Genomic DNA, 112,866 nt, shown 5'->3' on the forward strand with positions numbered 1-112,866 from the left:
CACCGACAGCGCCGCGCCCTACACCACCGACATCCTCAGCCTCGATGACGGCCAGGTCAGCCTGCAAAAGGCCGTCACCGTCACCGACGGAGGCGCCACCTGGGAGGGCGACACCGCCGCCGCCGCCGCCAGCGTCGATCTCGGCGGCAACTTCATCGTCGGCGATGACGGGCCGCTGATTCAGGCGACGACTGACTTGGTCTTCGCCAATTCCGACAAGAGCGGCACGGGTGTGTTCCAATACAATATCGGGGCCGACCAGTGGACGGCGCCCTATACCGCGATCCGATCGGACTTCCTGAGCGTTGCGCTCTCGGGAACCGTCGGTGCGGCCGCCATCAGCGATGTCTCGGTTCAGTGGTCCAGCGAAGACGCCACCAGCGCGGAGTTCGATTTCTCGTTCGACTATGTCTTCAACCCCACGACCGGCGACACGAACACGGCGACGGGAACGATCACCTTCGACAAGGCCGCGGGGACCTATACCGTCACGCTCAATGACACCCTCTCGGGGTATTCGATCGTGAATACCGCCGGCACGATCTCCAAGGACGAGTACAACCTCGAAGGATCGGCCGCGTCCCAGCCGGAGGTCATCGTGTCCAAGCTCTCGGAGGATTTCTGGATCCAGTTCCGTGGCGATCAGGAAACGAACTCTGTCGACATTACCGCGGGCGGGGACGCCACCTGGACGGCGGGCGAGCTCTTCAGTGCCTCGCAGACCTATGTCACAGCCAGCCAGACTCAGAACGGGGTGGCCGGGGACACGATCCAGAACGACGAGATTCTCGACCTGAACTTCTACCTCGACAACCCGGCCCTTTCGCGCCCGGGCTACCCGTTCCCTCCGGACAATCCCATCGACGACCCGAAGGCGGAATTCGGACCTGATGGGCGGGCCGACGGGATCTATGCCTATTTCGACGGTGTCGGTGACGAGGACTTCCTGTTCCTGCTCAAGCTGATCGATTCGGACGGCATCGTGATCAGCCGCGTTGTCGTGGTCGAGTCGACGGATATCGTGCGCAATACCAACCAGTTCGACGAGACCCTGTTGCCGACGAATCTCGGCCTGACAGGAATGCTCGACAACAACGATGGCGTGGTCGTGATAGAGAGCAACGACTACAATCTCGCGGGCGAAGACTATCAGATCTACGGCATGCAGATCCTGACCGCGGCAAACAGCTTCAGCGGGACGGGAATCGATCTGAACCCGGTCACGGGGGAGGAGGCGGGCGCCTCGACGGGGAGCCAGGCCTTCCCGTCGAGCACGTCGCCCGACAACGACGTCGCCAAGATCGTCGATATCGGCTTCGTCCTTCAGAACGATTTCCAGAACAATGCCGATCTCGCGCTGGCGGTCGCGTTGAACGATGCCGATCACGACGTCACCCCGACGCAAACGCTGAACATCGATGTCGTCAGCAACGGCGTGCTGGAAGGAGGAGCCAACGCCGACAGCATCAACGGGACGGATGGAGACGACACCCTGATCGGGAACGGCGGGGCCGACATCCTGACCGGCGAGTTGGGAGGCGATGAGTTCGTCTTCAACGACCCCGGCGAAGGCCCGGACGTCCTCCCCGATTTCGACGGAACCGAGGGCGACCAGCTGGTCCTTGCTCAGTCGGGCTTCTCGGCTTTGTCCGTAGGCACGCTCGCCGCCGACGCCTTTGTCAGCGGGGCGACCGTGGATGCAGACAGCGCGTCGGATGGCAACGACCACCTGCTCTACAACAGCTTGAGCGGGGACCTCTTCTACGACGCGGATGGATCGTCCGGAGGGGCCATTCTAATCGCCTCGCTCACGGATGGGATAACGGCGGCCACCCTGACAGCCGACGACATCCTGGTCATTGCCTGACCCTAGTGGCGCGCCCCAGCGGGGCGCGCCCAACCCCTTCGAGTGGTTCAAGACGGGCCCCGAGATCATTCGGGAGGTGGGTGAGGCTCACTGTCCGGCTTCCGCTCTGGCGCCGGCTTGTCGCGGGTCTGCTGCGCGCGCGGCGATGAGGTCCGCCATGAGCCTATGGCGCAGGCAGATCACCGGCGCGCGACCACAGGCCATGGTATCGCATCAAGGTGATAGACAATCTCCCAGAGGCTGGCTAAGCGCGTTGACGCGATGCCCATAATTGGGATATTTTCCAAATATGGAACAACCATCATCAACCGCGAACGCATCCCTTGCCGAACACATGCGCACGCTACGCGAAGCGCGCGGCCTCACCCTGGCCGCCGTTGCGGAGCGCAGCGGCATAAGCAGAGCCACGCTGTCCCGCATCGAAAACGGGGACACGAGCCCGACCGCAGAGACGCTTGGGCGCCTTGCGGCCGTCTACGCCTTGCCGATCTCGCGACTGCTCGCCCCGCTGGAGCAGGATTACCAGCCTGTCGTGAAACGGGATCAGCAGCTTGTGTGGCGGGATGAAGAGCACTCCTTCACCCGACGAAGCGTATCGCCATCGAACGGACAGCTCTCGCTGGAACTGATCGAATGCGAATTGGGTCAGAAGCAGACCATCCGATATGCGGCCCCAGCCGTGCCGGGCCAGGAACATCACCTCTACCTGCTGTCAGGTCGGCTTGAGGTGACGGTCGAGCGGCACTCCCATTCCCTCATGCCGGGCGATTGCCTGAGATACGTCCTTTTCGGGGAGACGGTGTTCAGGACTGCCGAGCACAGCTGCAAATACGTGATCGCGCTGCGATGAACACGGCGGCACTCGAAATCATCCGGATAGACCAAGACACGCTCGCGCGTCATCTGGACGATCTGTGTCGCGTCTCCATCGACACGGTCGCGGAGGGTGCCGCGATCGGCTTCATCGCGCCGCTGGACCCCGCGGAAGCCGAGCGTTTCTGGTCTAGAGACGTCAAGGCGGCGATTGGAAGCGGGGCGCGGCTCCTTTTCGGTGCGCTCATGGACGGCAAGATCGTCGGAACAGTGCAACTAGTGGTCGGCATGCCGCCGAACCAGTCTCATCGGGCCGAGATCTCCAAGATGATAGTGCATCCCGACTACCGTCAGCGCGGGATCGGAAAGCGACTGCTGCTGCGTGCGTTCGACGCCGCGCGACGCGCGGGCAAGACCCTCGTCACGCTTGATACGCGGACCGGGGATGTTTCCGAATGGCTGTATCAGGCGGTCGGGTTCGAGCGGGCCGGCATCATCCCCGACTTCGCCCTCGATCCGGACGGTCGGGCCTTGCACGCAACGACCTACATGTACAGGCGGTTGTAGGTCATGCAGGCAACGCTCTTCGTTTCGGCGGCACTGGCCGTTCTGGGCGGCATGCTCGTCGCGGCACAAGGTCCTATTTACGCCCGGTTTTCTCTCGGCCTCGGGCGGGATCATCTGCTTGCGGTCTTTCTGGCCTTCGCAACCGCGACCTTGGTAACCGGGCTGTTCGCGTTCGTTTCGGGCAGCCTTCGCGCGCTGACCGTGGTGACAGTCCTTTCGCTTCCTTGGTGGGTCTGGCTTGGAGGCCTTTTGGGGGTCGTTCACGTCGTGATCTCCATGCAGACGATCCCGATGCTCGGCGCCACACTGTTCCTCGTCCTCGTAATTACCGGCAGCCTCCTGGGCGGAGCGCTCTACGACCATTTCGGAGCAATAGGGCTGGCAGAAAGACCGTTCTCAACCACAAAGGCCTTTGGGCTCGCGATGGTCATCGTCGGTGTGAGCATCGTTGCCAGCGCATGACGCCGCATCGCGGCGTTGGACGTCGGCTTCTACATCCGGACTGCGCAACAGGCATACCAAGCCCACCCGCAAGCACCGAAAGGTAGGTTTTCGTGCAACCAACCGTTTCGCGCCCCATGCTGCTCTCGCTTCTTTGGGTGTTCGTCTCCCTCAACATCGTCTTCGCGGACGTGCTGTCGATCTATACGCCGGGGGTCTTGCCGCAGGTCATGGAAGGCGTCGTAGAGGGCGTTGCCCTGTCGGAGACGCTGATGCTCATCGCGGCCGTATTCATCCAGATCCCCTTGGCCATGATCGTGCTCACGCATCTCCTTCCGCCGCGTGGCCTGAAGCTCGTGACCACGGTCGCCGCACTTGTCACGGCGGCATTCGTGATTGGCGGCGGCTCCTTGAAACCCCATTATATTTTCTTCGCCTCCTGCGAGGTTCTGGCCCTGCTGACCATCCTACGGCAGACTTGGCGGCGCGATGCGTGACCCGTGCCAAGCCAGGGGGCGGCGTGGTCAGGACCTCGCGTCGAAAACCCTCCGACGCGATCCGCCAGCCCCGTGCCAACATCAGAACCGGAAACGCGAGGATCGGCCAAGGATACCGCCAAGGAACCGAAACTCCGGCGCAGGACCACGATGACGTGAAACGTGAAAGCCGCCATTAGGCCATCCTGGAGCAGGATCAGAATGCCAAGGTCGCTCATCTGGCGAGCTCCGCTTCCGGGGGTTGGCCCGCCAGTGTCGTGTCTTCGATCCAAACACCCGCGAAGAACGGTGGCAGGGCAACCGGATCCGTCGGCCTGACGGGGTGCGCGACATTGCAGAGCTGGCCCTGCCCGGCCCCGTCCGGGACCGCTTCCGGTGGAAGGGCGACCGGCTCAGGGCTGTAGGACACGATCACCAGCAGCCGGGTCTTTTCGTGCCGCCGCAGGTAGGCAAAGAGATGCGGATGCTCGGGCAAGAGCAGCTCTAAGCTTCCCTCCGTGATGAACGGCGTATTCTCTGCGCTCACGGCTGTTCCCCTTGTCCTGAGGGCGAGCGGGGTGGCGGTCGTTGCGGCGGTGGCCGCCCTCTTCGCAGTCTCCCAGTTCGTATCAGCAGCGAGGATTGCGACGCCCGTGCCGGTTGCAGACTCTGCCATGCGGGACGGAAGCCCCCATGCGTCCGCTCGGCGGATGATGCCGGCGCCGCTGTCGACCGCCTTGCCGTCCTTGCCGATATGGTCGGGGTCAAGCGCCCGATGGTGCTTGCCGGCCATTCCAATGGCGGGCTCGTCGCGCGCGTGTTCGCGCATCGATAGCCTGACCGGATCGCCGGTCTCGTGCTGGTGGATTCCGCGCGTGAGGAGATGGGGCAGCGTCTGCCGCCGCTTGGCGGGACAGCATATCGACCGGATTGGCACAGGCGATCGACAGTCTGGGAAACCTTCCCGTCACAAGGCTTGTAGCCGAGGATTATCCGGGAGACCTGGCGGAGCATTGGATCGCACTCCAACACGACCTCGCAGGGCTCTCGGGCGCGGGCCGTCGTAACCGGGGCGGATCATTTCGGGCTGGTCCCGCGGCCCGAATAGGCCGCCCGCGTGGCCCGCGAAATCCGTGACCTCTCACGCGCCACAGCGACGTGACCGCATGGGAGCATGCCGTAAGCTCCGACAGTAAACGCCAAATGGCGGGATAGCGCGCCGCCTTCATCTCGATCAGTGCAGCCGCGAGGGGCGCAGACCGCCTGCGCCCCTCGCGGCACCGCTCAGCATCCCCCTTGCGGCGGGAGGATAGTGCATCGCTCGGCCATGTCGTGGAGACATGTTCCTCTATGTCCCAGCGCCCGGGCCGCGACAGGGCCGGCGGCGACGGCCGGGACAACGAGGCACGGTGTCCTCACCCCGCTCAGGGACCGTCATAGGTCCAGCGATAGGCGGGCGGCGTCGGCCCCTTGTTGCGCCCGCCCTGCTCGGTCTGCTCCCAGGCATGCGCGAGAATCCCGACCGAGCGGGAGAGGCCGAAGAAGCCGCGGGCAAGTGGCGGCGGGCAACCGAGCTCGGCGTAGATGACCGCCGTGGCCCCATCGATATTCATCGGAACGGGCTTGCCGCGCTCCGCCGCGAGGCGCGCCTCGATGGCCCGGCCGATATCGGCATATCCCCCGGGGACCTCGCCCGCCGCGGCAGCCTCGTCCACGAGCGCCAGGAGACGCGGGGCGCGCGGATCGACGGGCTTGTGGAAGCGGTGGCCGAAGCCTGGCAGAAACCGCCCATGCTCCGCGCGCCAGAGGTCGAGGGTGTCCACCAGAGCCTGCGGCCCCGCAGCCTCGGCCCGGCGGTAGAGTTCCACCGCCTGCTCGCCCGCGCCGCCATGCACGTCACCCAACATGTTGAGACCCGTCGCCATGGCCGATTGCAGGCCGATGCCGCAGGTCGCGGCCATCCGCGCCGCCGCGATCGAGGGCGCCTGCGGCCCGTGATCGACGGCCGCCACGAGCGCGGCCTCGAAGATCCGGGCTCGATGCCCGGCGATCTCCTCGCCGGTCACCATCAGCCAGATCATCTCCGCGAAGCCCCGATTTCCGATCAGCTCTTGGACCGGGTGGCCCCGCAGCGCGATCCGGCCCGGCTCCATGTCGATGATCTTCGTGCGCCACCAGTCGGCGACATCGGTCCGCTCGCTCATACGACGTTCTCCCCACGCATCGCCTCGATCTCCGCCGCGCCGAAGCCGAGTTCGTCCAGGATCTCCCGGGTGTCGGCGCCCAGGGCCGGCGGCGGTGTGGACACCGCGGGGCGCGCACCGTCGAACATCGCGCCGATGCGGACCAGGTCGATGGGGCGCTCCAAGCCCGGCACGTCCTCGAACCGCGCGAAGAAATCGCGGCCCGTCACCTGCGGATGCACCAGCACCTCGGGCACGCTCAGCACCGCCCCCGCCGGGACGCCGCGCGCGTTAAGCTCTCGGGCCCAGTCCCGCGCCGGGCGCGTGGTGAGCACCGTCTCCAGCTCCGCCTTCAGCCGGAGGCGATTGCGTTTGCGGTCCTCGCGGGTGGCGTAATCCGGCCGCGTCAACAAGTCCGCACGGCCGAGATGGCGCGCCAGGATCTCCCACTGGTCGTCCTTGTTCGCCGCGATGTTCACCAGCCCGTCGGCGCATTGGAACGCGCCCGAGGGCGCCGAGGTCGGGTTCTCGTTGCCATTCGGCTGAGGCGCAACGCCGCCGATCAGGTAGTTGGACAGAACCCAGCCCATCGTCGCGAGCACCGAGTCGAGCATCGAGACATCGATGAACGCGCCGCGCTCCGGGGCATTGAGCGCGGCGCAGATGGCCATCGCCGCCGTCAGCCCGCCCACCGTATCCGCCAGCGGGTAGCCCACGCGAAGCGGCGCGCTCTCCGCGTCGCCGGTGATCGACATGACGCCGGAGGCCCCCTGCACGATCTGGTCATAGGCCGGGCGTCCAGCCCAGGGCCCGTCCTGGCCGAAGCCCGAGATCGCGCAATAGATGAGCTTCGGGTTCGCCTCCGAGAGCGCCGCATAGTCGAGACCGAGGCGCGCCATGACGCCGGGGCGGAAATTCTCCACCAGCACGTCGGCGCGCGCGGCAAGGCGCTTGAGCACCTCCTTGCCGCGGGCGTCCTTCAGGTTCAGCGTCAGCGACTTCTTCCCGGCGTTCTGCGCGAGAAAGCTGATGCCCATCCCCTTCGCCGACAGCTCCGGGTCGGCGCCGAGGTTCCGGGCGAGGTCGCCGCGGCCAACCGCCTCGACCTTGATCACCTCGGCGCCCAGATGCGCGAGCTGGTGGCAGGCGAACGGCCCCGCCAGCACGTTCGTCAGGTCCAGCACCCGGACGCCCTTGAGGGGCGCCCGGGCGTCGCGCTCCTCAGTCGCCATCGGCCACACCTTCGGCCCGTTTCCGCGCCCGCCGCGCGCGATAGGTCGGCAGCAGGACCAGGAGCACCGCCAGCACCAGGAGCGCCAGCGTCATCGGGCGTTCCCAGATGAAGTCGAGACCGCGATAAAGCTGCATCGACCGGGCGAAGTTGTTCTCGAGCATGGTGCCCAGGATGAACCCGATCAGCAGCGGCGCCAGCGGATAGTCGGCAAAGCGCAGGATCGTGGCCAGCACGCCGAGCCCCACGAGCAACAGCAGCTCGGTGGCATTGTTCTGCCCGATATAGGCGCCCATCAACGTGAAGAAGAGGATGAAGGGGATCAGGTAGTTCCGCGGGATCGCGAGGATCTTGGCGATGTAGGGGATCAGCGGAAGGTTCAGGATCAGCAGGACCAGATTGCCGATATACATCGAGATGATCACCGCCCAGAAGATATCCGGCTCATCGACCATCAGGCGCGGCCCCGGCGTCACGTTCAGCGCGATGAGCGCGCCCAACAGGATCGCCGTGGTGCCCGACCCCGGGATCCCGAGGGTGAGCAGCGGCACGAACGACCCGGTGCAGGCCGCGTTGTTCGCCGTCTCCGGCGCGGCGAGACCCTTGACCGAGCCCTTGCCGAACTCGGCCTGTTCCTTGCCTGACGCGATGTTGCGCTCGACCGCGTAGCCGAGGAAGGAGGCGATGGTGGCCCCTGCCCCGGGCAGCACCCCGATAAAGAAGCCCTGCACCGACTGCCGGCCGATCACCGGCAGGATGGCCCGGCCCTCTTCCCTGGAAAAGCGCAGCCCGGTGATCTTGCCCGAGCCGCCGCCCTCGGCGCCGCTGGCCGACCGGGCCGGGTTGAGCACAAGAAAGATCGCCTCGGGCAACGCGAACATCGCCATGGCGAGGGTGATGAAGCTGATCCCCGATTGCAGGTCCATCAGCCCCATGGTGAAGCGCGGCATGTTGAACAGCGCGCCCTCTCCGACGGTCGCCAGGATCAGCCCGAGGATCGTCATCATCAGCGCCTTGGCCACCTGACCGGTCCCGGCGAAGGCGGCGATCGCCGAGAGGCCGACGACCATCAGCGCGAAATATTCCGCCGAGTGGAAAAGCAGTGCCACCGTGGAAAGCGCCGGCGCGAAGATCGCCAGCAGGATCGCCCCGATGGTGCCGCCCGCGAAGGACGAGACCGCCGCGATGGTGAGCGCCTTGCCCGCCTGTCCCTTCCGGGCCATCGGGTAGCCGTCGAAACTGGTGGCCACCGTCCCCGCGACCCCCGGCGCGTTCAGCAGGATCGACGAGGTCGAGCCGCCGAAAATCGCGCCGTAATAGACCCCGGCGAGCAGGATCAGCGCGGCGGTGGGGTCGCCCAGCGTGATCGCGACAGGGATCATGATCGCGATGATCGACATCGGGCCGAGGCCCGGCAGCATGCCGATGAAGGTTCCGATGAGACAGCCGGCGACGACCATCAGAAGGTTCTGGACCGAGAACGCGGCCGAGAGGCCGATCATGATGCCTTCAAGCATGGCTCACCTCAGGAAGAAGGGCAGTGGCCGCAGGAAGATGCCAAGCACCTCCTGGACGAGATACCAGACCGCGCCGCTGGCGATCGCGGCGACGAGGAGCATGGTCAGCCAGCGCCGCTCTCCGAGGATCGCGCTGCCTCCGGCGAGAAAGACCATGGTCGCCAGCAGGAAGCCCGCCGGCCGCAGCGCCAGCGCATAGACGACCATGAGACCCAGCAGAGACAGCGCCTGGACCAGGTTGTATTCATGCAGCCGGCGGTAGTTGATGTCGGTCGCCGAAGGCTCGGACTGTTCTGCCGACTTCTCGAGCCCGAAGAGCACGATGAGACCGACGAGGATGCCGAGCACCGAAAGGACCTTGGGAAAGGTCGAGGGCCAGACCGGGTTGCGCTGCATGAAGGGCGGCAGCAACTGATCCATCGTGAAAAAAGCCGCGTAGCCGTAGATACAGCAGAACGCGATGAAGATGAGCGCGATCCAGCGATCGAGCGCCATGGCCTGGCCTCCCCCGTTGTCGTCTTGTGCTATGGGCGCGCCGGCCGCCTCTGGCCGACGGCTGCCTTCGGTCGTCGCGAAGGGCCGCGCCCCCGGGGGGCGCGGCTATCGGATCAGAGGAACCCGAGGACCCGCATCAGGTCGCCGATTTCCTGCTCCTGCTGCTCGAGGAACGCACGGAAATCCTCGCCCGGGTTGAAGATGTTCACCCAGCCGTTGCGCGCCCGGACCTCTTCCCAAGCGTCGGTCTCGTACATCGCGGCGAACATATCGACATAGGTCTGGCGCGTCGCCTCATCGAGGCCCGGCGGGCCGAAGAACCCGCGCCAGTTGATGAAGGTCGTCTCGATGCCCTGCTCCGTGAAGGTCGGGGCCTCGTCATAGGCCGGGACACGTTCGGGCGCGGTCACGCCGACGATCCGGACCTCGTCCTGCTCGGCCAGCGCGATCGCCTCGGAGAAACCGGTCGAGAGCGCGTCGATTTCGCCCGAGAGCAGCCCGGCCATCGCTTCGCCGCCGGCGTCGTAGGGGATGTAGTTGAGCGCCGTCGGCTCCTCGCCCGCGGCCTGCATCACCATCGCGGCCACGAGATGGTCCATCCCGCCCGGGACCGAGCCCCCGCCGACGGCGAAGTCCGGACCCTGCTCGGCATAGGCCGCGAGCAGATCCTCCATGTTCTCGATCGGGCTGTCCACCGGCACGACAAGCGCGGCGTAATCCCCGATGGTGCCCGCCACCAGCGTCAGGTCGCGGAAGCTCTGGGGAAAGACGCCGGTCAGCGAGCGGATCACGATCGGCGTGGAGTTCACCATCAGCGTGTTGTCGAGGCTGTCGGCGTTCTCGATCATGTAGGCGATCGCCACACCGCCACCGCCGCCGGACATGTTCTCATAGCTCGCATTTCCAACGAGGCCGCCATTGGTCAGCGCTTCGCCGGTGCCGCGCGCGGTGCCGTCCCAGCCGCCGCCCGCGCCGCCGGGCACGATGAAGTGCAGCTGTTCGACCATTTCCTCGGCTTGCACGGCGCCGCCGAGCACAAGCGTCGCGGTCGCCGCCGCGACAACCGAGCGACGGGCCCACCCAAAGGTGTTCATCTGGTTTCCTCCCATTTGACAGGCGATCCTCCACCGCCCATGCTCCGCCGCTAGCACTCGAAGCTGACAGAAGCCTGACACGCGGCGAGTGCACGGCCGGCGCGAAGGGAGGGGCGTGTGCGGTATCTTCTGGTCGAGGACAATCTCGAACTGGCCGAGGCCATCGCGAGCCGGCTGGCGATGGACGGGCATGCCGTCGACCATGCCGCGAGCTTGGCCGAAGCCGAGGATTGCCTCGCCACGGCGGATTACGACCTGATCCTGCTCGACGTGATGCTGCCGGATGGGGACGGCCGGGCCTTCCTCAAGCGCAGCCGCGACCGCCTGGAGGTGCCCGTGATCGTGCTGACCGCGCGCAGCCGCGTCTCCGACCGGGTCGACGCGCTCGACGAGGGCGCGGACGATTACCTGACCAAGCCCTTCGACTTCTCCGAGCTGGAGGCCCGCTGCCGCGCGGTGCTGCGCCGCCGGGGCGGATCGGCCCGGAACGAGATCGCCCTCGGCGCCGCGGTCTTCGACCCGATGGCGGGGACGCTGTGCTGCGGATCATCCACGGTCGAACTCCGCAACCGCGAGATCCGGCTCCTGGAGGTCTTTGCCCGCCACCCGGGGCAGATCCTCTCCAAGGGCCAGCTCATGGACCGGCTCTTTTCGCATGACGCCGAAGTGACCGAGAACGCGATCGAGGTCTATGTCGGCCGTCTCCGCCGCCGGATCGAAGGTAAGGGCGTCCGGATCGAGACGGTGCGCGGGCTCGGATACCGGATGGACACCACGGCGCCATGACCGGCACGGGCTCGATCGGGCGCCGGCTGACCTTTCTGCTCGCCGGGGTCGCGGCCCTGCTCTCGGTTCTCTCCTGGGGGATGGTCACGGGCCTTGCGCTCGAGGCGGCCGAGCGCACGCAGGACAATGTCCTCGCCGCCTCCGCCACGACCATCGCCGAGACGCTGCGGAGCGAGCAGGGCCAGGTCCAACTCGAACTGCCCTATTCCGCCTTCGCCATGCTGGGCGCGATCAGCGAGGACCGGGTCTTCTATCTGGTCACGGCGGGCGAGGAGATGCTGACAGGCTATCCCGATCTGCCGGTGCCGCAACTCGGCCCGCCCTCGCCCGGACGGGTGGTCTTCGATACCGGCAATTATCGCGGGGCCGAGATCCGGATGGCGATGCTGACGCGGCTGGTGCTCGCCGGGGCGCAACCGGTGCCGGTCACGGTGACCGTCGCGCAGACGCGCAACGGCGTGGACGCGATCACCGGCGAGCTGTCGCAACTCGCCGCGACCCTGGCGGTGGCCTTTTTCCTCGTGGCGGTGGCTTTGTCCTTCTTCGCCGCGCGCACATCGCTCCGGCCGCTCAACGAGATCGCCAGGGCGGTCTCGCGGCGCGGGCCGTCCGACCTGCGCCCGCTTCGCCGCGATGCACCGGCGGAGCTTGCCCCGCTTTTGGCCGCGCTGAACCGTCTGATGGCGCGGCTGGGACAGTCGATCCAGCGTTCGGAGGATTTCATCGCCGAGGCCGCGCACCGCGTCCGCACCCCGCTTGCCACCGTGCGGGTTCAGGCCGAGATCGCGCTGCGCTCGATCGAGGACGAGGCGCAGCGCCGGCGCCTGCGGCAGATGATCCGCGCCGTCGACGAAAGTTCGCGCTCCGCCGAGCAGATCCTCGACCATGCGACGGTGGCGTACCGCACGGACGATCTCGCCCGCGACCGGATCGACCTCGCCGAACTGGCACGCCAGACGGCCAAGGCGTTGGAGCCGACCGCAGCGATGAAGGATATCGAGCTCCGGCTTGAGACGGAGCCCGCCGAGGTGGCGGGAGACGCGGTCCTGCTCGACAGCGCGCTCAGGAACGTTCTCGACAACGCGATCAAATACTCGCCCGAGGACACCACCGTGCGCCTCACCGTCTCGACCGACGGCGGCGAGGCGCGGATGGCGGTGAGCGACCAGGGCCCAGGCCTCGGCGAGGGCCCGGCCGAGGCGTTGACCGAGCGCTTCCGGCGCGGGAGCAATACCGAGGGAATCGTCGGCTCCGGCCTCGGGCTCACCATCGTCGACGACGTGCTCCGGGCCCATGGCGGGCGGCTGGAGTTGGGCCGGGTAAAGAAAGGAGAGGGCGCATGCGTCACGCTCGTGCTGCCATTGGCCTGATCCTGACGGTCTGGCTCTGGGTCGGGTCCGCCGCCGGGCTCGAGATCGAGGACCGCCGGCACTATCCCGGAACCGGAGAGCGCGTCCTCCGGATCCTCTCCACCGCCGATCTGACGGTTTTCGACCCGTTCCTCGCGGCCTTCCACCGCGAGCGGCCGGACCTCGCACTGGACTATTCGGTCGTCTCCTCGGCCGAACTGCACCGCGCGATCCGCGAGGGCGCCGCCTTCGATCTCGCGATTTCCTCGGCGATGGATCTGCAATTTCAACTGGTCAATGACGGGTTCGCCCAGGACTACCGCTCGGCGGTCACCGAGACGCTCCCCGGCTGGGCGCGCTGGCGCGAGCAGATCTTCGCCTTCACCACCGAGCCCGCCGTCGTCGTGATCTCGACCGAGCGCTTCGCCGGCCTGCCCCCGCCGGAAACCCGGCAGGACCTGATCGACGTCCTGCGCGACCATCCGGAGCGGTTCCACGGCGCGGTCGGCACCTATGACGTCCGCGTCAGCGGTCTCGGTTATCTCTTCGCCACCCAGGAGGCGCGCTCGACCGATGCCTATTGGCGCCTCTCCGAGGTCATGGGACGGCTGGACCCGCAACTCTATTGCTGCTCGGGCCAGATGATCGACGATGTGGCGTCCGGGCGGCTGGCGCTCGCCTACAACGTGCTGGGCAGCTATGCCGCCGACCGGCTGGCGCAGGATTCAGGCGGCCGGGTGCGCATCCTGCGGATGCAGGACTTCTCCAACGTGATCCTGAGAACCGCCTTCATCCCGATGGCGGCCACGGAGCGGGAGGCTGCCGGCGCGCTCATCGACACGCTGCTCATCGCGGGCTTGCGCGAGTCACCGGGCGACTGGCCCCTGCCGCCCCTCGGGCGGGCATCCGAGGGCTCGGGCGCCGGGTTCGGCCCCATCCGTCTCGGCCCGGCCCTCATGGTCTATCTAGACCCGCTGAACCGCCGGGCCTTTCTCCGAGAGTGGGAAAACGCGATGGAGCAGCGGTAGGCCAAGGCCCGCCCCGGTCAGCGTTTCAGCGCCTCGCGCAGGGAGGCCGGGGGTTGGATGACGTTGCGCAGGTCCAGCGAGGCCACGAGATCCAGGAGATGGTTCTTCATCAATTCCTCCGCGGCGTCGCCGTCCTGCCGGGTAAAGGCATCGAGCAGCGCGTGATGGGCCTGCGTCTCGCAGAGCGCCGCGCGCCGCCGCCAATAGAGCGCGATGATGAGCGACGAGCGCGCGATGAGCTCGGAGATGAAATTCGCGATCGTCGCCTGGTTCGCGATGCGCGCGATCTCCAGGTGGAACTGACCGGAGAGAAGCAAGGCCCGGCCATTGTCCCCCCCATCCAGAGCGGCGTGTTCCTCCTCGATATTGGCCGTGAGCACGGCCAGATCCGCCTCGGTCATCCGCACCGCAGCGGAGCGGGCGGTGCGCGGCTCGAGCAAGGCGCGTGCCTCGAACACCTCCCGCGCCTCAAGCGCCGAGGGCTGGGCGACGAAGGCCCCGCGATTCCGCTTCAGTTCGACCAGATGGCGATGCGAAAGCGCCAGGAGCGCGGCGCGCACGAGGGTGCGGCTGATTCCATAGGCCTCCCCGAGTTCGTCCTCGCCCAGTTTGGTGCCCGGGGGCAACCGGTGCTCATGAATTGCGCGTTCGAGATCGGCGGCGACCGTGTCGCTGGTCCAAGCTCTGTTCTCGATCTTGTTCATCGCATCCGCATCGCATCCTGGGGCCCCATGGACCTTCGCCGATTTCGTTCTTGAGGAACAAGTGTGACGCGCCGGAGGGATGGCCTGGGACAGAATTGCATACAAATTTGTGTAATACATTGTGCGCGCCCGGGGCCCATCCGCCCAATATTGGGGCAAAGCAAGTATTCGGCCCGCCGCACCGCCGAAAACGCTGCCGCTACGCCCGCGAACGCCCTCAGATGGAGACGAGAAACGGCATGGGGGCACCGATGCGAACGGGATACGACCTGGAGTTGGTTCACCTGACCAAGCGGTATGGTGACACGGTCGCGGTGCGGGATCTGAACCACTTGTTCGTCAAGGGCAGCTATGTCTGCCTCCTTGGGCCGTCGGGCTGCGGCAAATCCTCGACCCTACGGATGATCGCCGGACATGAGGAGGTCAGCGAAGGGTCGATCGTGCTGGACGGCCAGGACGTATCGGACCTGCCCCCGGCGCGGCGCGGCACGGCGATGATGTTCCAGAACTACGCGCTGTTTCCGCATCTCTCGGTGCGCGACAACGTGGCCTTTTCCCTGCGCATGAAGGGCGTGGACAAGGCCGCGCGCCATGCCCGGGCCGATGAACTGCTCGCCCTCGTGGACATGACCCATCTGGCGGACCGACTGCCGGCGCAGCTTTCGGGCGGGCAGCAGCAGCGTGTCGCGCTGGCCCGCGCGCTGGTGACCGAGCCCAAGGTCCTGCTGCTGGACGAACCGCTATCGGCGCTCGACCCGTTCCTGCGCATCCGAATGCGCAGCGAGTTGAAAAAGCTGCAACGCGAGCTTGGGATCACGTTCATCCATGTCACCCATGGCCAGGACGAAGCCCTGGCCCTCGCCGACGAGATCGTGGTGATGAACAACGCGGTGATCGAACAGGCCGGCCCCGCGCGCGAGGTCTGGGCCACTCCGCGCACCGAATTCGTGGCGCGCTTCATCGGCGGCCATAACGTGATCGCGCTGCCCTCCGGCAAGGCGACGGTCCGCGCGGACGCGGTGAGGCTGGCCGAGGACGGCCTCCCGGCGACGATCACGGCGGTCGAGTATCAGGGCGCGTCCGTCGCGGTGACCTCGCGGACGGAGAGCGGCGACGAGGTTCTCGCGCTGCTGCCCGAAGAGCATTTCTTCCAATCCCCGAAATCCCCCGGCGAGGCGGTCAAGCTGAGCTGGGACGACAGCCGGTTGCACCGCCTCGAGGCCTGAGAGGCCACCCCGGCGAACCGGCCGCACCCCCCACCACAACAAAACCAGCAGGAGAGGATCACCAGCATGGCAATACTCGCGAAACCCAAGGTCGGCTATTCCCGCCGCTCATTGCTCAAGACCGGCGGCGCGGCGCTTGCCGCAACAGCCCTGCCCGCGCCCATGATCTGGGCCCAGGATACCAAGGACATCGTGCTGCGCCAGTTCGGCACGGGCGTGTCGAACCTCAACGACGTGGCCAACAAGGTGAAAGAGGATCTCGGCTTCACGTTGGAGATGACCGCGCTCGACAGTGACAGCGTGACCCAGCGCGCGGCGACCCAGCCCGACAGCTTCGACATCGCCGATATCGAATACTGGATCTGCAAGAAGGTCTGGCCGACCGGCAACCTCCAGGCCATGGATACGTCGAAGATCGCCAATTACGACAAGATCGTCGGCATCTTCCGCTCGGGCAAGCTGACCCCCGAGAGCGAGATCGCCCAGGGCACCGCGCCCCACACCGTGGGCTTCGTCGAGGGCCCCGGCGGCACCAGCTTCGCCAGCGAAGAGACCGGCTGGATGACGCTGATCCCGACGATCTACAACGCCGACACGCTGGGCATCCGCCCCGATCTGATCGGCCGTCCGATCGAGTCCTGGACCGAGCTGCTCAACCCCGAGTTCCGCGGCAAGGCCTCGATCCTCGACATCTCCTCGATCGGGATCATGGACATGGCCATGGTCTGCGAGGCGATGGGCGAAATCCAGTATGGCGACAAGGGCAACATGACCCGCGAAGAGATCGACAAGACCATGGCGATCTTCACCGAAGCCAAGCGCGCCGGCCAGTTCCGCGCCTTCTGGAAGACCTTCGACGAGAGCGTGAACCTGATGGCCTCGGGCGAGGTGGTGATCCAGTCGATGTGGTCGCCCGCCATCACCGCCGTCAAATCCCGCGGCATTCCCTGCGTCTACCAGCCCCTCAAGGAAGGCTACCGGTCCTGGGGCGGCGGCATCGGCCTGTCCTCCTCGCTCAGCGGCATGGAGCTCGATGCGGCCTACGAATACATCAACTGGTATCTGTCCGGCTGGGTCGGCGGCTATCTGATGCGCCAGGGCTACTATTCGGCGGTTCCGGAAACGTCGAAGAACTTCATGACCGAGAACGAGTGGGGCTACTGGTTCGAGGGCAAGGAAGCCACGGACGTCATCACATCGCCCACCGGCGACACGCTGGCCCAGGCCGGCGAGACGCGCGACGGCGGCTCCTTCTACGACCGCATGGGCGCCGTGGCCTGCTGGAACGCCGTCATGGACGAGAACCAGTACATGGTCCGCAAGTGGAACGAGTTCATCGCGGCCTGATGCGATCTCGCCGCGCTACGGCGCGGCCCGCGACCGCCTGGGGGGATGTCCGTCCCCCCAGGCTCCCTGAACGCTCCTGAGAGAGGCTGGGACATCCGATGGCGTCGAGACTGTTGAAAAACCGGCATGTCCTGGGCTGGCTCGAAGCCGCGCCCCTGACGTTGGTGCTGCTCGCCTTCCTGATCGCGCCCATCGTGATGATCGTGATCGTCAGCTTCTGGGGCGCGACGGAATTTTCGATCTATCCCGCCTTTCAATTCGACAATTACGAGTTCCTCTTCGGCTCGCCCGTCACCTACCGGGTGTTCTGGGCCACGCTGAAATACGCCTTCATCACCTGGGCGCTGACGCTCGCCATCGGCTTCACCGTCGCTTATTTCCTGGCCTTCCACGTCCGCAGCCTGACGATGCAGATCGCGCTGTTCCTGGTCTGCACGATCCCGTTCTGGACCTCGAACATCATCCGCATGATCTCGTGGATCCCGTTCCTCGGCCGAAACGGCATCGCCAATCAGACGCTGATCTCCTGGGGGGTGATCGACGAGCCGCTCGAATGGCTCCTCTATTCCGACTTCTCGGTGATCCTGGCCTTCGTGCATCTCTACACGCTCTTCATGGTGGTGCCGATCTTCAACACCATGATGCGCATCGACAAATCCCTGCTGGAGGCCGCCCGGGACAACGGCGCTTCGGGCTTCCAGACGCTGATCCACGTGATCCTGCCGCTGACCAAGCCGGGCATCATGATCGGGACGATTTTCGTGGTGACGCTGGTGATGGGCGACTTCATTACGGTGCGCTTCATGTCCGGCTCGCAGCGCGCCAATGTCGGACGGTTGATTTCGAACGATATCGGGCTGTTGCAATACCCGTCGGCCGCCGCAACCGCCGTGGTGCTGCTCGGCACCGTGCTGATCGTGATCGCGATCCTTCTGCGCTTCGTCAATATCCGCAAGGAGCTCTAGGATGGACCGCCGCCCCCGCTCGTTCTACGTGCTCGCCGCCTTTTTCGGGCTCTTCGTGCTGTTCCTCTACGGCCCGATCCTGACCATCGGCATTCTCTCCTTCCAGGGACCGCAGGGCGGGCTGACCTTCCCGATGAACGGGGTGTCGCTGCACTGGTTCCGGGATCTCTTCCAGGAGCAGGCCGTGGGCGACATCTGGGGCGCCTTCCGCCGCAGTTTCGCCTTGGGGCTGATGGTGATGGTCACGACGGTGATCGTCTCGGTCATGGCGGGGCTGGCCTTCCGCAAGCGTTTCGTCGGGTCGGGCCTGATCTTCTACGCGGCCATCACCTCGCTGGTGATTCCGTCGATCCTGATCTCGTTGGGCGTCGGGCTGATCTTCAACCAGCTCGGCCTGAAGGTGCATTGGGCGACCTCGGGCTTCGGCTCGCAGCTCACCTGGACCCTGCCCTTCGGCCTGCTGATCATGTTCGCCGTCTTCAACCGCTTCGACAAAAGCTACGAGGAGGCCGCGCGCGACCAGGGCGCGACGGCCTGGCAGACGATCCGCTTCGTGGTTCTGCCGATCATCGCGCCGTCGCTGATCGGCGTGGCGCTGTTCGGCTTCACGCTCAGCTATGACGAGTTCGCCCGGACCCTCCTGACCGCAGGAAGCTACAACACCCTGCCGCTGGAGATCTTCGGGATGACGACCAACGTCACCACGCCGGTGATTTATGCCCTGGGGACGCTGACCACCCTGTTCTCCTTCGGCATCATCGCGGCGTTCCTGCTGGGGGTCTGGATCATGGGCAAGCGCCGGGCCCGGCTGGGATCGGATGCGGGTAAAGGCGTATGAAGATCGCCTATATCAACCCCAACGCCACGGAGGCGATGACCGATGGCATCGTCGCGACCGCGCGGGCCGCGCTGCCCGAGGCCGAGATCGTCGGCCTGACCAATACGCGCGGACCCGCCGCGATCGAAGGCCCGGCCGATGGCGCAGCGGCGGTGCCCGGCCTGCTAGACTTGTTGCCGGTCGCCCGGCAGGCAGGCGCCGAAGCCATCGTCATCGCCTGCTTCGACGACACCGGCCTGGACGCGGCCCGCGAACAGGCGGGCTGCCCGGTCCTGGGCATCGGTCAGTCCAGCTATGTCATGGCCCAATTGCTGGGTCTGCGCTTCTCGGTGATCACGTCGCTTCCCGTGTCGATCCCGGTGATCGACGGGAACATCAAAGCGCATGGCTTTGGGGACCTCTGCGCCTCGGTCCGCGCCACCGGCTTGCCGGTCCTGACCATCGAGAAGGGAGCGCCGGAGACGATCGACCGGATCGCGGCGGAGATCGAGGCCGCGCGGCGCGAAGACGGCGCCGGCTGCGCGCTTCTGGGCTGTGCCGGGATGTCCCCGCTGATGAGTGTCCTCGCGGCGCGGACCAGCCTGCAACTGATCGACGGCGTGGCCGCCTCCGCGCATCTCGCGGAGGCGGTGGTGAAAGGCCAGTCCGTGGCCTTGACCTCGGCACCGTGATCCTCCGAGCCGTGGGCGCGCGCGGTGCCCGCGTCACCTGGAAGCACGCCTCTGCTCCAAGCCCCTGACCCCAGACCGGTCGGCGACCGGGCGCGAAAGGGCGCGAAAGGGCGCGAAAGGGCGTGCCGCCTCGTCAGAGCGCGCGGCGACTGCCAGCAGTTGATCTAGGTCATTCCTTCCAGTCGCGCTTGCGCGCCTACTCGGCAAGATCGCATCGGCCTTTCGGTCCGCGCGCCGGACGTTCCTGCCTTCCTGCCGATTGCGGATCATCGAAGCATCGCGAGACACCGCCATGAAGACAATCGCCGCAACTCTAGCCGTGACCTTCTGCCTGCCGCTCCCCGCCCTTTCCGATCCGGCGACCGAGTGCGGCGGACGCAGTCAGGTCGAGATCGGGGCCTGTGTGGCCGACACACTGCAAAGGGTCGATGCGAGCATCCAGATCTACCTGAATTTCGCGATGCGGTCCGCGGAAGAGCTCGACGCCGCGACGGGCCGCGAGGTGACCGTTCCGGCTCTCGAAGCATCGCAGGCGGCCTGGGCCGCCTATCGGGATGCCCATTGCGCCTATGTCGGCGCCACTTTCGGCGGTGGGTCGGGGACGGGCATCGGGATCAATGCCTGTCGGATCGAACTCGGACGGGAGCGAGCAGCCGACCTGATGCGTTACGCCCGGTAAGGCTTGCGCGGCTCGGGCGCAGGAGGCCACGGACCTGTCGGACGCCACCGGACCTGCGTCGCGCACGCAGCCCGCGACCGCTTCGGAGCCCGCATTCCCAGCTGGTCGATCCCGGAGACGGGGCAGCCGAGGCGGGCGCGGAGATTTAGATCGCCCCCGCGCGATTCCATGGATGGAACCCAATCGGATCGCCACGTGAGCACAAATTTTATGCCAATTGGAGAGATTTGCCCATTAAATGTGCGATTTCGACGCGAAGCCGGGGCCTATCTAGACCGGACCGCACACAAATCGCTTTGCGCAACGCGTTGAATCGGGTCCCTTTCGGAAGTTGGGGCGCTCCCGACGTTGGGGCAATCAAGAGAGGGGTCAGCGATGAAGCTAACGAACACCATTTTCTCCGGGGCGCTGTGCGCGGCGTTGCTGACCAGCGCAGCGAGCGCGGAGACTCTCCGCTGGGCCAATGTCGGCGACATCCTGACGCTCGACCCCTATGCCCATACCGAAAGCGGCACGTCCTCCTTCCTGCACCACATCTACGAGCCGCTCGTCCGCCGCGACGCCGAACTGAAGTTCGAGCCGGCGCTTGCCCTGACCTGGGAGGTGATCGAACCGACCCGAGTGCGCTTCACCCTGCGCGAAGGTGTGACGTTCCATGACGGAGCGCCCTTCACCTCGGCCGATGTGGTCGCCTCCGTCACCCGCCTGACGCATCCCGATGCGCGTGCGCGCGGCAACCTTGCCGGCGTCGCACGGGCCGAGGCCGTCGACGATTACACCGTGGATCTCGTGCTCAACGCGCCCGATCCCCTGCTTATCAACAAGCTGACCGGCGTCTTCATCATGGACGAGGAATGGCTGGTCGCGAATGACGCGACGCTGCCCGGCAACACCACGACCGGCGTCGTCACCTATGCCTCCGACCACGCCAACGGCACCGGCCCCTTCATGCTGGAAAGCCGCCAGCCCGATGCGCGCACGGTCCTGACCGCCAATCCCGACTGGTGGGATACGCCCATCCACAACCTGACGCGGATCGAGTTCCTGCCGATCAATTCCGACGCCACGCGCGTCTCGGCCCTGCTGTCTGGCGAGGTCGATGTGATCACCCCGTCGCCGCTCCAGGACACCGAGCGTCTGGAGGCGGCCGAAGGCGTGACCCCGCTTCAGAACCCGTCGCTGCGCACCATCATGTTCGGTCTGAACGTAGCCCGCGACGAGCTCCATGGTGGGCCGAACGGCGGCACCAACCCGCTGCGCGACGTCCGTGTGCGCGAGGCGCTCTGGCGTGCCATCGACATGGAAGCGATCAATTCCAGGGTCATGCGCGGCAAGGCCCGCATCGCGGGCTCGATAATCGCGCCGCCGGTCCCAGGCTATGAGGCGGAGACCGACGTCAAGCCGGACTACGACGTGGAGGCCGCCAAGGCGCTGCTGGCCGAGGCCGGGTATCCCGATGGCTTCGCCACCAATCTCGACTGCACCAACGACCGCTACATCAACGACGAGGAGATCTGCCTCGCGATCGCGTCGATGTGGGCCGGGATCGGGGTCGATGTCGAACTGACGGCCCAGACCCGGAGCAATCACTTCCCCAAGGTCGACCGCGGTGAGACGGATATCTACATGATCGGCTGGGCCACCTTGCCGGCGATGGACGGGTTCAGCCCGCTGTCGCAGATGCTGGCTACGCGGGAAGGCGATTACGGCGGCAACAACCCCAACGGTTATTCCAACCCGCGGGTCGACGAGATCACCGTCATGGCCGCCTCGGAGGTCGACAATGACAAGCGGATCGCGCTGATCGAGGAAGCTATCCAGATCGCGCGAGACGAGATCGCCTACATCCCGCTCCACCAGCAGCCCCTGAGCTGGGCCGCGCGGGACAATGTCGAGATCATCCAGTTCCCCGACAACTACTTCCGGGCTTGGCACTACCGCGTGAACTGATCGCACGTCAGTGCTTCCCTTCCTGATAAGACGCCTCGGGCAGGCCTTCCTCGTCGTTCTGACGGTGGGCCTGCTCAGCTTTCTGATGTTCCGCTTCGTCGGCGATCCGGTCGTGTCCATGAGCCGCGAGGACGCGACCGTGGCCGAGCGCGAGGCGCTACGCGAGTCGCTGGGGCTGAACGATCCCGTGCCCGTGCAGTTCGCGACCTTCATCGGACGCGCCGTTCAAGGCGATTTCGGCATCTCCTACCGTAACCAGCGCCCGGTCTCCGACCTGATCGCCGAGCGGTTGCCCGCCACGCTGGAGCTCGTCTTTGCCGCGACCGTGCTCGCGCTCGCCATCGGGATTCCGCTGGGCGTGGTGACCGCCCTTCGGCCCAGGGGTGCGCTCTCGAATATCGTGCAGGGCGTGTCCCTGGTCGGGGTCTCGACGCCCACATTCGTGACCGGGATCATGCTGATCCTGCTCTTCGCGGTGACCCTGCGATGGCTACCGTCCTTTGGGCGCGGCGAGACCGTCGATCTGGGATGGTGGTCCACCGGCTTTCTCTCGGCCAGCGGCTGGCGGGCAATCTTCCTGCCCGCGCTGACGCTCGCGCTCTTTCAGATGACACTGATCATGCGGCTCGTCCGGGCCGAGATGATCGAGATCCTCCAATCCGACTATATCCGCTTTGCTCGCGCGCGGGGCCTGCCGGATCGGTCGATCCATTACCGGCTCGCGCTCAAGAACGCACTGATGCCGGTGCTAACGATCACCGGCATGCAGATCGGCGGGCTGATCGCCTTCGCCATCGTCACCGAGAGCGTGTTTCAATGGCCCGGCATGGGCCTGCTCTTCATCCAGGCGGTGCAGTTCGTCGATGTGCCCGTCATGGCGGCCTATCTGATGTTTGTCGGGCTTGTCTTCGTCGCGCTCAACGCGGCGGTCGACGTCACCTATGCGCTGGTCGATCCGCGCTTGCGGGTACGGGGATGAGCGGCGTGGCCAGCCCGTCCGCGCCCGCCGGTTTGATGGGGCAGTTCCTCGCCTCGCCCAAGGCGATGATCTCGGCGGCCGTGGCCCTGCTGCTGATCCTGTCGGCGGGTTTCGCGCCGCTGATCGCGCCGCATGACCCGTTCGCGCTGGGCACCTTCAATCTGATGGATAGCGAGCTGCCGCCGGTCTGGGCCGAAGGGGGCGATCCGCGCTTCCTCCTGGGAACCGATACGCAGGGCCGCGACGTGCTGTCGGCGATCCTCTACGGGATGCGCGTGTCGCTGATCGTGGGCTTCGCGGCGGTCGCACTGTCCGCTGGGATCGGCACGCTTCTGGGGCTGCTCGCGGGCTTCCGGGGCGGCTGGCTCGACGCGGTGCTGATGCGCTTCGCCGACGTGATCCTGAGTTTCCCGACCATCCTGATCGCGCTCTTGGTCAGCGGCATCGCGCGCGGAGTCCTGCCCGACGCGCGGCAGGGCGACTATGCGATCTACGTGCTGATCCTGGCCATCGCGATCAACGAATGGACGCAATACGCCCGCACCGTCCGGGGGCAGACCATGGTCGAGGCCTCGCTCGATTATGTGAAGGCGGCCCGCATTTCGGGGCTGGCGAATGGGCGGATCCTGGGGCGGCACATCCTGCCCAACGTCCTGTCGCCGGTCATCGTGATCGCCACGATCAATCTCGGCCTCGCCGTGCTGGCGGAGGCCACGCTGTCTTTCCTCGGCGTCGGTATGCCGGTGACGCAGCCCTCGCTCGGCACGCTGATCCGCATCGGCAACGAGAACCTCTTTTCCGGCGTCTGGTGGGTGGTCGTTTTCCCGGCGGCGACGCTCGTGATGCTGGTGCTCTCGGTCAATCTCTTCGGCGACTGGCTGCGCGATGCGCTCAATCCCCGCCTTGGATAACCGTCTGCGCATCCGGGGGCTGGAAGTGCTCTATGGCGGCGCGGCCGCTGTCGACGGCATCGATATCGACGCCGTCCCCGGAGAGATCGTCGCCATCGTCGGCGAGAGCGGCGCAGGCAAGTCCTCCGTGGGGGCGGCGCTTCTGGATCTGGTGGATCCGCCGGGGGAGTGGCGCGCGTCGGAGATGACGCTGGATGGCGTCCCGATCGACTACAAGCGCACCCATGTCCGGGGCCGCGACATCAGCGTGATCTTTCAGGATCCACAAACGGCGCTCAATCCGCTCTTCACCGTCGAAAGCCAGCTGGTTCACATGGTGCGCCACCATCTCGGCCTGTCCCAGGCCGAGGCGAAGCGGCGCGCCGTCGAGATGCTGGATGAGGTGGGCATCGCCGACCCGGAGACGCGGGTGCGTGCCTATCCGCACCAGTTCTCGGGCGGGATGCGGCAGCGCGTGGTGATCGCCCTCGCCCTGGCCTGCCGCCCCCGCCTCGTGATCGCGGACGAGCCCACCTCCGCGCTCGACGTGTCGGTGCGCGCGCAGATCCTGGAGCTGATCCGCTCCATCTGCCGGGACCGGGGCATGGCCTGCCTGCTCATCACCCATGACATGGGGGCCGTGGCCGCGATCAGCGATCGCGCCGTTGTGATGCGCCACGGCAAGGCCGTGGAAACGGCCCCAACGGGACAACTGCTGGCCGCGCCGACCGCACCCTATAGCCGGACCCTGATCGCCGCCGTCCCGCCCGTCGACCGCAAGATCGATCGCTTCGCCCTGCCCGATACAGGCGCCGTCGTCAGCGACCCGAGCCTGGAGCGGTGGCTGCGCGCGAACGAGACGGATGCCGCGGCGGTCCCCCTGGCCGTGACCGGGCTGGGCAAGACCTTCGGCGCGCGCGGTTTCCTCAAGCGCGGCACGCCGGTCCACGCGCTCAAGGACGTCTCGTTCGAGATCGGACGCGGCGAGATCTTCGGCCTCGTTGGCGAGAGCGGGTCGGGCAAGTCCACGCTCGCGCAGATCGCCGCCGGGTTGCTCAAGCCGGATCAGGGGGAGGTCCGGCTTTTGGGCAAGCCGTTCTCCGCCGCAACGCCGGACCGCGCGCTGCGCCGTTATCGCGACGGCATGCAGATGGTGTTTCAGGACCCGTTCAGCTCGCTGAACCGGCGGATGTCCGTGCTCGATACGATCATGGAGCCGATGCATGGGGTGCCGCGGGCCGAGGCGCTGCGTCTGGTGCCCGCCCTGCTGGAGCGCGTGGGACTGCCACCGGATGTGATGACGCGCAAGCCGCATGCCTTCTCGGGCGGCCAGCGCCAACGCATCGCCATCGCGCGCGCCCTCGCCGGACGGCCCAGCCTGCTGATCTGCGATGAACCGACCTCGGCGCTCGACGTCTCGATTCAGGCGCAGATCCTGAACCTGCTGAAGGATCTGCGGGACGATCTGGGCTTGTCGATGCTGTTCATCACCCACGATCTGCCGGTCGTGCGCCAGATGTGCGACCGCGTCGGCGTGTTGCACCGGGGATCGCTGGTCGAACTCGGTGCGACCGAAGCGGTGTTCGAGTCGCCGCGCGCCGATTACACCCGCGCGTTGCTGTCATACCTCCCGCACCTGCCCGAACTCCAACCCGCGTCCTGATCCGACCGGACCCACCTCAACCTGATAGGACAACGCATGGCCGACATTCGCATCGACAACGCCACCGTGATCACGATGGACAAGGAGCGCCGTGTGATCGACCAGGGCTCGGTCGCGATCGAGAAGGACCGCATCGTCGCCGTGGGCCCGACCTCCGAGATCGCGCCCGCCCATCCCGCCGAGACCGTGATCGACGGCACACGCATGGCGGTGATGCCCGGCCTCATCGACGTGCATGCCCATGCCGGCCACGGGCTGATCAAGACGATGGGCGGCGGCAACGGTAAAGCGTGGTTCGAGACCTGCGGCGAGGTCTATACCACCGCCTCCGACACGCATTTCTGGCATTCCGAGGCGATGCTGGCCGGGCTGGAGCGGCTCAAGGCCGGGGTGACTTGCGGCGTCTCCCTGCTGGGCGGCGGCGACACCGTCATGCGGACCGATGAGCCGATCTATGGCGAGGCCCATCTCGACGCGATCCGGCAATTGGGCACGCGCGTGGTGATGGCCGTCGGATCCTGCCGGGCCACCTATCCCTGGACCTATGCCAACTGGGAAAGCGGCACACCGAAGGAGCTGACCGTAAGCTTTGAGGACCAGATGGCGACCTGCGAGACGCTCATCAAAGCCTATCACGGCACCGAGGGCGGGCGGCTCAATATCTGCATGATCACCCCCACCCTGCGCGGCGAGCACCTGGACCATGCCTCGAAGGACGAAGTGGCGGAGATGATCCGCCAGGCACAGGCCGGAAGCCGGATCGCGCGGGAGCATGGCCTCGTCTTCACGCAGGACGGGCACCAGACCGGAACGGTCAAGTTCGCCAAGGAGAACATGGACATCCTCGGCCCCGAGATGCTCCTGTCCCACGCCACCGACTTCACCGACGAAGAAATCGAGATCTGCGCCGAATACGACCTGAAGATCGCGCATAACACCTCGTCCAACGCCTCGGTCTTCGGCCGGTGCCGGGCGATCGAGCTGATGGATGCGGGCGTGACGGTCGGGATCGGCTCGGATGCGACGGCCCCGGACCGCTCCGGCGACATGCTCCGCCATGTGCAGCACTGCATGCACTACCACCGCCGCCACTTCCGCGACACGCATGTCTTGCCGCCGGGCAAGGCGCTGGAGATGGTCACGATCGACTCCGCGCGGGCGCTTGGAATGGAGGACGAGATCGGCTCGCTGGATGTCGGCAAGAAGGCCGACGTGATCGCCATCGACCTCGCCAAGCCGCATCTTTTCCCGCACAACATGATCCCCTTCCGCGTGGCCTATTTCGCCAACGGCGCCGATGTGGACACGGTCATCGTGAACGGGAAGGTTCTGATGCGCGGCCGGGAGGTCGCGACCGCCGATCAGGCCAAGGTGCTCGACGAGGCGCAGAAGGCGACCGACATCATGCTGGAGCGGACGGGCCGCCATGCGCTTCTCGACATCCCGGAGAATTTCTTCGGTGCGACACGATACTGACCGCGCCCGCGGGCAGGCCGGCAACGGATCCCCCGCCTCCGGCCCCGGATGGGTGCGCCGGATGAAGGCAGCCCATGGGCGGATGTGACAGGCGGGCCACGCCGTGACGCTCTTCCTTTCCATCGCGGGATGCGGCATGAGCCAGGCTCCCCAGCACACGGATTGAGCCTGTCTTGACACGAACCGAGACCCCCCGCGCAGATATCTCCGCCGGGCCGGGGCGATGGCTGGTCCTGGCCGGCGTCTGGCTGATCTATTTCTGCTTCGGCGTCACGGCCGCCTCCATGGCCCCTCTAGTCGAGCCGGTCGGCGACGATCTGGGGATCGGTAACGCACGGATGGGCCTGATCCTGGGCGCCTGGCCACTGGCCTATATCGCGGCGGCGATCCCCTGCGGCATCCTGCTCGACCGCTTCGGCGTCCGCCGGATGCTCTTCGTCGCGACGCTGGTCATGGCGGTCTCCGGCCTTGCGCGCAGCCTCGCGGACAGCCCGACACAGATGTTCCTCGCGGTGGCGCTGTTCGGCCTCGGGGGACCGCTGATCTCCATCGGAGCGCCAAAGGTCATCGCGCGCCTTTTCGAGGGCCCGGCGCGCGGAATGGCGATGGGGGTCTACGTCACCGGCCCCTATCTGGGCGGCATCCTCGCGCTCGCGCTCACCAACAGCGTTGCGATGCCCCTGGCGGGCTACGACTGGCGCGGCGTCATGCTGATCTATAGCGCGCTGGTCGCCGCGAGCGGCGGGATCTGGCTGGCCATCGCCTATGCCCCCGTGACCGCTTGGCCGACGCGCGACGACGACGGCGGCAAGAAGTTCAACCTGGGTGCCTTCGCCGAGCTTGTCCGCGTTCCCGAAGTGCGTCTCATCCTCGGGATGAGCGTCGGGATCTTCTACATCAATCACGCCCTGAACAACTGGCTGCCCGAAATCCTGAAGGGGCATGGCTTCTCGCCCGTCGAGGCCGGCAATTGGGCGGCGGTCCCCTCGGCGCTCGGCATCGTGGGTGCGCTGGTGGTCCCCCGGCTGGCCACTCCGGAGCGACGGCTCAAGATCATGGCGCTCCTTTTCGCGGCGTCCCTGGTGGCGAGCCTGTGCCTGCATTTCTCCAGCCTGGCGCTCATCCTGCCCGGCCTGATCGCGCAGGGCATCGCGCGCGGCTCGATGATGACGATCGCGATCCTCATCCTGATGGAGACACCGAGCGTCCCACCCGAACGGCTCGGACTTGCGGGCGGCCTGTTCTTCACGGCGGCCGAGATCGGCGGCGTTCTGGGGCCGGTCGCGTTCGGGGTGCTGTCGGCCCTGGGCGCAGGCTTCGCGCTGCCCTTGGTCTCGATGACGCTGGTCTGCCTGATCCTGTTCGTCATCGTCGCCCGGCTGCGCCGGGCCGCCGCATCGGCCTGAGCCTGGCGCTGAACAGGGCGTGGCGGCGGGCGGGCTTCGATTTTCCTCCGCCGGATCAACCCGCGCGTTTGCGGCCCGTCACGGTGACGAATTCGCCCGGGATCCGGTAGCTGCCGTCGGCCTGCCGGAAGCCCGCGACCGAGGCCAGGAATTCCTGCCGGACCTCCTCCCAGACCTCCGCGCCGAACCGCTTGACGGCCAGCGCCACGGGCCCGCCAAGCAGCACGGCATCGGTAACCTCGGCATCGGAGCCGAAGACCAGCACCTCGGCATGCCGGTGCTCGCGCAGACCGACGAGACCGGCGGCCTCGAAGAGCCGCGCTAAGCTGCCGGGACCGCCCGTGCCGAAGAAGAGCGGGCAGACATCGGAGGCGACGCGCGCATCGACGATCGGAAAGACTTCGGCCCAACCGCAGTTCCGCCGTTCGCCCCAGACCGTCGCCGCGACGGTGCCGCCCGGACGCACCACGCGGGCCATCTCGGCCACCGCTTGGCCGGGGTCGGGCGTGTACATGAGCCCGAGCGCACAGATCGCCATGTCGAAGGCGGCATCGGGGATATCGAGCGACTCCGCCGCCATCCGCGCGGTTTCGACATTGGCCATGCCGGTCCTTGCCAAACGCATCCGAAGATCGCGCACCATCTGTTCCGAGAGGTCGGTGGCGAGGACCTGCCCGTCCGGTCCCACCTGCGCGGCAAGACGCATCGTGACCAACCCGCTTCCACAGGCCGTCTCGACGATGCGCTGGCCCTGCCCTGCGCCCGCAAGATCGAGCAATCGATCATGCGCAGGCCGCAGCTGCGCCTCCCAACTCTCGTGATAATGCGGCGCGGCCGCATCCCAGCCGTAGCGCTGGACGCGCAATTGCAGTCGGGCGTCCATCACGCCACCTCTTGGGCGATCGACACATCCGTCGCGATGGACTGAGCATCTCGGAAGGCGAGATACCAGGGATCGTGCCGCATGGCTCGCTCGACCATCTCTCGTATTCTGGCCTCTTCCTCGGGGCTGACGATCTCGATCGAAATCCGGGTATCGCCAGGGGCGGAGCGTGCGCCGGGCATCGCCAGGACGCCCCGATTGTCGAACTCCTGCGCGATCTCGACCCGGACCCGCTCCAGACGCACCCCCTCCCGCGTGGCCGCCATCTTGATGCCGATCGCGAGACAGCCGCAGAGCGCCGCGCGCCCGAAATAGCCGGGCGACGGTCCCTGGTCGTCTCCGCCAATGGCGGCCGGCATGTCGATCGTCACCGAATGTCCGTCCTGGGCATAGGTGCAGGTCAGGCCCTCGCAAACCTCGGCCTGCCCGTGATGCGTCACGCGCGCCTGCTCGGGGCGCTTCTCGAAGACCGAGATCGCCCGGAGTTGCCCGTCTCTCGCATGGATGTCCCTCTGCATGTCGTCCTCCTCTGGGTTGGATCGAGGACAGCGTCGCATCCGGGCGGTCGAGGCAACCAGTTCAGCGACTGCAGCAACTCCACTACACTTTCTGAAGTGGAACGCGGCCTCGCTTGCTTCTAGCCTGTATCCGGGAGGCGCTCCAATGTCAGAGACCAACTACCCGAAGTTCTGCCCCGTCGCGATGGCCGCTAGCCTGCTCGAGCCGCGCTGGACGATGCTGATGCTCTGCGAGATGTGGTCCGGCTCGACCCGGTTCAGCGAGATCCAGCGCGGGGTTCCGGGCATGTCGCCGGGGCTGCTGTCAAAGCGTCTTAAGGAATTGGAGGCCAATGGCCTCGTGGTCCGGCGGACGACCGGGGCTGGCGGCCATGTCGAGTATCTGACCACGCCGATCGCCGACGAATTGCAGCCCCACATTCGGGCTCTTGGCGAATGGGCCCATCGGAACATCGATTGCGATGTCTCCCTCAAGGATCTCGATGCCCGCCTTCTGATGTGGAAAATCCGAGGCAAGATCGACCTCTTGCAGCTTCCCAAGGGGAAGCGGGTCATTCAGTTCATTCTGAACGACGCGCCGAACGCGACCGCGAACTATTGGCTTGTGACGAAACCCGGCGAAGAGACCGACCTGTGCTTTACCGATCCGAAATACGACGTGGACCTCTATGTGGTCTGTGAGTTGCGCGCCCTCACCTCGGCCTGGATGGGGCATACGCGGTTCGAGACAGAGATCGAGCGGGAGCGGATCGTTCTGTCGGGGCATGAGCTGATGGCCAGGACGCTCACCAAATGGCTGACCCGTAGCAGCTTTGCCGATGTCGGGAAACGCAGCCCCGCCACCACTGAGGCAAGAGCGGGTTAGCGCGGCGAGACCGCGCATGGCCGATGGAGACAGCGCTGCGGCGGAGATCCCTCACCGGTCGCGGCATCGGTGTCGCCGTCCCGCGCGCCCCGATCCGCGCCGCGTCACGGATCGCGGTGCCCTGTCTCCCGGCGCAGAACGGCCGCGGACAGGCTGACAAGCGCGCCGCCCCCCGCGGCGAGAAGCCAGTCGATCCCGTGGAGCGGCCTCAGGTGGAACAGTTCGGCTACGGGCGCGATCTGGATCACGGCGATGGCGGAGACCACCGGCAGCACGGTGGCCAGAAGCGCGGCTCGCGTGCCCAGCCGTGTCAGCGCCGCCGCCATCGCCGCGCTCGCGATCACCAGCGTCGCCATCGCCATCGACCGCGCATGGGGAACGTCGAGGTCGTCCCCGAGATTGAAGACGAAGCCGCCCAGGATCACCGCCGTCGCCACCGCACCGACCAGGCCAATACGCGCCCACTCCGCCGGTGAGAAGAACCGCAACCGGCGCTCCCCGCCCGGCGTCAGCGCGTGCCGCGAGGGCAGGTCTTGGAACACGAGCATCGCTGTCGGGTGGATGATGAGTTCGATCCAGACGATATGGATCGGCAGGTAGAGCAGGGGATAGCCCATCAGCGGGATCAGCGCCGCCGTGGCCACCAGCGGCGCGTGCAGCATCAGCAGATAGGCGAAGCTGAGCCGAAGGTTCGTGAACAGCTGCCGGCCCTCTGCGACGGCCCGCACGAGCGTCGCGAAATTGTCGTCGAGCAGAACGATCGCGGCCACTTCGCGCGCCGAGCGCGTCCCGCGTTCCCCCATCGCGATCCCGACATCGGCGCCGCGCAGGGCCGGTGCGTCGTTGACGCCATCTCCGGTCACGGCGACAAGCTCTCCCTCGGCGCGGAGCGCCTCGACCAGGGCCAGCTTCTGCGCGGGGGTGCAGCGGGCCACGACATCGAAATCGAAGCGCGGCCCGGGCTGGCCGAGCCTCCGTTCGAGGGCGGCGCCCTCGACGACCCGCGGCGCGGCACCGCCGATCCCGAGCTCCCCCGCGATGGCTTCGGCGGTGCGGGCGTGATCGCCGGTAATCATGATGACCCGGATGCCCGCGCCCTGCGCCTCGGCCACGGCCTCGGCGACGCCGTCGCGGACGGGATCGGAAAAGGCGAGAAGGCCCGCAAAGTCGAACCCCTCTTCCGGCTCGTCCCCGGTCCAGGCCGCAAGCCGCCGCGCGGCGACGGCGATGACCTTATGGCCCGACCCGGCCAGCGTCTGCGTCCGATGGAGCCAGACTTCGCGCGCCTCCGGGGCGAGGTCCGACAGCGAGAGAACCATCTCGGGTGCACCCTTCATCGCGACGCGCCAGCCGCCCTCGGGATCGCGCAGAACGCAGACCTCGCGCAGGCGGTCTTCCGTGAACGGATAGACCGCCTCGACCGCGCCATCCCAGGCGGCGCCACTGGCCAGCAGGATCTCGTCGAGCGGATCGGCGGTCTCGGCCCGGGACGCCGTGGCGCCGATCGCGAGCACCTCCGCCCGGTCGCGCGCGCCCGCGGGAACGACCTCGCTAAGCAGCAGCCGTCCCTCGGTCAGCGTCCCCGTCTTGTCGGTGCAGATGCAGGTGACACGCCCGATATTCTCGACGACCACCGCCCGCCGCACGAGCGCATGGAGCTTGGCGAGGCGAAAGACACCGAGTCCGAGGAAGAAGGAGAAGACGACCGGGAATTCCTCGGGCAGCGCCGCGATGGCGAGCGTGACGGCACTCAGGATCGCATCGACCAAGCCGTAGCCCTGGACGTATCGAATGACGGCGAGCGCCGCGCAGAGGACCAGCGCGATGACGAGCAGGATCCGCACCAAGTCCGTGATCGCGGCTTGCAACGGCGTCCGTTCGCTGCGTGTCGTGCTCGAAAGCCGGGCGATTTCGCCATAATAGGTGTCGCCCCCGGTCAGGGCGACGCGCAGCCGCGCCTCGCCCGTCAGCAGACGGGTTCCGGCCATGCCCCAATGCACCCCGTCGATCAGCCTGTCCGCCGCCCCCTTGGGCGGCGCGGCGAGCGGCAGTTTCCGCACCGGAAGCGCTTCGCCGGTCAGGGTGGATTCGTCGGCCTGCAAGGCATGGCCGGCAAGGATCAGACCATCCGCCGGGAAATAGGCGCCCGCCGGCACGATCACGAGATCGCCGGGTACCAAATCGGCCGCCTGGATCTCCCGTTCCACCCCATTCCGGACCACCCGCGCCCGCGATGCCAGCCGGGCCCGCAGCCCTTCAGTGGAGGCCTCGGTGCGGCGGTGGAGATAGACGTCCATCCCGGCGATGGGGATCAGGGCGACGGCCAGGACGGCGGCCTCGGTGTAATCCCCGAGCCAGAGAAACAGGAGCGCGGTCCCGACCAGGAACCAGATCATCGGATCCTTGACCGTGCTGCGCAGAATCTCCAGCCAGCCGGTCGGGCGCTCGGCGAGGATGGCGTTCGGGCCATAGCGCGCACGACGCTGGGCGACCGCGCTGTCGTCCAGCCCGGCCTCCTGGCTCCACAATCCTTCGAGCGGCTCTAGCGGGGCGGGACGCTGCAAATTCCTATCCGAGAGGGGCGATATGACATCGGGACGGCCGAAGCGCGGCCCCGTCCCAAATCGCAAACCTCGGGGCGCTGCGATACCGCAATATCGCTGACGCGCGCGTTTCGATCAGTCCGCGCGGCCCGTTCTCGCCCGCCACGCGGCCTCAACCTCGGCGACGGAGGGCGTCGGCAGATCGAAGAGATCGCGGGTTGTGCAATAGCCCTCGCCTCCCATCCGGCCGATAGCGTCGAGCCGGGTCGCGTCGGAGTAGTAGGTGTCCGGGTCGATGATATCCTCGCGGATATGGGCCATCTCGATCCGGCCCAGAACGATCTCCCGGGCGCCGCTGACCGCGATCGAGACATGGCGGCGGCACTCGAAGGCGACCGGCGCCTCGGCGATGCGCGGGCAGTCGATCACCTCGCCGGGCGCCGCGGTCAGGCCGGCCTTGGCGAGTTCGTCGACCTCGGGCGGAAAGGGCGCCGCCGTTGCCGCCATCGGCACGACATTGGCGACATCGCAGATATTGACGGTGAAAACCTCGGTGCTGCGGATGTTCCAGGCCGTGTCCTTGAACCGGCGGTCGGGCTTGTTCTCCACCCCGAGCGCAAGGATCGGCGGGTCCGCCGACAGGCAGTTGAAGAACGAATAGGGCGCCGCGTTGATCACGCCCTCGGGCGAGCGGGTCGTGACCCAGGCGATCGGGCGCGGGACGATGGTCCCGATCATCACCTTGTAAGCCTGGCGTGCGGTCAGGTCGGCGAAGCGGATCGCGCGATGGGTCATTGCGCGAGTTCCCGGCCGTAGCGCGCGAGAATCGATTCCACGGTATCGGGTGTGCCGTCGAAATTGGCGCGGTCGGCCACGGCGCCCAGATGATGCTCCATCAGGCGGACGGCGCGGTCGGTATCCTTGGCCCGGATCGCGGCGATGATCTGCGAATGCTCGTCCACCGCGCAATCCGCGGAATGGGAGTTCGCGAACATCGCCATGATCAGCGAGCAGCGGCGCACCACCTGGGTGACGTATTTCGCCAGCACCGCGTTGCCGCTGAGCTCCGCCATCAGAATATGAAACTCACCGGCGAGGCGGATCGACACCGGGCCATCCTTGCCCTTGGTGCCATGTTCGCGGCGGACATGCGCCTCCAGCGCATCGAAGCCCGAGCGCGGCATCCGCTCCACCAGAAGCCGCGTCACCTCGGTTTCGAGACAGCGGCGGACCTCGAAGATCTGGCGCGCCTCCTCCAGGGTGGGTTCGGCGACGAACGCGCCGCGATTGCGCTTGGAGACGACCAGCCCCTCAGTCTCCAACCGCACGAGCGCGTGACGCACGATGGTCCGGCTGACCCCGAACTGCTCGCCGACCATATCCTCCGGCAAGCGCATCCCCGGCTTGAGCGACTGTTCGATGATCGCACGGCAGAGAAGGTCATAGACCGCATCGGTCGTCGTACTTTTTCCGTGTTCTGCCATTGCCGCCTTTGCCCATTTTCGCCGCACACCCACGGGACGGATGCAATTTATATGCCTAATTGGATACAGAGGGCTAGACATGTCAAGGCCGGCTGTGCTTGATCGGATACTAGATCGTATCCAATTTGCGCCAGAAAGTCGGCGCAATCAACAGCCGAGGAGAACGGGATGACCCTTCGACACTACCTCTTTGCCACTGCCGCCGTCAGCGCGCTCGCGCTGCCCGCGCAGGCGCAGAACATTCTGGACTGGGGTGCGAATCGCGACATCGGCTCGCTCGACCCGTATTCCTTTGGGGACAGCTTTACGATCAACGTGCTCAACCACGTCTACGAGGGCCTGGTGCGCTATGACCGCGACCTGACTATCGAGCCGGCGCTGGCGACGTCCTGGGAGATCCTCGACGACCAGGTGACATGGCGCTTTACCCTGCGCGAGGGCGTGACCTTCCATAACGGCAATGCCTTTACCGCCGAGGACGTGCAGGCCTCGCTCACGCGCGTCAGCCATGAGACCTCGCCGCTCAAGGGCAACCTGCCGGCCTATGTCTCCTCCGAAGTGGTGGACGATTACACCATCGACATCACCCTGAACGGCACCTATCCGCTGCTGCTCAACGACCTGACGAACATCCATATTTTCGACCGCGACTGGCTGGTCGAGAACAATGCCGAACTGCCGACCGATATCGGTGCGGGCGTCGAGGGTTACGCTACCTACAACGCCAACGGCACCGGCCCCTTCTTCGTGGAGAGCCGCCAGCCCGAGGCGCAGACGGTCTTCACGGTCAATCCCGACTGGTGGGACGAGCCGCAGCACAATCTCGACGGGTTCGTTCTGCGCCCCGTGACCTCGCCGGCGACCCGCGTGGCCGCGCTGCTCTCGGGTGAGATCGACTTCACCAACGATGCGCCCGTGCAGGACCTCCCGCGCCTCGCCGCCGCGCCCACCGTCAACGTGCTCGAAGGCGTCGATCTGCGCACCGTGATGATCGGCTTCCCCTTCCGCGAGACGCTCGCCTCGGGCGCGCCGAACCCCTTCGCGGACCGCGCCGTGCGCGAAGCGATGTATAAGGCCATCGACCTGAACCTGATCCACGAGCGCATCATGCGCGGCAAGAGCCGCGTCGCCGGCGCCGTGGTGGCGCCTCCGATCCCCGGCTATTCTGAGGATTTGGATACGATCCCCGAATACGATCTGGACGGCGCCAAGGCGCTCCTGGAAGAGGCCGGTGTATCCGAAGGCCTGTCCTTCGAGTTCAACTGCCTGTCCGACGGGCTGGTGAACGAGGAGCAGTTCTGCCAGGCGATCGCCTCCATGTGGAGCCGCCTCGGCCTCGCCCCGCAGCTCGACGTGGCGCCGCGCGCGGTGCAATCGCCCAAGCGCACCGGCGGGCAGACGGATGTCTACACCTTGGGCTGGGCGACGCTGCCGATGCTCGACAGCTATTCGCCGCTGATCCAGATCTTCCACTCCAAGGAGGGCAATTCCGGCGTGTTCAACTGGGGCGACTGGTCCTACCCCGAACTCGACGCGTTGGTGCAGGCCGCCGGGCAGGAGCTGGATCTCGAAACCCGGCTCCAGCTTCAGAACGACGCCATGCGGATCATCAAGGATGAGCACATCATGATCCCGCTGCACCAGCAGCCGATGGCCTGGGCGGTCACCACCTCGGTCAGCGAGATGCCGCTCTTCCCGGACAACAAGCCGCGGCTCTGGTTCGCGCGCATGGGCAGCGACGGCTGAGCCCAGGACAGACCGGGTCCGGGCGCACGCGCCCGGACCCATTTCCTCCGGAGAGACCCCGTGATCGCATTCCTTCTCAAACGCACGGCGAACGCCGCCTTCGTGATGCTGGCCGTCGCGTTCCTCGCTTTTCTGATCTTCCGATCCTTCGGCGACCCGGTCGAGATGATGGTGAACGAACAGGCCACGCAGGCCGAGCGCGCCGAACTGCGCGAGAGGCTGGGACTGAACGACGGGTTCCTCACGCAGTATATCCGCTTCGTTACCAACGCGGTGCAGGGCGATTTCGGGATCTCCTACCGCAATCAACAGGACGTCATGGTCCTGATCGCCGAGCGCCTGCCCGCGACCTTCGAGCTGGTTCTGGTGGCGACGGTGATCTCGCTCGTGGTGGGCATCCCGCTGGGGGTCTTCACTGCGGTCCACCGCAACAGCCGGCTGGCAGATGCATTGCAGCTGACCTCCATCGTGGGGGTGTCACTGCCCAGCTTCGTGGTCGGCATCCTCCTGATCCTCGCCTTTTCCGTGACGCTCGGCTGGCTGCCCGCTTTCGGGCGCGGCGAGACGGTCGATATCGGCTGGTGGTCCACCGGGCTGCTGACACCCTCGGGCCGGGCGGCGCTGGTTCTGCCTGCGATCTCGCTCGCCACGTTCCAGATCACGCTGGTCATGCGGCTGGTCCGCGCCGAGATGCTGGAGACCCTGCGCACCGACTACGTCAAATTCGCCCGCGCCCGCGGCGTGCCCCGCGCCCGGGTCCACTGGATCCACGCCCTGCGCAACTGCCTGATGCCTGTCATCACGCTGACGGGCATGCAGATCGGCAACCTGATCGCCTTCGCGCTGGTGACCGAGACGGTGTTTCAGTGGCCGGGCATGGGGCTTTTGTTCATCCAGGCGGTGACCTTCGTCGATATCCCGGTGATGGCCGCCTACCTGATGCTCGTGTCCTTCATCTTCGTCGTCCTCAACACCATCGTGGACGTGACCTATGCCTGGGTTGATCCGCGCCTGCGCGACGACACCGCAGCGGCCGGAGGCGCCAATGGCTGATCGCACCGACATCCCGCCCGCTCCGCCCTCGCGCTTGGCGCGGTTGCGCGACAGCGACCTGTGGTATTCCTTCCGCGCGCATCCCAGCGCCGTCTTCGCCGCGATCCTGTTGCTTCTGCTGACCCTCGGCGCCCTGCTGGCCCCCTGGATCACGCCGCAGAACCCCTATGACCTTGCCGCGCTGGAGCTGTGGAACTCCGAGATCCCGCCGCTCTGGGACGCCCAAGGGCAATGGCCCTTCCTGCTGGGTACGGACGTGCAGGGGCGCGACATCTACTCGGCCATCCTCTACGGCTCGCGCATCTCGCTGGTCATCGGCTTTGCCTCGGTGATGCTGGCGCTCGCGGTGGGCCTGAGCCTCGGGCTGATCGCGGGGTATTTCGGCGGCTGGGTCGACAATGTCATCATGCGGGTGGGCGATGTGCTGCTGTCGATGCCGTTCATCCTGATCGCTATCCTGATCTCCGCCGTCGCCACCGCCGCCCTGCCGCCCGACCTCAAAAGCGCCCTCGCCGCGCCGATCCTGATCGTCGCCATCGCGGTGCCGTCCTGGGTGCAATACGCGCGCACTGTTCGCGCTTCGGCCATGGTGGAGCGCAAGAAGGAATACGTGCAGGCCGCGCGCCTGATCCGGGTGAAGCCCTGGCGCATCATGCTGCACCACATCCTGCCCAACACGCTGACGCCGATCATGGTGGCCGCGACGCTGAATTTCGGGCTCGCCATCCTGTCCGAGGCGACGCTGTCCTTCCTCGGCGTGGGCATGCCGCCGGACCAGCCGTCGCTGGGGACGCTGATCCGTATCGGCAACCAGTATCTTTTCTCGGGCCTGTGGTGGATCGTGGTGTTCCCCGCCATCCAGCTCTGCCTGATCGTGCTGTCGGTCAACATGATCGGCGACTGGCTGCGCGATGCCCTCAACCCCAAGCTGAACTGAGCCCATGACAGACCTCATCCTCAAGAACGTCCGCCCCATGGGCGCCCCCGCCACCGATCTCAACGTCACCGCCGGGCGCTTTGCCGAAAGCGCCGCCGCCGGGGCGGAGACGATCGATTGCGGCGGGCGGATCCTGATCCCCGGGCTGGTCGAGGCGCATACCCATCTCGACAAGTCCCTGCTGGGCCTGCCCTGGTATCGCAACGAGGTCGGCCCGCGCCTGATCGACAAGATCGACAACGAACGCGCGGTCAAAGTGTCGCTGGGCCTCGACCCGCGGGTGCAGTCGGAGCGGCAGGCGCTCCAGTCCGTTGCCTACGGCACGACCCATATTCGCAGCCATGTAGACGTGGACACCCATCACGGGCTCGCGGGCGTCGAAGGCGTCATGGCCACACGCGAAAAGCTGGCCGGGATCGTCGATATCGAGATCGTGGCCTTCCCGCAGTCGGGCATGATTACCCGGCCCGGCACGGTCGAGCTGATGGACGAGGCGCTGTCGATGGGCGTCGAGGTGGTCGGCGGGCTCGACCCTTGCGGCATTGACCGCGACCCCCGCGCCCATCTCGACGCGATCTTCGGCCTGGCGGAAAAGCACGGCAAACCGATCGACATCCATCTGCACGAACAGGGCGCGCTGGGCTGGTTCTCGATGGAAGAGATCCTCACCCGCACCCGCGCCCACGGCATGCAGGGGCAGGTCACGGTCAGCCACGCTTTCTGCCTCGGCGCGCCCGACCGCGCCGCCGTCGCGGCCCTACAGGAGCAACTGGCCGAGGCGCGCATCCACATCGTCACCACCGCGCCGGCCTCCGCCCCGGTCCCGGCGGTCAAGGAGTTGCACGCCCTGGGCATCCTGACCGGCGCAGGCTCGGACGGGATCCGCGACACCTGGGGGCCTTACGGCAATGGCGACATGCTGGAGCGAGCGATGTTCGTCGGACTGCGCAACAACCTGCGCCGCGATGACGAGGTCGAATTGGCGCTCGACATCTGCACCGCGGGCGGCGCGGCGGTCATGGGGCTCGACGGCTACGGCCTCGCGCCGGGCTGCCATGCGGACGCTGTGCTGGTCGAGGGTGAGACGCTGGCGGAGGCCGTCGCCCTGCGCGCGCCGCGCAAACTGGTCCTGAAGGGCGGGCGCGTCACCGCACAGGACGGCAAGTGCCTGACGGAGGCACCATGACCCGGACGCTTCTCACCGCGCGCTGGGTGGTCGGCTTTGGCGGCGACGCCCACCGCGTCCACGAAAACGGCTGCGTGCTGATCGAAGCGGATCGCGTGGCCCATATCGGCGCCCTCCCCGACCCGGTGCCGGATTGTCCGCGCATCGATTACGGCGAGGCGATCCTGTCGCCGGGCTTCATCGACCTGGACGCGCTGTCGGATCTCGACACCACGATCCTCGGGCTCGACAACTTCCCCGGCTGGAAGAAGGGTCGCGTCTGGCCGGAGAGCTATGTCGCGCGCGGCCCCTACGAGATGTATTCGGCGGAGGAACTGGCGTTCCAGAAACGCTTCGCCTTCGCGTCGCTCATCCGCAACGGGATCACCACGGCGCTGCCGATCGCGTCGCTTTTCTACCGCGAGTGGGGCGAAACCGTAGAAGAGTTCGAGGCGGCCGCCGAGGCGGCCGAAGCGCTCGGCCTGCGCGTCTATCTCGGGCCCGCTTACCGCACCGGCGGGCAGGTCGTGGACGAGAGCGGCACGATCCGCGCGATATATGACGAGGCGCGAGGCCTTGCCGGGCTCGAAGAGGCGGCCGACTTCGCGCAACGGATCGAGGGACGCGCCGAGGGACGCATCCGCGCGATGTTCGCCCCCGACCGCATCGAGACCTGCACGCCGAAACTCCTGAGACGCACCGCCGCGATCGCCGCCGAGATGGGCGCGCCCGTGCGACAGCATTGCTTGCAATCGGAGATCGAGCTGCGGCTGGTGCGCGACCAGCATGGCGTGAGCCCGATCCGCTTCCTCGCGGAGAACGGCGCGCTGGCGTCGAACTGGCTCCTGCCGCACGGCACCAACGCCACCGAGGAGGATATCGCGCTGATCCGCGACGCGGGCGCGGCGCTGGTGCATTGCCCGCTTGTGGCCGCGCGTCACGGGGGGATGCTGCGCTCCCTGCCCCGCTGGCTGGAGGCTGGCATCACCGTGGGCATGGGCACCGATACCTGGCCGCCCGACATGATCCTCAACATGCAGCTCGGCCTGATGACCGCGCGCCTCGCCGATGGCCACGACGCAATCCGCTCCGAGGCGCTGTTCGATGCGGCGACACTGGGCGGGGCGCGGGCGCTCGGGCGCGACGACATCGGCCGGCTCGCGCCGGGCGCCAAGGCGGATATCGCCGTGATCGACCTGAGCGGCGCATTGCAGACCCCGGACCCGATCCAGACCCTGATGACCTCCTGCGCCGGGCGCGACGTGCGCGATGTCTGGATCGACGGGCGGCGGGTGATGGCCGACGGCGTCATCCCCGGCAGCGACCTCGTCGCCGATACCGCCCGCGCGCAGGCGCAATTCGACGGGCTGGTCGCGAAATACCCCGACCGGACGCTGGGCCACCCGCCCATGAACGAGATATTCGAGCCGTCTTATGAGAGGGTTACCCATGACCGACACCGTCCTTGACGTGCGCGATCTGAGGGTCGAGTTTCCAACCCGCCGCGGCGTCCTGACCGCGCTGGATGGGGTCTCGCTCTCGATCCGGCGCGGCGAGATCCTCGGCGTGGTCGGCGAAAGCGGCGCGGGCAAGAGCATGACCGGCATGGCCATCCTCGGCCTGCTGGAGCCCCCGGGCCGCATCGCCGGCGGCGAGATCCACCTCTCCGGCGACCGGATCGACACGCTGAGCGAGTCCGAGATGGAGCAGGTGCGCGGCCGCCGGATCGGCGCGATCTTCCAGGACCCGCTCACATCGCTCAACCCGCTCTTCCGGGTGGGCGACCAGCTGATCGAGACCATCCGCCTGCATACCGACCTGACCCGCGACCAGGCCGGGCAGCGCGCGCTGGGCCTGCTGCGCGAAGTCGGGATCCCCGCCCCCGAAGACCGCATGAACAGCTTTCCACACCAGTTCTCGGGCGGCATGCGGCAGCGGGTCGTGATCGCGCTGGCGCTCTGCGCCGAGCCGGAGCTGATCGTCGCCGACGAACCCACGACCGCGCTCGACGTCTCGATCCAGGCGCAGATCACAGCGCTCCTGCGCCAGCTCTGCACCGAGCGGGGCACGGCCGTGATGCTGGTCACGCATGACATGGGCGTGATCGCCGAAACCGCCGACCGCGTGGCGGTGATGTATGCTGGACGGCTGGTCGAAACCGGGCCGGTCGACGATGTCGTCCGCCGCCCCCAGCACCCCTATACCGCCGGTCTGATGGGATCGATCCCGGGCCTGCGCAGCGATGTGGAGGAACTCAGCATGATCCCCGGAAGCATGCCGCGTCTCGACGCGATCCCGCCCGGCTGCGCCTTCAACCCGCGCTGCGACAAGGCCGGGCCGCGCTGCCGCCGCGAAGCGCCGCGCATCACGGGCGAAGGCGCCGCCTGCTGGCTCGCCATGGAAGGAAGCACCGCATGACCCGCGCCGATGCCATCCTCGAAGTCGATGCGCTGGAACGGCGCTTCGACGTCTCCGCGCCCTGGCTCAACCGTTTGCTGGAAAACAAGCCGCGCCGCGTGTTGCGCGCCGTCGACGGGGTCGATTTCCAGATCGAGCGCGGCAAGACGCTGGCCCTCGTCGGCGAATCCGGCTGCGGCAAGAGCACCATCGCCAAGCTGGTGACGGGGCTGCATCCGCCCTCGGACGGCGCGATCCGCTTTCACGGCGACCGCGACCGGGTGCAGATGATCTTCCAGGACCCCTATGCCTCGCTCAACCCGCGCTGGCGGGTCGGCCGGATCATCGCCGAACCCCTGCGCACCCTGCGGCCGGAGACCACCGATGCAGAGGCCGAGGCCCGCGTGGCCGAGCTTTTGGGCATCGTCGGCCTGTCGCCCACGGACGCGGTGAAATACCCGCACGCCTTCTCCGGCGGCCAGCGGCAGCGCATCTCGATCGCGCGCGCGCTGGCGGGCGAGCCCGAGTTCCTGGTCTGCGACGAGCCCACATCCGCGCTCGATGTCAGCGTCCAGGCGCAAGTTCTGAACCTGATGAAGCGGCTTCAGAGGGAGTTCGGGCTGACCTACCTGTTCATCAGCCACGACCTGTCGGTGGTGCGCCACATGGCCGATGAGATCGCGGTGATGTATCTCGGCCGCATCGTCGAGATGCAGCCCACCGCGGATCTCTTCGCCAACCCGCTGCATCCCTATACCCGCATGCTGCTCGACACGATCCCCGACCTTGAGCGGCCGAACCGCAACCGCAGCCCGATGCGCGGCGAGGTGCCGTCGCCCATCGCGCCGCCGCCGGGTTGCAGCTTCCACCCGCGTTGTCCGCTCGCCAATGACCGTTGCCGCACCGAGCGCCCCAGCCGGACCGAGCATGTCATGGGCGGGCGCGTCGCCTGTTTCGCCGCCGAGGAGGGCCGCATATGAGCTACAATGACACTTTCATGCGTCGCGCGATCGAGATCTCGGCGCAGGCGCTGGATGAGCCGGGGCTTGAGCCCTTCGGCGCGGTCGTGGTCCGCGACGGCGAGATCGTCGGCGAGGGGATCAACCGGTCGCTGGCGAATTTCGACCCGACCTCCCATGGCGAGACCGAGGCGATCCGCGATGCCGCCCGCAATCTACAGACGGTCGATCTGCGCGGCTGCGATCTTTACACAAGTTGCGAGCCCTGCGCGCTTTGCGTCGCGGCCATGGCCATCGCCGGGATCTCGCGGCTTTACTACGCCGCCGACATGGCCCAGGCTGGAGCGGCGCTGGGGCACCTGCCGGAGAGCGCCCGCTTTCCGATCGATGTGGCCCACCTGACCCATGAATGCGCGCATCCGGTGGCCGAGCGCCGCATGCCCTCGGAGCAGGCCCGGGCGGCCGAGGCGGCCGCGATTCTACAGCGCTGGGCCGAGCAGGCAATGCGGCCGCGTTCCGGCGATGCGCGAGAGGGCTGACATGACCGCCGCCAGACCCGCGCCGGATGTTCTGCTGCTGAACGCGAATACGGATCGCGGCATGACCGAACGCATGGTCGCCCATGCGCGGCGCCGGCACGCCAGCTGTCGTGGGGCCACGGTTACATCCGGCGCCTCCTATATCAGCGACGCCGCCTCGCTTCAGATCGCCTCGGCCGCGGTCGAGGAGCATGTGAGCCAGCTTGGCCCGGACGCGCGGCCCGATATCCTGATCGTCGCCTGTTTCGGCGATCCGGCCGTGCGCGATCTGCAGCGCCGTCTGCCCTATCCCGTCACCGGCCTCGCCGAGGCGTCCTGCCAGCTGGCCAGCCGGATGGGGGATCGGTTCGGGATCGTGACAGGGGGCCGGAAATGGCCGCCGCTCCTTCGGGATCTGGTCACGGAGATCGGTCTGGCCCCCCGCCTGAGCGGAATCCACGCGCTGGAGCTGACCGGCGACCAGATCGCGCAGGACCGCGCCGGCGCAAGGGACGCGATCAGGGACAAGGTGCTGGAGGCCGCCTCCGCTGGAGCGGACGTCGTCATCCTTGGCGGCGCCGGTCTCATCGGCTTCGCCGAGGAACTCCAGGCCGATATCGACGTGCCTTTGCTCGACTCGGTCGATTGCGCGATCCGGCGCGCGGTGGAGATGGCGGGCGAGACGACATCCTGACGTTCATCCGGCGGCCCTATCGGCAGGGACACACCGGGTGGCGGGGATGCGGCACACGCTCAGTCGCGCCAATTCCCACGGGCCCGTTCCTCGGTATCGGTCTTCGCCCGGGCTCTGCCGGCGGCTGCCCCAACCCGCGCCCCGGTTCATTCGACCTCAAACGGCACGATATTTCGGGCGTGGTGGTCCACTGTGATGTCGCGCGCCAAGGGCGGCACGGAGCGGTGCGCGCAGTTGGAGCGTTCGCAGATGCGGCAGCCGGTCCCGATCGGCTCGAACCGCTCGGCATTCGACACGTGCAGGTCGTCGGCATAGACGAGCTGGCTGGCATATTTCGCTTCGCATCCAAGCCCGATCGCGAATTTCCGCGACGCCTTGCGGAAATCGGCGCTGCGGATCGTCTTGCTGAAGGCCAGGCAGACATAGCGCAGCCCGTCCGGCGTGCTGGCCAATTGCCGCAGAATCTCGCCCTGGCTCTCGAAGGCCGCGTGGATGTTCCAGAGCGGGCAGGAGCCGCCGAAGCGGGTGAATTGCAGGCTGGTCGCGCTATGCCGCTTGGTGATGTTCCCGGCGCGGTCGATGCGTAGGAAGTAGAACGGAACGCCCTTGTTTCCGGGCCGCTGCAACATGCTGAGCCGGTGGCAGACCTGCTCGCGGCTGGCATCGAAGCGGAAGGCCAGGCGGTCCAGGTCGTGCCGCGTCTCGGCCGCGGCCTCGCGGAACTCGGAATAGGGCAGCACGACCGCACCGGCGAAGTAATTGGCGAAGGTCATCCGGCAGACTTCGCGGGCGCTGCGGGAATGGAAGCCCGCCTCGTCCAACAACTTCTCGATCAGCGCACCCTGCTCCAGCAGTCCGACCTGATAGGCCATCTGAAAGAGGTTCGTCGCCGGGCTGGACGTGGCGCTGAGATGCAGCGTCTGCGTGACCGGATCGTATCGGCGGATCGTCCCGGCCGCCGCCGCGCTTTTAGTCTCGACCACGCGAATGCCATGGGCGTCGTTCAGATAATCGGCCAGCAGGACGTAGCGCTGCTTGTCGCTGGCCATAAGGGTGCGAGCGAAGGCCTCCGCCTCCCGGTCGAGCTCGTCTATGTAGTTGTCCTTGTAATGGAAATAGTCCCGCACCTCCTCGTAGGGGATGGGCGTGGTGGCGGATTCGGTCGCGGAGAGCGTCGTGTCGAGCTGGCCGAGCTGCTCGCGGGTTTTCTGATAGACCTGATAGAGACCGAGAAAGGCGCGGACCATGTTCGGCGTGTTCGAGGTCGCGATCTTGAGCTCTTGCGGCTGGATCCGGGTATCCGCGAAGACCGGGTCGGACAGGATCTCGCCCAGATCGACGGCGATCTTGCCGGATTCGTCGAGCGCCAGATCCGAGAGATCGAAGTCGAAGCCGTTGAACAGCGCCAGGATCACCGAGGCGGAGAGCGACCGATGGTTGTTCTCGATCTGGTTGAGGTAGCTTGTCGAAATCCCGAGCCGCCGCGCGAATTCCGCCTGGGTCATCTTGTGAGACTGGCGCAGGTGGCGAACACGGGCGCCTGCAAAGATCTTTCGGAGATCGTCGCTCATTCACTTTTTCGCATTTTGCACACGGCATTTTGCTAACTTTCACAACGTAACACGTTCAGCCCTCGACGGATAGAGAAACCGGAGCATAGGGCTTTGGTTAACGCATCCCTCGCGGGATGGCGCAGGCCCCAAGGAGACGTGGACGATGGCGAAAGTAGCATTGGTCACAGGCGGCACGCGCGGCATTGGTGCGGCGATCAGCACGGGATTGGCCGCGGCGGGCTACCGCGTCGCCGCCAATTACGCCGGAAACGACGACGCCGCTTCCCGTTTCTCCGAGGAGACCGGCATCAAGACCTACAAATGGTCGGTCGGCGATTATGCGGCCTGTATCGAAGGCGTCGCCAAAGTCGAGGCCGATCTCGGCCCCGTCGACATCCTCGTGAACAATGCCGGCATCACCCGCGACGGCATGTTCCACAAGATGACCAAGGAAAAGTGGGACGCGGTCATCAACACCAATCTCAACGGCCTCTTCCACATGACGCACCCGGTCTGGGCGGGAATGCGCGATCGCAAGTTCGGCCGGGTGATCAACATCTCGTCGGTCAACGGGCAGAAGGGACAGGCGGGACAGTCCAACTATTCCGCCGCCAAGGCTGGCGATCTCGGCTTCACCCGGGCGCTGGCCCAAGAAGGCGCGCGCGCGGGCATCACCGTCAACGCGGTCTGCCCGGGATATATCGGCACCGAGATGGTCCGCGCCATCGACGAGGACGTGCTCAACAAGCACATTCTGCCGCAGATCCCCGTGGGCCGCTTGGGCGAGCCCGAGGAAATCGCGCGCTGCGTCGTGTTTTTGGCCTCGGACGACGCCGGCTTTATCAATGGATCGACGATTTCCGCGAATGGCGGGCAGTTCTTCAGCTGACCGCCATCGCAAAAGGAGGAGGAAGACATGGGACAGTACGCAGAGGTCTACGGCGCCTGGCAGAAGGATCCGGAGGCGTTCTGGGCCGAAGCCGCCCGCGCCGTGGATTGGACCAAGGCTCCTCTGACGGTGCTCGACGACAGCGCCGCGCCGCTCTACCGCTGGTTCGCGGATGCGGAAGGCAACACCTGCTACAACGCCGTCGACCGGCACGTGGAGGCCGGGCGCGGCGACCAGCCGGCGATCATCCATGACAGCCCCGTCACCGACAGCAAGACGACGATCACCTATGCCGAATTGCAGGACCGTGTCGCCCGGCTCGCCGGCGTGCTGGCGGCCCGCGGCGTGACCAAGGGCGACCGCGTCGTGATCTACATGCCGATGGTGCCCGAGGCCCTGGTGGCGATGCTAGCCTGCGCCCGGATTGGCGCGGTGCATTCGGTGGTCTTCGGGGGCTTCGCGGCGCATGAACTCGCCGTCCGCATCAACGACGCCGCACCCAAGGCGGTTCTCAGCGCCTCCTGCGGGATCGAGGGCAAGCGGGTGATCGCCTACAAGCCGCTGCTCGACGAGGCCATCGCCCAGTCGGAGCACAAGCCCGACCTCTGCGTCATCTTCCAGCGCCCGCAAGCCGAGGCGGCGCTGACCCCCGGCCGCGATCTGGATTGGGCCGAGGCCGTGGCGGCGGCCGAGCCCGTGGGCTGCACGCCGGTCGGCGGGGCCGATCCGCTCTATATCCTCTATACCTCCGGCACGACCGGCCAGCCCAAGGGGGTCGTGCGCCACAGCGGCGGCCACATGGTCGCGCTGCTCTGGACGATGAAGAACCTCTACAACGTGCAGGCCGGCGACGTCTTTTGGGCCGCCTCGGACGTGGGCTGGGTCGTGGGCCACAGCTATATCTGTTACGGGCCGCTGCTGGCCGGCTGCACCACCGTGGTGTTCGAGGGCAAGCCCGTCGGCACCCCCGATCCCGGCACGTTCTGGCGCGTTATCGAAGAGCATGACGTGAAGGTTCTGTTCACCGCCCCCACCGCGCTGCGCGCCATCAAGCGCGAGGACCCCGAGGCGGCCTATCTCAAGAAATACGACCTCAGCGGCCTTCAGGCGCTGTTCCTGGCCGGCGAGCGCGCCGACCCGGCGACGATCGAATGGGCGCAGACCCATCTGCAAAAGCCGGTGATCGACCATTGGTGGCAAACCGAGACCGGCTGGGCCATCGCGGCCAATCCGCTCGGCATCGAGGAACTGCCGATCAAGCCGGGCTCGCCCGCCGTGCCGATGCCGGGCTACGAAGTAGAGATCCTCGACGAGGCAGGGCATCCGGTGCCCGCCGGCACGCTCGGCGCCATCGCGATCAAGCTGCCCTTGCCGCCGGGCACCTTCCCGACGCTGTGGAATGCCGAAGCGCGCTATCGCAAGAGCTATCTCGACACCTTCCCCGGCTATTACGAGACTGGCGATGCGGGGGTGAAGGACGAGGACGGGTATCTCTACATCATGGCGCGGACCGATGACGTCATCAACGTCGCGGGCCACCGGCTCTCGACCGGCGCGATGGAGGAGGTTCTCTCGGCGCATCCCGATGTCGCCGAATGCGCGGTCATCGGCATCGGCGACACGCTCAAGGGCCAGTCGCCGCTGGGTCTGGTCTGCCTGAACGCGGGGGCCGACCGCTCGGAGGAGGAGATCCAGAAGGAATGCGTCGCCCTGGTCCGGCAGGAGATCGGCCCCGTTGCCGCGTTCAAGCAATGCATCGTGATCGACGCCCTGCCCAAAACCCGCTCGGGCAAGATCCTGCGCGGCACCATGGTGGCCATCGCCGACGGCACCCCCTGGAAGATGCCCGCGACCATCGACGACCCGGCGGTCCTGGACGCGATCGCCGAGCGCATCGGCGGCCTCGGCCACCCCACATCCTGAATTTTCGAACGAAGAGGACACTCCCATGAAAGACGTCGTTATCCTGGACGGTGCGCGCACCGCGATCGGCACCTTCGGCGGCTCGCTCGCCGGGACGCCGCCGACAGACCTCGCCACCGCCGTGGCCAAGGAGGCCATCCGCCGCTCGGGCGTCGAGCCGGGCCAGATCGGCGCCTCGGTCTTCGGCCACGTCATCAACACCGAAGCCAAGGACATGTATCTGGGCCGCTATGCCGCCGTTCAGGCCGGTGTCCCCGAAGAGGCCACGGGCCTGACCGTCAACCGTCTCTGCGGATCGGGCGCGCAGGCCATCGTGAACGCGGCGCAGCACATCATGCTGGGCGACGTGGACTATGCGCTGGCCGGCGGCGCCGAAAGCATGTCCCGCGCGCCGCATTCGACCCAGTCGATCCGGACCGGCCAGAAGATGGGCGATGTCAGCTTCACCGACATGATGATCGGCGCGCTCAACGACCCCTTCGGCGTCGGCCATATGGGCGTGACCGCCGAGAACGTGGCCGCCGAGAACCAGATCACCCGCGAGCAGCAGGATGCTTTCGCCGTCGAGAGCCAGCGCCGTGCGGCGGCGGCGGTCGAGGCCGGCCATTTCAAGAGCCAGATCCTGCCCATCGAGGTCCGCGTGAAGCGCGACATGGTCGCCTTCGACACCGACGAGCACATCAAGGCCGGCACCACGATGGAAAGCCTCGGCAAGCTGCGTCCGGCCTTCAAGAAGGACGGCTCGGTCACGGCGGGCAACGCCTCGGGCATCAATGACGGCGCGGCCGCGCTGGTGCTGGCCTCGGCCGACGCCGCCGAGGCCGCCGGGCTCAAGCCCCGCGCGCGGCTGCTGGGCTATGCCATCGCCGGCGTGCGCCACGAGGTGATGGGCATCGGCCCGGTCCCGGCGGTGACCAACCTGCTCAAGAAGATCGACATGACCGCCGATCAGTTCGACGTCATCGAGAGCAACGAAGCCTTCGCCGCGCAAGCTTGCGCCGTGAATGCGGGTCTCGGGCTGAACACCGACAAGGTGAACCCGAACGGCGGCGCCATCGCCCTGGGCCACCCGATCGGCGCGACCGGCGCGATCATCTCGATCAAGACGCTCTACGAACTGGAGCGGATCGGTGGTAAATACGGTCTCGTCACGATGTGTATCGGCGGCGGGCAGGGCATCGCCCTGGCGTTTGAGCGCCTTAACTGACCCGGCCGCAGGGGCGCCCGCCAGGGCGCCTCTCCTCGCCGCCCGATCGTCCCAAGGAGGAGGACACCCGTCATGCCTGCCGAAAATCCTGACCCAGAACTCCCCGACGTGGCGGAAACAGCGCAGCGCATGATGGCGCTGACGCAGCGGTCGCTTGCGGCGGCGGCCAAGATGCAGTCCCGCTCTGTCGCGCAGGCCACAGGCTCCGAATATCAGCTGATGGACGCGGCCACCCTGACCCGGGCCTACGCCAATGTGTGGGCGCGCGCCCTGACCCGCCCGCAAGATCTCATGGCGGCGCAACTCAAGGCGACGACCGGCTTGGCGCAGGCCTGGCAGGCGATGCTCATGCCCCGCGAAGGGGAGGTGAAGGACCGCCGCTTCAAGGACGAAAGCTGGTCCTCCGATCCCTTGTCGCGCAGCTATCGCGACGCGTTCCTGGCTTTCGAAGGCGCGGTCGAAGAGTTGCTGGAGACGATGACCGAAGAGGGCCGCGACGATCTGCGGGTGAAGTTCTTCACCCGCCAGGCCGTCAGCGCGCTGTCGCCCGCCAACTACCTCGCGACCAACGCCGCCGCCCGCGCCAAGATGCTGGAGAGCGGCGGGCAAAGCGTGCTCGACGGGCTCGACAACCTGCTGACCGATCTCGAACGCGGCGACGGGCGGCTCGCCATCGCGACCAATGACGGGCAGGCTTACAAGGTTGGCGTCGATCTGGCCACGACCGAAGGCGAGGTCGTCTTCCAGAACGATCTGATGCAGCTGATCCAGTATCACCCGAGGACCGAGACACAATATCAGGTGCCGATGCTCTTCGTCCCGGCCTGGATCAACAAGTTCTACATTATGGACATGCGTCCGCAGAACAGCCTGATCCGGTATGCGCTGGACCAGGGCCATTCGGTTTTCGTGATCTCCTGGGCGAACCCGACCAAGGCGCATGCCGATCTGGATTTCACCGATTACATGACCAAGGGCCCGATCGCGGCGCTTGACGTCATCCGCGACATAACAGGCGAGGAAAAGGCCAACGTGCTCGGCTTCTGCATCGGCGGAATCCTGGTCACGGCGATGCTGGGCTATCTCGCCGCCAAGGGCGACGACCGCATCAACAGCGCCACGACCCTGGCCACGATGGTGGATTTCGCGGATGTGGGCGAAATCGGCGTCTTCATCGACGACGACCGGCTGGAGGTTCTGCGCGCACATATGGAAGAGAAGGGCTATCTCGACGCCCATCACCTTCAGGACATGTTCTCGATGCTGCGGGAGAACGATCTGATCTGGTCGTTCTACGACGCCAACTACCTGCGCGGGGACAAGCCGCGGCCGTTCGACCTGCTCTACTGGAACTCGGATTCCACCCGCCTGCCCAAGGCCATGCTGCTTTGGTATCTCGAAGAGATCTATCTCAGGAACAAGCTGCGCCAGCCCGGCGGGTTGGAAATGGACGGCGTGAAGATCGACATCTCCAAGATCAAGCCGCCGCTCTTCGTGCTGGCCACCGAGGACGATCACATCGCGCCCTGGCGCTCGATCTATCCGGCCACGCAGATCATGGAGAACGTGGAGTTCGTGCTGGGCGGCTCGGGCCATATCGCGGGCGTCATCAACCCGCCCGGCAAACGGATGAAATACGGCTACAAGACCGCGACGCACTATCCCGAGACCGCCGTGGGGTTCCTGCGCGTGGCCGAGAGCCACGAGGGCTCCTGGTGGCCCCATTGGGTGCAATGGCTCGACGGCAAGAGCGGGGCGCAGGTCCCGGCGCGCAAGGTCGCCAGGCGCGGGCGCTACAAGTCGCTGGAACCGGCGCCGGGCAGCTTCGTCACCAGCAAACCGGCCTAGACCCGGACCCGCGCATTTGCGGCCCAGCCCCCCTCGGGGTTGGGCCTGTCGCGCGGATCGACGCGGGCGCTCAGAGTTGCGCCAAGGCGTCGGCGAAGAACGTCTCGGCCCCGAAATTCCCCGATTTCAGCGTGAGCGCGATCCGGTGCCCGCCGCTGTCGCAGAAGGTCCAGGGCACCCCCGGCGCGATCTCCTTGCCGATATCGAGGCGCGTGACGCCGAGCGCTTGGGTGACCGCGCCGGAGGTCTCTCCGCCCGCCACGACGATCCGCCGCGCCCCGGCATCGCGCGCCGCGACGGCGCAGGCCGCGAGCGCCTGTTCCACGACCTCCCCGGCGCGGTCCCGGCCGAGCGTCTCCTGCGCGGCGCGGACGCTTGCGGGATCGGCCGTCGCGTAGAGCAGCGGGGCCCGCTCCAGATCCTGCCCCGCCAGCCAGTCCAACGCCGCCTGCGGCCCCGTCCGCGCCAACTCCACCGGGTCGAGTTGCAGCGCGGGGGCGCCGCTCGCCATGTAGGCCGAAACCTGCGCGTTGGTCATGGCGGAACAGCTGCCCGACAGGACGACCGCCGCCTGGGGCAGGTCGGGCGCGGCGGCGGCCTCGCTCCGGCCCCCCAGCGCCCCATCCGCGATGTAGAGCGCGGGCAAGGGCATGGCGACGGCACTGCCGCCGGTCATAAGGGGCATGTCCCGGCAGGCCTCGGCGATGACATAGAGATCTTCATTGGCGACCGCATCCATCACGACATGGGCCACGCCCGCCTCGGACAGCCGCGACAGCTCCGCGCGGACGGCCTCGACCCCTTGCGCGACCGTCAGCCGATCGACCAGCCCGACCGGCCGCGTGACCTGCGGCGCGAGCAGGCGCATCAGGTTGGAGTCGCGCATCGGCGTCAGCGGGTGGTCCTTCATCGGGCTTTCCGCAAGGGGCTGCCGCCCGACGAACAGGTTGCCCATGAAGATCGCGCGGCCGTTTTCCGGGAAGGCGGGGCAATAGATGGTCTGGGACGTCCCGAGATCGGCCATCAGCGCCTCGGCTACCGGACCGATATTGCCCTCCGCCGTGGAGTCGAAGGTGGAGCAGTATTTCCAGAAGATCCGCTCCGCCCCGGCGCTCTGCAACCAGTCTAGCGCGGCCCGGCAATCGGCCACGGCCTGCGCCACCGGCGCGGTCCGGCATTTCAACGCGATGACCTCGAACGGCGCGGGATCTGAGGGCGGCTCGCTCGGGATGCCGATCCGCAGCGACACCGGCACGCCGGACCGGGCAAGTAGCCCGGCCAGATCCGTCGCTCCGGTGAAATCGTCTGCGATGCAGCCAAGAACCGTGGTCATGGCGGTCTCCTTTCTTCCTGCGTCTACGCGGTTCCGGACCGCCGCGCCCGCAAGGCGGTTATCAGCGGCAGGGCCAGCATGCCCACGGCCAGGATCGCCAGCACCAGGGCGATGGGATGTCCGGTGAAGAAGGCCGCAAAACTGCCATCGGTGATGATGAGCCCCTGCCGGAGGCTGATCTCCAGCGTCGGCCCCAGCACCATTCCGATCACCAGCGGCGGCATCGGCATGCCCTGACGGCGGAGGACGAAGCCCAGAATGCCCGCGCCGCCCATCACCAGAAGGTCGAACGGATTACCGCGCACGAAATACACGCCCACCGCGCAAAGCAGCACGATCAGCACCAGCATGTAGCCCTCACGCAGGCGCAACAGCGGGGCCGCCCCCTTCGCCACCAGCATGCCCATCGGCAGCAGCATCAGGTTGATCACGAAGAAGCCCGAAAAGATCGCGGCGATCAGCACCGGGTTGTCGGTCATCAGCCGGATCCCCGGCGTCACGCCGTGCAAGGTCAGCGTCGCCAGCATCACCGCCGTGATCGCATCGCCCGGGATGCCCAGCGCCATGGTCGGCACCAGCGCGCCGCCCGTGACGGCGTTGTTCGCGGATTCCGAGGCGATCAGCCCGTCCGGTTCGCCCTTCCCGAACTTCGCGCGGTTCGGAGACGATCTTTGCGCCTCGGCATAGGAGATGAAGGCCGCGGTCGCCGCGCCGGTGCCGGGCAGGATGCCGATGCCGTTGCCGATGGCGACGGATTTCATCAGCCCCTTGATGCGCCCGCGCCAGGCCGAAAGCGGCGGCAGCACGATCCCGGAGAAGGAGACCAGGGACTGGGTGCCTTCCTCCTTGGCGGCGGCGCGGATCAGGACTTCGGACAAGGCGAAGACGCCGATCACCACCGCCAGCAGGTTGAAGCCGGAGATGAGCTGGAACTGCCCGAAGGTAAAGCGCGCCTCGCCGGTGATCGGGTCTCCGCCGACGCATCCGAGAAACAGACCGATGCTGCCCGCGACCAGTCCCTTGATCAGCGACCCTTCGGAGACGGAGACGATACAGGTCAGGCCCAGAAGGATCAGGGCGAAGGTCTCGATCGGGCCGAAATTCAGCGCCAGCGCGGCAAGCTGCGGCGCGGCCAGCAGCAGGACGACCGCCGAGGTCAGGCCGCCGATGGTCGAGGCGATGGTGCTCCAGCCCAGCGCCAGACCGGCCTCTCCGCGCTGCGCCATCGGATAGCCGTCGAGGCAGGTGGCGGCCGATTGCGGTGTCCCGGGCGTGTTGATCAGGATGGCCGAGATCGAGCCGCCATAGACAGAGCCCGCATAGACCGCCAGCAAGAGCAAAATGGCCGGGGCCTGGCTCATGCCCAGCGTGAAGGGCAGGATCATCGCCACCGCGACGGTAGAGCCGATGCCCGGCAAGGCCCCGAGGATGATGCCCAGCATGGTGCCCAACACCAGCACGAGCAGACCCTCAAGGGTGAAGATCAGCCCGGCCGCCTGGGGGAGCAATTCGATCATGGCACGGTCTCAGAACCACCACGCGACGGGCGAGGTCGGCAGCGGCAAGGTCAAAAGGTGGTTGAACAGCGCCACGAGCGCCGCCGGAACGCCAAGGCTCACGGCTGCCACGGGCACGGGCCGGCGCAGACCCAGCGTCACCAGCGCCACCGCTGAGAACGGGACCGCCGCCAGAAAGAACCCGATGCGGGTCATGGCCAGTAGAAAGACCAACGAGGCCAGGGCGATCACAGTGACGCGCAGCAGCTGCGGGCGGGTGCCGACGACACGCTGGCGCAGCTCCGCCACGAGGTCCAGCGCCGCGACCGCGACCCAGAAGCTCAGGACGATCTGCGGAAAGAACATCGGACTGAACGCACCCAGCCCGGAATAGGCCTGGCCGAAGGTCTGCGACAGCAAGGCCATGCCGACCAGCAGCAGCACTAGCGATGTCACCCGCCGTTCGGTCAGGATGGACATGGCGCGTCTCCTTCGGAGGACAGGGTGGGGTGCCGTAGGCCGGCACCCCGGATCGCCTTACAGGCCCGCGGCCTCGATGATCGCGGTGTTGCCTTCGTATTGCGCGCGGAAGAACGCGTCGAACGCCTCGGCGTCGCGGTAGTTCAGCACGGTCTGCGTGTCGGCCGCGAAGCTCTGGAAGCCCTCGGACGCCACGGCGGCCCCGCAGGCCTCCGACAGCTTGGCGACGACGTCGTCAGGCGTGCCGGCCGGCGCGAAGAGCCCGCCCCAGAGATAGAGCTCGTTCAGGGGCGCCGCGATGCCCACCTCGGTCGCCGTCGGCACGTCGGGGAAGTTCTCCGATCGCGCGTCCGAGAAGATCACCAGAGGGGTGAAATCGCCGCGCTGCATCAGGATTTCGGTGTCGCCGAAGAACTGGATGGTCCCCGCCGCCATCGCCTGCAAGGCCGGGCCGGAGCCCTGGAACGGCAGATGCTTGATCTTGTCCAGAACGCCCAGCCCCTCAAAGGCCGCGACGGTCGTCAGATGGGTCATCGCGCCCGGGCCGGACGAGCCGAACAGGTATTTGCCCGGCTCCGCCTCGATGGCCGCCTTGGCTTGCTCGATGGTCTCGATGCCATTGCCGGCATTCGTGAACAGCATGGTCGGCGAGGCCGCGACCGAGCAGATCGGCTCCCAGCTGTCGATGCCGTAGGGCACGTCCTTGATCTGCGGCTGGATGGTGCTGACGGTGACCGACCAGTAGCCGAGCTGATAGCCGGTGGGCCGCTGCCCCGCGAGCGCGCCCGCCGCCACCGTGCCGGAGCCGCCCGCCATGTTCGACACGAAGACGTCGCCGCCCAGCGCCTCGGCCAGATAGGGCGCGAAGCCGCGCACCAGCAGGTCCGTCCCGCCGCCCGCGTTGAACGGCACGACCAGGTTCACGGGCCGCTCGGGGAAGTCCTGCGCCAGGGCCGGGGCCGCCGCCGATGTGGCGAGCACGGCAAGGCTTGCGATAAGGGTTTTAATATTCATGGTTTCCTCCCTGTTGGTTGTTCATGCGATCCGCGGTCGCCGCCCGTGCAGGCGAGTCAGTCCTTGGACTCGGGCAGCGTCAGCCCGGCGTTGCGGGCATAGACCTTGGCAATCGCCGCGTCGTCCTCGTGCCCCAGCCCCATGCCGACGGCGACCATGTATTGCTGAAGGGCCGTCGCCGTGATCGGCGCCGAGAAGCCGGCGGATTTGGCCACGTCCAGCACGATGCCAAGATCCTTGGGCCAGATGTTGATCTGGCTGCGCGGCGTATAATCCCCGTCGACGATATGCGGCGCGCGGTTTTCCAGCATCCAGCTGGTCCCGGCGCATTTGCTGATCACCTCGACGAATTGCGCGGGATCGACGCCTTGGGTCATCCCGAAGGTCATCGCCTCGGCCATGGCCGCGATATGCACACCGGCGAGCAGCTGGTTGACCGCCTTCATGGCCGATCCCGGCCCGGCCGCGTCGCCCAGGGTGAACACGGTCTCGGCACAGGCGTCGAGCACCGGCCGCGCGGCGGCGAAGGCCTCGGGCGTGCCCGACGCCATGATCGACAGAGCGCCCGCCGCCGCCTTGGCCGCGCCGCCCGAAATCGGCGCGTCGAGGTAATGCACCCCGGCCTCGCCACACCGCGCCTCCATGTCCCGCGCGAAGGCGGGCGGCACGGTCGCGCAGGAGATGACGACGGCGCCCTTGGGCAGGGTCGCGACGATCCCGCTCTCGCCGAACAGCACCGCCTCGGTCTGCGCGGCGTTCAGCACGACGATGACGGCGACATCGAGATCGGAGGGCAGGGCTCCCGTCTCGCCGCCCTCGCCCTGGAACCGCTTGACCGCCTCGGGATTGATGTCCGCGCCCCAGGTCCGATGCCCGGCCCGCAGACAGGATTTGGCCATCCCATACCCCATCGACCCCAGGCCGATCACCGCTGTCTTTGTCGCCTCTGTCATGCGCCTTCCCCTTTCGTCTGTGTCGTTGGACGGCGTGCCGCATCCCGGCGCGTGGTGTGGACGCGCCAGACGCGGTCCGAAGAGGTGATGAACATCTCCGTGCCGGTCTCGCCGCCAAAGCAGAGATTGGCCGTGGGGGCCGGCAACAGGATCTTGCCCAGGCAGTGCCCCTCGGGCGACAGGCAACGGATCCCGTCCATCGCGCTCGTCCAGACAAAGCCCTCGTGGTCGACCCGCAGCCCATCGGGCACGCCCGGCTCGATCTCGGCAAAGACGGACCCGCCGCTCAGCGTCGTTCCGTCCACCTCGAAGACCCGGATATGGTGCGGCAGGTCATAGTCGATGCCGGGAAAGCTCGCGCCCCGGATGGCTCCGGAATCGGCGATGTAGAGCTTGCGCTCGTCCGGCGAGAAGGCGAGCCCGTTCGGCTTGTCGAAATCCGTGGCGACCGGGGTGAGCGTGCCGTCCGGGCTGGCGCAGAAGACGAAGCAGCCGCCGATCTCGCTCTCCGCCGGATAGCCCTCGACATCGGAGTTGATGCCGTAAGGCGGATCGGTGAACCAGACCGAGCCATCGGAGCGCACCACGACATCGTTGGGCGAGTTGAGCCGCTTGCCCTCGAACCGATCCGCGATGACCTCGACCGCCGCCGGGTCTTCGCTGTCCAGACGCCGGATCACGCGCCGCCCGCCATGTTCGCAGGACACCATGCGCCCTTGCAGATCCAGCGTGTTGCCGTTGGCGAATTCACTGTTCTCCAGCGCAACGGAGACTCCTGCGTCGGGCTGCCATTTCAGCATCCGCTTAGCGGGAATGTCGTTGAAATAGAGCGCGCCGTTCTGCCAGACCGGCCCCTCGGTCCAGGTATAGCCGCCGGTGATCTCCTCCGGGGGCCGGTCCAGGTCGATCATCTCGGCGAAAGCCGGATCGAAGGTCTCGTAGGTTGCGGATGTCATGCGTCAGCCCTCCCTGCCGCGAAGTGTCTGAACCATCAGCATCGTGATGATGAGGACGCCGAAAATGATGCTGCGCCACGCATCGGACATCTGCATGACCGACAGGATCGAGTTGAGCAGCGTGATGAAAAACACGCCGCCCACCGTCCCCAGCAATCCGCCCTTGCCGCCGAGGATCGACGTGCCGCCGATCACCACCGCCGCGATGGTCGGCAGCAGGTAGGGATCGCCCATCGATTGGTAGGCCTGGTTCGCATAGCCCGCCAAAAGCACCCCGCCGAGGGCGGAGCACAGGCCCGCGATGGAAAAGGCGGCGAACAGGACCGACGGTGTCGAGACCCCCGACAGGAACGTGGCCTTTTCGTTATAGCCGATCGCCGAAAGATACCGCCCGAACCCCGTGCGATGCAGCATCAGCGCCAGCCCGACCGCCACCGCCATCCAAAGCAGGAAGGCCACGGGAATGCCGGCCAGCTTGCCGGTGGCCAGCCAGTTCATCGTCGCGCTGGCTTCGCCCTTGGGGTTGAACCCGCCGGTATAGAGAACGGAGATGCCCAGCAGCATCGAGTTCACGGCCAGTGTCCAGACCATGGACGGGATCCGCAGCAGCGCCACGCCCACCGCGTTGATCAGACCGATCAGCCCGCCGAAGGCCAGCGCCGCCGGGATCGCCAGCGCCGTCAGCAGCGGATCGCCGGTCCCCGCCAGCGTGGTCGAGATCAGAGCGGCCCCGCCCAGCACCCAAGGCACGGACAGGTCGATGTGACCCAGCAGGATCACGATGGTCGCGCCCATGGCGATGACGCCGAGAAAGGCCGCGATCTGCAATTGTTGAGAAAGATATCCGATCCCCAGCATCTGCGGAAAGAACAGGCTGCCCCCCAGGATCAGCAGGACCGTCGCCGCAAAGGGCAACAGGGTCGTCAGGTCCAGGCGCCGGGCGATCGCGAGGCTCATCGGGCAAAGACCTCCAGACGGTTGCGGACCCGCAGGACATCGGCGCCGCCGATGGCGATGGCCGCCGCCAGGACGAGCCCCTCGACGAAGGGCTGCGCCAGGGGCGGCAGACCGGAGAAGAACATCAGCGCCCCGATGGTTTTAAGGATGAAGGCCCCCGCAATCGCCCCGATCAGCGACCCCACCCCGCCGCGCAGCGCGACGCCGCCCAGCACCACCGCCGCGATGGAGTTCAGCGTGAAATTGGCCGCGATCCCGGCATCTCCGGTCGTGGTCACGAAGCTGAAGTAGAGCCCCGCCAACCCGGCAAAGAGCCCGCCCAGCCCGAAGGAGATCATCCGCACCAGCGGGACCTGGATGCCCGACTGAAACGCCGCCTGCTCCGACGAACCGATGGCATAGAGACCCAGGCCCAGCCCGGTCCGGCGCAGCGGGATCCAGAACAGGCCGATCACCGCCGCCGTGATGAGGAGCGCGGTCGGAATGCCCAGAACATCCAGCGTCATCGCATCCGCGAGGTCATAGTTGATGACCCCACCCGGCGTCGGCCGCAGGATCAGGGCGAGGCCGACGAAGATCGAGGCCGTCGCCAGCGTCACCACGATGGGCTGGATGCGGGCGAAAACCACCAGCGCGCCGTTGAGCAAGCCGCAGGCAACGCCCGCGGCCAGCACCAGCGCCGCCCCCCCGAGCAGGCTGATCCCCTCGCCGCCCATGACATGCGAGGCGATGGTGTTGGTCAGCGCCATCACCGCGCCCACCGACAGGTCGATGCCGCGCACGATCACCGCGAAGAACTGCGCCGCCGCCGCCAGCGCCAGGATCAGGCACTGGTTGGCCCAGATCGTCATCACATAGGTACTCATCCCGCGCGGATGGGTCGACAGATAGACCGTCAGCAGGAACAGCAAGACGGCGACCGCGATCGCCTCCCGGCGATTGGCTCTCAGGAATTCAGGCATGGGTGCCTCCCTGCGCCGGCAGGTTAAGGGTCGCGGCGAGAATGTTCTCGGCCGTCACGGCATCGCCCTGGAGATGGCGCACGACGCGACCGTCATAGAAGATGTGGGTCTCGTCGCAGAGATGGATGAACTCCTCGTAATCGGTCGACAGCAGCAGGATGGCGGTGCCTTCGTCCGCGAGCCGACGCAGCAGCTCGTAAATCTGCGTCTTGGTCTTGACGTCGATCCCCCGCGTCGGGTCGGCCAGCAGCAGGCAACGGGGCTTGAGCGCCAGCCATTTGGTTAGCGCAACTTTCTGCTGGTTGCCGCCCGAGAGCTGGCCGACCGGCTGATCCAGAGAGGCGTATTTGAGCTGGAGCGCGTCGATATAGGGCCGGTAGAGCACGGGATCCGACGCCGGAACGCCATCCACGCCCAGCGCTGCGAGCTGCATGTTCGCCGCGATGCTCTGCTGGAGAACCAGCGCCTCGGTCTTGCGGTCCTCGGGCACGAGCGCGATGCTGATATCGGGCCGCTTGGCGTCCTTGGGCGACGCGATCTGGATCTCCCGGCCGTCCAGGACGATGTCTCCTTCGGTCTTTCGCAGCAGACCGAACAGCCCTTGCAGAACCCGGGCCTGCCCCTGACCGTCGAGCCCGCCCAGCCCGGTGATGCAGCCCTTGCGCAGGGTGATCGAGACGTCCTTCAGCCCGTCCTCCCAGCCGAAGCCGTCCAGGCGCAGGACGACCTCCGCATCCGGCTTGGCCTCGGGCTTGGCGGGGAAGAGATCGTCGATCTTCTGGCCGACCATCTTGTTGATGATCGCCGGGTAATCATAGGCGCCATTGTCAAATGTCTCGACATGGCGGCCGTTGCGAAAGACCGACACACGGTCCGCCAGCGCCTCGATCTCGTGAAAGCGGTGCGAAATGAACAGCACCCCGATGCCGCGCGCGCTTTCCTCGCGGATCACGGTGAACACCTTTTCCACGACCGAGGCGTTGAGCGCCGATGTCGCCTCGTCGAGGATCAGGAGACGCGGCTCCCGGGCCAATGCCTTGGCGATCTCGACCTGCTGCCGCTCCGCGAGGCTCAGATCGGCAAGCCGCGCGCGCATGGGGATATGGCCGCCATCGATCCGCGCCAGCAGATCACACGCCACGGTCAGGGTGCGGCCCGAGAGCCTGCCCAACCCAGTGCCCGGCGCGCCGAGCATCAGGTTTTCACGCACGGTCAGATCGGGGATCAGCGAGAGTTCCTGGAACATGCAGACCAGGCCGCGCGACACGGCCTCACGCGGAGAGCGCAGCGCGACGGGCTCGCCATCGACATGGACCACCCCCTCGGTCGGCTGGATCACCCCGGCGATGATCTTCATCAGGGTCGACTTCCCGGCCCCATTCTCGCCCAGCACGGCGTGGATTTCCCCGGCATTGCAGTCGAAATTCACGCCGTCCAGCGCGACGGTCGCGCCATAGCGCTTGGTCACGCCCTCAAGACGGACGATGGGGGAAGGGGACGTCGCCACGGGAACCTCCGGCGGAGCGGTCTGGCCGGCCCGGGGCGCGCGACGGCGCCGGGCCGGCCCGCCTGGTCAGGTATTGTCGGCGGTTTGGCCGAGCAGTTCTTCCGGCGTGAACGGCGCGAAACAGTCCGGGAAGCCGGTGCCGGTGTTGAACGACTTCGGCAGGTCCGGGAAGTAGTTCACGCCCGGCGCGAGATCCTCGGACTTGACCTGCGGGATCGGCAAATAGACCGTCTGCGGCAGGGCGTTGCCCTCCAGCAGCGCGACCGCCGCCTCCAGCGCAATGGCCGACATGGCCGGTGCCTGGCTGGCGGAGATGCCGGGGATGTCCAGCTCGTCCATCAGCATCCGCACGCCGTTTTCGCCGTCGACACCCATCGGCACGATCGGATGGCCCGCCGCCTGCATGGCGTTGATCGTGCCCGCCGCGCCGTGCTGCGAGACGACCCCGTCGAACTGACCATGGGTGGCCAGCGCGTCCGAGACGACCTTTTGGCTGGTGCCGGTGTCCCAGTTGCCGACGACTTCGACGATTTCGAGCCCTTCGACATTCTCCAGCACGCTCATCATGCCGATGCGCCGGTCGCGGTCGGTGGCGTTACCCGGCAGGCCGTTCACCATCAGGATCTTGTCGGCCTCGCCGCCCAGCAGATCCATGACCGTCTGCGCCTTGAGGCGGCCGAGCTCGACCTGGCTTTCGTTGATCTGAACCACGCGGTCGGTATCGAGCACGTTGTCGAAGGGAACCAGCACGGTGCCCGCCCGCTCGGCCCGGCGAATCACTGGCTCGAAGGCGGTCGGGTTGACGGCGATGAAGGTGATGGCGTCGAAGCCGGCGGCGATGAAATTGTCGATCGCGGCGATTTGCGCGGCGCTGTCATTGCCGACGGAGACGACGTTGAACTCTTCGATCTTGGCCGCGTTCTCGGGCCGGGCGGCCCAGGCCTTGGCCGCCTGAATCGCGGCAATCCGCCAGTCGTTGCCGGCAAACCCGTTCACGAAGGCGATCTTGTAGGGGCCCTCTTTCGCCTCATAGCTGATCGTCGACGTCCCCGGGGCAGGAGCAAAGCACTCGGGACGATAGGTGTCGGCCATGGCAATGCCGGCGGTCGCAAACGCAACGGCCGAGCCGAGCAAAAGTGATCTCATTGTTTTCCTCCCAATGGCGATGTTTTCGTAAACATCGCAGCGGCACAATTATGTTTACGTAAACACTTGTCAATCACATTCTCACCCTCCAAGGTTCAACCGGGCACTCGAACCAACCGCGAAAGGCCGCGCCAATGGCCGGAAGAACGGACTCGCGGCCGACGATGGACGACATCGCGGCGGCCGCCGGCGTCAGCCAGATGACCGTATCGCGTGTGATGCGCGGCACGGGGCAGACCTCTCAGGAGGTGCGGCAACGGGTCGAAAGCGCCGCGCGAAAACTCGGCTATGTTCCGAACCGCCTGGCGACCGCCTTGCGCGACGAAACCGCGCCTCTGATCGCCGTCGTGCTCCCGACCCTGGGAAACCGCGTCTTCTCGGAGGTTCTCAACGGGGTGCATGCGACGCTGGCGGGCACCGGGCTGCAACCGGTCTTCGGCGTGACGGAATATTCCGTCGATCAAGAAGAGACGCTCGTCCGCGATCTGTTGTCCTGGCGCCCGCGCGGCATCATCCTCCCGGGGCTGGAGCATAGCGATGCCACCCGCGCCGCGATCCGGGCCTCGGGCGTTCGCGTCGCCGAGGTCATGGATATTGACGGCGAGCCGATCTCGGTCGCCTTCGGCCTGTCCCAGAGCGCGGCGGGCCGAGCCACCGCCCGTCACATGCTGTCCAAGGGCTATCGCCGGTTCGGCTATATCGGCAGCCAGGGCGGGCTCGACCTGCGGGCGGTCAAGCGCTTCGACGGGTTTCGGGCCACTATTCGCGAAGCGGGCGCCCAGATCGTCGCCGAACGTGTCCTGCCGGGCGCCTCCTCCATGACCGACGGCCGCAGGGAGACCGCCGCGATGCTGTCGGCGCAGGATCCACCGGACGCGATCTACTATTCTAATGACGACCTGGCCGCCGGTGGCATCATGCACTGCCTCGCCGAAGGGATCGCGATCCCGGCGCAGGTCGCGCTCGCCGGGTTCAACGGCCTGGCCTTCCTCGAAGCGCTGCCGGTGCGGCTGACGACGATCGAGACGCCGCGCCTCCAGATGGGCGTTCAGGCCGCCTTGCACCTGATCGGGCAGGACAAGGACGACGCCGACACATCCGCCCCCCGCATCGTCGACCTCGGATTTCGTCTCATCGACGGCGACACCTGCTAGGGCGCGGCGGCCGCTGAACCCGCCCGACCGACGATGCCGGGGCTTACGCCCGGCGGTGCAGGCCGGTCACCTCTTGTCGGCGGGCGGCCGGACGCCGCCATAGCGCAGGGCGCTCCGCAAGAGACCGAAGGCGACGCCCCCCCCCGGACGCGGGTCGAGAGCCAGCGGCCCATCGGCAGACGCCGGACCGCCGCCTCCCGCTCCGGGTCCGGGCGGCTGGCGTCGAGAAACGCGTTCAGCGGCGCGAGCCTGTCATCCTTCCGACCCGCGAGCACCCTGCGCAGGCTCTGCAAGGGGCGCTTCATCCGCCGCGCGCGTCGCCAGCCGGACCTCCAGCCCGAACATCTTCAGCGCCGATAAGACTCGGGCGATGCCCCGCTTGGGGTTTCCATAGGCGATGAAGGGCTTGCTGCAGAGGATCGCGAAGACGACGCCATGGAAGGAGTCGGTCCCCACCGCCGGCCTCGTCCGGGAGCGGAGCTTGTCGATGTCCGCATCCCGCCTGGGCGGCCTCCGCGGATGCCGGCGATTGGGCGCCAGATCCGAACGCAACGCCCCTACGCCAAGGCGGGAGGCTCCCGGAACGCCGCCGCTCTGCGCCCCTCTGTCCCCCCTTGTGCCCCCGCCTCCCCTGAGGTCCTCTGCTCGTGGGAGGGCGTCACATGGAAACAGGACCACTCGGGCGGATCCAATCGCCGCGCATCATCCGCATCGGCGGCGGGATCGCGGCTGAAACGGCGGAGGTGCTGGAGCAGCTGGGATTGTCCCGGCCCTTGATCGTCACCGATCCGGGCGTCGCGCGGCTGCATTTGCCCAGGATAACCGATGTGCTGGACAAAGCCGGTCTGGCCTGGGGCCTCTTCGATCGGGTCGTCGAAGATCCGACCGATCGCTGCGTGGCGGAGGGGCTCGCCGCGTTCCGCGCCGGGGACTATGACTGCGTCATCGGCTTCGGCGGCGGCAGCCCGATGGACACGGCCAAGGCGGTCTCGTTCATGGCGGTCAATCCGGGGCATGTGCGCGACTACAAGGCGCCGGCCCAGATCGACCGCTGTGGCGTGCCGATCATCCTGATCCCGACGACCGGCGGCACCGGGTCGGAGCTGACGCGATGGTGCGTCATCACCGACACCGAGAGCCCTGAGAAATACAATCTCTCGGGCCTTGCCTGCGTGGCGACCGCCGCGCTGATCGACTGGACCTTCACGGTGACCAAGCCCGCGCGCATCACCGCGGATACGGCGGTCGACAGCCTCACCCATGCCATCGAAGCCTATGTCAGCCGCAGGGCCTTTCCCTACACCGATGCCTTCGCGCTCTCGGCCATGCCGCTCATCGCCGCGCATGTGCGCCGGGCCTATGCGGACCCGGAAGACGGCCCGGCCCGCGAGGCGCTGATGCTGGCGGCCTCCCAGGCTGGCATGGCCTTCTCGAACGCCTCGGTCGCGCTGGTGCATGGGATGAGCCGCCCCATCGGCGCACATTTCCATGTCGCGCACGGGCTGTCCAACGCGATGCTGCTGCCGACGGTGACCGCGTTCTCCGTCTCGGCCGCGCCGGCGCGCTATGCGACCTGCGCCAGGGTGATGGGGATGGCGAGCGAGCGGGACAGCGACGACACCGCCTGCGCCAAGCTGATCGAGGGGTTGCGGCAACTCAACGCGGATCTGGCGGTGCCGTCGCCGACGGATCTGGGCCATGTCGCGGATGACGCGATGCTGACGCTCATGGCGCGGCAGGCGATTGCCTCCGGCTCCCCGGCCAACAACCCGCGCGTGCCCGATGCCGAAGACATCGTGACCCTCTACCGAGAGATGTGGTGAGCCGGCCGGCATAGGCGCCCAAAGCGGCGCGGAGCGGAGAGCGCGGCACGATTTTCTTTGTGCGCAGGGTCCGGACGACGTAACGTAATGCAATGCGCTCCCGCCAGAGCGACGCCCCAGGACATGCGACGGAGACGATCATGGCGCAGATCATCCAGCTTGTCGTCATCGCTCTGGCCACGCTCGGCATGGGCGCGGCGACGATGACCGTGATGAAGGAAGACGTTCCGGATCTTCAGGTGCCCGACGGTCCGTGGACGGCAAGCGGCGCGCTCGATGGCCGCGCCTTCGAGATCGTCGGAAAGGATACCGAAAGCGGCGCGGTCCTCGAAAATCGCATCACGTTCCGGGACGGCGCCTTCCAATCCGCGGACTGTCAGGATTACTGCGATTTCGGCTGGTCCACATATGAGACCAAGACAATCGACGGCGTGATCCATTTCACCGTGCGGACTCTGTGCCCGGACGCGCCGCACACGGTGGTGTGGTACGGGAAGGTCGAGGGCGACGCTGTCGCGCTCGATCTGACATGGACCACCCGCCGCTGGTATTGGACCAACCAGATCATCGCCACGGCAACCGGCACGCGCGTCACGGAGATCGCGGAGGGATGAGGTCCGCATCTTGAAAGCCTCTGGCCCGTCACCGGCGACCCTCATCTTCCGGGTGGCGATCCTGGTCGCGATTCTCCTGCTTGCCACATGGGCCGCGCACGAGATCCGCGACGCGCTGAACCTGCAAATCAGACCCGACAACGAGCAGCAGGTGCACCGCGCGATCATGCTCGGCGCGGTGGCCTATATCGGTTTACTGGCGCTGCCCTTCGTGCCGGGCGCGGAAATCGGGCTGGCGATGTTGGCCGCCTTCGGCCCCGCCATCGCGCCGCTGATCTATGTCTGCACCGTCGCCTCGATGAGCTTGGCCTATGCCATCGGGCGCTTTCTGCCCATCGGCGCGCTGGAGCGTCTGCTGTCCCTGCTGCGCATGCGCCGCGCCGCTGCCCTGGTCGCCCGCGCCGCGCCGCTCTCGCAGGAGGAGAGGCTGGCCCTTCTGCTGGAGGGGCGGTCCAAGCGCGCGCTCGGTCTGGCGCTGCGCTACCGACATGTCGCGCTCGCCCTCGCGGTGAACACGCCGGGCAACTCGCTCATCGGGGGCGGCGGAGGGATCATGATGATGGCGGGGCTGAGCGGGATCTTCTCGCCCCTGTCGACCTTCCTGACGGTCGCACTCGCCGTCTCTCCGGTGCCGTTGGCGGTGATGTTTCTCGGGCTGCGGTTTTGAGAGGCACTCGGAGGGACGCCGGGGCGCCGAATATGCTATCCAGCCATCACACCGCCATGGAGCGCCGATTTGCCCGACATCACCGACCCCTTCGCCCACCACCCCGAATTGCGCGACCGCATCAAGGATGCGGAAACCTCCTACTTTCGGACTTTCAGCATCGCCACGATGCTCGCACAGCATCCGCATCTGGAGGTGTTTCTGCCCTGGACGCATTCGGACGAAGCGCGCGAAGCGATCCGGGCGGAGGCTCTGGCCGGGCATGATGGCGATCTTTGGGTCTTCGCCTACGGCTCGCTGATGTGGGATCCGGCGCTCCGCTTCGCCGAGGTCCGGAGGGCCTATGCGCCCGAGCATGAGCGGCGCTTCATTCTGTTCGACGACAAGGGCGGGCGCGGCTCACCCGAGGCGCCGGGGCTGATGGCGGCGCTCGACCTCGGGGATGGCTGCGAGGGGCTCGCCTATCGGATCAGGGCCGCCGACGTGGACAGAGAGACCGAGATCCTCTTTCGGCGCGAGGTGATCGCCCCGGGCTATATCCCGACCTTCATCCCGTTGCGGATGGGCGAGCAAGACGCCTTGGCCCTGACCTTCCTCGCGGATCACGACGATCCCGACATCCGCGGCGACATCACCCGGGACGAGCAGATCCGCTACATCGCCACCGGTGCGGGCGTGCTCGGCACCAGCCGGGACTACCTCGCGAATATCGTCGATCACTTCGCCCATCTCGGCATCACGGACGCGCACTGCGAGGATCTCTGGCGCGCGGTCGAGGACTATCCCGCCGCCCGACCCAACAAAGAGACAGCCCGATGACCATCCCTTTCTTCGACGGACATAACGACTTTCTGTTGCGGCTGATGAAGACCCCCGCCCCACGGGAGGAGACCTGGCTGGGCAACACGGGCCGTGGCCATCTCGACCTCGCCCGGATGAAGGAGGCGGGATTCGCGGGCGGGCTCTTCGCGATCTTCGTGCCGCCCGTGTCCAGCGGCCCCCCGCCCGACTTCAAGGCGCTGATGGCCGATCCGCCCTATTCCCTGCCGATGCCGCCAGAGATGACCCATGCCCAGGCGCAGCCCGATGCGCTGACGATGGCCGGGCTGCTGCACTGGATGGAACGCGCGGCGCCGGACGATTTCCGCGTCTGCCGCTCCGTTGCCGAGATCCGCGCGGCCATGGCCGAGGATGTCATCGCCGGCGTCATGCACATGGAAGGCGCCGAGGCCATCGGCCCCGATCTCGACGCACTCTATCTGTTCCACGACATGGGCCTGCGCTCGCTGGGACCGGTCTGGAGCCGGACGACGGCCTTCGGCCATGGCGTGCCGATGGCCTTTCCCGGCGGACCCGATATCGGACCCGGCCTGACCGAGACGGGCTGCGACCTCGTCCGGCTCTGCGACGAACTCGGCATCCTGATCGACCTCTCGCACCTGAACGAGAAAGGCTTCGATGACGTCGCCCGCGTCTCCTCCGCGCCGCTCGTCGCCACCCATTCGAACGCGCACGCGCTCTGCGACAGCCCGCGCAACCTGACCGACCGGCAGCTGCACATGATCCGCGAGCGCGGCGGCATGGTCGGGTTCAATTTCGCGACCTTCTACCTGAACGCGGATGGCACGGCCGATCCCGGCACGTCCTGGGACGTGATGCTGCGCCATCTCGACCACCTCATCTCCGAAGTTGGAGAGGACCATGTCGGGCTCGGCTCGGATTTCGACGGATGCGTGCTGCCCGACCTGATCGGCGACGTGACCGGCGTGCCGCGCCTCTTCGAGGCGATGGCGGCGCATGGCTACGACGCGCCGTTGATCGCGAAACTCGCGCGCGAGAACTGGCTCGCCTGTCTGGAAAGGTGCCTGACATGACCCCCGACACGAAGGATCATCCGATCCCGCCGCTGAGCCTCACACGCGCGCTTGTCGACCGCCTGCCGCCCCGGACGGACGAGCGCGGCCCCATCCTGGTCGCAGACCCGGAGCCGGGTTTCGAAGACCGGGTCGCGGCGGAGATCCTGAAAGACTGGAGCGATCCGCCCGGCACCGTCTGGGTGTTCGCGGCAGGCTCGCTCATCTGGAACCCGCGCATGGAGGTCGCCGAGCGTCGGACGGCCCATCTGACAGGCTGGCGTCGGGCGTTCTGCATTTCGGACCGCCGCTTCCGGGGCTCGCCCTCGGCGCCGGGGCTGATGATGTCGGTCGATCGCGGGGGAAGCTGCACGGGCGTCGTCCTGCGGATGGATACGGGCGACGACGCCCACGCGGCCCTGGTCAGCCTGCTTCAGAAGGAACCGCCGCTTCCGCCCCAGCGCGTGGTCGCAGAAACCGAGTCCGGCCCGGTGAAGGCGATCCTCTTCGCCATCGACCCTGCCTTTCCGATCTATCGGCCCGAGCCGGAGATCGAGGAACTCGCGGATATCCTCGCCTCCTCGGTCGGGCATATCGGAACGATGGCAGAATATCTGTTGAACACGGTCATCGAGCTGGAACGGGCCGGCATCCACGACCCGCATCTCTGGCACGTCCAGGAGATGGTGGCCGAGCGGCTGAGCCGTTTGCCGGAAGCCGGCACCCGACACGGCATAGCTGGCAGCGCCCCCTCCAGGGCGGGGGCATGACGCGCGGAACAGCGATCCCCCGGTCACGTCTGGATGGATCGGGGAACACGATATCTCCGTGCCGATGCCGCGACGGAGGACTCCGGGTCTCAATCGCCCGTTGAGGCCGGTCGAACCGGGATTTGACCGCGATCAGTGCTTCCCCCTGTCCAGGTCTCGATACTGACCCCGAATTGCCCCCTTTGCCGGGCGCGCCTTACCGGAGGAGACCCCATGACCTTACGCGCATTTCTGAGCGCCGCTTTGCTGGCCTCCCAGCCCGCGATTGCCGAAGAGCTCATCCTGGACACGAAACAGAGCCTGACATCTCTGGAAATCAGTCTGGCGGCCATCGACTCGCCCCGCGCCGTAGATAGGTTTGCGCTTGGGGCGGTCGGGTTTCTTCGCGCAATCGAGGTGTCCCTTCAGGAGCGCTACCGCACCAATGCCGCACTTGGCTATGGCATGATCGGTATTCCCGTCCTGCGGCTGCCGGTCCCGCCAAATCCAGCCCCCGAGCCATTCACCCCGGACTTCGTCACGTCCCTCTTCGCGGATGTCGACAGTGCCATGGATCGGACCCGCACGCATCTCGACGGCGCCGCCTTGGAGCCTGATGACAAGCTCGTTATCGACATCGCCGCGCTTTGGTTCGATGTCGATGGCGATGGCGCACGCGGTGTCGGCGAAGGCGCCCTGGAGGTGGCTGCCGCCGCGGTAGGAGATCCGGTGACCGATTTCGACGCCGGTCTTCCAACCGAAGGGCTGATCGTTCATTTCGACGCAGCCGATGCCGAGTGGCTTGCGGCCTATACCCACCTTCTGTCGGCAGTTTCGCAAGTGGTTATGGCCTTCGATCCGACCGACGTGATCGCCGAAGTCATGACCAGCACCGCGAAGATGGCCGACATCCAGGCTGGACTGCCGCCGACGAGAGGCTGGTTCACCGGAGAAGAAGCGTTCGTGGATGCGTTCGCGACCGTTTACGGCGCTCTGAACCGCGTTCCCGCAAAAGAGAACATCGGAGCCGCCCGCGACCATCTTCTTGAAATGATCGACCGGAACCGGGCGTTCTGGGCGCTCGTCGATGCGGAAACCGACAATGCGTTCGAGTGGATTCCCAATGAATCGCAAGAGGCGTCGCTCGGCTTTGCCCTGCCGCCAGAAACCAGCGCCGTCTGGAGGGGGGTTCTGGCCGATGCCGAGGCCGTCCTTAAGGGAGAGCTTCTCGTCCCTCACTGGCGGATAAGCCCGGGCGGCGGGATCAATGTGGCGAAGATGGTGGTCGATCCCCCTGCGTTCGATCTCGTGACCTGGATCCAGGGATCGGGCCTCACACCCTACATGGAGCCGGGGCCTCAGGTGACTTGGGAGAGCTACGCCCGCTTCACGGCGATGTTCAGGGGGGAGGCGGTCCTGTTCATGGTCTTGCTCAACTAGGTGAGGCGACCAAGCGGTGCGGCAGGTAGTCCGCCTCCCGCCAGTCACGATGGCCGGCACCCACGGCAGGCAAACCCCTTTGCCGCCGCGACCGGCAGCCCCACCGGCTCCAGAGGCAAACGATGCGCTTCCACGAGGCCCGTGCTGCGACCGCGACCCGATCATGCCGCATGAACGGGCACCGGACTGCCACCAAAACAACGATCTGAGGGAGTGTTTTGGTGAGCCGACAGGGGCTCGAACCCTGGACCTACTGATTAAAAGTCAGTTGCTCTACCAACTGAGCTATCGGCTCTCCGAGGGCGCACCTATCGCCGTGTCCGCGCGCCGTCAAGCAGGCCTTTCAAAATGATCGGCGCGGTCGTATCTGGCGCGGATGACGCACCAAGACCGAGATGGCCTGCCGTTCATGAAGATGCACGGTCTGGGCAACGACTTCGTCGTGATCGACGCGCGCGCGGGCGGCCGCGCGGTCGATGCCGATCTCGCGCGCGCGATGGGGGACCGGCATAGGGGCGTGGGCTTCGACCAGCTCGCCGTGATCCGGGATCACGACGCGGCGGATGTCGAGCTTCTGTTCTGGAATTCCGACGGCTCGACCGCGGGGGCCTGCGGCAACGCCACCCGCTGCATCGCCGCCTGGGAGATGGCGCGCCGGGGGGTCGGCACATTGACCCTGCGGACCGAGCGGGGGGGTCTTCAGGCACGGGCCGAGGGCGCGCTGACCTCGGTCAACATGGGCCCGCCGATCCTCGACTGGCGCGAGATCCCGTTGGCGCGGGAGGTCTGCACCCTGCATCTGCCCGTGCCCGGCGACCCGGCGGCGACCGGCATGGGCAACCCGCACATGACCTTCTTCGTCCCGGATGCCGAGGCGGTCGATCTGGCCAGCTTCGGCCCCGCGCATGAGCACCATCCCCTCTACCCCGAGCGGACCAACGTCCAGGTGGCCAGCCTCATCGCGCCCGAGCGGCTGCGCATGCGCGTCTGGGAGCGGGGGGCGGGGATCACGCTGGCCTCCGGCTCCTCCTCCTGCGCGGTGGCGGTCGCGGCGGCGCGGCGGGGAATCACCGGGCGGCGGGTGACGCTGGTTCTGGACGGGGGCGAGATCGCCATCGACTGGCGCGAGGACGGGGTCTGGATGACCGGGCCGACGGCCCATGTCTTCGACGGGGTGTGGCATGGCTGACGATCCCACCCTGCGCGAGGGGGCGCCGATCCTGTCGAACCACGGCTGCCGGCTGAACGCCTACGAGGCGGAGGCGATGCGCGAACTGGCGCAGGGGGCGGGCGTCAAGAACGCCGTCATCGTCAATACCTGCGCCGTCACCCAACAGGCGGTGCGCAAGGCCCGTCAGGACATCCGGCGCCTGCGCCGCGAAAATCCCGACGCGACCGTGATCGTCACCGGCTGCGCCGCCCAAACCGATCCCACAAGCTTCGCCACCATGGCGGAGGTCGACCACGTCATCGGCAACAGCGAGAAGATGCGGCCCGCGACCTGGGCCGGGCTGGCCACCGGCGGCACCGAGCCGGTGCAGGTCGATGACATCATGTCCGTGACCGAGACGGCGGGGCATCTGATCGACGGGTTCGGCACCCGCTCCCGCGCCTATGTTCAGGTGCAGAACGGCTGCGACCACCGCTGCACCTTCTGCATCATTCCCTATGGCCGCGGGAACAGCCGCTCGGTGCCCGCCGGCGTGGTGGTGGATCAGATCAACCGGCTCGTGGCGAAGGGCTTCCGGGAGGTCGTGCTGACCGGGGTGGACCTGACCTCCTGGGGGGCGGATCTTCCGGGGCGGCCGCCTCTGGGCGATCTGGTCGCGCGCATTCTGCGGCTGACCGACGTGGCGCGGCTGCGAATCAGCTCGATCGATTCGATCGAGGTGGACGAGGCTCTGATGCGCTGCATCGCCGAGGAGCCGCGGCTGATGCCCCATCTGCACCTGTCGCTGCAACATGGCGCCGACCTGATCCTCAAGCGCATGAAGCGCCGCCACCTGCGGGACGACGCCATCCGCTTCTGCACTGAGGCGCGGGCGCTGCGGCCCAACATGACCTTCGGCGCCGACATCATCGCGGGCTTCCCGACCGAGACGGACGCGCATTTCGACGATTCGCTCCGCCTGGTGGAGGAGTGCGACCTGACCTGGCTCCACGTCTTCCCCTATTCCGCGCGCCAGGGCACGCCCGCCGCGCGGATGCCGCAGCTCGACGGCCGCACGATCCGCGACCGCGCCGCGCGCCTGCGGGCCGCCGGAGAGGCGGCCGTGGCGCGTCATCTCGCGGCTCAAGTCGGGAAGGACCATCAGGTTCTCATGGAGAGCCCCCGCATGGGCCGGACGGAGCAATTCGCCGAGGTCCGGTTCGAGACCGATCAGCCGGAGGGACAGATCGTCCGCGCGCGCGTCGGGGCGGTGCGCGGCGATGCCTTGCTGGCGGAGCCGTCTCACGGAGGCGTGATCGCCGCCGAATGATCCGCGCCGGTGGGGGGCGGCGTAGCCCGGGCATGTCATCTGAACCGATGGCCGCTGACGGGAGACACAACATGACCCTCATCATCGACCGCCGCCGCGCGCTGACACTGGGCGCGGGGCTTGCCGCGACGGGCCTTCTCGCGGGCTGCGCGACCTCCGCCTCGGACGGCCCCGCCGACATCGTCGACACCGCCGTGGCCGCGGGCTCCTTCACGACACTAGTCGCCGCCATTCAGGCCGCCGGGCTGGTCGAGACGCTGAAGGGCCCGGGCCCTTTCACTGTCTTCGCGCCGACCGACGCCGCCTTCGCGGCGCTACCCGAGGCCACGCTGGACGACCTCTTGCTGCCCGAGAACCGCGACACGCTGACCGCGATCCTGACCTATCACGTGGCACCCGCGAATTATCCGGCCGCCTCGCTGCTAGGCACGCGGGGCGCGATCCCCACGGTGAACGGCCAGCCGCTGCATGTGGACGGCCGCGGCGAAGGAGTGCAGGTGGAGGGCGCGACGGTGACGACGCCGGACGTCTTTGCATCGAACGGCGTGATCCACGTCATCGACACCGTCCTGCTGCCCTGACCTTCGGCGCCGCGCCCGTCACTTGAGACGGAAGAACGTGCCCTCCGGGCGCGGCGTCCAGGCCGAGAGCCCCCCGGCCCCGACGATCAGCGCGATGCCAAGCCAAGCCCAGGGCCCCGGCAGGCTCGCGAAAAGCAGGAAGTCCAGCGCCACCGCGAAGACGAGGCCGCTATAGTCATAGGCCGCCAGCACGCCGATCGGCGCGCGCCGCGCGGCCTCGGTCGCGGCGATATGCGTCGCCGCCCCGAACACGGCCGCCGCCCCCAGCCAGGCCCAGAGCGTGGGCGTCATCGCCGTCCACCCCGTCACCAGGGTCGCCGCCAGCCCCACGCCGCTGGCGATCACGGCAAAGGTCAGCGCGATGGACGCCGTCGTCTCGGTCAGCGTCATCCGCCGGATCCAGACCCGGAGCACCGCCATCAGCGCCGCCGAGGCGAGCCCAGCCAGCATGCCCGACAGCTCCGCCGCGCCCCAGTCCGGGTTGGCCGCCGTGGTGTAGAGCATCGCGATCATCCCCGCGAAACCCAAGCTGACGGCCAGCACCGCCTTCACGCTCAGCCGCTCCCCCAGGATCACCACCGCCGCCGGCACCGCCAGGATCGGCGCGAGATAGGAGATCGTCTGCGCATGGGCGACGGGCAGCTGGCCCAGCGCGTAGAAGTTCAGGATCATCACCGTGCCGCCCAGCAGGCCGCGCACCAGATGCGCCCTGGGCGTGCTGGGGCGCAGGGCGCTGAGCGGCCCGGTCAGCCAGAACCACAGGATCAGGAACGGGATCGAGAGCGCCGCGCGCATCAGCACGACCTGCCCGGTCGTGGCGCCCGCCTTGCTGGCGCCGTGGATGCAGATCCCGATGCCCGTGGCGAGGCCCGCCGCCAGGACGCGTAGAACGATGGCCGACCGGATGCGGTCGGGCGGGAAGGCGAGGGCTTCGGCCATGGCGCGAAGTTGCGCCTGTGCGCGCGGCTGCGCAAGCTTGGCGGCGGCGCAAACCCGTCCTTGCAGGCCTCACATCAGCGTGGCCTGCGCCCCCGCCGCGCCGAGATACAGCGCGATCAGCGTCACCGTCTCGACCCCTATGCCGCCGGGCCCACGCTTCTGCCGCCGGATCAGCCCGGCGGTCAGCACGCCCGTCATCGCGAGCCCGGTCGCGAGCCAGAACAGGTCCGCCGGCCCCATCGCCGCAAAGATCGCCCCCTCGCGGTAGAAGCCGTCCGAGACGACCAAGAACATCGTATCGAAGGTGTTACCGCCGATGATCCCGCCCACCGCCAGTTGCAGCGCCTCGCGCCGCACCGCGGCCACGGTGGTCACGAGTTCGGGCAGGGAGGTCACGGCTGCGGTGCCCAGCGCCCCCACCAGCGACGAGGACAGGCCCAGCCGGGTCACGCCGACCGCCGCCGCCTGCGCGATGGTCCAGCCCGCGACGCCCAGGATCGCCGCCAGCAAGGCAAAGATCAGCGCGGGGCCCAGCACCGCGCGCCCGGCCTCCTCCGGGTCTTCGGGGGCGTCCTCGCGAGTCTCCGGGGTGCGGACCGGCTCCCACATCGGCTGTTCGCGCACGCGCGCGGTCACGTGGACACCGTAGAGATAGGCGCCCGCCATCAGCACGCTGATCGGATGCACCCCCAGCACCGAGACGGCGGGCAGCGCGAAGGCCAGGATCGGCATCGTCAGCAGCGTCATCAGCAGCGCCGCCTGAAACAGGTTGGCGGGCTCGGCGGCGGCATGCTCCAGATTGGCCTTGCGGAAGGTCAGATCGGCCGCCGCCAGAAAAGCGGTCTGCGCCGCGATCCCGCCCACGCCGTTGGAGATCGCAAGGCTCGCATCGCCGGACCACGCCGCCGTCGCCGAGACGGTCAGGCCCGAAAGCGAGGTCGCCGCGCCCAGCAGCAAGCCGCCGGCAAGGGCCTCGCCCATGCCGGTGCGGTCCGCGATCATGTCGGCCAGCCGCGTGATCCGCAGCGAGACAAGGAACACCACGACCGCGGCGGCCAGGAAGACGGCGACGACGAGTGGGGTTGAGAGGTTTGTAAGCATACGATTCCTTCGTTGCGAGAAACCTGGCCTTGCGGCAGATCGGACGAATGCACCCGAACTCCGCATTCCGCCGCGTCCCCGAGTCGCGCAGCCTGGACTTCGTCCGCGCCCGGTCTTTCGGCGCCCTGGTCGTGAACGCGCCGGACGGGCCGCTGGTTTCCCATGTGCCATTCCTGCTGTCAGAGGACGCGGCCAGTGCCGACCTGCATCTCGTCCGCTCCAACCCGATCCTGAGCGCGACGCCCTGCGCCGCGGTGATCGCCGTGACCGGGCCGGACGGCTATCTCTCGCCGGACTGGTACGAGGTGCCCGACCAGGTGCCGACCTGGAACTACGTCGCCGTCCACCTGCGCGGGCGGCTCGTGCGCCTGCCGCAAGAGGCGATGCACGAGATGCTCGACCGCCAAAGCGCCGGGTTCGAGACGCGGCTGGCCGGCAAGACGCCCTGGACCACCGACAAGATGACCCCCGAGGTTCTGGAGCGGATGATGCGTCAGATCGTGCCCTGCCGACTGGAAGGGATCGAACTCCAGGCCACCTGGAAGCTGAGCCAGAACAAGCCCGACGATGTCCGCCTACGCGCCGCGGAGGCCGTCACGGGGGGCGTGGGCAGCGAACTGGCCGCCCTCGCCGCGCTGATGCGGGGCGGATGACGGCCGCGCCGCCACCCGCGCTTCCCTCTGGCGGACCCGCCCGCTAGCTTCGCCGCACCGCATAACCGGAGACCGAAATGCAGCTTCTCAGCTCCCCCGCTTCCCCCTTCGTGCGCAAGTGCCGCGTCACCCTGCTGGAGCTCGGGCTCACCGATGTCGAGGTCCGCGACGTCAAGGCCAACCCAATGGGCGGCGACCCGGACCTGAATGCGGCCAACCCCTCGGGCAAGATCCCCTGCCTTCTCCGCGACGATGGCCCGGCGCTCTATGACAGCCGCGTCATCACCCGGTTCCTGGACGCCCATGCGGGCGGCTCGCTCTATCCCGAAAGCCGCGTCTGGGAGGTTCTCGCGCTTGAGGCCAATGCCGACGCCATCGTGGAGGCAGCGCTCTCCATCGTCTACGAAAAGCGCCTGCGCCCCGAGGAGAAATGGTTCGAGCCGCTGATGGAGGCGCAATGGACCAAGGTCGAGCGCTCGCTTGACGCGGCCGAGGCGCGGTCCATGCCCCTGCTGGAAGGACCGCTGAACGCCGCGCAGATCGCCATGGGCTGCGCCCTCGGATATCTGGACTTCCGCCTTGGGGATCGCGACTGGCGGACGACGCGCCCGGTGCTGGCCGCCTGGTACGAAAAGTTCGCGGCGCGCCCCTCCATGGAGGCAACGCGCCCCGCATGAGCCTGACCATCGCGCGCACGACCGATCTGGCCGCCCCGCTGGAGATTCGCGCCCGCGTGTTCATGGACGAACAGGGCGTCAGCCTCGCCGATGAGATCGACGGGGCCGACCCGGACTGCCTGCACTGGCTGGCCAGCGACGCGCAGGGCCCGGTGGCGACCCTGCGCGTCCTGCCGATGGGCCCGGTCGCCAAGATCCAGCGCGTCGCCGTCCTGCCCCGCGCCCGGCGGACGGGCCTGGGCAGCGCCCTGATGCGGCAGGTAATGCGGGAATTGCGGGCGATGGGGTTCGAGACCGCCCTTCTGGGCGCGCAAACCGAGGCGATGGCCTTCTACGAGCGGCTGGGTTTTGCCGCGCATGGGCCGGTCTATGACGATGCGGGCATCCCGCATCGGGACATGTCGCGAGCTCTCTGAGCGCCGCGCCCCAAGGCCGGGGCACCGATCGCCGCCCCTGCGCGGCCCCGTCGGCGCGGCGCCGCGACCGGCCGTCGCGCAGCGCTGGACTCGGCCATCGCGCGCGCCAATTTCACCGCCAAGGGCCGATTTTGCGCTTTTCAGAGGCGGAAAACCGGCCCCTGCGGTCGATTGTCCGCTGGAACTCGGCCCCCCGATCGGAGTATGTGGCCCCGAATGCGGGCCCGACTTCCGCGGGTCCGGTATGATCCACGGGCCGTCCGGCCCACCCAACGGAATGGGAGACGCCTCACGTGGCACATGCAGACGAACATCACGAAGGTACGCGCCGCGACTTCCTCTACTACGCGACCGCGGGTGCGGGCGTCGTCGTGACGGGCGCGGCTGTCTGGCCGCTCATCAACCAGATGAACCCCTCGGCGGACGTCCGGGCGCTGGCCTCCATCGACGTGGACGTCTCCGGCGTCGCGCCGGGCACGCAGATCACGGCGCTCTGGCTGGGCAAGCCGGTCTTCATCCGGCACCGCACCGAGGAAGAGATCGCCGCCGCGCGCGCCGAGATCGACATCGACAGCCTGCCCGACCCGCTGGCCAACAACGAGAACATCGACGGCTCCGCCCCCGCGACCGACGAGAATCGGGCGATCGGCGAGAACGGCGAGTGGCTCGTGCAGATGGGCGTCTGCACCCATCTGGGTTGTGTGCCCCTGGGCGACGGTGCCGGTGATTTCGGCGGCTGGTTCTGCCCCTGCCACGGCTCTCATTATGACGCCTCGGGCCGCATCCGCCGGGGCCCCGCCCCGCGCAATCTGCCGATTCCCCCCGTCGCCTTCGACGGGACGACCGTAACCCTGGGCTGAGGAGAGACGAGAATGTCTGGTATTCCCCACGACACCTACGAGCCGTCCACGAAGGGCGAGAAGTGGGTGGAGAGCCGGCTGCCGATCATCGGTCTGCTCTATAATACCCTGATGATCCCGACCCCCAAGAACCTCAACTGGATGTGGATCTGGGGCATCGTTCTGACCTTCACGCTGGTTCTGCAAATCGTCACCGGCATCATCCTGGTGATGCACTACACGCCGCATGTCGACATGGCCTTCGCCTCGGTCGAGCACATCATGCGGAACGTCAACGGCGGCTGGGCCCTGCGCTACATCCACATGAACGGCGCCTCGCTGTTCTTCATCGCGGTCTACGCCCATATCTTCCGCAACCTCTACTACGGCTCCTACAAGGCCCCGCGGGAGCTGACCTGGATCCTCGGCATCGTCATCTACCTGCTGATGATGGGCACCGCCTTCATGGGCTACGTGCTGCCCTGGGGTCAGATGTCCTTCTGGGGCGCGACCGTGATCACCGGCCTCTTCGGCGCCATCCCCTTCGTGGGAGAGCCGCTCCAGGCCTGGCTGCTGGGCGGACCCGCGGTCGGCAACGCGACGCTGAACCGCTTCTTCTCGCTGCACTACCTGATGCCGTTCCTGATCCTGGGCCTCACCATCGTGAAGATCTGGGCGTTCCACCACACAGGCAACAACAACCCGACCGGGGTCGAAGTGCGCCGCACCTCCAAGGCCGAAGCCGACGCGGACACGCTGCCGTTCTGGCCCTATTTCGTGATCAAGGACCTGTTCGCGCTGGCCGTGATCCTGCTGGCTTTCTTCGCCGTGGTTGGCTTCATGCCGAACTATCTCGGCCACCCGGACAACTACATCGAGGCGAACGCCCTGGCGACGCCCGCGCATATCGTCCCGGAATGGTACTTCCTGCCCTTCTACGCGATCCTGCGCGCCTTCACCTCCGACGTCTGGATCGTGATGTTCTTCAGCTGGATCTCCGGCGGCATCATCGACGCGAAGTTCTTTGGCGTGCTGGCCATGTTCGGCGCGATCGCGGTCATGGCCTTCGCGCCCTGGCTCGACACGTCGTCGGTCCGCTCCGGCCGCTACCGCCCGATGTTCAAGTGGTGGTTCTGGCTGCTGGTCGCTGACTTCTTCTTCCTGATGTGGCTCGGCTCCATGCCGGCCGAAGAGCCCTGGGCTTCGCTCTCGCTGCTCGGCTCGACCTACTGGTTCGCCTATTTCCTGGTGATCCTGCCGCTGCTCGGCGTCTTCGAGAAGCCGCTGCCACGTCCGGCGACTATCGAGGAGGAGTTCAACGCCCATTACGGTGCCGGCGGCTCGGGCATGTCCCTGCCGGGCGAAAAGTCGGCCACGCCGGCGGAGTGAGGAAACAGATGAACATCTTCACCAAATCCCTTGCGGTCCTGGCCCTCTCGGCGAGCCAAGCGCTCGCCGCGGGGAGCGCGGGAGAAGTCACGAACTTCGACTTCCCCTTCGAGGGCCTCACCGGCACCTACGACCAGAACCAGCTGCAGCGCGGTCTGAAGGTCTACACTCAGATCTGCTCGTCCTGCCACGGCCTGAAATACGTCCCCTTCCGCACCCTCGCGGATGAGGGCGGACCGGGCTTCAGCGAAGACCAGATGAAGGCCTACACCGCGACCTACGAGGTCTGGGATCCCACGCTGAACTTCGGCGAAGGCGACTTCCGCCCCGCGGTGCCCACCGACCATTTCCCAGCGGTGACCGCGGTCGGCGCGCCGGATCTGTCGATGATGGCCAAGGCGCGCGCGGGTTTCAGTGGTCCCTACAACCTGGGCATCAACCAGTTCTTCAAAGGCATGGGCGGCCCGGAATACATCGCCTCCCTGCTGACCGGCTATACCGGCGAAGAGCAGGAAGTGGCGGGTACCATTCTCTATGAGAACAAAGCCTTCCCGGGCGGCTGGATCTCGATGGCGCCGGTCCTTTATGGCGACGATGTCCAGTTCGACGACGGCGCGCCCACAGATATAGAGTCGATCGCCAAGGACGTCTCCGCCTTCCTCATGTGGACGGCCGAGCCCAAGCTGGCGGCCCGCAAGCAGATGGGCCTGACGGCCGTGATCATGCTGACGGTTCTGTCGGTGCTGCTTTACCTGACCAACAAGCGCATCTGGGCGCCGGTCAAGGCCGGTCGCAAGTCGGAAGCCTGATCTCCGAGCAACGCTTCGGCGGAAAATCGGCCGGTCCCCCAGGGGGCCGGCCTTTTTCGTTGCGCGGTGCCTTGGGCGACGCGCAAACTGGAAGAAAACAAGAGGAACAGCAGATGGCAGAACCAGCGGAACGCGGCGCCGCAGCGGAGCGGATGGCCGCCGTCGCGATCTTCCTCGGGATTGGCGCCGTGATCGCGGGAATGGGGCTTTTGGGCATCGGAGCCATGACCGGAGGGCTTCCTGGCCTGCCGTCGCTGGGATGGCTCGGGGCACTGCTGCCGGGGGCCGTTGTCGCGCTGCTGGGACTCAGCCTCGTGATGCGGGGCATGCATCTCAACGCGACCCTCGACACGCTGGCCAATATCCGCCTTCTCCAGGAGGAAACCCACCGCGCCCGCACCCAGGCAGCCGTTCATTCCCATGCCGTGCGGGAACCCCTGCCGGAACTGCGGACCACCAGCCAGATGCAAATGGCGCAGGCTGCCTCCAATCCGGCCCCGAAGGTGACGGCCAAGGTGACCTCCGGGCCCGGCTCGGCCACGGTCGCGCATATGCCCAAGCGGGCCTCGATCCAAACGGAACAGCGGGCGAGCAAGTCGGCCCCGATCAAGGGCAAGCCGTTCCAGCCCCACCCGATCTTCATGGCGCGTCCGCCCAAGTGAGACACCCATCGCCGCCACGCAAAAAGGGCGCCCCTAGGGGCGCCCTTTCGCATAGCCGGTCGGCTCGGATCAGCTGAGCGTGCGCTCGACTTCTTCGCGCTCGAAGATCTCGATAACGTCGCCCACGCGAACATCGTCGTAGTTCTCGAAGGCCATGCCGCATTCCTGACCGGACACGACCTCTTTGACCTCGTCTTTGAAGCGCTTGAGCGTCTTCAGCGTGCCCTCGTGGACCACGGTGTTGTCCCGCAGCAGACGCACCCCGGCCGAGCGGCGCGCGACGCCCTCGGTCACGAGACAGCCCGCCACGTTGCCGACGCCGGTGACGCGGAAGGTCTCGCGGATCTCGGCATAGCCGATGAAGTTCTCGCGCACTTCGGCCGAGAGCAGACCGCTCGCCGCCGCTTTCACGTCGTCCACAAGATCGTAGATCACCGAGTAGTAGCGGATCTCCACGCCCTTCTGGTTGGCCGCTGCACGCGCCGGCGCGTTGGCACGGACATTGAAGCCAATCACCGGCGCACCGGAGGCTTCCGCCAGGCCGATATCCGATTCGGTGATGGCGCCGACGCCGTAATGCAGCACGCGGACGCGCACCTCTTCGTTGCCGATCTTCTCCATCGCCTGCACGATCGCCTCGGCGGAGCCCTGAACGTCGGCCTTCACCACCACCGGCAGCTCGGAGACGTTCTCGTCGTTCTTCGCCTTGGCCAGCAGCTGATCCAGCGTCGTCTGTGCGCCCGCGGCGGCGCGCTTGTCTTTGGCGGCCTGCTCCCGATAGGCGGCGATTTCGCGCGCCTCGGCCTCGGTCTTGACGACGTTCAGGACGTCGCCCGCCTCGGGCGTGCCGTTCAGACCCAGCACCTCGACCGGCACGGAAGGCCCGGCCTCGTCGACGCGGTTGCCGTTGTCGTCGACCAGCGCGCGGACCTTACCCCACTGCTCGCCCACGACGAAGATATCGCCGCGCTTGAGCGTGCCGTTCTGCACCAGGACGGTCGCGACCGGGCCGCGGCCCACATCGAGCTGCGCTTCGATCACGGCGCCCTGAGCGGCGCGGTCGGGATTGGCCTTCAACTCCAGGATCTCGGCCTGAAGCGCGATGGCCTCCAACAACTCGGGCAGGCCCTTGCCGGTCAACGCCGAGACCTCGACATCCTGGACATCGCCGGACATGCCCTCGGTCACGACCTCGTGCTGCAAGAGCGCGGTCCGCACGCGATTCGAATCGGCGGCGGGCAGGTCGCACTTGTTGATCGCGACGATCATCGGGACACCGGCGGCCTTGGCGTGATTGATGGCCTCGACCGTCTGCGGCATCACCGCGTCATCGGCGGCCACGACCAGCACGACGATATCCGTCACCTGCGCGCCGCGGGCGCGCATGGAGGTGAAGGCCGCGTGGCCCGGCGTATCGAGGAAGGTCAGCTTCTTGCCGTTCACCTCGACCTGATAGGCGCCGATATGCTGCGTGATGCCCCCGGCCTCGCCCGAGACGACCTTGGTCTTACGGATCGCATCCAGAAGCGAAGTCTTGCCGTGGTCGACATGGCCCATGATCGTGATGACCGGCGCGCGGTCCTTCAGATCCTCGGGCTTGTCCTCTTCGACTTCGATGGCCTGTTCGACGTCCGACTCGGAGACGCGCTGAACCTTGTGCCCGAACTCCTCGATGATGAGCTCGGCGGTGTCGGCGTCGATCACCTGGTTCTGGGTGACCATCATGCCGTTCTGCATCAGCGCCTTGACCACGGAGGCCACGCGCTCGGTCATGCGGTTGGCCAGCTCCGACACCACGATGGTCTCGGGCAGCTGGACGGTGCGGATCACCTTCTCTTGCGGGCCGCTATCCCGACCGCCGCGCTTCTGACGCTCCTGCTTGCGACGCATCGAGGCGAGCGAGCGCTGACGCCCGCCTTCGCCGCCGCGCAGCGCCTGGTTCACGGTCAGCTTGCCGCCGCGGCGCTCGCCGCCGCCCTTGGGCTTGCCGCCGGAATCGTCGTCGCGCTTGCGGCGCTGATCGCCGCCGCCGGGCTTGGCGTCGGGGCCGAGATTGCGCTGGCGCTCGGGCTGGGGCGTGGCCGCGACCGGTTCGGCGGGCTTGGCTTTTTCCTCCTGGGCCTCACGCTTGCGGCGCTCGTCCTCCTCGGCCTTCTGGCGGAGCAGTTCTTCGCGCTCCTTCTCTTCACGGGCCTTGGCCTCGATCTCGGCGCGACGGCGCTCGCGCGCCTCCTCGGCCTCACGCTCCTCGCGCGCGCGGCGGGCGGCGTCCTCGGCCTCGCGGGCCTTGGCGGCTTGCAGCGCCTTGAGGCGCCGCTCCATCTCGGCGCTGGTCGCGCCGCCGGACTTGCCACCTTGGGCATTGACGGCCGCGGCGGATTGGGCGCCCGGCTTTGGGGCCTGGACGCGCTTGCGCTTGGTCTCCACCACGACGTTCTTGGTGCGTCCGCGGGCAAAGGTCTGCTTCACCTGTCCGCCGCGGGCGCCTCCGGAGAGGCCGAGGGGTTTCTTTCCGTCCGTATCGCTCATGCGTTCCCGATTTCCTTCTCGGCAGCCGGTTTGCCGCCGTCGTGTCTGATGCCTTGAAGCCTTGCGGCTTCCTCTACAATACGTTCCGCCAAGGTTCCAGCCGCGACCGCGGCATGGATCACCCGGTCGCGGGCGAAGGCCAGGCCCAACTCATCGGCCGTCAGGAACCCGATCCATTTTCCGCCCTCGGGCGTGCTCAACTTGCCCTTGCCCCGCTCGGAGCCATCGCTGGCCTGAAGCAGGACGCGAATGTCCTCGCAATAGAGGGCGGTCTTAACCTTCTCGTATCCGGTTACGGCCTTCCCGGCCTTGCGGGCCATGGCGAGCGTATCCTGCACTCGGCGCAGCAGCGCCGCCTCCACCATGGCGATCAATCCGTCGGGCACACCGACCTGTCGCTTGGCGCCCTTGGAGAATATGCGCTTCGCGACCGCCTTTTCCAAGGCCGCGCGCGACGCGGTCACATAGATCCCCCGGCCGGGCAGCTTTTCGGCCACGTCCGGATAGACCATGTCGTCGGGTCCGACGACGAAGCGGACCAGCCCCGATTTGGGGCCGGTCTCGCCGGTCACGATGCAGCGGCGCTCTGGCTCACTGCGGTCCTTGTCCCTGCCACCGCGGCTCATGGACGTCCGGGGCGATCACGCCCCGGCCTCCTCGGTCTCGGGCGCGTCGTCGGTCTGGCCCATGGCCTCCTCCGGCGTGACCCAGCCCAGCATGACGCGGGCGGTCATGATCATGTCCTGCGCTTCCTCCAGGGTGACGCCGAAAGGCTCCAGCAGGCCGTCGTCCTTCTGGCGCTCGCCATCGACGACGGTCCAGCCGCCTGCCAGCTCCCAGTCGGCACAGGTGGCGAACTCTTCCAGGGTGGTGACGCCGTCCTTGGTCAGCGCCTCCAGCATCTGCGGGCTGAGCCCCTCGAAGCCGGCCAGATCGTCCTGCAACCCGTTCGCCCGCGCGGCCTCCAGGGCCTTGGCGTTCTGGGCCTCCAGGTAGTCGCGGGCGCGGGCCTGCAACTCGTTCGCGGTGTCTTCGTCGACGCCGTCGATCACCAGCAGTTCGTCGATCTCGACATAGGCGACCTCTTCGAGGTTGGTGAAGCCCTCGGAGACGAGCAGCTGGGCGAAGAACTCGTCCAGGTCCAGCGTGTCCATGAACAGCTTGGTGCGGACCTCGAACTCGGCCTGACGGCGCTTCGATTCCTCTTCCTCGGTAAGGATGTCGATATCGAGCCCGGTCAGCTGCGAGGCCAGACGTACGTTCTGCCCGCGCCGCCCGATGGCGAGCGAGAGCTGCTCCTCGGGCACGACGACCTCGATCCGCTCGTTCTCGTCGTCGAGCACGACCTTGGTCACCTCGGCGGGCTGGAGCGCGTTGACCAGGAAGGTCGGCGCATCCTCGTTCCAGGGGATGATATCGATCTTCTCGCCCTGAAGCTCGTTGACGACGGCCTGCACGCGCGAGCCGCGCATACCGACGCAGGCGCCCACCGGGTCGATGGACGAATCATAGGAGATCACGGCGATCTTGGCGCGCGACCCCGGATCGCGGGCGCAGGCCTTGATCTCGATGACGCCGTCATAGATCTCCGGCACTTCCATCTCGAAGAGCTTTTTCATGAACTCGGGCGCGGTGCGCGACAGGAAGATCTGCGGGCCGCGCTGCTCGCGCCGGACGTCCTTGATGTAGACGCGGATGCGGTCGCCGGGGCGATAGGCCTCGCGGCCGATCTTCTCGTTGCGGCGCAGCACGGCTTCGCCAGCGCCGATATCGATGATGACGTTGCCGTATTCCTCGCGCTTGACGAGACCGTTGATGATGGTCCCGGCACGGTCCTTGAACTCTTCGTACTGACGGTCGCGCTCGGCCTCGCGGACCTTTTGCAGGATGACCTGCTTGGCCGATTGCGCGGCGATGCGGCCCATGTCGACCGGCGGGATCACATCGACCAGCACGTCGCCTTCCTGCGGCGGCGTATCCTGATCGACGCCTTCCATGCGCTTGGCGTCCTTTTCGGAGGGCTTTTGCAGATAGAAGGCGCGGACCTCCTTCTCGTCGATCTTCTTGCCCTCTTCGCCGTAGATCGGGATCTTCCGCTTGGTCACGAAGACGTCGCCACCCTGGCTGCGCACCGTGTCGGCGGCGGCCTTGGCGGTCATCTCGGCCTTCTCGTTCTCCAGCATGTCCTCGTCGGTGACGGTGCGCACGCGGGTGAAGGTGGCCTGGCCGGTCTTGCGGTCGATCGAGACCTGCACGTCCATGTCGGCGCCGTAGCGGGACTTGGCGGCCCGGGCGAGGCTGTCTTCCATCGCCTCGACCACGAGACCGGGGTCGATCATCTTCTCGCGCGCGACCGCGTCAGCGATCTGCAGCAGCTCCAGCTGGTTGGCGGATGTAATCGCCATGCCCTCAGTCCTCCTCACCGTCCATGAGTGTCTCTACTTCATCGAATTGGGTCTCGTCGATCTGACCCTTGTCCTTGCGCGTCTTCAGCACCTCTCGGATCAACTCGTCCGTGAGGATCAGCTTGGCGTCGCTGAGCCAGTCGAATTTCAGACCGATGACGGGCGTCTCCTTGCCCTGCTCGATCTCGATCAGAACCTCGTCGCCCTCGGTCCCCATCAGGGTGCCCTTGAAGCGGCGCTGCCCGTCGATCAGCTCGGTGGTCTCGATCCGGGCCTCGTAGCCTTCCCAGGCGTCGAAATCCTTGAGCCGAGTCAACGGCCGGTCGATGCCGGGGCTGGAGACCTCCAGCGTGTATTCGCCCTCGATCGGGTCCTCGACATCCAGGTTGGCGCTGAGCGCGGTGCTGATCTCGGCCAGGGCATCGACCTCGATCCCGCCCTCGGGCAGATCGCACATCACCTGGAGCGTGGCGGTCTTGCCCGACATCAGGCGCAGGCGCACGAGTTCATACCCCATATCCTCGACGATAGGGGCGACGATTTCGGCCAGGCGCTTGTCCATGGCCGTCTTGGCGATGAGATCCGACATGGCTGTCCTCGGAAACGAAAAAGCGGGCCGTGCGGCCCGCTGCATAAGGTCGGTGGTGCCTGGAGGCGCCGCTGTTGAGGCTCACATAAAGAGACCGCGGACCAGATGCAAGATGTCTCGGCGACGGGCCGCGAAAACAGCGCTTCCCGATCTGCCCCGAGGCCCGAACCCGACCCTTGGTCCGGACCCGCAGGGGGGCAAAATCCGGCGGGACTGCAGGGCGGACAGAGGGGGCGGAGACATCCCGGCGCATGGACGCCCCTCCGGTCCCGCGCGGCGCTCCGATCCGAGCGCATCGATGCCGCCCGCCAGCCGTCGCGCGCCGGGATGGCTGACCACGACGTGATCACCCTGGCGGACTCGCACATTCCCGATCTGGGCGAGACCGTGAAAGGCCGCCCCCCGCAACACGCTGTGGTTCGCCGCCGATGGCGCACCACTCTAAAGAAGGTCCCCCACGCAGTTCATCAACGACAAGGCCGACCTCGTCACCGAGGCCATTGACGGGCTGATCGCAGCCTCCGGCGGCACGCTGGCCCGGCTCGACTGCTATCCCCACCTCAAAGTCGTCACCCGCACGGATTGGGACCGCTCCATGGTCACGCTAGTCTCCTGCGGTGGCTCCGGGCACCAACCGGCCCATGCGGGCTTCGTCGGTCCCGGCATGCTGACGGCAGCGGTCTGCGGTGAGGTCCCCGCCTCGCCCTCGGTCGAGGCCGGCTGCCTTCTGATCGTCCAGAGCTATACTGGCGGCCGGCTTAACTTCGGCCGCGCGCCCAGACGCTGGCCGAGCAGATCGAGATGGTCGTGGTCGATGACGACGTCGCCCCCCCCCCGACCTGCCCCAGGCCGGCGGCGTGGCCGGCACGCTCTTCGTCCACAAGATCGCGTGCGCCATGGCAGAGGCGGGCGCGCCGCTCGATGAGATCGCCGCCAGCCGCCGCATGCTCGGCCTCGATTAACCCAGTATTAAGGTTAACGTGCCCCCCTTCTTCCCTGCACAAATATCCCGGGGGGGCGCGCAGCGCGGGGGGCAGAGCCCCCCTCCGACAGATCGGTCAGGAGACCCCCATGGTGACATGACGCAACGAAACCCTCGGTCGCCGCATCCGCCTCGGCATGGTCGGCCTGGAATGGGCGCAGGAGGACCCGACCGATCTTTGGCACACGCTTCTGGGCGAGCCCACGCGCCTGCTGACCCGCAACGGGGCGGGCGCGATGGAGGCGGGTACGCGCGCCTCTCCCGCGTGCCGCCGGGCTATCCCGAGGGCTATCTGGAGGGCTTCGCCAACATCTATTCCGAAGCAGCCGACGCGAGCCTCGCCGCCCGCGAGGACAAGTCCCCGGATAGCGCGGTCCACTCCCCCACGGCGCAGGACGGGCTGGCGGGCGTCCGCTTCGTTGATGCCTGCGTGCGGTCCTTGAAGGCGAATGCGCGCTGGGTGACGCTCGACTAGGAAGCGCTGGCGTCGATGTGATCGGACGAGTTCGGTCGGATCTCTATCCAGGCCGGAGCGACCGGCCGGACCTGCGGGACCGGGGGCCAGCCCCCGGACCCCCGGAGTATTTTCGGCCAGAAGAAGGGGGCGTTAATCTTTCTTTACGGTTCGTTACCGGTTGGATGGGCTCCCTTCCGCTGTCGGCCCGTGCCCGAACGGCATGCCGTCGTCTTTCGCCTTTGGTCTCAGGCGCGCTTGCGCCACACTCCTCATGCAGTCCAACCAGGAGGCCACCCGAATGCAACGCCGTTCGCTACTCGCCCTCGCCCTGGCCACCACGGCCCTCGCGACCCCGACCCTCGCCGCAGACGTGCCCGAGGGCGTCACGCTGGCCGACGACCAGTCCTTCACCTACCGCACCCTGGACGAGTTCTCGTCCTTCGATCCCCAGGTGGTCGAGGATGTCGATGGCTCGGAGGTCGTGCGCGACCTGTTCGAGGGGCTCTACAACCAGGACGCGCAGGGCAATACCGTGCCGGGCGTCGCCCTCTCCCACACCGTCTCCGACGACAACCTCACCTATACCTTCACACTGCGCGACAACGCCAAGTGGTCCGACGGCACCCCCGTCACCGCCGGCGATTTCGTCTATGCCTGGAAGCGCGCCGTCGACCCCGCGCTCGCCTCGCCCTACGCCTGGTACATGGAGCTGATGTCGATCGAGAACGGCGCGGCGGTCATCGCGGGCGAGATGGCGCCCGACGCGCTGGGTGTCTCCGCCCCCGACGACCGCACGCTGGTCGTGCAGCTTAGCCAGCCGCTGCCCTACTTCACCAAGATGGTGAGCCACGCGACCACCTTCCCCGCCCCCGCCTGGGTGATCGAGGAGCATGGGTCCGAATGGACTCGTCCCGAGAACATCGTCACCAACGGCGCCTATGTCCTGACAGAGCACGTGCCCAAGGAACGCTCCGTCCGGGAGCGCAACGAGATGTATTGGGACAACGCCAACACCGTCCTCGACCGCGTCACGACCCTGACCATCGGCGACGACGCGCAAGGCTTGACCCGCTGGCGCGCGGGCGAGCTCGACATGACCGACATCCCCGCCGGCCAATACCCCGCCCTCGCCGAGGAGTTCCCGACCGAGGCCTACGCCCTGCCGCGCCTGTGCAACTACTACTTCAACTTCAACCTGGCGAGCGGCCCCGAGGCGTTCCAGGACGTCCGCGTGCGCCAGGCGCTGTCGATGGCGCTGGACCGCGAGGTGATCGTGGAGCGCGTGCTGCAAGGCGGCCAGTTCCCGGCCTTCACCTTCACGCCGGGCGCCACGGCGGGCTTCGAGGTGCCGGACGTGCCGATGGCCGCGATGACCCAGGCCGAGCGCGACGCCCGCGCCAAGGAGTTGCTGGCCGAGGCGGGTTACGGCCCCGGAGGCCAGCCGCTCAGCTTCACCTATCTCTACAACACCTCCGAGGCGCATCAGCAGGTCGCCATCGTCGCCTCGCAGATGTGGAAGCAGAAGCTGGGCGTCGAGGTCGAGCTGGCCAACCAGGAATGGAAGGTCTTCCTGGAGACCCGCGGCAACCAGAACTACGACATGGCCCGCGGCGCCTGGTGCGGCGACTACAACGAGGCGTCGACCTTCCTGGACCTCGTGACCACCGAGTCCGGCTATAACGACGCCAAGTTCTCCAACGCCCGCGTCGACGAGCTGATGGCCCAGGCGAAGTCGTCCTCGGACCCGCAGCCGCTCTATACCGAGGTCGAGCAGATCCTGGCCGAGGAAATGCCCGTGATCCCGGTTTATCACTACTCGACCAACATGATGCTCAAGGACGAGATCCAGGGCTGGCCGGTCGATAACGTGGAGCAGACTTGGTACTCGAAGAACCTCTACCGGGTCGCGGAGTGAGGGCCTGCCACCCCGGCCCAGCGCGGGCCGGGGTGGCAAGGTCCGATCTGAGCCCTTCTGCGACCTTTGGACAATCTGCAGCATCCGTCTTGAACGGCGGATACCGGCCGTTCGCTGCACCAATCACGAACGTCTCCTCCGCAAGGCAAAACGATTGGTCAGTTCCAAACTCGGTTGGCTGAAATCTGCGGTTCGGGCGTCAGCGCGGCGCAGCTATTGCGCCTGAAGTCAGGGCCCGCGCCACAGCATCTACCCGGTTGCGCGCACCAAGCCGCTGGATGGCCCTTGCGATATGCAGCTCGACCGTCCTCGGCGACAGCGACAGTCTGCGGCCAATCTCCTTTGCCGAAAGGCCGGCGGCAGTCAGGCCGAGGCATTCGCTTTCGCGGGGCGAGAGTGAAGGTGTCTCGTATTGGACGCCCTGATGAAACAGGTATGCGACGCCGACAAGACGCGACTTCAGCCCCTGGATCCAGTCATTGAATTCCCGCTCGGCCCCGAAGCCGATAAAGGAGAGTGTTCCATGACCGCCCTTATCCGCCTCGTGTAGCGGTACGGAGACGGCCGCTTTTACGCCGTGGTCGCTGAGATGGCTCCACAGCGCTGAATGCCCGGTGTCGAAGCGGCCGCCTGGTGCCAGATCGCGCCAGTCGATCGGCGAAAAATCGCGACGCAGAGCCTCGCGAACAGGGTCTGACCGGTAGCGTTCGCGATCCTCGCGGTAGTCGGCCCACCAATCGGCCGCTCGCCCGTCTACAGCGAGTTGCCTGGGTTGCGGCGCCGGAGCGCCTTCGGCCGTGCTATATCCGTAGAATATTGAAACATCCTGCGGGGGAGCCAACACCTTGCGCAGTGCAGCAAAGCGGTCCAGCAGCCGGTTATTACCCGCCAGGGCATCCATGATGTCTTCCGTTCGCATCAGCTTCCGCTCCGAACCGATTCACCCCCGTATTTTTACCAGATTGTCGACCCCCGTACACCTTTCGATACTCAGGAGCATCAACTGATTGGAGACAATGATGACCATTTTCGAGAAGATCATCACCGGCGAGGTCCCAAGCGCCAAGGGTTTCAAGGACAACTCCGTCTACGCCCTCATGGATGCGGAGGCCCGCTTTCTGTCTCCAGACGCTTAAACCAACGCCACATCCGGCAAAAAGCCTCACATAAACTGACGGAGGGTACCATGCTCAAGACCATCATCACTGCCACCATCATCACTGCCACCATTTTCCCCGCCACCGCGATCCAGGCCAATGCTGACACAAACAAGAAATATGACCTTTCAATCCTGCCGGCGGATGTCGCTGTCCGCGTCGTCGAGCTGCAAAAGCATGGAGACCGCTTCGAGGCTGCCATCCGCGCGATCTTTATCGCGGCCGTGAAACCCAGCTCAGGCTTTGACTGCCTCGAACCCAATTCCCGCGATGCCCCTCAGACCTGACCGCATCCGGAGAAAAGGTGCCGGAGAATTCTGGCCCCGCTTCCCATGTGAAAGGTCGGCTTTGCACGCATCAGCACGCATCAGAGCGTCGATTACCATGTGGGCTCGAAGCAGCCCTTCGCAACAAGTTGGATCAAGGTCAGCATTGGGCCGTTCTCGCTCTCTCATGACGATAGCGTAAAGGTCGGCTCGGTCCGCTCAGCGGACGTTCCAACCTCGCACAGGACGCGCTGCTTCAGAAGCGATCTGCGGGTGACGGACCGTCTTCTCCCCGATGGACAACCCCGCCCCTCCCTTGCCTCTCGCTCCACCTCCGGGTGCCTCACGGCTGAGATACGCATGCGAACCCGTTGAACCTGACCCGGCCAAGACCGACGGAGGGAAGGTCCAACGTCACGTCTCCTCGGACCCGCCCGCTCTGTACCGAGGTGGAGCAGATCCAAGCCGAGGAGATGCCCGTGATCCCGGCTTATCACGACTCGACCAAAATGATGCTCAAGACCGGCTTGAAGCCCGAAGCGGCCCATTTGGCGGCCCGTCTCTAGCCCAAATAGCCTGCGCCGGCTGAGGCCCCCGCACGCGAGCGTCTCGCCGGTTCAGCGATCGATCTCACCGTTCAAGCGGGACCAGCGAAAGATGAACATGAGTGCAACCATGCAGACGACGAGGCCGACGAGGTCTCCCACGGCATAGATGAAAAGAACTTTCAAAAGCTGATCCAGGCCGATGAGACCGGAAAAGATAAATGTCTGCGCGACCGAGTTGATGACGGAAGCGACTGCGCCTATCGCGATCATCCCCTTCCAGCTCAGCCGTTTTGAGCGTCCGTAATAGAGATCGAGGCCGACCAAGCGAGCCAGTTCGAAGGCGACAAAGGCCGCGATCGCGCCCGCGAAGATACTCTCCAGCAAGACAGGCTCTAGGAAGTCGAATTCGGCGGCGGGCGTGAAAAGCCAGGCCGCAACGCTTGACCCAAGCAGCAATGCCGGAATCGCTCGCCATCCAAATGCCCAGGTGGCAAGGACCCGAACGCCGTGCGGAAGATAGATCAGGCTGGCGAATATCGTCTCGTCGGGCAGGAACATGCGTTGCGCCGGCGTCACCGCCAGTGCGGTCAGCCCGTGGCAGAAAACATACGCCAGCGTGACGATCAGAAACGTCAGGAAGCCCATCCTGCGCGCGACGCCTCCCACCGTTTGGAATGCTGATGGCATGGAAGAGCAGGGTTAAGCACGTCTCGGCACGCGCAACGCCATGAAGACCCAGGGTTATTGGCTGACAAGATCGGCGCGAACGACATAGTGCCGGGCTTTGTAGCCCCTCGCCTTTTCGAGCAACCCCAGGCCCACCAGGGATCGTAGCGCCCGGTGATAGGTCGCCTGAGCAAGGCCAGAGGCCAGATCGTGCTGACGGATCTGTTCGGATGTGACCACCTCTCCCAGTTCGCCTGTTACGGAATGCGCCGCAAGGAGAACGTCCATCTCGGCCGCAGTCAGCGCGTCAAGGCCAACGTCCGCTTCCATCTCGCGAAGCATGCAGCGAAGTTCAAAGAGAGCGGAGAGTTTGTCCATGATTAAACTGCGTCAACCGATCGTGGCTCTGGAATTCGTGTCGGGCGACAGGTCGCCAAAATTATCATATTGACAACTTTAGCGACCTGTAGCTAACTCATCAAGAGTCGAGGTGTCATAGTGAGTGGTGGCCTCTCGATCATTTGACAAATTCTGCCCTGGCTCCTTCGTGGAGCTAGGGTAATTATATCGGACCGCGCCTGATCCGTAAAGAACGCGGCAGGGGCGCTCCGGTTGGCTTGTGGCACTCAACCTGGATGAAGCGCAACTTTGTCCGCCCGGCAAACCTCCGATCCCCATAGAACCGGCGTCGCCCGAGCGATCGGGCGTCAGGACGCCGATCGTCTTCTGGCCCGTCGCCAAGATGCTTGAGCCGTCCGTCGCCGAGCCTCCTACTGAGCTATGACGACGGTATCGACGTCACGACCGATATCACGACCGTCGTCCTGACCGGGATCTCGACGCCGCTCCAAGCGCCTCCGCTGGACAATTCCCGCCGCCTCCCCTACCTCTCGCCACACCTCGGGGTGCCGTCACGGCTGAGATGCGTATGCGAACCCGTTGAACCTGACCCGGTTAAGACCGGCGGAGGGAAGGTCCGACGTCACGTCTCCTCACCCCCGCCCGCCGCCTTGGGAGTTGAGAGATGAGACTGACCATCGCCACGGGACTGACCTTGATCGCCTCGGCCGCCGCCGCCGAGCCCCTCACGGTCTATGCCCCTGATTACTTCGCCTCCGAATGGGGCCCCGGCCCCGCGATCAAAGCCGCCTTCGAAGCCGAGTGCGACTGCGAGATCGAATACGTCACCGGCGACCTCCTGCCCCGCCTGCGCCTGGAAGGGGAGCGGACCACGGCGGATGTCGTCATTGGGCTGAACGCCGACGACGCGGAGCGGGCGCGCCAGACCGGGCTCTTCGCCCCCCATGGCGTGGAGATCGAGGGGCTGACCATGCCCATCGAATGGACCGACGAGACCTTCGTGCCGTTCAACTGGAGCCACACCGCCTTCGTCTACGACACCACCCGGCTGGCGGAGGCGCCCGAGAGCTTCCAGGCGCTACTCGACGCGCCCGACGATCTGGCGCTGGTGGTACAGGACCCGCGCACCTCGGTCTCGGGGCTGGCGCTGGCGCTCTGGATCCAGAAGGTCTTCGGCGACGAGGCCGAAAACGCCTGGGCCGCGCTCGCGCCCAAGATCGTGACCGTTACCCGCGGCTGGTCCGAAAGCTATGGCATGTTCACCGAAGGCGAGGCGGACATGGTGCTGAGCTACACGACCTCGCCCGCCTACCACATCATCGCCGAGGGCGACGACACGAAGAAGGCCGCCATCTTCGAGGAGGGCCATTACGTCCTGGTCGAGACCGCCGGGCAGATCGCGGGCAGCGACCAGCCGGAACTGGCGCAGGCCTTCCTGGACTTCATCCTGACCGAGGATTTCCAGTCGATCATCCCCGAGGGCAACTGGTCCCTGCCGGCCAAGCTGGACCCGGCCAAGATGCCCGAGGGATTCGCGCAGTTGGACATGCCGGCGACCGCGCTGATCTATGGTTCGGGCGACGCGGAGACGCTGCGGGACAAGGCCGTGGCCGCCTTCGAGGCTGGCCTGGGCCGCTGAGCCGGTCGTGAGCCGAGGACCGGGCACGCGGCTGGGCACCGCCGCGGCGCTCGCGGTGCTCGTCGTGCTGCTCGGCCCCTTGCTGGCCGTGGCCTGGCGGGCCGAGGGCTGGGCGGGCCTGCGCGCCTCGGATTGGGGCGCGCTGCGCTTCACGCTCTGGCAGGCGGCATGCTCGTCGGCCCTCTCGGTCCTCCTCGCCATCCCCGTCGCCCGCGCGCTGGCTCGGCGGCGCTTTGCGGGGCGCGATGCCGTGGTGCTGCTGCTGGGGGCGCCCTTCATCCTACCGGTCATCGTCGCCGTCCTGGGCCTCGTCGCCGTGTTCGGGAGGACCGGGCCGATCGCCTGGATCGCGGGCCTTGCCGGGCTGGACCCGCCCTCGATCTACGGCGCGCAAGGCGTGATCCTGGCTCATGTCTTCTTCAACATGCCGCTGGCCACCCGGCTGATCCTGCAAGGCTGGCAGGCGATCCCCGGGGAGCGGCTGCGCCTCGCCGCCGCGCTGGGCTTCGGGCCGGGCGACACGTTTCGCCTGCTGGAATGGCCGATGCTACGGGCGACGGTCCCGGGCGTGGCCCTGGTCATCTTCCTGATCTGCACGACCTCCTTCGCCGTGGCCCTCGCGCTGGGCGGCGGCCCCCGGGCCACGACGGTCGAGCTGGCGATCTACCAGGCGTTCCGCTTCGATTTCGACCTCGGCCGCGCGGCGGCCCTAGGGGGCGTTCAACTGGCGCTGGGAGGCCTCGCCGCCTTCGCGGCGTTGCGCCTCACCCTGCCCTCGGGCTTCGGCGCAGGTCAGGACCGGGTCGTGCCGCGCTGGGACTCGTCAGGACCGCTGCTGCGGGGGCAGGACGGAGGGGTCATCGCCCTGGCCTGCGCCTTCCTTCTGCTGCCGATGGTCCTGGTCCTGGCCGAAGGCGCGCTGCACCTCACGAACCTGCCCGCTGCGGTCTGGACGGCAGCCGCGCGCTCGCTCGCCATCGCGCTGGGCGCGGCGCTGTTGACGGTGGGGCTGGCGCTGGCCATGGCGGTCGCGGCCCTGCGGGCCCCTTGGGTCGAGGCCGCGGGGACGCTTGCCGTCGCCGCCTCGCCGCTGGTTCTGGGCACCGGACTCTACCTGCTGCTCTTGCCGCTGGCCAATCCGATCGCCTTTGCGCTGCCGGTGACGCTGCTGGTCAACGTGGTGCTGGCCCTGCCCTTCGCATTGCGCGCCTTGATCCCCGCCATGCGGGAGCTCGACGCGGATTACGGGCGCCTGTCGGCCTCGCTCGGCCTGACCGGATGGGTCTGGCTGCGCCGGGTCGGCCTGCCGCGCCTGCGCCGTCCGGCGGGCTTTGCGGCGGGGCTGACGGCGGCGCTGGCGGCGGGCGATCTGGGCGTCATCACGCTGTTCGCGACGCCGGAACAGGCAACACTGCCCTTGATGCTCTACCAACTCATGGGCTCCTATCGGATGGAGGAGGCGAAGGCCGCGGCGCTGCTGCTGGTCATCCTGAGCCTGGGGCTGTTCTGGCTGTTCGAGAGAGGATCGCGGGATGCTTGAACTCGACGGGCTGGAGATCGTGCAGGGGGCGTTCCGCCTGACCGCGGACACGGTCCTCCAGGCGGGCCAGATCACCGCGCTGATGGGGGCGAGCGGGTCGGGCAAGTCGACCCTTCTGGCCGCCATCGCGGGGTTCCTTGACCCCGTGCGCGGGAGCATACGGATCGCAGGCACCGACATCACCGGATTGGCGCCCGGGGATCGGCCGCTCTCGATGCTATTCCAGGACAACAACCTCTTTCCGCATCTGACGGTGGCGCAGAATGTCGGGCTGGGCCTGCGCCCCGACCTGCGCCTGTCGCCCGCGCAGAAGGACGCGCAGGCCGCGGTGCTGGCCCGGGTCGGGCTGGAAGGGTTGGAGGCGCGCCGCCCGCGCGACCTCTCCGGCGGCCAGCAGAGCCGAGCGGCCCTGGCGCGGGCCTTGTTGCGCGGCCGGCCCTGGTTGCTGCTGGACGAGCCGTTCTCGGCGCTGGGTCCTGCCCTCCGCCGCGACATGCTGACCCTGCTGCGGGAGACAGCCCGGGCCGAGGGCCTGTCGGTTCTGATGGTGACCCATCACCCGGAGGACGCGCGCGCCGTGGCCGACGCCACCTGCCTCATCGCCGATGGTGCGCTGATCCCGCCCGCGTCGACCGAGGCGCTCTTTGCCGAGCCGACCCCGGCGCTGCGGGCCTATCTAGGCGAATGACGGGTTGCGGCGCAGGACCGACGCGTTCAGCGCCCCGGCGATCGTGACCCAGAGCAGATAGGGCAGCATCAGCAGCGCCGAAAGCCGGTCGAGCGGCCAGGCCGACGCGACCAGCCCCGCCACCGCGACCCAGAGCAGCAGCATCACCACGAAGGCGGCGCGCATCTTGCGCAGCCCGAAAAAGACGGGCGTCCAGAGCGCGTTGAACGCGATCTGCATCGCCCAGAACGCCATCGCGTATTCGGAGCCCGCCATCGGCGCCAGCCGCGCGCCCACGAAGGCCAGCGCGAGATAGAGCGATGTCCAAACGACCGGGAAAACCCAGTTCGGCGGCGTCCATGGCGGTTTTTCGAGGCGGTCGTACCAGTCGCCCGGCGGAAACATGGCGCCGGTCGCGCCCGCCCCGAATGTGGCGAGAAGGAAGATGGCGAAGAGGATCCAATCCATAACGGTTAGATAGGCCGCGCCCGGCCCCCGTCCATATGGCGGTCTTGAGCGGCGAGCTGCGAGAAGACATCGAGCACATCGTCGCTCCACCCGCCCTGGACCGGACGGGGATCGCTGGCGGCGGCCACCAGGAAGGCGGTCTCGTCCAGCGGCCGCGCATGCAGGACCGGAGAGCGGGGCACCAGCGAGACCATCCCGGCCTGGACCACGGCGCGGCCCAGCCAGCCCAGCTTTTGGCCTCGCGAGGTATGGGCCCGGCGGGTCACGCTGTCGAAGCCCGCGCGCCGCACCTCGCCACCGATCCCGTCATAGACGTAGCGCGCCGCCATGATGCCGGGCCGTGCGGCCAGCGGCAGGGCGCGGATGCCGGTTTCGGAGCGGTGGTAGAGCCTCTGCGCCTCGGCCAGCAGGCGGCGGGTCATCTCGCGGATGACCGGGTCGGGGCGCGGATTGGCCAGGAAAGCCGCCGGCTCCAGCCCCGCGGCGGCGAACCAATCCGTCGGAAGATAGAGCCGCCCGGCGCGCGCATCCTCGCCCACGTCGCGGGCGATATTGGTCAACTGCATCGCCACGCCCAGGTCGCAGGCCCGCGCCAGCGCGTCGGCATCCCGCACGCGCATCAGCACGCACATCATCGCGCCCACGGCGCTGGCCACCCGGGCCGAATAGCCGCGCAGGGCGCCCAGATCGGCATAGGTACGCCCCTGCGCGTCCCAGGCCAGCCCCTCCAGCAGGGCTTCGGGCAGGGCGCGGGGCATGTCGAAATCCTCGATCACCCGGGCAAAGGCCCGGTCGGCGGGCACGTTGGCGGGGCGCCCGGCATAGACGGCGTCCAGCCGGTCCTTCAGCCGCAGGACGGCGGGCGCCTTGTCCGCGACCTCGTCGACCGAGTCGTCGGCCAGCCGGCAGAACGCATAAAGCGCCAGCGCCGGGTCGCGCACCGAAGCGGGCAGCAGCCGCGACGCCGCGTGGAAGGAATGGGAGCCGGTGCGGATCGCCTCCCGGCAGTGGTCCATATCGGCATGCACGCTCATTCGGCAGCCTGCGGAACCGGCCTTGCGACCCCGGCGTGCCAGGTCTCCACCCGCCGCGCCGGTGGCACGACCTGCTCCAGCACCTCGGCCGAGGCGACCACGCCCGGCAGCCCCGCGCCCGGATGCGTTCCCGCGCCCACCAGGAAGAGGCCCGGCGCCTCCTCCGAGACGTTATGGGGCCGGAACCAGGCCGATTGCAGGATCCGCGGCTCGATCGAAAAGCCGCAGCCATGAGGCGAGAGATAGCGGTCGCGGAAATCCCGCGGCGTCAGACACATACTGGCGGTGACGTGATCACCGAGGCCCGGCATCAACTCCCGCTCCAGCACGGCCTGCACCTTCTGGCGGTAGCTTTCCGCCTCCTGCCCCCAATCGACCGGGTCGCGGTGACCCAGATGCGGCACGGGCGAAAGCGCGTAGAACGTGTCGTCCCCGGGCGGCGCGACCGAGGGGTCGGTAACCGAGGGGCGGTGGATATAGAGGCTCATGTCCTCTGACAGATGCCCGCGGCGGAAGACGTCGCGCAGCAGCCCCTCATACCGGGGCCCGGACAGAATGGTGTGATGGCCCAGATCGGGCCACATGTCGCGCGTGCCCTTGGTCCCGAAATACCAGACAAAGAGCCCCATCGACCACCGCGCCCGGCCCAGCTTCCGGTCGGTCCAACGGTGCCGCGTCCGGCCTTTGAGCATCTTGGCATAGGTGTGCCCCGCATCGGCGTTCGACACCACGATGTCGGAGGCGACCTCCTCCCCGGAGGTCAGGCGCACACCCGAGGCACGGCCGCGCGCATCCTGCGTCACCTGATCGACCTGGATGCCCAGCCGGACCTCGCCGCCTTGGCCTTCGATCACGTCGACCATGGCCCGCGCCATCGCGCCGACCCCGCCCATCGCGTAGTGGACGCCCTGGGTCTTCTCCAGATGGCTGACCAGCGCATACATCGACGTCACCCGCGCCGGATCGCCGCCGATGAAGAGCGGGTGGAACGACAGCGCCATGCGAAGCCGCTCATCCTTCACCCGCGACCGGGCCAGGGACAGGATCGAGCGGTCGGCCCGCAGCATGGCGAAGCGCGGCAGCACCTTCGCCGTCTCGACGAAGCGATGCATCGGCTTGGTCAGCATTCCCTCGTAGCCGACGATATACCGCTCCTCGGCGTCGCGCAGGAAGCGGCGCCACCCCGCCACGTCTCCGGGCGAGAGACGGGCGATCTCGGCCTCCATATCCGCATCCTCGGCCCGCGCCGCCAGATGCGAGCCGTCCGGCCAGCGAATCGTATAGAAAGGATCCAGCGGGATCAGGTCGATCGCCGCGTCGAAGTCGTGCCCGCAATCGGCGAAGAGCCGGCGGAACACCTCGGGCGCGGTGACGATGGTGGGGCCCAGATCGAAGCGATGCCCGCCCGACGTGATCGATGACGCCCGTCCGCCAGGCGTGTCGAGTCGGTCAAGCACGGTGACGTGCCAGCCCTTGGCGCCGAGACGCATGGCGGCGGCGAGCCCGCCGAGCCCCGCGCCGATGACCACCGCGCGGGATCGGCCCGTCGGCTCGAAGGTGGGATGACGTGTCATGCGGTCGCGGTCACCTCAGATGGCTTGGCAGGGCTGTCTATCTCAGTTTACAGTATTCATGTAAGCTACGACAAGCCCTCCCTTCGTTGGGCCATTTCCAGGGACCGGACCGATCCAAACCGTCACGCTCTCGCTCTACCGTTTCGGGCCGCTCTCGGCGCGACTCTGGGCCTTCGCGCAGATGGGTCTGGCGCGGGCGGCCATGCGGCATGTGCCGGGCCTCACCTTCTGGAAGCTGATGGGATCGGGCACGGGCGAGGGCTTTACGCCGATCCCGAATACGGGCGTCTATGCGATCCTCTGCGCCTGGACCGATGCGGACGCGGCCCAGCACGGCCTCGAAGCCCCGGTCTTCGCCCGCTACGCCCGCCGCGCGGCCGAGGTCTGCACCCTGACGCTGCGGCCCCTGACCGCGCGGGGGCGCTGGTCCGGCGTCTCGCCGTTCCGCCCGCTGAGCGAGGGCCAGAGCACCGGCCCCCTCGCCGCGCTGACCCGTGCGACGGTCCGCCCGGCCAACCTGTTCCGCTTCTGGCGCCGTGTGCCCGACATCTCCCGCCGGATCGGCGGCAACCCGGACGTGCGGCTCAAGATCGGCGTGGGCGAGGTGCCGTTCTTCCACCAGGTCACCTTTTCGATCTGGCCGGACGCCGCGTCCATGGCCCGATTCGCCAGGACCTCCGGCCCCCATGCCGCCGCCATCGAGGCGGTTCGCGCCGGCGACTGGTTCGCCGAGGAACTTTATGCCCGCTTTGCCATCGCCGACGCACAAGGCGTCTGGCAGGGCCGTCCCGCCGCCGAGGTGCTCACATGATCCCGTTCCCCTTCACCGCCATCGTCGGCCAGTCCGAGATGAAGACCGCGATGATCCTGACCGCGGTAGATCCCGGCATCGGCGGCGTTCTCGTCTTTGGCGACCGGGGCACGGGCAAGTCGACGGCGGTGCGGGCGCTGTCCTCTCTCCTGCCGCCCTTGCAGATGATCGACCGCTGCCCCGTCAACTCGGCCAGCCGGGCGGAGGTGCCTGACTGGGCCGGTCCCGTGGGCGAGGTCGTCACCCGGCCCACGCCGGTGGTCGATCTGCCGCTGGGCGTCACCGAGGACCGGGTGACGGGCGCGCTCGACATCGAACGAGCGCTGACCCGCGGCGAAAAGGCGTTCGAGCCGGGCCTGCTGGCCCGCTCCAATCGCGGCTATCTCTATATCGACGAGATCAACCTGCTGGAGGACCACATCGTCGACCTGCTGCTCGACGTGGCCCAGTCCGGCGAGAACGTGGTCGAGCGCGAGGGGCTGTCGATTCGCCATCCCGCGCGCTTCGTCCTGGTCGGGTCCGGCAACCCCGAGGAGGGGGAACTGCGCCCTCAGCTGCTCGACCGATTCGGCCTGTCGGTCGAGGTGACGTCGCCTGGCACCGTCGAAGAACGGGTCGAAGTGCTGCGCCGCCGCGATGCCTTCGACCGCGACCGCGCCTCCTTCGTGGCCGCGCAGAGCGCCGAGGAGGCCGCCTTGCGCGACCGCATCGTTGCGGCCCGCAGCGCGCTGCCGAAGGCCGGCGCGGCGGAGGCGTTGCTTCATGATTGCGCCGCCCTCTGCCTCGCGCTCGGCGCCGACGGCCTGCGCGGAGAGCTGACCCTGCTGCGCGCCGCCCGCGCCCTGGCCGCCTTCGACGGCGAGTCGCCCACCCGCGCGCATCTGACCCGCGTCGCGCCCATGGCGCTGCGCCACCGCCTGCGCCGCGACCCGCTGGACGAGGCCGGCAGCACCGCGCGCATCGCCCGCGCCCTGGCCGAGGCCTTCCCGGAGGAGGTCGCCGCGTGACCGATCCCTGGGCCGTCGCGGTCCGCGCCGCCCATTGCCTCGCCCGCGAGCCGCTGGCCTTGGGCGGCCTGCACCTGCGCGCCCGCTCCAGCGATGCGCGCAATCGGTTGCTGCGCCTGCTCCACGACTTCCTGCCCGGTGCGGCCCGGCTACACCCGGATACGGGGGACGAGGCGCTCTTCGGCGGGCTCGACCTGTCCGAGACGCTGCGCAGCGGTCGCCCGGTGACGCGGGCGGGGCTGCTCGCGCGCTGCGACACGCTGATCCTCGCCATGGCGGAGCGAGCGACCCCGGCCCTGGCGGCCCGGCTGGGACAAGCGCTGGATGGCGGGGGCCACACGCTGATCGCGCTGGACGAAGGGGCCGAGTCAGAGGAACGCCTCGCCCCTGCCCTCGCCGACCGGCTCGCCATCTCGCTCGATCTGGAGGGTCTGCGCGCGAGCGACATGCCCGGCCTGACCCCTCTGGACGATGAGGCGCCGGCAGACGCCCCGGCCGAACGCCTTGCCGCCCTGTCCGTCGCCCTCGGCATCGGTTCGATCCGCCGCCCGCGCCTCGCCCTGCTCCTGGCTCGGGCCTCCGCGCAGATCGACGGTCGCGACACCCCGTCCGAAGCCGATCTCGCCTTCGCCGTCACCTGTGCCCTGGCCCCCCACGCGACCCGCCTGCCCCCGGATCCAGCGGAAGAGGAGGCGGCCGACAGGCCGGCCTCCGATGACGCGCCCCCGCCCGCCGCCGAGAACGATGCCCTGCCCGAAGGCGATCTGCTACTCGAGGCGGCGCTGGCCAGCCTGCCGCCCGACCTGCTCGAACGGCTGGCCCAAGGGCCGGTCCCGCGCGCGACCGGTCTGGGGACCGGCGCGGCGCGAAAGGGCAATCGCAGGGGCCGGCCCCTGCCGCCGCGCCCCGGCCGCCCGGATGGCCGCGCGCGCATCGACCTTGTCGCCACGCTGCGGGCCGCGGCCCCCTGGCAGACGCTCCGTGGCGCAGGGCCCGGCCAGACCGTCCAGGTCCGCGCCGGCGACATCCGGCTGAAGCGCTATGAGACCCGCTCCGATCGTCTTGTCATCTTCGCCGTCGACGCCTCCGGCTCCGCCGCCTTCGCGCGGCTGGGGGAGGTGAAGGGCGCGGTAGAGCTGCTCCTCGCCCAGGCCTATTCGCGCCGGGACCACGTCGCGCTGGTCTCCTTCCGGGGCACGCAGGCCGAGTGCCTGCTGCCGCCCACCCGCTCCCTGTTGCGCACCCGCAAGGAACTGTCGGGCCTGCCGGGCGGCGGCGGCACGCCGCTGGCCGCCGGGCTACGCACCGCCCTGGAGCAGGCGGTGCAGGCACGCGGCCGCGGCATGGATCCCGCGGTCGTGCTACTGACCGACGGGCGGCCCAATGTGGCTCTCTCGGGCCGGGCGGACCGGGCCGAAGCGATCGGCGATGCCACCGCCATGGGCCGCGCCCTGCGCGCCGCGGGTGTGACCGCCATGGTGATCGACGCCGGCAACCGGCCCAGCCCCGCCCTGCGCGACCTGGCCCGCGAGATGGGCGCCGACTGCCTGCCCCTGCCCCGCGCGGATGCGGCCCGCCTTTCCCATGCGGTGTCGGACGCGCTGGGATGATCCCCCAGGATTGGCCCAACGCCGAGGCCAGCCGCATCGTCGAGAGCCGTCCCCATCGCTGGCATGTCCAACAGCTGGGGACCGGCCCCGATCTGCTGATGCTGCACGGCGCCGGGGCGTCGACCCATTCCTGGGCGGCGCTGGCGCCCCGCCTGTCCGGGCGCCTGCGGCTGACCATGATCGACCTGCCGGGCCACGGGTTCAGCCGGGCGGGCACCCGCGCCCGCTCCGGGCTCGACGCCATGGCAGAGGACATTACGGCCCTTCTTGCCCAGTTGGAGGTGACGCCCGCCGCCTATCTGGGCCACTCGGCCGGCGCCGCGCTGGCCCTGCGACTGTCTCTGGACGCCAAGCCACAGCGCCCGGTCATCGCGATCAACGGCGCGTTCCAGATGTTCAACGGCGTCGCGGGTTTCTTGTTTCCGATCATGGCCAAGGCCCTGTCGCTGAACCCGCTCACGGTGCCGCTCTTCACGATGGGATCGACGCCCGCGCGGACCCGGCGGCTTCTGTCGGGCACGGGCAGCGCGATCGACGCGCCGACGTTGGACCGCTACCACCGGCTGATCTCGGATCGGACCCACGTGGCGGGCGCACTGGCGATGATGGCGAACTGGTCTCTGGACGGGCTTCTCCGCGACGCGCCGCGCATGGAGGCGCCGGTCCTGCTTTTGGCGGGGGAGCGGGACCGGACGGTTCCCGCGGCGGTCAGCCGCGACATGGCACGGCGCCTGCCGCGGGCGCAACTCCGGGTGGAGTCGGCGCTAGGCCATCTCTTGCACGAAGAAGCCCCCGACCTTGCGGCGGGGGCTTGCATCGCATTCCTGGAAGAGACGGGCGTGCTTGCCCGCGAAATCCAGGCGCCTCCGGTTTACTCGGAGAACTGAGCGAGGAACGCGTAGAGGTTCACGGCGTCGTCTTCGTTGCGCACCCGGTAGGACATCTTGCTGCGGCCGCTTTCGCCGGAAACTTCCTGCGAGTGACCGGTCGGGTCCTGCACATAGGCGACAAAGTTTGCCTCGTCATAAACCATCCCGGCTTCGCCCGCCGCCACGACGATGTCGGAATAGCGGAAATCCTCGACGGAGCCGGCGGTGCGGCCGACGACGCCGTAGAGGTTCGGGCCGGTCTTGGCCGCACGGCCCGCAAGGACCTCGCCCGCGTCGTTCTCGACGACATGGCAGGACTGGCACTGGCGGAACGCGCTCTCGCCGGCGCCGGCGTCGCCGGTCGCGGTGAGGTCGAGGGCATGGCCATCAGCGAGGGCGGGGCCGGCGGCCAGCAGGGCCGCGGCGATCGTGAGGTGGCGGATCATAGGCTTCTCATCTCCCTTAGTGATGCGTTCTGCCAAAGACCTAGGCCACCGATGACCGTCTTCCAATAACAACCTGTCTCGGGATCACGCCGTCTGGCGCGCGATAGCGCATTGCTTCCACAGAACCTTGAGCGCCATGACCAGGTGCTCGATATCTTGGTCGCTATGTCGCGGGCCGGGGGTGAAGCGCAGGCGCTCCGTGCCCTTGGGGACGGTCGGGTAATTGATCGGCTGCACGTAGATCCCGAACTCGTCCATCAGATAGTCCGACAGCATCCGCGTCTTGACCGGATCCTTCACCATCACCGGGATGATGTGGGAAGGGTTGTCCTCGTGGGGGATTCCCTCGGCATCGAGCCGCGCGCGCAGACGCGCGACTTGGCGGCGCTGAAGGTCGCGCTCGATCTGACTGACCTTGAGATGGCGGATGGAGGTCGTCGCCGCGGCGGCCACGGCGGGCGGCAGGGCGGTGGTGAAGATGAACCCGGAGGCGAAGCTGCGGATGAAGTCGCAGAGCGCGGCCGACCCGGTGATGTAGCCGCCCATCACGCCAAACGCCTTGCCCAGCGTGCCCTCGATCAGGGTGATGCGGTCCATCAGCCCCTCTTGCTCGGCCACGCCGCCGCCGCGGGGGCCGTACATGCCGACCGCGTGGACTTCGTCGAGATAGGTCATGGCGCCGTGCTTTTCGGCGACCTCCACGATCTCGCGGATGGGGGCGATGTCGCCATCCATCGAATAGACGCTCTCGAAGGCGACGATCTTGGTCGCATTGGCGGGCAGCGCGGCCAGCTTGCGGTCGAGATCCTCAACGTCGTTATGCTTCCAGATGACCTTTTGCGCCTTGGAATGGCGGATGCCTTCGATCATCGAGGCGTGGTTGAGGCTGTCGGACAGGATCACGGCATTGGGCAGCCGCGCGCCCAGGGTGCTGAGCGCCGCCCAGTTCGAGACGTAGCCGCTGGTGAAGACCAGCGCGGCCTCCTTGCCGTGGAGATCGGCCAGCTCCGCCTCCAGCTCCAGGTGCTGGTGCTGGGTGCCGGAGATGTTGCGCGTGCCCCCGGCGCCGGTGCCGCATTCGATGGCGGTGCGCGCCATGGCGGTCACGACATCCGGGTGCTGACCCATGCCGAGATAGTCGTTGGAGCACCAGACGGTGACGTCGCGCGTCTCGCCGTCCTTGGTGTTCTTGGCGCGCGGGTGCTGACCGCATTCGCGGGTCAGATCGGCGAAGTAACGATAGTTCCCCTCCGCCTTGAGGGCGTCCAGCTGGGCCTCAAAAAGTTTATCGAACGGCATCGGGCCCCTCCTTCAGAAGTGTCTCTCTCTTCGGCAGCATCCACCGCCACAGTTTCTCGTCTGGCAAACGGACCACCATGAACCAGTGCTCCAACAATGCCAGCGCACAGACCGCCGCCAGCAGCGAAAACCCCACTTGCGCGGCCGCCATCTCCGTCAGGACCACACGCTCCAGCAGGCAGGCGACGGCAAATGACAACCCCGTTACCGAGGTCGGGAACAGCCAGTTGATCCGCGCTTCGCGGAAATGGCTGGGCAAGTGGGCCAGGGGGCGGGGGATGAACTCCGTGTTCACCTTCCGCACCCCGAGATAGAGGTTCAGCTTGGCGCTGATCCGCGCGACATAGAGGATCGCGAACGTCCAGAGCCCGATCCGGTTGGCCGCGCCCTGGGCGGTCAGAGCCATCGCGATCAGCGCCGCGGTCAGGGTCATTTCGTGATAGGCAACCGTGCCCCAGGCGCGGATGAACCGCTCCCATTCCGGGACGCCGGGGCGCGCCGGCAGGTGATGGGGGCCGGTGACGATGCCCGTGAGGAAGGCCAGTTCCAGCCAGGCCCAGACTGCGAGCGCCGAGAAGAACGCGCCATAGACGGCGGCCACGCTCGTCACCTCCAGGGTCAGCCAGAACCCGGCCGCCCCGGCGAGACCCACAGGCAGCGTGGCCAGCACGCAAGTCAGGGGCCGCCCCGCCCGGTCGGCCCAGCGCACCACCACCAGCATCGCCCCGGTGGAGGCCCACCAGGCGAACAGGGCGATCAGCGCCGCGGTCCAGGGCGAGGCGAGCGACATCAGTAAGCGGGCTCCAACCGGGTTTGCGCGGGCACCGTGTGGCGCACCGCCGGGATGGTATAAAGCGACACGAAGGCCGCTGCCGCCCGCGCCGAGGCGGTGGCCTTACCCCAAAGGCGCGCGATCCCGGTCTTCTTCTCGGCCGCGGCCAGATCGACATTCGCCTTGTTCAGCCGCTCCAGCGTCGGCTGCCAACGCGGGTGGTCGATATCAAGCGTGATCGGGAAGACCTGCTTGGAGATCTCGGACGTCTTCGAGAAGACCGAATGGGCATACCAGTCCGGATCGACGCCCAGCGCTTTGTGGAACTCCGGCCGCTGGTGGTCGCGCACATACATCGTGCCGTAGACCGCCGTCAGGAAGAACTTGATCCACCAGACATTGATCCCGCTCGTCAGCTTCGGGTCCGTCTTCATCAGCAGGGCAAAGGCTTCCCCATGGGAGAACTCGTCGTTGCACCATTCCCGGAACCATTTGAAGATCGGGTGGAAGCGGTGCTCGGGGTGCTGCTCCAGATGGCGGAAGATGGTGATGTAGCGGGCGTAGCCGATCTTCTCGCTGAGATAGGTCGCGTAGTAGATGAATTTGGGCCGGAAGTAGGTGTATTTCTTCTTCTGGGTCAGGAAGCCCAAGTTCACCGCGATCCCCGCCTCGCGCAGCGCGTCGTTGATGAAGCCCGCATGCCGCGCCTCGTCCCGCGCCATCAGCTGGAACAGGGTTGTGATGTCGCTGTTGGAGCCCCGGCGCTTCATCTCCTTGTAGAGTACGCAGCCCGAGAACTCGGCGGTGCAGGACGAGATCAGGAAGTCGATGAATTCCCGCTTCAGGGCCGGGTCCATGCCCTCCCAGTCGACCTTGTCCCAGTCCTCGTTCTTCTTGAAATGGCCCTTGTTGGGGTCGGATTTCATCTGGCCGATCAGCTGGTCCCAATCGGCGCGCACGGGCGAGACGTCGATCGCGTCCATCTCGTCGAAATCCGTGGTGTAGAAGCGCGGCGTCAGCAGCGTGTTCGACATCGCCACGCGGGTCGCGCTCTCGCTATCGACGACTTGCTGGTTGTCGGCGGCGAGCGCCGCCTCGACGGTGGTGGCATCGGCGGAATGGGTCGGGGTCTGGACGTTCACGACAGGGCCTCCCCGCTGAAAGAGAACTCGCAGAGCTCCATGAATTCCAGGTCGCCGGTGGCACGGGTCCACATCCGCTCCAGCCCGGAGGCGCGGGTGATGATGGCGGTGCGATGCTCTTCGACGCATTCGCCATAGGGCGCCATGATCTCGGCGCCCTGCACCTCGACGCTGTCGCCCGGATGGACCACCGCGCCGTTATCAAAGCGCACATGCGCCGACAGCTCTTCGAACCGGTGCGAGACGGTGACCGTGCAGGGGGCCCTCTCGCGCGTTCTCGTCAGAAATCCCATGGGTCGTTCCTCCCGATTTCAGTTCAGCAATTTGGCGAAGGTGTCTGCGTTCTTCGCCCCGAATCCGATCAATTCCGCGCGCCACCCGGTCTGGTCGTCGCGCAGGCTCAGTTGGCCATTGGCATAGAGCACCAGGCGGATCGGCCGCACCTGTGTCTCCCCCCGTCTTTCCCGTTCGAACGCAAGGACCCGTTCCACGCCGGCGACGAAGCCGCCTTGACTGGGATCAAGATCGGCGATGACCGAGCCGTTGCTGTCCAGCACGCGGGCCGCGCCCGAGACGCCGTCGGCCTGAAGGAAGATCAGCCGCTCCTTCACGACCTCCACCTCGCCGTCTAGGGCGGGCATCGCTTCGAGCGGGCGGTCGGTGAGCGTGGCATAGGTCGTGATCAGGAGCGCGCAGGCGACGAGAACCGCCATCGCGCGCAGCAGCACGGTGGGGATCATCTCTCGGTCGCGGTGGCGCAGGCGGGCTTCGGGGGTCATCGGGCTCTACTCCGCGGGCATGGGGACGGCGCCCTTGAGCGCCGGTTCTTCGGCGATCACGGGCAGGGTCGCGGCGGCGCCCGCGGCCTCGGCGATCAGCCGGGCCACGCGGGCGGCCTCGGGGATGCAGCGCAGCGCGGGCTGTGTGCGGGCGAACCGCCAGGGCCGCGCATGCGGCCACAGCATGAGGTAGCTGAACCGCGTCTCGCCCAGCGTCCGAAGCGCGATCGTGCCGGTGCCGTCGGCGCGGGTGACGAGATCGGCGGCGCCGACCCATTTGTAGGGAAACTGCATCGTCAGGGTCAGCGCCGCGCCGATGCGCATGATGACCCGCCGATCGGTCACCGTGTAGACGGTCGACCGGGCCTGGGCCCAGGCGATGGCGCCCAAGAGAGCACAACACGCCAGGCCCAGGACCAGGAAGAAGGAGGACTCGGCCGCAGCCCGACCCCATGACATCTCGGCCGCCATCGAGACGGTATTCCAGCCGAAGAACAGCATGAAATAGCCCGCCACCCAGCGCAGGCGCAGCGCATCGCGCGCCAGCGCCCAGGCCGAGGGCGCGCCCTGCCACAGGATGCGTTCGCCGTCGGGCAGCATCTGCGGCAGGCCCCTGATGGGCTCCTGGTCGAAATCGTCATGGTCCATGGGCCGGTCCTCCCGTTCAGGTCTTCAGAGCTGCGGCTCCTGCCGGTCGAGGCTGGCATAGAGCTTGCCGCCACCGACGAAGCCCATGATCTTCTCCTCCTCCAGCATGGTCACCTGGGTCGGCGACTTGGTGGCGGGGATCTGAGCGAAGTGCTTCTTGTGCAGGGCCTTGATCTCGACATGGTCGCCATGGATGCGGGCCAGCGTCAGCGGCACGATCCGCTTGCCGGCATCGGCCACGTCGATTTCCAGATAGCGGACCAGCTGTTCGGGCACGTCGATCCACATATCGCTGACCTCGCCCGCAATCTTGCCGTCATCGCCCATCACGGGCAGGCCGCGCGGATCGGTGCCGGCGCTCACGCGGAAGCCGTCGAGCCCGTTCATGGGCGCGAGCTTCGGGTGGCCGTGGCCGTCAAGCTCAGGCAGGTCGCGGCGCGGCGCCCAGGAGGCGGGGCCGACGCCGTCCAGCATCGGATCGCCCGTGGGCTCGAACGGAAAGCCGTTGGGCACAGTCGACTTGCGCATCGCGATCTCGCGTCCCTCGGGATCGACATTCGGCTGCACCACCGAGCCGCGGCCGTGGGGCAGCGTGAAGGTCTTCTGCCCCGGCAACGGGAACGGCCCCTGATTGGGCGCGAGCGTGCCGTCGTCGTTTTCGAGCGGGTAGCCTTCCCGCATGTTCTCGGTCTGCAGATAGAAGATCAGCAGCGCGAAGAAGCCGTAGAAGAGCCACAAGCTGAGGCTCACGAGGTCGAATTGACCGAAGAACGGTTCCACCTGTTCCATCGGGTCCTCCTTTACGTTGGGAAGTCGGCCAGTCCGATCCTGGCCTCCTTCTGGTCGGGTCTGTCTGTCTGTTCGGTGCGTCTGACGAGCGGGCCGAGCGCCACGAGCGTCAGGAAAAGAAGGCCTATCTCCAGGTGGTAGACCACCGAGTAGCCGGTCGTGGGCGCGGCCAGCGCCTCGCCCAGCACACCCGTGCTGGCCAGCGCGTCCACGCCGTCGCGAATGCCGCCGCCCAGCGCGGTGCTGAGCCCCTGTGCCGTCGCCTGCGCCGCGCCCCAGGCGCCCAGCGCGAGGCCTCGCCCGGCGAGATCGGTCACGGGCAGCGTCATGGCCGTGGTCAGGGTGGCCACGGCGAAAAGCCCACCGCCGAAGCCGATCCCAAGCGATCCGGTGAAGAATAGAGGTGCGGAGTCGAGCGGCGCGGCGAAGATCACCGCGCAGAAGGCGCCGATCCCCACCAGCACGCCCCGCCCGGCCATGCGCGTGGTGTTGATTCCCTCGGTCAGCCATTTCGCCGCCAGGAAGAAGGCACCGATCGCCCCGATGGCCCAGGTCGCCGTCAGCAGCGTGGTCTTCGACACCGACAGGCCCAGGATCTCGCCGCCATACGGCTCCAGCAGGACATCCTGCATGTTGAACGCCATGGTCCCGAGGAAGACCGCGGCCAGCAGCCGCCCGGCGGTGCCGCCCCGGGTCAGGTCGGCCCAGGCATCCTTGAAGGCTGGGGGCGGCGCGGCGCGCTCCTCCTTGGTGGTGGGTCGCAGGCTCTCCTGCTTCCAGAGCGCCACGACATTGAGCGCCAGCGTCACGACCGCCGTGCCCTGCACCACCTGGATCAGCTTGACCCCATCGAAATCGCGCAGCAGCCAGCCGATGATGATCGCGCTGATCAGCATCCCGAGCAGGAAGGCCACGTAAAGCAGCGCGACGACCCGGGGCCGGGTCTCGTCATCGGCGCGGTCGGCGGCCAGGGCCAGGCCCGCCGTCTGCGTCATGTGCATGCCGAGGCCCGTCATCACGAAGGCGCAGGCCGCCGCGAATTCCCCCGCGAAGGGCGGCACATAGGTCTGGTCGTAGCCGCCCAGGATCAGCAGCGCGAAGGGCATGATCGCGAGCCCGCCGAACTGCCAGAGCGTGCCGAACCACAGATAGGGAATGCGCTTCCACCCGATGGCGGAGCGGTAGGTGTCGGACTTGAAGCCGAGGAGCGCCCGGAAGGGAGCGACGAGGACCGGCAGCGCGATCATCGCGGCGACCAGGAAGGCCGAAAGACCCAGTTCGACGATCATCACCCGGTTGAGCGTGCCCAGCAGCATCACGGCGGCCATGCCGACCGAGATCTGGAACAGCGACAGCCGCAGCAATTGCGGCAGCGGCAGGCCCGCCGATCCGGCATCGCTGAAGGGCAGAGCCTTCAGGGCGATATGCCGGAAGCCGCTCATGCGCGCAGCTCCAGCGCGGTCGAGATGTAGAACCCGCTCGAAACCTGGGCGAGGAGGGTGCCGTCCAGCCGCGCCGCGAGCTTCTTCATGTCATGAGGCACCATCGCCGGGGAGCGATCGCGCCGCGGAAAGGCCTTGCCCGCCCAGAACATCGTCTGCAGCAGAGGGGTGCGCGGCGCGAGGCTCGTCACGATCAGACCGGCGCGGCCGCGAAGTTCGTCCAGGCGGGCGGTCAGCTCGGCGGCGCGGTAGTAGATCATCGAATCCTGCGCGACGACCGCGTCAAACCGCCCCAGATCCCGGTCGAACATATCCCCCATCAGAAACCGCACGCGAGGGCGCGCCGCCGGGTCCAGCCGGTCCTGCGCCACGGTCAGCATCGCGGCGGCCACGTCGACGGCCACGACCTCCGCCCCGCGCAGCGCCAGCGCCTCGGCCTTGGCCCCGGTGCCGCAACCGGCATCGAGCACCCGCATGCCAGTGAGATCGGCGGGCAGGCGCGACAGGATCAGATCCCGCATTTCGGTCCGACCGGCGCGCACCGTCTCGCGGATGCGCGACACCCGGGCCTCGCCGGTCAGGTCGCGCCAAGCCGCCGCCGCGCGCGTGTCGAAATATTCCTGCACGCGACTCCGGGTCGCGTCATAGGGCCCGGCCGCGGAAAGATCCCTATGGGCGTCGGTTACCATCAGTCGAACCCCAGCAATTCGAAGATCTCGCGATCCGGCAGCGGCTCGGGCGCCAGCCCCTCGGTTCCGTCCCAGAGCAGCTGCGCAAGCCGCACGTATTCGGCGCGGCAGCGGACGATGTCCTCCTCGTCGGGCATCTCGAAGAGCGTCTTCTTCTTGAGCCGCGAGCGCCGGATCGCATCGACATCCGGCATATGCGCGATCCGGTCGAAGCCCACCGCCTTGCAGTAGCGGTCGACTTCGTCCGTCTCGCGGGAGCGGTTGGCGACGCAGCCCGCGAGCCGCACCTTGTAG

At 67.3% G+C, this 112,866-nt stretch carries 108 protein-coding genes, 1 tRNA gene, 1 pseudogene and 1 riboswitch (1 of these 111 only partly in view); of the genes and pseudogenes, 63 read left to right on the forward strand and 47 right to left on the reverse strand.

From position 1 onward, the window contains the following. The 5 genes from DTQ71_RS23305 to DTQ71_RS00025 form a co-directional block, all read left to right on the forward strand. The coding region (locus DTQ71_RS23305) for a calcium-binding protein (protein WP_170125250.1) at positions 1–1,867 on the forward strand (1,867 nt) is incomplete at its 5' end. 289 nt (positions 1,868–2,156) lie between these two features. After that, positions 2,157–2,717: a helix-turn-helix domain-containing protein gene (locus DTQ71_RS00010; protein ID WP_109562246.1), complete on the forward strand. Its 561-nt coding sequence runs from the start codon at positions 2,157–2,159 to the stop codon at positions 2,715–2,717. After that, positions 2,714–3,247: a GNAT family N-acetyltransferase gene (locus tag DTQ71_RS00015; RefSeq protein ID WP_109562247.1), complete on the forward strand. Its 534-nt coding sequence runs from the start codon at positions 2,714–2,716 to the stop codon at positions 3,245–3,247. The genes DTQ71_RS00010 and DTQ71_RS00015 overlap by 4 nt, the downstream gene beginning before the upstream one ends. A 3-nt stretch (positions 3,248–3,250) precedes the next feature. Then, positions 3,251–3,709 (forward strand): DMT family transporter, encoded by a 459-nt coding sequence (locus tag DTQ71_RS00020; RefSeq protein WP_109562248.1) that lies wholly within the window; start codon positions 3,251–3,253, stop codon positions 3,707–3,709. Positions 3,710–3,825: 116 nt separating this feature from the next. After that, positions 3,826–4,185, forward strand: a complete 360-nt coding sequence (locus DTQ71_RS00025) for a DUF6326 family protein (RefSeq protein ID WP_109562249.1) — start codon at positions 3,826–3,828, stop codon at positions 4,183–4,185. Positions 4,186–4,399: 214 nt separating this feature from the next. On the opposite strand, the gene DTQ71_RS00030 is transcribed toward DTQ71_RS00025, so the two are convergent. The 6 genes from DTQ71_RS00030 to DTQ71_RS00055 form a co-directional block, all read right to left on the reverse strand. Next, complete coding sequence (locus DTQ71_RS00030; RefSeq protein ID WP_109562250.1) at positions 4,400–4,993, reverse strand: alpha-glucosidase C-terminal domain-containing protein; 594 nt, start codon at positions 4,991–4,993, stop codon at positions 4,400–4,402. Between the two features lie 595 nt (positions 4,994–5,588). Next, positions 5,589–6,368, reverse strand: a complete 780-nt coding sequence (locus DTQ71_RS00035) for a citryl-CoA lyase (protein WP_109562251.1) — start codon at positions 6,366–6,368, stop codon at positions 5,589–5,591. Further along, positions 6,365–7,579, reverse strand: coding sequence for a CaiB/BaiF CoA transferase family protein (locus DTQ71_RS00040; RefSeq protein ID WP_109562252.1), 1,215 nt, complete (start codon positions 7,577–7,579; stop codon positions 6,365–6,367). The genes DTQ71_RS00035 and DTQ71_RS00040 overlap by 4 nt, the downstream gene beginning before the upstream one ends. After that, positions 7,569–9,095 carry a tripartite tricarboxylate transporter permease gene (locus DTQ71_RS00045; protein ID WP_109562253.1) on the reverse strand — a complete coding sequence of 509 codons (1,527 nt, stop codon included), beginning with the start codon at positions 9,093–9,095 and terminating at the stop codon, positions 7,569–7,571. The genes DTQ71_RS00040 and DTQ71_RS00045 overlap by 11 nt, the downstream gene beginning before the upstream one ends. Positions 9,096–9,098: 3 nt before the next feature. Continuing rightward, complete coding sequence (locus DTQ71_RS00050) at positions 9,099–9,590, reverse strand: tripartite tricarboxylate transporter TctB family protein (RefSeq protein ID WP_109562254.1); 492 nt, start codon at positions 9,588–9,590, stop codon at positions 9,099–9,101. A gap of 113 nt (positions 9,591–9,703) precedes the next feature. Continuing rightward, complete coding sequence (locus DTQ71_RS00055; RefSeq protein WP_109562255.1) at positions 9,704–10,684, reverse strand: tripartite tricarboxylate transporter substrate binding protein; 981 nt, start codon at positions 10,682–10,684, stop codon at positions 9,704–9,706. Between the two features lie 117 nt (positions 10,685–10,801). Between DTQ71_RS00055 and DTQ71_RS00060 the strand changes: the two genes are divergently transcribed. From DTQ71_RS00060 to DTQ71_RS00070, 3 genes are read left to right on the forward strand one after another with little or no spacing between them, the layout of a single operon-like run. Beyond that, the gene (locus tag DTQ71_RS00060; RefSeq protein WP_109562256.1) at positions 10,802–11,470 is read left to right on the forward strand and encodes a response regulator transcription factor; all 669 of its coding nucleotides are present in this window, start codon (positions 10,802–10,804) and stop codon (positions 11,468–11,470) included. Then, positions 11,467–12,840, forward strand: a complete 1,374-nt coding sequence (locus DTQ71_RS00065) for a sensor histidine kinase (RefSeq protein ID WP_109562257.1) — start codon at positions 11,467–11,469, stop codon at positions 12,838–12,840. Before DTQ71_RS00060 ends, DTQ71_RS00065 begins: the two co-directional genes overlap by 4 nt. After that, positions 12,810–13,847 (forward strand): ABC transporter substrate-binding protein, encoded by a 1,038-nt coding sequence (locus DTQ71_RS00070; RefSeq protein WP_109562258.1) that lies wholly within the window; start codon positions 12,810–12,812, stop codon positions 13,845–13,847. The genes DTQ71_RS00065 and DTQ71_RS00070 overlap by 31 nt, the downstream gene beginning before the upstream one ends. Before the next feature lie 17 nt (positions 13,848–13,864). Here DTQ71_RS00070 and DTQ71_RS00075 read toward each other — a convergent pair whose 3' ends face one another. Next, positions 13,865–14,551 carry a GntR family transcriptional regulator gene (locus DTQ71_RS00075; protein ID WP_109562259.1) on the reverse strand — a complete coding sequence of 229 codons (687 nt, stop codon included), beginning with the start codon at positions 14,549–14,551 and terminating at the stop codon, positions 13,865–13,867. 251 nt (positions 14,552–14,802) lie between these two features. On the opposite strand from DTQ71_RS00075, the gene DTQ71_RS00080 reads away from it, so the two are divergent. The 12 genes from DTQ71_RS00080 (at position 14,803) to DTQ71_RS00135 (ending at position 28,641) form a co-directional block, all read left to right on the forward strand. Further along, a complete protein-coding gene (locus DTQ71_RS00080; protein WP_109563089.1) occupies positions 14,803–15,777 on the forward strand; it encodes an ABC transporter ATP-binding protein in 975 nt (324 codons plus the stop codon). A gap of 66 nt (positions 15,778–15,843) precedes the next feature. After that, positions 15,844–17,124, forward strand: coding sequence for an ABC transporter substrate-binding protein (locus DTQ71_RS00085; protein ID WP_109562260.1), 1,281 nt, complete (start codon positions 15,844–15,846; stop codon positions 17,122–17,124). A 98-nt stretch (positions 17,125–17,222) separates the two neighbouring features. After that, complete coding sequence (locus DTQ71_RS00090) at positions 17,223–18,089, forward strand: ABC transporter permease (RefSeq protein ID WP_109562261.1); 867 nt, start codon at positions 17,223–17,225, stop codon at positions 18,087–18,089. Between the two features lies 1 nt (position 18,090). Further along, positions 18,091–18,927, forward strand: coding sequence for an ABC transporter permease (locus tag DTQ71_RS00095; RefSeq protein ID WP_109562262.1), 837 nt, complete (start codon positions 18,091–18,093; stop codon positions 18,925–18,927). After that, positions 18,924–19,598 carry an aspartate/glutamate racemase family protein gene (locus tag DTQ71_RS00100; RefSeq protein ID WP_109562263.1) on the forward strand — a complete coding sequence of 225 codons (675 nt, stop codon included), beginning with the start codon at positions 18,924–18,926 and terminating at the stop codon, positions 19,596–19,598. The genes DTQ71_RS00095 and DTQ71_RS00100 overlap by 4 nt, the downstream gene beginning before the upstream one ends. A 292-nt stretch (positions 19,599–19,890) precedes the next feature. Continuing rightward, positions 19,891–20,277 carry a lysozyme inhibitor LprI family protein gene (locus DTQ71_RS00105; protein WP_109562264.1) on the forward strand — a complete coding sequence of 129 codons (387 nt, stop codon included), beginning with the start codon at positions 19,891–19,893 and terminating at the stop codon, positions 20,275–20,277. A 375-nt stretch (positions 20,278–20,652) separates the two neighbouring features. Continuing rightward, the gene (locus DTQ71_RS00110) at positions 20,653–22,227 is read left to right on the forward strand and encodes an ABC transporter substrate-binding protein (protein ID WP_109562265.1); all 1,575 of its coding nucleotides are present in this window, start codon (positions 20,653–20,655) and stop codon (positions 22,225–22,227) included. A gap of 10 nt (positions 22,228–22,237) precedes the next feature. Continuing rightward, the gene (locus tag DTQ71_RS00115; RefSeq protein ID WP_109562266.1) at positions 22,238–23,206 is read left to right on the forward strand and encodes an ABC transporter permease; all 969 of its coding nucleotides are present in this window, start codon (positions 22,238–22,240) and stop codon (positions 23,204–23,206) included. Continuing rightward, positions 23,203–24,117, forward strand: a complete 915-nt coding sequence (locus DTQ71_RS00120; RefSeq protein ID WP_109562267.1) for an ABC transporter permease — start codon at positions 23,203–23,205, stop codon at positions 24,115–24,117. Before DTQ71_RS00115 ends, DTQ71_RS00120 begins: the two co-directional genes overlap by 4 nt. After that, entirely contained in the window at positions 24,092–25,759 is a 1,668-nt protein-coding gene (locus DTQ71_RS00125; RefSeq protein WP_109562268.1) for a dipeptide ABC transporter ATP-binding protein, read from the forward strand. The genes DTQ71_RS00120 and DTQ71_RS00125 overlap by 26 nt, the downstream gene beginning before the upstream one ends. A gap of 36 nt (positions 25,760–25,795) precedes the next feature. After that, positions 25,796–27,235 carry an amidohydrolase family protein gene (locus DTQ71_RS00130; protein WP_109562269.1) on the forward strand — a complete coding sequence of 480 codons (1,440 nt, stop codon included), beginning with the start codon at positions 25,796–25,798 and terminating at the stop codon, positions 27,233–27,235. Between the two features lie 173 nt (positions 27,236–27,408). Next, entirely contained in the window at positions 27,409–28,641 is a 1,233-nt protein-coding gene (locus tag DTQ71_RS00135) for an MFS transporter (RefSeq protein ID WP_109562270.1), read from the forward strand. A 55-nt stretch (positions 28,642–28,696) separates the two neighbouring features. On the opposite strand, the gene DTQ71_RS00140 is transcribed toward DTQ71_RS00135, so the two are convergent. Both DTQ71_RS00140 and DTQ71_RS00145 read right to left on the reverse strand, forming a co-directional pair. Continuing rightward, the gene (locus DTQ71_RS00140; RefSeq protein WP_109562271.1) at positions 28,697–29,524 is read right to left on the reverse strand and encodes a class I SAM-dependent methyltransferase; all 828 of its coding nucleotides are present in this window, start codon (positions 29,522–29,524) and stop codon (positions 28,697–28,699) included. Further along, positions 29,524–30,042 (reverse strand): OsmC family protein, encoded by a 519-nt coding sequence (locus DTQ71_RS00145; protein WP_170125251.1) that lies wholly within the window; start codon positions 30,040–30,042, stop codon positions 29,524–29,526. The genes DTQ71_RS00140 and DTQ71_RS00145 overlap by 1 nt, the downstream gene beginning before the upstream one ends. Positions 30,043–30,187: 145 nt before the next feature. On the opposite strand from DTQ71_RS00145, the gene DTQ71_RS00150 reads away from it, so the two are divergent. Then, positions 30,188–30,907, forward strand: coding sequence for a winged helix-turn-helix transcriptional regulator (locus DTQ71_RS00150; protein WP_109562273.1), 720 nt, complete (start codon positions 30,188–30,190; stop codon positions 30,905–30,907). Positions 30,908–31,011: 104 nt separating this feature from the next. On the opposite strand, the gene DTQ71_RS00155 is transcribed toward DTQ71_RS00150, so the two are convergent. The 3 genes from DTQ71_RS00155 to DTQ71_RS00165 all read right to left on the reverse strand — a co-directional run bounded on the left by DTQ71_RS00155 (position 31,012) and on the right by DTQ71_RS00165 (position 34,934). Next, positions 31,012–33,471: a cation-translocating P-type ATPase gene (locus tag DTQ71_RS00155; RefSeq protein ID WP_109562274.1), complete on the reverse strand. Its 2,460-nt coding sequence runs from the start codon at positions 33,469–33,471 to the stop codon at positions 31,012–31,014. 114 nt (positions 33,472–33,585) lie between these two features. Continuing rightward, positions 33,586–34,245 (reverse strand): flavin reductase family protein, encoded by a 660-nt coding sequence (locus DTQ71_RS00160; RefSeq protein WP_109562275.1) that lies wholly within the window; start codon positions 34,243–34,245, stop codon positions 33,586–33,588. After that, positions 34,242–34,934 carry a GntR family transcriptional regulator gene (locus tag DTQ71_RS00165; RefSeq protein ID WP_109562276.1) on the reverse strand — a complete coding sequence of 231 codons (693 nt, stop codon included), beginning with the start codon at positions 34,932–34,934 and terminating at the stop codon, positions 34,242–34,244. Before DTQ71_RS00165 ends, DTQ71_RS00160 begins: the two co-directional genes overlap by 4 nt. 168 nt (positions 34,935–35,102) lie before the next feature. Here DTQ71_RS00165 and DTQ71_RS00170 point away from each other — a divergent pair, with 168 nt between their 5' ends. Genes DTQ71_RS00170 through DTQ71_RS00210 form a run of 9 tightly spaced genes read left to right on the forward strand, consistent with a single transcriptional unit; the run spans position 35,103 to position 44,403 of the window. Further along, complete coding sequence (locus DTQ71_RS00170) at positions 35,103–36,680, forward strand: ABC transporter substrate-binding protein (protein WP_109562277.1); 1,578 nt, start codon at positions 35,103–35,105, stop codon at positions 36,678–36,680. 60 nt (positions 36,681–36,740) lie between these two features. Beyond that, a complete protein-coding gene (locus DTQ71_RS00175) occupies positions 36,741–37,733 on the forward strand; it encodes an ABC transporter permease (RefSeq protein WP_109562278.1) in 993 nt (330 codons plus the stop codon). After that, entirely contained in the window at positions 37,726–38,670 is a 945-nt protein-coding gene (locus DTQ71_RS00180; RefSeq protein ID WP_109562279.1) for an ABC transporter permease, read from the forward strand. The genes DTQ71_RS00175 and DTQ71_RS00180 overlap by 8 nt, the downstream gene beginning before the upstream one ends. A gap of 4 nt (positions 38,671–38,674) precedes the next feature. Next, positions 38,675–39,856, forward strand: a complete 1,182-nt coding sequence (locus DTQ71_RS00185; protein ID WP_109562280.1) for an amidohydrolase family protein — start codon at positions 38,675–38,677, stop codon at positions 39,854–39,856. Next, entirely contained in the window at positions 39,853–41,304 is a 1,452-nt protein-coding gene (locus DTQ71_RS00190) for a chlorohydrolase family protein (RefSeq protein ID WP_109562281.1), read from the forward strand. The genes DTQ71_RS00185 and DTQ71_RS00190 overlap by 4 nt, the downstream gene beginning before the upstream one ends. Next, positions 41,285–42,253, forward strand: coding sequence for an ABC transporter ATP-binding protein (locus DTQ71_RS00195; RefSeq protein ID WP_109562282.1), 969 nt, complete (start codon positions 41,285–41,287; stop codon positions 42,251–42,253). Before DTQ71_RS00190 ends, DTQ71_RS00195 begins: the two co-directional genes overlap by 20 nt. Beyond that, positions 42,250–43,212, forward strand: a complete 963-nt coding sequence (locus DTQ71_RS00200; RefSeq protein ID WP_109562283.1) for an ABC transporter ATP-binding protein — start codon at positions 42,250–42,252, stop codon at positions 43,210–43,212. The genes DTQ71_RS00195 and DTQ71_RS00200 overlap by 4 nt, the downstream gene beginning before the upstream one ends. Continuing rightward, positions 43,209–43,730, forward strand: a complete 522-nt coding sequence (locus tag DTQ71_RS00205) for a nucleoside deaminase (RefSeq protein WP_109562284.1) — start codon at positions 43,209–43,211, stop codon at positions 43,728–43,730. Before DTQ71_RS00200 ends, DTQ71_RS00205 begins: the two co-directional genes overlap by 4 nt. Position 43,731: 1 nt before the next feature. After that, positions 43,732–44,403: an aspartate/glutamate racemase family protein gene (locus tag DTQ71_RS00210; RefSeq protein ID WP_170125252.1), complete on the forward strand. Its 672-nt coding sequence runs from the start codon at positions 43,732–43,734 to the stop codon at positions 44,401–44,403. A gap of 146 nt (positions 44,404–44,549) precedes the next feature. Here DTQ71_RS00210 and DTQ71_RS00215 read toward each other — a convergent pair whose 3' ends face one another. Further along, a complete protein-coding gene (locus DTQ71_RS00215; protein WP_109562286.1) occupies positions 44,550–45,974 on the reverse strand; it encodes a helix-turn-helix domain-containing protein in 1,425 nt (474 codons plus the stop codon). A 145-nt stretch (positions 45,975–46,119) separates the two neighbouring features. On the opposite strand from DTQ71_RS00215, the gene phbB reads away from it, so the two are divergent. The 4 genes from phbB to DTQ71_RS00235 all read left to right on the forward strand — a co-directional run bounded on the left by phbB (position 46,120) and on the right by DTQ71_RS00235 (position 51,823). Further along, positions 46,120–46,845: an acetoacetyl-CoA reductase gene (phbB, locus tag DTQ71_RS00220; RefSeq protein WP_109562287.1), complete on the forward strand. Its 726-nt coding sequence runs from the start codon at positions 46,120–46,122 to the stop codon at positions 46,843–46,845. A gap of 27 nt (positions 46,846–46,872) precedes the next feature. After that, positions 46,873–48,768, forward strand: a complete 1,896-nt coding sequence (locus tag DTQ71_RS00225; protein WP_109562288.1) for a propionyl-CoA synthetase — start codon at positions 46,873–46,875, stop codon at positions 48,766–48,768. A 25-nt stretch (positions 48,769–48,793) separates the two neighbouring features. Continuing rightward, positions 48,794–49,975 carry an acetyl-CoA C-acyltransferase family protein gene (locus DTQ71_RS00230; RefSeq protein ID WP_109562289.1) on the forward strand — a complete coding sequence of 394 codons (1,182 nt, stop codon included), beginning with the start codon at positions 48,794–48,796 and terminating at the stop codon, positions 49,973–49,975. 72 nt (positions 49,976–50,047) lie between these two features. Beyond that, positions 50,048–51,823: a PHA/PHB synthase family protein gene (locus DTQ71_RS00235; protein WP_109562290.1), complete on the forward strand. Its 1,776-nt coding sequence runs from the start codon at positions 50,048–50,050 to the stop codon at positions 51,821–51,823. Between the two features lie 70 nt (positions 51,824–51,893). Here the strand turns inward: DTQ71_RS00235 and otnK are convergent, their stop codons facing one another. The 10 genes from otnK to DTQ71_RS00285 form a co-directional block, all read right to left on the reverse strand. Continuing rightward, complete coding sequence (gene otnK / locus DTQ71_RS00240) at positions 51,894–53,156, reverse strand: 3-oxo-tetronate kinase (RefSeq protein WP_109562291.1); 1,263 nt, start codon at positions 53,154–53,156, stop codon at positions 51,894–51,896. Between the two features lie 23 nt (positions 53,157–53,179). Then, positions 53,180–54,673 carry a tripartite tricarboxylate transporter permease gene (locus DTQ71_RS00245; RefSeq protein WP_109562292.1) on the reverse strand — a complete coding sequence of 498 codons (1,494 nt, stop codon included), beginning with the start codon at positions 54,671–54,673 and terminating at the stop codon, positions 53,180–53,182. A gap of 9 nt (positions 54,674–54,682) precedes the next feature. Then, entirely contained in the window at positions 54,683–55,132 is a 450-nt protein-coding gene (locus DTQ71_RS00250; RefSeq protein WP_109562293.1) for a tripartite tricarboxylate transporter TctB family protein, read from the reverse strand. A 57-nt stretch (positions 55,133–55,189) separates the two neighbouring features. Beyond that, positions 55,190–56,146: a tripartite tricarboxylate transporter substrate binding protein gene (locus DTQ71_RS00255; protein WP_109562294.1), complete on the reverse strand. Its 957-nt coding sequence runs from the start codon at positions 56,144–56,146 to the stop codon at positions 55,190–55,192. Positions 56,147–56,202: 56 nt separating this feature from the next. Continuing rightward, positions 56,203–57,099, reverse strand: coding sequence for an L-threonate dehydrogenase (ltnD, locus tag DTQ71_RS00260; RefSeq protein WP_109562295.1), 897 nt, complete (start codon positions 57,097–57,099; stop codon positions 56,203–56,205). After that, positions 57,096–58,055 (reverse strand): SMP-30/gluconolactonase/LRE family protein, encoded by a 960-nt coding sequence (locus tag DTQ71_RS00265; protein ID WP_109562296.1) that lies wholly within the window; start codon positions 58,053–58,055, stop codon positions 57,096–57,098. The genes ltnD and DTQ71_RS00265 overlap by 4 nt, the downstream gene beginning before the upstream one ends. Before the next feature lie 3 nt (positions 58,056–58,058). Next, entirely contained in the window at positions 58,059–59,012 is a 954-nt protein-coding gene (locus DTQ71_RS00270) for an ABC transporter permease (RefSeq protein ID WP_109562297.1), read from the reverse strand. Further along, the gene (locus DTQ71_RS00275) at positions 59,009–59,974 is read right to left on the reverse strand and encodes an ABC transporter permease (RefSeq protein ID WP_109562298.1); all 966 of its coding nucleotides are present in this window, start codon (positions 59,972–59,974) and stop codon (positions 59,009–59,011) included. The genes DTQ71_RS00270 and DTQ71_RS00275 overlap by 4 nt, the downstream gene beginning before the upstream one ends. After that, positions 59,967–61,481 (reverse strand): sugar ABC transporter ATP-binding protein, encoded by a 1,515-nt coding sequence (locus DTQ71_RS00280; RefSeq protein WP_109562299.1) that lies wholly within the window; start codon positions 61,479–61,481, stop codon positions 59,967–59,969. The genes DTQ71_RS00275 and DTQ71_RS00280 overlap by 8 nt, the downstream gene beginning before the upstream one ends. A 66-nt stretch (positions 61,482–61,547) precedes the next feature. Further along, entirely contained in the window at positions 61,548–62,627 is a 1,080-nt protein-coding gene (locus DTQ71_RS00285) for a sugar ABC transporter substrate-binding protein (protein WP_109562300.1), read from the reverse strand. A 164-nt stretch (positions 62,628–62,791) separates the two neighbouring features. On the opposite strand from DTQ71_RS00285, the gene DTQ71_RS00290 reads away from it, so the two are divergent. The 8 genes from DTQ71_RS00290 to DTQ71_RS00330 all read left to right on the forward strand — a co-directional run bounded on the left by DTQ71_RS00290 (position 62,792) and on the right by DTQ71_RS00330 (position 70,927). Next, entirely contained in the window at positions 62,792–63,781 is a 990-nt protein-coding gene (locus tag DTQ71_RS00290; protein WP_281271205.1) for a LacI family DNA-binding transcriptional regulator, read from the forward strand. Positions 63,782–64,443: 662 nt separating this feature from the next. Beyond that, positions 64,444–65,604, forward strand: a complete 1,161-nt coding sequence (locus DTQ71_RS00300; RefSeq protein ID WP_109562303.1) for an iron-containing alcohol dehydrogenase — start codon at positions 64,444–64,446, stop codon at positions 65,602–65,604. Positions 65,605–65,744: 140 nt separating this feature from the next. Then, positions 65,745–66,218, forward strand: coding sequence for a hypothetical protein (locus DTQ71_RS00305; RefSeq protein WP_109562304.1), 474 nt, complete (start codon positions 65,745–65,747; stop codon positions 66,216–66,218). A gap of 10 nt (positions 66,219–66,228) precedes the next feature. After that, complete coding sequence (locus DTQ71_RS00310; protein ID WP_109562305.1) at positions 66,229–66,885, forward strand: hypothetical protein; 657 nt, start codon at positions 66,229–66,231, stop codon at positions 66,883–66,885. A gap of 69 nt (positions 66,886–66,954) precedes the next feature. Continuing rightward, positions 66,955–67,704, forward strand: a complete 750-nt coding sequence (locus DTQ71_RS00315; protein ID WP_109562306.1) for a gamma-glutamylcyclotransferase — start codon at positions 66,955–66,957, stop codon at positions 67,702–67,704. Continuing rightward, entirely contained in the window at positions 67,701–68,759 is a 1,059-nt protein-coding gene (locus DTQ71_RS00320; protein WP_109562307.1) for a dipeptidase, read from the forward strand. Before DTQ71_RS00315 ends, DTQ71_RS00320 begins: the two co-directional genes overlap by 4 nt. After that, on the forward strand, positions 68,756–69,508 hold the full coding sequence (locus DTQ71_RS00325) for a gamma-glutamylcyclotransferase (RefSeq protein WP_109562308.1): 753 nt from the start codon (positions 68,756–68,758) through the stop codon (positions 69,506–69,508). The genes DTQ71_RS00320 and DTQ71_RS00325 overlap by 4 nt, the downstream gene beginning before the upstream one ends. 213 nt (positions 69,509–69,721) lie before the next feature. Continuing rightward, entirely contained in the window at positions 69,722–70,927 is a 1,206-nt protein-coding gene (locus DTQ71_RS00330) for a hypothetical protein (protein ID WP_109562309.1), read from the forward strand. Positions 70,928–71,146: 219 nt separating this feature from the next. Here the strand turns inward: DTQ71_RS00330 and DTQ71_RS00335 are convergent. Continuing rightward, positions 71,147–71,222 (reverse strand) — tRNA-Lys (locus DTQ71_RS00335). An 81-nt stretch (positions 71,223–71,303) separates the two neighbouring features. Between DTQ71_RS00335 and dapF the strand changes: the two genes are divergently transcribed. From dapF to DTQ71_RS00350, 3 genes are all read left to right on the forward strand, one after another. Further along, positions 71,304–72,116 (forward strand): diaminopimelate epimerase, encoded by an 813-nt coding sequence (dapF, locus tag DTQ71_RS00340; protein ID WP_245947127.1) that lies wholly within the window; start codon positions 71,304–71,306, stop codon positions 72,114–72,116. Beyond that, positions 72,109–73,407: a tRNA (N(6)-L-threonylcarbamoyladenosine(37)-C(2))-methylthiotransferase MtaB gene (mtaB, locus tag DTQ71_RS00345; RefSeq protein WP_109562311.1), complete on the forward strand. Its 1,299-nt coding sequence runs from the start codon at positions 72,109–72,111 to the stop codon at positions 73,405–73,407. Before dapF ends, mtaB begins: the two co-directional genes overlap by 8 nt. Positions 73,408–73,478: 71 nt before the next feature. Continuing rightward, complete coding sequence (locus DTQ71_RS00350) at positions 73,479–73,988, forward strand: fasciclin domain-containing protein (RefSeq protein ID WP_109562312.1); 510 nt, start codon at positions 73,479–73,481, stop codon at positions 73,986–73,988. An 18-nt stretch (positions 73,989–74,006) separates the two neighbouring features. On the opposite strand, the gene DTQ71_RS00355 is transcribed toward DTQ71_RS00350, so the two are convergent. After that, positions 74,007–74,927 carry a DMT family transporter gene (locus DTQ71_RS00355; RefSeq protein WP_109562313.1) on the reverse strand — a complete coding sequence of 307 codons (921 nt, stop codon included), beginning with the start codon at positions 74,925–74,927 and terminating at the stop codon, positions 74,007–74,009. A gap of 69 nt (positions 74,928–74,996) precedes the next feature. Beyond that, a complete protein-coding gene (locus DTQ71_RS00360) occupies positions 74,997–76,028 on the reverse strand; it encodes a sodium:calcium antiporter (RefSeq protein ID WP_109562314.1) in 1,032 nt (343 codons plus the stop codon). Between the two features lie 47 nt (positions 76,029–76,075). Here DTQ71_RS00360 and DTQ71_RS00365 point away from each other — a divergent pair, with 47 nt between their 5' ends. The 7 genes from DTQ71_RS00365 to DTQ71_RS00395 all read left to right on the forward strand — a co-directional run bounded on the left by DTQ71_RS00365 (position 76,076) and on the right by DTQ71_RS00395 (position 81,473). Beyond that, positions 76,076–76,681: an FMN-binding negative transcriptional regulator gene (locus DTQ71_RS00365; protein WP_109562315.1), complete on the forward strand. Its 606-nt coding sequence runs from the start codon at positions 76,076–76,078 to the stop codon at positions 76,679–76,681. A 77-nt stretch (positions 76,682–76,758) separates the two neighbouring features. Next, positions 76,759–77,358: a glutathione S-transferase gene (locus DTQ71_RS00370; protein WP_109562316.1), complete on the forward strand. Its 600-nt coding sequence runs from the start codon at positions 76,759–76,761 to the stop codon at positions 77,356–77,358. Then, positions 77,355–77,774, forward strand: coding sequence for a GNAT family N-acetyltransferase (locus tag DTQ71_RS00375; RefSeq protein ID WP_109562317.1), 420 nt, complete (start codon positions 77,355–77,357; stop codon positions 77,772–77,774). The genes DTQ71_RS00370 and DTQ71_RS00375 overlap by 4 nt, the downstream gene beginning before the upstream one ends. A gap of 293 nt (positions 77,775–78,067) precedes the next feature. Continuing rightward, positions 78,068–78,634 carry a ubiquinol-cytochrome c reductase iron-sulfur subunit gene (gene petA / locus DTQ71_RS00380; RefSeq protein ID WP_109562318.1) on the forward strand — a complete coding sequence of 189 codons (567 nt, stop codon included), beginning with the start codon at positions 78,068–78,070 and terminating at the stop codon, positions 78,632–78,634. Positions 78,635–78,646: 12 nt separating this feature from the next. Further along, complete coding sequence (locus DTQ71_RS00385) at positions 78,647–80,002, forward strand: cytochrome b (protein ID WP_109562319.1); 1,356 nt, start codon at positions 78,647–78,649, stop codon at positions 80,000–80,002. An 8-nt stretch (positions 80,003–80,010) separates the two neighbouring features. Further along, positions 80,011–80,811: a cytochrome c1 gene (locus DTQ71_RS00390; RefSeq protein ID WP_109562320.1), complete on the forward strand. Its 801-nt coding sequence runs from the start codon at positions 80,011–80,013 to the stop codon at positions 80,809–80,811. A gap of 113 nt (positions 80,812–80,924) precedes the next feature. After that, positions 80,925–81,473, forward strand: a complete 549-nt coding sequence (locus tag DTQ71_RS00395) for a hypothetical protein (protein ID WP_109562321.1) — start codon at positions 80,925–80,927, stop codon at positions 81,471–81,473. A 69-nt stretch (positions 81,474–81,542) separates the two neighbouring features. Here DTQ71_RS00395 and infB read toward each other — a convergent pair whose 3' ends face one another. From infB to rimP, 4 genes are read right to left on the reverse strand one after another with little or no spacing between them, the layout of a single operon-like run. After that, on the reverse strand, positions 81,543–84,002 hold the full coding sequence (gene infB / locus DTQ71_RS00400; RefSeq protein ID WP_109562322.1) for a translation initiation factor IF-2: 2,460 nt from the start codon (positions 84,000–84,002) through the stop codon (positions 81,543–81,545). After that, entirely contained in the window at positions 83,999–84,628 is a 630-nt protein-coding gene (locus DTQ71_RS00405) for an RNA-binding protein (RefSeq protein WP_109562323.1), read from the reverse strand. Before DTQ71_RS00405 ends, infB begins: the two co-directional genes overlap by 4 nt. 15 nt (positions 84,629–84,643) lie before the next feature. Next, a complete protein-coding gene (gene nusA, locus DTQ71_RS00410; protein ID WP_109562324.1) occupies positions 84,644–86,407 on the reverse strand; it encodes a transcription termination factor NusA in 1,764 nt (587 codons plus the stop codon). A gap of 4 nt (positions 86,408–86,411) precedes the next feature. Continuing rightward, positions 86,412–86,996: a ribosome maturation factor RimP gene (rimP, locus tag DTQ71_RS00415; protein WP_109562325.1), complete on the reverse strand. Its 585-nt coding sequence runs from the start codon at positions 86,994–86,996 to the stop codon at positions 86,412–86,414. A 595-nt stretch (positions 86,997–87,591) separates the two neighbouring features. Between rimP and DTQ71_RS24805 the strand changes: the two are divergent. The 3 genes and pseudogenes from DTQ71_RS24805 to DTQ71_RS00430 all read left to right on the forward strand — a co-directional run. Beyond that, positions 87,592–87,717: pseudogene (locus DTQ71_RS24805) on the forward strand (dihydroxyacetone kinase subunit DhaK); the annotation flags it as partial. A 526-nt stretch (positions 87,718–88,243) separates the two neighbouring features. Next, positions 88,244–88,453, forward strand: a complete 210-nt coding sequence (locus DTQ71_RS00425; protein ID WP_109562327.1) for a hypothetical protein — start codon at positions 88,244–88,246, stop codon at positions 88,451–88,453. 280 nt (positions 88,454–88,733) lie between these two features. Next, positions 88,734–90,350, forward strand: a complete 1,617-nt coding sequence (locus tag DTQ71_RS00430) for a peptide ABC transporter substrate-binding protein (RefSeq protein WP_109562328.1) — start codon at positions 88,734–88,736, stop codon at positions 90,348–90,350. A gap of 199 nt (positions 90,351–90,549) precedes the next feature. On the opposite strand, the gene DTQ71_RS00435 is transcribed toward DTQ71_RS00430, so the two are convergent. After that, positions 90,550–91,269 carry a helix-turn-helix transcriptional regulator gene (locus tag DTQ71_RS00435; RefSeq protein ID WP_109562329.1) on the reverse strand — a complete coding sequence of 240 codons (720 nt, stop codon included), beginning with the start codon at positions 91,267–91,269 and terminating at the stop codon, positions 90,550–90,552. A 267-nt stretch (positions 91,270–91,536) separates the two neighbouring features. On the opposite strand from DTQ71_RS00435, the gene DTQ71_RS00440 reads away from it, so the two are divergent. After that, positions 91,537–91,794: a hypothetical protein gene (locus DTQ71_RS00440; RefSeq protein WP_109562330.1), complete on the forward strand. Its 258-nt coding sequence runs from the start codon at positions 91,537–91,539 to the stop codon at positions 91,792–91,794. A gap of 596 nt (positions 91,795–92,390) precedes the next feature. Here the strand turns inward: DTQ71_RS00440 and DTQ71_RS00445 are convergent. Further along, positions 92,391–92,966, reverse strand: coding sequence for a hypothetical protein (locus tag DTQ71_RS00445; RefSeq protein WP_109562331.1), 576 nt, complete (start codon positions 92,964–92,966; stop codon positions 92,391–92,393). A gap of 96 nt (positions 92,967–93,062) precedes the next feature. Further along, entirely contained in the window at positions 93,063–93,365 is a 303-nt protein-coding gene (locus tag DTQ71_RS00450) for a hypothetical protein (protein WP_109562332.1), read from the reverse strand. A 513-nt stretch (positions 93,366–93,878) separates the two neighbouring features. After that, positions 93,879–93,976, forward strand: a riboswitch (TPP riboswitch). Positions 93,977–94,011: 35 nt separating this feature from the next. Here DTQ71_RS00450 and DTQ71_RS00455 point away from each other — a divergent pair. The 3 genes from DTQ71_RS00455 to DTQ71_RS00465 are packed head-to-tail and all read left to right on the forward strand — an operon-like array spanning position 94,012 to position 97,214. Next, positions 94,012–94,986 (forward strand): thiamine ABC transporter substrate-binding protein, encoded by a 975-nt coding sequence (locus DTQ71_RS00455; protein ID WP_109562333.1) that lies wholly within the window; start codon positions 94,012–94,014, stop codon positions 94,984–94,986. Then, entirely contained in the window at positions 94,970–96,526 is a 1,557-nt protein-coding gene (locus DTQ71_RS00460; RefSeq protein WP_109563090.1) for an ABC transporter permease family protein, read from the forward strand. The genes DTQ71_RS00455 and DTQ71_RS00460 overlap by 17 nt, the downstream gene beginning before the upstream one ends. Beyond that, the gene (locus DTQ71_RS00465; RefSeq protein WP_109562334.1) at positions 96,519–97,214 is read left to right on the forward strand and encodes a thiamine ABC transporter ATP-binding protein; all 696 of its coding nucleotides are present in this window, start codon (positions 96,519–96,521) and stop codon (positions 97,212–97,214) included. The genes DTQ71_RS00460 and DTQ71_RS00465 overlap by 8 nt, the downstream gene beginning before the upstream one ends. Here the strand turns inward: DTQ71_RS00465 and tspO are convergent. Genes tspO through DTQ71_RS00480 form a run of 3 tightly spaced genes read right to left on the reverse strand, consistent with a single transcriptional unit; the run spans position 97,203 to position 100,269 of the window. After that, complete coding sequence (gene tspO, locus DTQ71_RS00470; RefSeq protein ID WP_109562335.1) at positions 97,203–97,661, reverse strand: tryptophan-rich sensory protein TspO; 459 nt, start codon at positions 97,659–97,661, stop codon at positions 97,203–97,205. The genes DTQ71_RS00465 and tspO overlap by 12 nt on opposite strands. 5 nt (positions 97,662–97,666) lie before the next feature. Then, positions 97,667–98,695, reverse strand: a complete 1,029-nt coding sequence (gene crtB / locus DTQ71_RS00475; protein ID WP_109562336.1) for a 15-cis-phytoene synthase — start codon at positions 98,693–98,695, stop codon at positions 97,667–97,669. After that, positions 98,692–100,269 (reverse strand): phytoene desaturase, encoded by a 1,578-nt coding sequence (locus tag DTQ71_RS00480; protein WP_109562337.1) that lies wholly within the window; start codon positions 100,267–100,269, stop codon positions 98,692–98,694. Before DTQ71_RS00480 ends, crtB begins: the two co-directional genes overlap by 4 nt. A 112-nt stretch (positions 100,270–100,381) precedes the next feature. Here DTQ71_RS00480 and crtA point away from each other — a divergent pair, with 112 nt between their 5' ends. Genes crtA through bchO form a run of 4 tightly spaced genes read left to right on the forward strand, consistent with a single transcriptional unit; the run spans position 100,382 to position 104,584 of the window. Next, the gene (gene crtA, locus DTQ71_RS00485) at positions 100,382–101,080 is read left to right on the forward strand and encodes a spheroidene monooxygenase (protein WP_109562338.1); all 699 of its coding nucleotides are present in this window, start codon (positions 100,382–100,384) and stop codon (positions 101,078–101,080) included. Next, positions 101,077–102,087: a magnesium chelatase ATPase subunit I gene (gene bchI, locus DTQ71_RS00490; protein ID WP_109562339.1), complete on the forward strand. Its 1,011-nt coding sequence runs from the start codon at positions 101,077–101,079 to the stop codon at positions 102,085–102,087. The genes crtA and bchI overlap by 4 nt, the downstream gene beginning before the upstream one ends. Beyond that, a complete protein-coding gene (locus DTQ71_RS00495) occupies positions 102,084–103,697 on the forward strand; it encodes a VWA domain-containing protein (protein ID WP_109562340.1) in 1,614 nt (537 codons plus the stop codon). Before bchI ends, DTQ71_RS00495 begins: the two co-directional genes overlap by 4 nt. Further along, positions 103,694–104,584: an alpha/beta fold hydrolase BchO gene (gene bchO, locus DTQ71_RS00500; RefSeq protein WP_109562341.1), complete on the forward strand. Its 891-nt coding sequence runs from the start codon at positions 103,694–103,696 to the stop codon at positions 104,582–104,584. Before DTQ71_RS00495 ends, bchO begins: the two co-directional genes overlap by 4 nt. Here the strand turns inward: bchO and DTQ71_RS00505 are convergent. From DTQ71_RS00505 to bchL, 11 genes are all read right to left on the reverse strand, one after another. Then, a complete protein-coding gene (locus tag DTQ71_RS00505; RefSeq protein WP_170125253.1) occupies positions 104,569–105,012 on the reverse strand; it encodes a c-type cytochrome in 444 nt (147 codons plus the stop codon). The two genes, bchO and DTQ71_RS00505, sit on opposite strands and share 16 nt — an antisense overlap. Positions 105,013–105,096: 84 nt before the next feature. Next, positions 105,097–106,311, reverse strand: coding sequence for a 5-aminolevulinate synthase (hemA, locus tag DTQ71_RS00510; RefSeq protein ID WP_109562342.1), 1,215 nt, complete (start codon positions 106,309–106,311; stop codon positions 105,097–105,099). After that, positions 106,298–107,101, reverse strand: a complete 804-nt coding sequence (gene puhE / locus DTQ71_RS00515) for a putative photosynthetic complex assembly protein PuhE (protein ID WP_109562343.1) — start codon at positions 107,099–107,101, stop codon at positions 106,298–106,300. The genes hemA and puhE overlap by 14 nt, the downstream gene beginning before the upstream one ends. Further along, complete coding sequence (gene acsF, locus DTQ71_RS00520; protein ID WP_109562344.1) at positions 107,101–108,225, reverse strand: magnesium-protoporphyrin IX monomethyl ester (oxidative) cyclase; 1,125 nt, start codon at positions 108,223–108,225, stop codon at positions 107,101–107,103. Before acsF ends, puhE begins: the two co-directional genes overlap by 1 nt. Next, on the reverse strand, positions 108,222–108,518 hold the full coding sequence (locus DTQ71_RS00525) for a hypothetical protein (protein WP_109562345.1): 297 nt from the start codon (positions 108,516–108,518) through the stop codon (positions 108,222–108,224). The genes acsF and DTQ71_RS00525 overlap by 4 nt, the downstream gene beginning before the upstream one ends. Before the next feature lie 18 nt (positions 108,519–108,536). Further along, positions 108,537–109,004 (reverse strand): photosynthetic complex assembly protein PuhC, encoded by a 468-nt coding sequence (puhC, locus tag DTQ71_RS00530; RefSeq protein ID WP_109562346.1) that lies wholly within the window; start codon positions 109,002–109,004, stop codon positions 108,537–108,539. A 6-nt stretch (positions 109,005–109,010) separates the two neighbouring features. Continuing rightward, positions 109,011–109,652 carry a photosynthetic complex putative assembly protein PuhB gene (gene puhB / locus DTQ71_RS00535; protein ID WP_109562347.1) on the reverse strand — a complete coding sequence of 214 codons (642 nt, stop codon included), beginning with the start codon at positions 109,650–109,652 and terminating at the stop codon, positions 109,011–109,013. Between the two features lie 24 nt (positions 109,653–109,676). Beyond that, positions 109,677–110,441 carry a photosynthetic reaction center subunit H gene (gene puhA / locus DTQ71_RS00540; protein WP_109562348.1) on the reverse strand — a complete coding sequence of 255 codons (765 nt, stop codon included), beginning with the start codon at positions 110,439–110,441 and terminating at the stop codon, positions 109,677–109,679. Positions 110,442–110,452: 11 nt separating this feature from the next. Continuing rightward, positions 110,453–111,883: a PucC family protein gene (locus tag DTQ71_RS00545; protein ID WP_109562349.1), complete on the reverse strand. Its 1,431-nt coding sequence runs from the start codon at positions 111,881–111,883 to the stop codon at positions 110,453–110,455. Beyond that, complete coding sequence (gene bchM / locus DTQ71_RS00550; RefSeq protein ID WP_109562350.1) at positions 111,880–112,572, reverse strand: magnesium protoporphyrin IX methyltransferase; 693 nt, start codon at positions 112,570–112,572, stop codon at positions 111,880–111,882. Before bchM ends, DTQ71_RS00545 begins: the two co-directional genes overlap by 4 nt. Beyond that, positions 112,572–112,866, reverse strand: the 3' end of a protein-coding gene (gene bchL / locus DTQ71_RS00555) for a ferredoxin:protochlorophyllide reductase (ATP-dependent) iron-sulfur ATP-binding protein (RefSeq protein ID WP_109562351.1). 596 nt of this gene lie beyond the right edge of the window; 295 of the gene's 891 nt are visible here — the last part of the coding sequence; its start codon lies off the right edge, out of view — the gene reads right to left on this strand; it ends in the stop codon at positions 112,572–112,574. Before bchL ends, bchM begins: the two co-directional genes overlap by 1 nt.

This window comes from Jannaschia seohaensis (assembly GCF_900116765.1).
Classification (GTDB): Bacteria; Pseudomonadota; Alphaproteobacteria; order Rhodobacterales; family Rhodobacteraceae; genus Jannaschia; species Jannaschia seohaensis.

Coding starts and splice junctions, on each gene's coding strand:
- DTQ71_RS00010 (WP_109562246.1), top strand. CDS start 2,157: ATGGAACAACCATCATCAACCGCGAACGCATCCCTTGCCGAACACATG.
- DTQ71_RS00015 (WP_109562247.1), top strand. CDS start 2,714: ATGAACACGGCGGCACTCGAAATCATCCGGATAGACCAAGACACGCTC.
- DTQ71_RS00020 (WP_109562248.1), top strand. CDS start 3,251: ATGCAGGCAACGCTCTTCGTTTCGGCGGCACTGGCCGTTCTGGGCGGC.
- DTQ71_RS00025 (WP_109562249.1), top strand. CDS start 3,826: ATGCTGCTCTCGCTTCTTTGGGTGTTCGTCTCCCTCAACATCGTCTTC.
- DTQ71_RS00030 (WP_109562250.1), bottom strand. CDS start 4,993: ATGCGCGAACACGCGCGCGACGAGCCCGCCATTGGAATGGCCGGCAAG.
- DTQ71_RS00035 (WP_109562251.1), bottom strand. CDS start 6,368: ATGAGCGAGCGGACCGATGTCGCCGACTGGTGGCGCACGAAGATCATC.
- DTQ71_RS00040 (WP_109562252.1), bottom strand. CDS start 7,579: ATGGCGACTGAGGAGCGCGACGCCCGGGCGCCCCTCAAGGGCGTCCGG.
- DTQ71_RS00045 (WP_109562253.1), bottom strand. CDS start 9,095: ATGCTTGAAGGCATCATGATCGGCCTCTCGGCCGCGTTCTCGGTCCAG.
- DTQ71_RS00050 (WP_109562254.1), bottom strand. CDS start 9,590: ATGGCGCTCGATCGCTGGATCGCGCTCATCTTCATCGCGTTCTGCTGT.
- DTQ71_RS00055 (WP_109562255.1), bottom strand. CDS start 10,684: ATGAACACCTTTGGGTGGGCCCGTCGCTCGGTTGTCGCGGCGGCGACC.
- DTQ71_RS00065 (WP_109562257.1), top strand. CDS start 11,467: ATGACCGGCACGGGCTCGATCGGGCGCCGGCTGACCTTTCTGCTCGCC.
- DTQ71_RS00070 (WP_109562258.1), top strand. CDS start 12,810: ATGCGTCACGCTCGTGCTGCCATTGGCCTGATCCTGACGGTCTGGCTC.
- DTQ71_RS00075 (WP_109562259.1), bottom strand. CDS start 14,551: ATGAACAAGATCGAGAACAGAGCTTGGACCAGCGACACGGTCGCCGCC.
- DTQ71_RS00080 (WP_109563089.1), top strand. CDS start 14,803: ATGCGAACGGGATACGACCTGGAGTTGGTTCACCTGACCAAGCGGTAT.
- DTQ71_RS00085 (WP_109562260.1), top strand. CDS start 15,844: ATGGCAATACTCGCGAAACCCAAGGTCGGCTATTCCCGCCGCTCATTG.
- DTQ71_RS00090 (WP_109562261.1), top strand. CDS start 17,223: ATGGCGTCGAGACTGTTGAAAAACCGGCATGTCCTGGGCTGGCTCGAA.
- DTQ71_RS00095 (WP_109562262.1), top strand. CDS start 18,091: ATGGACCGCCGCCCCCGCTCGTTCTACGTGCTCGCCGCCTTTTTCGGG.
- DTQ71_RS00100 (WP_109562263.1), top strand. CDS start 18,924: ATGAAGATCGCCTATATCAACCCCAACGCCACGGAGGCGATGACCGAT.
- DTQ71_RS00105 (WP_109562264.1), top strand. CDS start 19,891: ATGAAGACAATCGCCGCAACTCTAGCCGTGACCTTCTGCCTGCCGCTC.
- DTQ71_RS00110 (WP_109562265.1), top strand. CDS start 20,653: ATGAAGCTAACGAACACCATTTTCTCCGGGGCGCTGTGCGCGGCGTTG.
- DTQ71_RS00120 (WP_109562267.1), top strand. CDS start 23,203: ATGAGCGGCGTGGCCAGCCCGTCCGCGCCCGCCGGTTTGATGGGGCAG.
- DTQ71_RS00125 (WP_109562268.1), top strand. CDS start 24,092: ATGCGCTCAATCCCCGCCTTGGATAACCGTCTGCGCATCCGGGGGCTG.
- DTQ71_RS00130 (WP_109562269.1), top strand. CDS start 25,796: ATGGCCGACATTCGCATCGACAACGCCACCGTGATCACGATGGACAAG.
- DTQ71_RS00140 (WP_109562271.1), bottom strand. CDS start 29,524: ATGGACGCCCGACTGCAATTGCGCGTCCAGCGCTACGGCTGGGATGCG.
- DTQ71_RS00145 (WP_170125251.1), bottom strand. CDS start 30,042: ATGCAGAGGGACATCCATGCGAGAGACGGGCAACTCCGGGCGATCTCG.
- DTQ71_RS00150 (WP_109562273.1), top strand. CDS start 30,188: ATGTCAGAGACCAACTACCCGAAGTTCTGCCCCGTCGCGATGGCCGCT.
- DTQ71_RS00160 (WP_109562275.1), bottom strand. CDS start 34,245: ATGACCCATCGCGCGATCCGCTTCGCCGACCTGACCGCACGCCAGGCT.
- DTQ71_RS00165 (WP_109562276.1), bottom strand. CDS start 34,934: ATGGCAGAACACGGAAAAAGTACGACGACCGATGCGGTCTATGACCTT.
- DTQ71_RS00170 (WP_109562277.1), top strand. CDS start 35,103: ATGACCCTTCGACACTACCTCTTTGCCACTGCCGCCGTCAGCGCGCTC.
- DTQ71_RS00180 (WP_109562279.1), top strand. CDS start 37,726: ATGGCTGATCGCACCGACATCCCGCCCGCTCCGCCCTCGCGCTTGGCG.
- DTQ71_RS00185 (WP_109562280.1), top strand. CDS start 38,675: ATGACAGACCTCATCCTCAAGAACGTCCGCCCCATGGGCGCCCCCGCC.
- DTQ71_RS00190 (WP_109562281.1), top strand. CDS start 39,853: ATGACCCGGACGCTTCTCACCGCGCGCTGGGTGGTCGGCTTTGGCGGC.
- DTQ71_RS00195 (WP_109562282.1), top strand. CDS start 41,285: ATGACCGACACCGTCCTTGACGTGCGCGATCTGAGGGTCGAGTTTCCA.
- DTQ71_RS00200 (WP_109562283.1), top strand. CDS start 42,250: ATGACCCGCGCCGATGCCATCCTCGAAGTCGATGCGCTGGAACGGCGC.
- DTQ71_RS00205 (WP_109562284.1), top strand. CDS start 43,209: ATGAGCTACAATGACACTTTCATGCGTCGCGCGATCGAGATCTCGGCG.
- DTQ71_RS00210 (WP_170125252.1), top strand. CDS start 43,732: ATGACCGCCGCCAGACCCGCGCCGGATGTTCTGCTGCTGAACGCGAAT.
- DTQ71_RS00215 (WP_109562286.1), bottom strand. CDS start 45,974: ATGAGCGACGATCTCCGAAAGATCTTTGCAGGCGCCCGTGTTCGCCAC.
- phbB (WP_109562287.1), top strand. CDS start 46,120: ATGGCGAAAGTAGCATTGGTCACAGGCGGCACGCGCGGCATTGGTGCG.
- DTQ71_RS00225 (WP_109562288.1), top strand. CDS start 46,873: ATGGGACAGTACGCAGAGGTCTACGGCGCCTGGCAGAAGGATCCGGAG.
- DTQ71_RS00230 (WP_109562289.1), top strand. CDS start 48,794: ATGAAAGACGTCGTTATCCTGGACGGTGCGCGCACCGCGATCGGCACC.
- DTQ71_RS00235 (WP_109562290.1), top strand. CDS start 50,048: ATGCCTGCCGAAAATCCTGACCCAGAACTCCCCGACGTGGCGGAAACA.
- otnK (WP_109562291.1), bottom strand. CDS start 53,156: ATGACCACGGTTCTTGGCTGCATCGCAGACGATTTCACCGGAGCGACG.
- DTQ71_RS00245 (WP_109562292.1), bottom strand. CDS start 54,673: ATGATCGAATTGCTCCCCCAGGCGGCCGGGCTGATCTTCACCCTTGAG.
- DTQ71_RS00250 (WP_109562293.1), bottom strand. CDS start 55,132: ATGTCCATCCTGACCGAACGGCGGGTGACATCGCTAGTGCTGCTGCTG.
- DTQ71_RS00255 (WP_109562294.1), bottom strand. CDS start 56,146: ATGAATATTAAAACCCTTATCGCAAGCCTTGCCGTGCTCGCCACATCG.
- ltnD (WP_109562295.1), bottom strand. CDS start 57,099: ATGACAGAGGCGACAAAGACAGCGGTGATCGGCCTGGGGTCGATGGGG.
- DTQ71_RS00265 (WP_109562296.1), bottom strand. CDS start 58,055: ATGACATCCGCAACCTACGAGACCTTCGATCCGGCTTTCGCCGAGATG.
- DTQ71_RS00270 (WP_109562297.1), bottom strand. CDS start 59,012: ATGAGCCTCGCGATCGCCCGGCGCCTGGACCTGACGACCCTGTTGCCC.
- DTQ71_RS00275 (WP_109562298.1), bottom strand. CDS start 59,974: ATGCCTGAATTCCTGAGAGCCAATCGCCGGGAGGCGATCGCGGTCGCC.
- DTQ71_RS00285 (WP_109562300.1), bottom strand. CDS start 62,627: ATGAGATCACTTTTGCTCGGCTCGGCCGTTGCGTTTGCGACCGCCGGC.
- DTQ71_RS00290 (WP_281271205.1), top strand. CDS start 62,792: ATGGACGACATCGCGGCGGCCGCCGGCGTCAGCCAGATGACCGTATCG.
- DTQ71_RS00300 (WP_109562303.1), top strand. CDS start 64,444: ATGGAAACAGGACCACTCGGGCGGATCCAATCGCCGCGCATCATCCGC.
- DTQ71_RS00305 (WP_109562304.1), top strand. CDS start 65,745: ATGGCGCAGATCATCCAGCTTGTCGTCATCGCTCTGGCCACGCTCGGC.
- DTQ71_RS00320 (WP_109562307.1), top strand. CDS start 67,701: ATGACCATCCCTTTCTTCGACGGACATAACGACTTTCTGTTGCGGCTG.
- DTQ71_RS00325 (WP_109562308.1), top strand. CDS start 68,756: ATGACCCCCGACACGAAGGATCATCCGATCCCGCCGCTGAGCCTCACA.
- DTQ71_RS00330 (WP_109562309.1), top strand. CDS start 69,722: ATGACCTTACGCGCATTTCTGAGCGCCGCTTTGCTGGCCTCCCAGCCC.
- dapF (WP_245947127.1), top strand. CDS start 71,304: ATGACGCACCAAGACCGAGATGGCCTGCCGTTCATGAAGATGCACGGT.
- mtaB (WP_109562311.1), top strand. CDS start 72,109: ATGGCTGACGATCCCACCCTGCGCGAGGGGGCGCCGATCCTGTCGAAC.
- DTQ71_RS00350 (WP_109562312.1), top strand. CDS start 73,479: ATGACCCTCATCATCGACCGCCGCCGCGCGCTGACACTGGGCGCGGGG.
- DTQ71_RS00355 (WP_109562313.1), bottom strand. CDS start 74,927: ATGGCCGAAGCCCTCGCCTTCCCGCCCGACCGCATCCGGTCGGCCATC.
- DTQ71_RS00360 (WP_109562314.1), bottom strand. CDS start 76,028: ATGCTTACAAACCTCTCAACCCCACTCGTCGTCGCCGTCTTCCTGGCC.
- DTQ71_RS00365 (WP_109562315.1), top strand. CDS start 76,076: ATGCACCCGAACTCCGCATTCCGCCGCGTCCCCGAGTCGCGCAGCCTG.
- DTQ71_RS00370 (WP_109562316.1), top strand. CDS start 76,759: ATGCAGCTTCTCAGCTCCCCCGCTTCCCCCTTCGTGCGCAAGTGCCGC.
- DTQ71_RS00375 (WP_109562317.1), top strand. CDS start 77,355: ATGAGCCTGACCATCGCGCGCACGACCGATCTGGCCGCCCCGCTGGAG.
- DTQ71_RS00385 (WP_109562319.1), top strand. CDS start 78,647: ATGTCTGGTATTCCCCACGACACCTACGAGCCGTCCACGAAGGGCGAG.
- DTQ71_RS00390 (WP_109562320.1), top strand. CDS start 80,011: ATGAACATCTTCACCAAATCCCTTGCGGTCCTGGCCCTCTCGGCGAGC.
- DTQ71_RS00395 (WP_109562321.1), top strand. CDS start 80,925: ATGGCAGAACCAGCGGAACGCGGCGCCGCAGCGGAGCGGATGGCCGCC.
- infB (WP_109562322.1), bottom strand. CDS start 84,002: ATGAGCGATACGGACGGAAAGAAACCCCTCGGCCTCTCCGGAGGCGCC.
- DTQ71_RS00405 (WP_109562323.1), bottom strand. CDS start 84,628: ATGAGCCGCGGTGGCAGGGACAAGGACCGCAGTGAGCCAGAGCGCCGC.
- nusA (WP_109562324.1), bottom strand. CDS start 86,407: ATGGCGATTACATCCGCCAACCAGCTGGAGCTGCTGCAGATCGCTGAC.
- rimP (WP_109562325.1), bottom strand. CDS start 86,996: ATGTCGGATCTCATCGCCAAGACGGCCATGGACAAGCGCCTGGCCGAA.
- DTQ71_RS00430 (WP_109562328.1), top strand. CDS start 88,734: ATGCAACGCCGTTCGCTACTCGCCCTCGCCCTGGCCACCACGGCCCTC.
- DTQ71_RS00435 (WP_109562329.1), bottom strand. CDS start 91,269: ATGCGAACGGAAGACATCATGGATGCCCTGGCGGGTAATAACCGGCTG.
- DTQ71_RS00440 (WP_109562330.1), top strand. CDS start 91,537: ATGCTCAAGACCATCATCACTGCCACCATCATCACTGCCACCATTTTC.
- DTQ71_RS00445 (WP_109562331.1), bottom strand. CDS start 92,966: ATGGGCTTCCTGACGTTTCTGATCGTCACGCTGGCGTATGTTTTCTGC.
- DTQ71_RS00450 (WP_109562332.1), bottom strand. CDS start 93,365: ATGGACAAACTCTCCGCTCTCTTTGAACTTCGCTGCATGCTTCGCGAG.
- DTQ71_RS00455 (WP_109562333.1), top strand. CDS start 94,012: ATGAGACTGACCATCGCCACGGGACTGACCTTGATCGCCTCGGCCGCC.
- DTQ71_RS00465 (WP_109562334.1), top strand. CDS start 96,519: ATGCTTGAACTCGACGGGCTGGAGATCGTGCAGGGGGCGTTCCGCCTG.
- tspO (WP_109562335.1), bottom strand. CDS start 97,661: ATGGATTGGATCCTCTTCGCCATCTTCCTTCTCGCCACATTCGGGGCG.
- crtB (WP_109562336.1), bottom strand. CDS start 98,695: ATGAGCGTGCATGCCGATATGGACCACTGCCGGGAGGCGATCCGCACC.
- DTQ71_RS00480 (WP_109562337.1), bottom strand. CDS start 100,269: ATGACACGTCATCCCACCTTCGAGCCGACGGGCCGATCCCGCGCGGTG.
- bchI (WP_109562339.1), top strand. CDS start 101,077: ATGATCCCGTTCCCCTTCACCGCCATCGTCGGCCAGTCCGAGATGAAG.
- bchO (WP_109562341.1), top strand. CDS start 103,694: ATGATCCCCCAGGATTGGCCCAACGCCGAGGCCAGCCGCATCGTCGAG.
- DTQ71_RS00505 (WP_170125253.1), bottom strand. CDS start 105,012: ATGATCCGCCACCTCACGATCGCCGCGGCCCTGCTGGCCGCCGGCCCC.
- hemA (WP_109562342.1), bottom strand. CDS start 106,311: ATGCCGTTCGATAAACTTTTTGAGGCCCAGCTGGACGCCCTCAAGGCG.
- puhE (WP_109562343.1), bottom strand. CDS start 107,101: ATGTCGCTCGCCTCGCCCTGGACCGCGGCGCTGATCGCCCTGTTCGCC.
- DTQ71_RS00525 (WP_109562345.1), bottom strand. CDS start 108,518: ATGGGATTTCTGACGAGAACGCGCGAGAGGGCCCCCTGCACGGTCACC.
- puhC (WP_109562346.1), bottom strand. CDS start 109,004: ATGACCCCCGAAGCCCGCCTGCGCCACCGCGACCGAGAGATGATCCCC.
- puhB (WP_109562347.1), bottom strand. CDS start 109,652: ATGGACCATGACGATTTCGACCAGGAGCCCATCAGGGGCCTGCCGCAG.
- puhA (WP_109562348.1), bottom strand. CDS start 110,441: ATGGAACAGGTGGAACCGTTCTTCGGTCAATTCGACCTCGTGAGCCTC.
- DTQ71_RS00545 (WP_109562349.1), bottom strand. CDS start 111,883: ATGAGCGGCTTCCGGCATATCGCCCTGAAGGCTCTGCCCTTCAGCGAT.
- bchM (WP_109562350.1), bottom strand. CDS start 112,572: ATGGTAACCGACGCCCATAGGGATCTTTCCGCGGCCGGGCCCTATGAC.